Here is a 97529-nt window from a genome sequence, read left to right on the forward strand (position 1 = left end):
GCCTCAATGGAGCCCGGCCATGAAGGCCGGGAAGACGAACCCAAGACCGAAACCCCAGAGATCAGCTGGATGGCCTCAATGGAGCCCGGCCATGAAGGCCGGGAAGACAATGGCGGCTTCTGATGATCGTCAGGCGGTTTTGCGGCCTCAATGGAGCCCGGCCATGAAGGCCGGGAAGACTCGCGACAATCTCCCAGCGGCGGCCGGTCACGTCCGTGCCTCAATGGAGCCCGGCCATGAAGGCCGGGAAGACCAATCAAGGCAGCCGACGAATGGGTAGACAACGCATGCCTCAATGGAGCCCGGCCATGAAGGCCGGGAAGACGACGAGCCCCTATACACGCCCGCCCGCATCGATGAGCCTCAATGGAGCCCGGCCATGAAGGCCGGGAAGACCTGGCGCGCTGCTCATCCCACACCGCTGTGTAGGTGCCTCAATGGAGCCCGGCCATGAAGGCCGGGAAGACAGCTCGCGGATTTTGCCGCGGCTGGTCAAGGATTCACGCGGTCTCGCGAGCGCTGCCGCAGAAACGGGCAAGTGAATCGTGTCCGCTGGTCCGCCGACAACCAGAAAACCCTGTCATACCGCCCTTTCGAGCACTCCCCGGGGATCGGGGCAGCACCGGAGCGCTCGCTAAACAATCTGGGCCCCCTGAGTGGGCAGACCCGCGCGCCTACCGACGAACGTGAAGCGGTCCTCCCCCAGTTCGCCGAGGTCGACGATCACCACCGAGTCCTCGTCTAGGTTCATGATCTCCTCACTGTCAGCCCTTAAGTGGACCAGCTCGGTCCGGTTCAGGTCGCAGATGAACACAGAGTACTGGAGCCGTTCGCCGTTGGCCTCCATAAGCTTGCAGATCCGGCGCAGCCGCCCGGGCTTGCGGATGTCGTACGCGATGAGATATCGGCGTCGGTTCGTCCTCATCTAGTCACCATCGCCGTGTAGTCATCCAGCTCCCCCAACATGACCGCACCGAGCACCCGTGCCTGGATGTCCATGACGCGACGATAGCTGGCCTTGTAGCCGAACTGCGGGTGCGTAATCTCCTGCTCCAGCCTCCGCTCATAGGCCCTGAGCACGGCCTTGCGGCCACTCGCCTCCAGCATGCATCCACCGGCCCGACTCTGAAAGTCATGCGGACCGACTTCACCGTTGTTTAGCACCTGCAGCACCACGCTCTCTGCTACCAGGGACCGAAACTCCTCCGCCAGGTCCAACGCGAGCGCAGGACGCCCGAACCGGGGCTTATGGAACATCCCGTAGTAGGGGTCGAAGCCGATCCCCATGAGCGTGACAGTCAGGTCCTTAACCAACAGCGTGTAGCAGAAGGACAGCAGTGCGTTGAGCGGATCCTTCGGCGGCCGCCGCGTGCGCCCGTTCTCCTGGAAGTCCGAGACGTCCACACGTGAGTTCTTCCCGACCATGGTCGGGAAGCTCCCGAAGTACAGGCGTGCAGCCGTCCCCTCGATCCCGAGCAGTTGCTGCGAAGACTCGGCCTGCATCGCCTGGATGGCTAGCTGCTTGAGCTGCTCGCCAACTCGGGGCATCTCGCCACGCACGTTTCGGCGCAGCATCGTGCGGCTGTTGCGGATCTTTCCGGAGATCATCCGGCGCGCGATCTCAAGCTGTTGCTGCTCGGGCGCTCGGAACTGCGCGATCCGCAGGTCCACGTTCTTACCCGGCAGTCCTTCGGCAATGCCGGAGAACCAGCCCCCGTAGCTGAACCACAGCACCGGGATGTCTCGCGAAAGCAGGGTCCTGGCAGCCTGGGCGGACACCGTCACGTTCCCAAAGACGCACACCTGGCTTACGTCTATCAGGCGATAGCTGGACTTCAACTCGCCCGACAAGCGCACCTCCAGCCGGTCGCTTCGCACGCCGACCACCGCACCTTGCAGCGTCACGTAGACCGGGCGTCCCTCCAGAATCGGCGCCATCAACCGCTTCAGCGGTCTGCGCTGCTTCGGAGGCGTCTGCAGTGCGTCCAGCTCATCGGGCAGACAGATGCCCACCAGCGAGCAGCGGGCACACTTCGGGCTGTCACGCAACGGCGGGGGCGCCGACGGCTCGGACGCCACCCGCCACGCACGTGTCACGGTGTCGGTGATCTCCTGCAGCGCCGCATCGTCCACGGTGATGTGGACGCGCTGCCGGGTCTCGGCGTACCAGATCTCGGCCCGCTCGACGGCGCAACCCTCCTCGCGCAGCAGCAGCGCCTGCACCAGGGACTGCACGCGATCACTGGGCCAAGCACCACCATCCTTGTTGGGGTGTCCCTTCTTGTAGTCGACCGGGACGACGGTCCCGTCCCCGCCGTCCTCCACGAGATCCAGCCTGGTAGCCAGCCCGAGCCTCGGTGAGGACAGCGACACGGATCTGGCGACCCGCCCGTTCCACGCCTCGGACTTGTCCGGCAGGTCCCCCGCCTCCCGGTCAACAACCCGGTGCAGGTACAGACCCTCCTCGACGTCGTCGCTGGTGGCGAATTGCTGCTGCACCCACTCCAGGTGGAACAGCCGTGGGCAGTACACGAACTCATTCAGCATGCGTGCGGGCACCGTCTCCGGCAGTCCCGGGAGATCCGGCCTAATGATGTCGACGCTCATGACACAGGCACCAATACGCCCGCTGATTTGCCGCCGTCTGCCTGGCGGCGGTGCGCGCAACAGACATGGAAGATCCCGAGCAGGCGGAGAGCAGCGGCCTCCGGTGTCTTCGTCTCCCCTTTGCCTTCGAGAACCGGATGCTCAACAAGCGCCTTTATAGCCGCCGGACCAAGCGGTTCCTGCCAGAGCGGAAGCCTCAGCTCCGCCACAGAGCCGCGCCTTGCCTTCTCCTGATGCCAACCGCTGGTGCGGACCTGCTTTCCGGCCGCCGTGGTGGTCCACAGCGGGTAGGACATGAGCGCAAGCCACGTCGCACCTGGAACACCGCGCATTTTCCCGTTCTGACCTCGAGGATCATCCGTTGCACTCCAGATCGCACGATGATCCAGGTACTCGCCGGTCACACCCTCGCCCCTGCGCCAGCCAGCAAGGGCTTGATACAGATACTCCGGGTGGGAACACACACTTTCATGCGACTTTTCAAGCATCGTTGCTATGGTTTGCTGTCCAGCGCCCGCAATGAACTGGCTTACCATGCCGACCGGCTGCTCACCTTTCTTTGCTGGCTTCCTAAACACGAGATCAGTTACGAGACTCCCCATCCAAATCGCAACCGTGTCAACCTCTGATTCGCATAATCCTGCGGTTAGAGTCGCAAATAAATCCGCCATACCTCCGGGCAACGGCCGCATTGGATCTGACCCTTTTGTGCCTATCCTTTCCAGCGGAAACCCCGCTGGCCCTCCGGGCACAACCACATCCTCGGGCATCTCGGTGACGATCTCCGCCAGTTCCTCGGCGACGGCGTCGACCGATGACAGCTTCGAATGCAGTACCGGTTCCCGATCCGCAGGATCCCAGGAAAGCCGAGCGCCTTCATCGACGAAGTCATGGATCAACCGGAGCGTACCGATGGCGGCAAGAATGGCCAGCGGTGATTCGCCTACCAGTGCAGGAAACTTGACTTGGCTCATGATCCCTCCGATGAAATGGTCATGTCGGCGCTGCGCACCACTGTCTCAAGCAGCGCCAGGCCCCACCGGCCGTAACGGTGATTGAGCCTGGCGAATCGATCCGCGTCTGCCAGATGCAACTCGACCGGCAGCGGAACCTCGACGGCGACCTCACCAATCGCCGCCCGAAGCGCACCGTCTCCCCGGTCGTCAACGGGTGGCAGGAAGGGACGGGCATGGCCGTGGTGGCTGGCCACTAGGTGCCGGAGCAGCTCGACGTCACCCGGGTAGGGCTCGACGAGCCCCTCCAGGTGGGCGGTGACGATCGCCTCCGACCACGCCTCATGCCTGGCGCCGCTGGGCAGGCCGCTGAGCCGTTGTGCACGCCGACGTCGGGCGCGTTCCCCGGGCGGCATGCCTGACTTCGCCAGCGGCTCCCTGGCGAGTTCGGCGGCGATCCGGCTGCCGTCGAACAGCATGGCTTGGAAACGCATGTCCACTTTGCCCAGGTCGTGCCAGCGGGCAGCGTCGACGACGACGCGCCGCAGCTCCTCCGGCAGCCCCAGGTTAGTTGCGATCTGCTGGGCGCGCTCGCCCACCGCCGCCAGGTGCTCCGCCAGGGTCACGCGCCTGTTGAGGGTGGAAGTGCCCGCCTGGTCCTCCTCGCTGACGGCGCGCCACGGCACTGATGACGCGGCATTGCCGCCCGCGTGCTCTCCGCTCGTACCGACGGTCCGCCAGTCGTCTGCGGGAGCAGCGCCCCGCAGTACCGGAATCAGTTCCCTCGAACCAGCGGCGGAAAGCCCACGTCTCCTGTTCCGACGGCGCCGCTCCACACCGGTTGAGATGAGGGCACCGCTGTGCTCAAATGCGTTCCGCAAGCACTCGATATCCTCCGGCGTCCAGGGATACTCGGGGGCGCCGGACGAGCCCAGCCACTGGCGTGCCGCCTCCACGAGGGCGCCCTGACATGCGTCACGGTCCTCCGGCTCCTCCGCATTCCGCCAGTCGGCCACCAGCTCCCGCAGCCCCTCAAGAGGCGGCAGGCCCAGTCGGTTCCCCGGGTCGGAGTCCAGGCGCAGAATGGGCTGCCCGCGTCGCAGAGAGGCCAGCTCGGAGATGTCCTTAACGGGCTCTTTGCTGGAGGGGTTCCAACCGAAGCGGTCCAGGCCGCCGTACTCGCACGGAACGACGATCGTGTCTCCCGGCCGCAATTCACGAGCGGTGATCCACCGCCACTGATCGTCAGAGCCGCGGCGCAACGCCTGCAGATTGGCATTACCGTCATCGGCCTTGAAGGGGATGTCATCGAAGGCGTCGTAGTCGTCGACGTCGGCCATGGTCTCCGACTGGCCCTGTTGCAGCCAGGCACGTGCCGCCATGAGCGAGACCTCTATACATTCCTCGCTGCGCACCGGCACCGACTCCACCACGGCTCCCGCATGATCTGGGGGCAGCAACTCAGGGTCGCCCTCGGCATTCTCACCGCCACTCCTGATCTCCAGGCCGTCGCGCCAGGCGATGGTGATCCGGGCGGCGGCCTTGTTGATGCCGTGCAGGTACGGGTCCAACGGCGGATCGTTCACCGGAGCGGGATTTGTCCTCGCCCAGGCGTCCAGATGAGCGGGCAGTAACAACGGCAGCAGGGGCCGCGGCGAGATCAGGTCTCTCGACACGTCCTCCTGCAGATGGCGCAGCGCCAGCGGAGAAACGTCAAGCCCGTTCTGCGCGATCTTTCGCAGAAACTCGGCCGTAGCCACCTTCGCCGGCCCATATACGGGGGGCTTCTTGGCGCGGTCCTCCACCACTGTGATGGAGGCCGAGTCGTGGTCTCCTCGCCGGTTGACCCGGCCGAAGCGCTGCACCAGGGCGTCCCAGGACGCGGTCTCGGTGACCATATCCGTGGCGTCGAGGTCGATGCCGACCTCAATGGTCTGGGTGGCCACTAGCACCGCCTTGTGGTCGCCTGGTTCCCGGCCGGCGCCGAACAGCTCAGTGACCCGCTCGGCGATCCCCTCACGGTCCAGTGGGCGCGAGCGCCCCATGAGCAGCAGCACCTCGACTTCGCCGAGCTTGGTCCTCCCGGTGGTGAGCGCCTCATACACTTCCCGGGCGCGGGCGACCGTATTGCACACCGCCAACACCCGGGAACCGGGCTCGCCGACCAGCTCACCGACACGGGCAGCCATGTCCTTGACGATCTTCTTCTCGGCGGACTTGATGAACGTCAGGCGCTTATGCGCGGTCAGCCTCTGCGCGGCAGTCCTATTCCGTAGATGCGCGTCCTCATCGAATGACGCCTCCCAGGCACCAGGGTCCTTCCCGGGCCTCTCCGCACTCGTAGCACTCAGGTGAATTACCGAGCCCTCCGGCAGCCCCAGCTGGCAGGTCCGATCGGCCTGACGGGCGGACGCCAGCGAGGTGGTGAAGGCCTGTGCCAGGTGGGCCTCGTCGATCATGACGACCGAGTCGGTGCCCACGAGCGCGGCGTCGATGGGCCGTCGTCCTTTGCTGACCCCGTATCCGCGGAAGAACAGGCGGCTGCCCACCTGGTCCACGGTGCCGGTGATTATGGCGGGCAGGTCGGGACGCGGCAGCCAGGCGGCATCCCAGGTCGCTCCGCCGCGCATCTTCACCACCCGCAGTGCGTGGTCCTCGTCTCCCGCCAAGCCACGTAGTCTCTGAGCCACCTCGAAGCGGACCTCGCCCTCAACGGCCTCCTCCAGAGCGTCAGCGATGTGTCGCCCGTGCGCCTCGGCCTGGTCAACCACGATCCGGCGGTCCACCACCAGGAAGATGCGACGCCGCCCCAGGCCTGCGGGCGCCTCGCCTCCGGCGCTTAGTGCCAGGAGGAATACGGCCACGTCCAGCATGGAGGTCTTGCCCATGCCGGTCGGCACGTCGACAAGCGCCGGCCAAGTGCCCCGTTCCACCGTCTGCTCGACCACCGCCGACTGCCAGGGGAAGGGGTCATGTCCATGCACCTCCCGCATGAACTTCTCGAAATCGGTGACATTCATTGCTGCTCCTCCTCATATTCGGGAGCGAACAGCCCGACACCGAAGTAGCGTCCCGCACCGGCCAGAATCGGCCCCCTGACGGGGCGATCGAAGGTGACACGCGCATGCGTGTACAGGCGTCCCTGACACCGCTTGGGCAACTCCTGCGGTCTCAGCCGCACCGCCCCGTACACCATGGGCTCCTTGCTCACTTCGACCTCACGCGGCTCCGGCAGGCCGGCGTTGACGAAGGACTCGGCCACCGCCGCGGCGAGGTCGCGGTCCTTCGGGTAGCGGTCCAGCACCAGGGGCGTGGCCGTGGCCCACGTCCGCGCGGGGAGCGTCCAGCGCTCGACGGTGGAAGTGAAGGGCCGTGTCTCGTCAGGCGCATACCGGAGCCGAAAACTCTGTCTGAATCCGTTGACACGCAGCACGACATCCCGTTCCGGATCCTCCCCGAGGATGCCGCGCAGAATGCGCAGGCGTTCGTCATGCTCCAACCCCGGAATGCTGACGGCCAGAGCCATCAGCTGTCCGTCTGCGTGCTCGTTGCCCACGAAGGGCAGCCCCAGGTAGGCCACATGCGGCAGTCCGGGGGTACCGTGGCCGTGCAGTGCGGGAGGCAGCGGGTTCTCCGTCTGCCCCATGACCTTGCGGCGCAGGGCCTCGGTGAAAATGGAAACCAGATGGCCGGAGGGACGCAGCTCCTCGAATCTGAGAATGACCAGGTCCGGGTACGGGGAATCGAAGTCGTCCACCGCAGAGATCTCCTCGCTGCTCTCGTCACTGGTCTCCGCCGCCCCGACTTCACGGTAGAAACGGCGCGCACGCGGGCCGGCGGCCTGCCATGCGGGCTGGTCATCCCGGTAAAGCGCATTGAGTTCGTCGAGGTAGCCGGGGTAGGGCACGCGGATACTCAGGGAACTGCGCCCCACCGTCGGTTCGTAGGTGGTCAGGCCTGGAAGCGGCGTCGGCTCCCCCACCCGGCTGAAGGCGAGCGTTGCCGACGACGTCGAGCGGCCGAGGTACGGCACGCGCCGGGCGAGGCGGTCGAGGTCGGCCACCGTGCCATCGGAAAGTGCGTCCCCATCCGGCCAGTCGAATTGGACGCGGGCGTCCTCAGGCAGGGTGCTGATGCGCTGCCGGAAGCCGCTGGTGCGTGCGGGGTGGGTCTGATGTCCGCCCTTGCTGGCGCGTACGTTTGTTACGACGTACCCCCGAGAATGCCGCGCACCCACCGCGGCGGTGGGGGACGCATGTATCAGCGGCGGCGCCAGGCGCTCCAACTTGTCCAGCGGTCCTAGTTCATCCTCACCGGCGACGGCGCGCAGGGCGGCGAAGACCCGGGCCGGGTGGGGAGGCCACTCCACGGCAAGCGGGTCCTCCCCTCCCCCGGCGTCGTAGCGCTCGCTCAGGAGCGTGATGTCCAAGCGGAGGGTCATGTCACTCCCCCGTGGACTCGGCCTTGGTCAGGCTGAAGTCGATTGCCTTGCGCAGGGCTTCGTTGGGTTCCAGATCCACAGTCTCCAGGTGCAGCGGCACCCCGGCGTCCAGGGCCGCCTGCAGGGCGTCCTCGTACAACTGGGCTGCCGCGCTCGGGGACAGCGTGAAGGACTCCGCCACGCCGCCACGACCGATCCACTCCAGCTGCTCGGTCTGCATGACCAGGTCGCAGCCGCTGCGCAGCCACAGGCCGGCGTCGCCAAAGGCGAGCCGGTCACCTAGGAGGCCAAATGCGACGAGCAGGGCTCGGGCGGCCTCGACGGCCGCGGGATCCATGGAGCCGAAGCCCAGTCGCCGGGTGGCGGTGAGGCTGAGGACGGCGGTGCGAGTCGCCTCACTAATGGTGACGCCGCCGTGGGCGTCACCCGGGGCGATATTGCCGTGCCCGATCTCGCTGAGCTTCGTCCCCTTCTTCCCTTCCGAGGACGAGTACGTCCACCCATCGCCTTCGCCCTTGCGCGATCCGGTCAGGTTCGCCGGGTCCATGCGCCCGGCCTTGCGCTCACCCTCAACCGGGTCCCAACCGATCATCTCGCTGGCGTACAGGCGCGGGAACTTCGCCTGCCGCCCCTTGCGGTGGGAGTTCCAGCCTCCGTAGACGAGGGTGGCGGGGTCGTAGGTCAGCAGCGCCGTCGCATCCTCCAAAGACGCTGCCAGAATCGCCTTGCCGATCTCGGTCCGGTCGAACTTGACGCCGCCAAGCTCGCAGTCACGCCAGTAGGCATCGAAGGCGCGGTGCGGCGCCTCGAGGCCAATGAGTTCGAAGCTCGCCGCGTTTTCATGCGTCATCCGCAACATGGGCATGCGCACCATGCCCTGACGCCAGGCCCTCGCCTCAGCTTCCTCGCAGCGGTTGTTCTGGGCCGGCACCTGGTCGAGCACCGTTGCCTTACGAACCTCACCATCGCAGCGCCGATCCTCCAGCAGATAGGGAGACTTCTCCCCATTGGTGGGGAAGGTCGGCGGATACACACGCGCGCCCGGACCGCCGCTGGGCTGGTAGGTGGCCTCTACACGGACCGCCGCCCACTCCGGGTCCGCGAGCTTGTCCCGCAGGGCGTCCAATGTGAGTTCAGTCATGATTTTTGCTCCTTCGATGGATGAGTGGTGCGCATGAGCGAGATATCCGCCACAACCCGTGCGCTCAACCATATGCGATCCATAAGACTCGAACGATCGCCAGGTCGAGCCGCGAGTGAGCGCACCCCTGACACCGATGCCGACACCGACGCCGTTCCGAAGGAATCGGGACTGGCAGCGGCCGATCGGCCGAGAGTCTGCTCAGGCTTCTTCTTGCTCACGTCACCCATGCTGTCAGGCACCACCGACACGAATTCGACCCCGTTAGCAGGGCGCGGGCCGGACTGGCCGCTTTAATACTCCCTGGGGTATTGTCCGGCGTGCGCCCCGATGGCGCCGGGAGAATGACGGCGCCGCAGAGGCACCACCACGCGAAAGGTATGACGATGAGCCCACGGGATTCCGTCTCTGCGCCTGAGGACGGCGGCACCCCCTGCCCCACCCCCGCCGGCTCCGAGCGTCCCCTGCGGCTGGTCGTCGTCGGCGGCGTCGCCGGCGGGATGAGCTGCGCCGCCCGCGCGCGCCGCCTGAGCGATGACGCCGAGATCATCGTCCTGGACCGCGGGCAGCACGTGTCCTTCGCCAACTGCGGCCTGCCCTACTACGTGGGCGGGGAGATCGAGGACCAGGATGACCTGCTGGTGCAGACCCCCGAACGCCTGCGCGCCTGGCTCAACCTGGATGTGCGCACAGGCCACGACGTTACCGGCGTCGACCCCGCCGCCCGGGAGGTGATCGTGAGCACCGCCGACGGCGTCCAGCGCCTCGGCTACGACGCCCTGGTGCTGGCCCCCGGCGCTAAGGCCGCGCGCCCGCCCATCGACGGCCTGGACTCTCCGCGCGTTTCCACCCTGCGCACCGTCGAGGACGCCGTCCGCCTGCGCGAGTGGGCGGACGCGGAAGCCGGCTCCGCCGTCGTTCTGGGAGCGGGATTCATCGGCATTGAGGCCGCCGAGGTCCTGGCCAAGCGTGGCATCGCCACCACCGTCGTCGAGTTCGCCGAGCATGTGCTGCCGCCGCTGGAACGGGAGCACACCTACCCGATCACCCAGGAGCTGCGCCGGCTGGGCATTGACGTTCGCACTGGAACGGCCGCGCAGTCCATCATCCACGGCGCCGACGCCGACGAGGTCCTTCTCACTGACGGCACGCGAGTGCAGGCCGACCTGGTCGTCCTGGCCACGGGGGTGCGCCCGGACACCGCCGCCTTCGCCGCCTCCGGCCTGGAGCTGGAGCGCGGGGCGATCGTCGTCGACGAGCACGGCCGCACGAATCTGCCGCACGTGTACGCCGTCGGCGACGCCACCGTGTCCACCGATCCGGTGACCGGCGCCCGCCGCCCCGTCCCCCTGGCGGGCCCGGCGAACCGCGCGGGGCGGCTGGTGGCCGACTTCATCATGGATCCTGCGCACGCCCGGCCGATTCCCGCGCCGCTGGGCACCGCCATTGTGCGCGTCGGGAAGATGACGGCGGCGATGACCGGCGCCAACCGCGCCGCGCTGGATGCGGCGGGCATCGAGTACACGACCATTCACCTGCACCCCAACCAGCACGCCGGCTATTTCCCGGGGGCCACCCAGCTGCACCTTTCGGTCAACTTCACCCCAGACGGGCGCATCCTGGGCGCCCAGTGCGTGGGGCGCGACGGCGTCGACAAGCGCATCGACGTGCTGGCCACGGCCATCCGCGCCGGCCTGGGCGTCGCCGACCTGATCGACCTGGATCTGGCCTACGCCCCGCCCTTCGGTCAGGCGAAGGACCCGGTGAACCTGGCGGGAATGCTGGGCTCGAACGTGCTGGATGGAAGCGTGGAGGTATGGGACGTGCGCGACCTGGAGCAGGTCCGGCGCACCCACCTGCTGCTGGACGTGCGCACGGGGGCCGAGGTCGCCCGGGGCATGGTGCCGGGGGCGCTCAATATCCCGCACACCGAGCTGCGCGGCCGCATCGACGAGGTGCGGCAGGCGGCGGCCGACCGTCCCATCGGCGTGATCTGCCAGGTGGGGGTGCGGGCGAACATCGCCCACCGGATCCTGGTGGGCAATGGGCTGAAGTCCTCGGTTCTCACCGGCGGCATGATCACCCTGCGCGCCTGGCTGGGTGACGACGCCGACTCCTTCCTGGTGGGAGCGTGATCGCCGTGGCCAAGACTCAAGATGCTGCAACTCGAGGTGCCGCCGCGACGACGGCGCCGGCCGCCCCGGGCCTCGAGTGCGATCCGGAGACGAAGCGGCGGATCGTCAACCGGCTCAAGCGGGCGCGCGGCCAGCTGGACGCCGTCATCGACGCCGCCGAGCGCGGGGCCTCCTGCAAGGAGACGATCACGCAGCTGTCAGCGGTCACGCATGCGCTGAACCGGGCCGGGTTCGTCATTGTCGCCAGCGCGATGCGCAACTGCGTCGACGCCGAGCAGGCGGCATCCGCCGGCGACGACGGCGGGGCCGGAGCCGCGGCGGACGAGGTGGTCGCGCCGGAGACGCTGACCGTGGACGAGCTGGAGAAGATCTTCCTGTCCCTGGTCTAGGCGCCCAGGGCACGCCGGGCACCGCCACTTTTCTTTCAACCCGATCAACCGAAACCAAAACAAGGAGAGCATCATGTGTCGCAAGGTGACGTGCAAGAAGTGCGGCAAGCCCACCTGGGCGGGCTGCGGGCAGCACATCGAACAGGCGCTGGCGGGCGTGCCCAAGTCGCAGCGCTGCCAGGGCCACGACGACGAGCCCGCCTCGTCCGCCGCGCCATCGGGCTTCCTGCGGGGGCTATTCGGGCGGAAGTAGCGCGCCAAACTGTCCGAGTTCGGCATAAACGCGTTCACCGCGTCGAACCGCGACTTCGCGATCGTTGGAATGACGCGGCTCTCCGAGAGCCCCTCCGGCCGACCGGGGACGTTTATGCCGATCTCAGACATTCTTCCCCGCCCCCGCCCGCAGTTCGGCGGCAACACCGGGCCCCGGAAGATCTCAGGACTCAAAGGCGATCACCTGACTTGGGCACACCGCCGGAGGGCAGTGACACGGTAGCCTGGTGCCATGGCCGCCCAGGAGTCGCTCGGAAGAATCGTCATCCAGGGGTACCGCTCGATTTGTGACCTCGACCTGGAGTTGACGAGTGATGTCACCGTCCTTATCGGCGCCAACGGGTCTGGTAAGTCCAACCTGGTCAGCGCCCTTGAGCTTGTCTCGCGCGTCTGGGACGACACATTCCAGAACTACCTCACGGATCGGGGCGGGATCGCGCCGTCCCTTCGAGATGAGGACGGTACCGCACGCATCTCGATCTTCGGCGCAGCCGCCCCGGGGCGTCCCGTCAACGGCTACCGCGTAGCCCTCGCGCTTGACGACGACGACGCTCCCCGCGTCACAGAGGATCTCCTGTTCCAACAGCCATGGCACGAGCGTCCCTTCGAGGAGAGGATATCCCGAAGCGACCTGCACGGAAAGGGCAAGACCGTTCCTCACGAGGGGCAGGGCAAACGTACTATTGCCTATTACGTCGCGCCGATCGTCTCCGGATGTCGCGTATTCCATTTCGACGACGTCTCCCCCAACGCCCCTGTGCGGCAGTACAGCAACACCGCAGATGATCTTGCGCTTCACTCCGATGCCTCAAACATAGGCCCGTTCCTGCTCAAGACCCGACAAGAGCACCCTCGCCGCTATGAGCAGATCGTGTCCACCGTACGCTCCGCGGCGCCATTCTTCGAGGATTTCGTGCTGGAGCCGAACCAGAACGAGCGACTCCGACTACGCTGGCGACAGCGCGGACTCGACCGCGTCTTCTCCTCCCGCGAGATGAGCGACGGCACCCTGCGTTTCGTGTGCCTGGCAACTCTGCTTCTGGGTCCGGACCTTCCCTCGACTGTAGTTCTGGACGAGCCCGAGCTCGGCCTGCACCCAGCGGCGATTACGCTGCTCGCGGAGATGATCCACGCAGCAGGCAGGACCGGGCATCGCGTCCTGGTCGCCACCCAGTCCGTGCCCTTGCTGTCGCACTTCGAGATCGGCGAAGTTCTGGTACTGAACCGAGTCGACGGCGCCACGGTCGCCACACGCCCCAACCCCGAGATCCTAGCGGGTTTCCTCGAGGAGTACTCGGTAGGAGCCCTGTGGGAGATGAACCTGCTCACGGGCCATCCGTCCTTCCACGAGCAGACGATCGAGGTTGTCCAATGACAGCTCTCAGACATGTCATGGTGCTCGTTGAAGGACAAACCGAGCAAGGCGTCTTGGAGAGCGTCTTCGCACCCGTGGCACTGACTCACTCGATCTATATACAACCTATTACGGTAATCACCTCCGACACGTCACATGGTGCAAATCGAGGCGGCGGCAACTGGCGAAAATATGATGACCACCTGCGCAGGTTACTTAAGAACACTCATCTGAGCAGAGTCGGCCTGCTGATAGACTTCTACGGCTACCCACGCAACGCGCCCGGCTATATTGCCAACGGCAAAGGGGAGTCGTACCGGCAGTCCTTGGAGCAGGCCCTCCGAGACCATTTCGAGGACCCCAGGTTCCGCCCACTCGTCGTTAAGCATGAGATCGAGGCTCTGGCGCTCGCCTCCATCTCCGCAGGTCATTCAACAGGGGCCTTCTCAACAAAGGCACTGAAACAGCTCGTCAAAGCCGTCGAGGCGAGTGGCGGCCCGGAGGAGGTCAACAACGGGCCGGATACGAGTCCGTCCAAGCGCATCCACCGAGTCTGTCGCAAATACCGCAAAGTGCAAGATGGCCGGGAGCTCGCCGAGCGGGCGGGCGCGGAAGAGCTTCTGCGGCGGTGCCCCACGTTCGCGGCTTGGTGGAAGAGCCTTCTCGAAGACGCGCCTTCCTGAGCCGCCGCCGGCGGTGCGCACCGCGCACTCGCGAACCACATCCATACGCCCGCTGCACGCCGCCCGTTAAGCACCTCGAATTCGTCTCGGAGGTCTGTGAGAGGCTGCGGGCACGTTAATACCAAGCTCGGACATTCTTCCTTACCCCCACCCGCAGCTCTCCGACAACGCCGGGTTCACAGAAGAAGGCCGGAGCGAGTCGTGCGTAGGCATCCTTTGTGGGGAGCCGTAAAAGCTCCTCGTGCATCGCAAGCAGGTCGATCCTTCCGAATAGGAAGACTTCTCCACCATCAAACCGCACTGTTCGAGTCAGGCTGCAGTCCGCGTACGCCGGGCACTCCAGCAGATGCGGCACCCCGCCCACGCGTGACTCTTCCAGCGTCAGGCCCGCCACGGCCAGCCTGCTTTCCCTGGGTGCATCCGCGACCTCTGGGGCCCGCTCGGCCTGCCGGGCGGTAGGGAAGTTCAGAGTGAAGCGTTCGGTAGCGGTCGCATTGGCGCAGGTCTGATGCTGCTCGGAACATCCGAACCCGATGATCGGCCCGCGGAAGGCGGCCATTGACACCCAGCTCTTCGGCGCCAGGTTCACCTCGCCGTCGGCATCGCGAGTCGTCACATACACGATCTGTCCGGGCACCGGGGACGGACGCCACTGCCACTTGTCCGCGGGCAGTGGATGAAAAGGCGAAGCCGCGATCTGATCCATGCCTTGCCCCACAGCCGCCAGTATAAGGTCGAGGCATGAACCGAAGTGTTACGGTCACTGCGACCCGCTGGTCGGGTGGCTGGGAGCTTGAGCTCGACGACGACCACCACACCCAGGTAGCCCACCTCGACCGGGCACGCCAGCAGGTCGTCGATTACCTCGATACCGTTGACGCGGCCACCGACCACTCCAGCTGGGAGATCGACATCGTCCCCCAAGTCGACTCCCTAGTCCAGGTTCGTGCCGTCGATTGACCGCTACGCATCCAGCACGCTGGCCGCTGGGCAGCATCCCCCTGGACGCCACCCGCTAAGACCCTGGAATTCGTGTCGGAGGCTTGTGAGAGGCTGCGGGCATGCGGATCCTCCATACTTCCGACTGGCACCTCGGGCGCACCTTCCACGGCCGGGTGCTCGATGACGCCCAGGCTGTCTTCGCCGAGCACCTGATCGAGGTGGTCAAGGCCGAGGGTGTCGACGCCGTCGTCATCTCCGGGGACGTCTACGACCGCGCCATCCCGCCCACCGCCGCCGTACGCCTGCTCGACGACACCCTGTGCCGCCTGGCCGAATGCACCCGCGTCGTGCTCACCCCCGGCAACCACGACTCCGCCCAGCGGCTCGGCTTCGCCGCAACCCTGCTGCGCGAGGGTCTGGACCTGCGCGTGCGCGTGGCCGACGTCGACAGCCCCGTCATCATCCCCGACGCCGCCGGCCATCCCGGCCTGTACATCTACGCCCTGCCCTACCTGGATCCCGACGCCGCCCGCGAGTCCCTGCCACCCCTGCTGGCCGCACGCCTCGGGGAGGGGATCGTCGAACCGGAGGCGCAGGCCGACGCCGCCTCCCCCGCCGACCCGGCGGCCTTCCCCGGTCCCCCCGATGCAGCCGCGCCCGTACCCGCCGGCGGTCCCGCCCTGCTGCCGCGCAGCCACGAGGCGGTTGTCTCCGCAGCACTGCGGCTGGTTTCCCGGGACCTCGCCTCCCGACGCGCCGCAGACACCGTCAGGGTGCCCGCGCTGGCCATGGCGCACGCCTTCGTCGTCGGCGGGCAGGCGAGCCCCGACTCCGAGCGGGACATCCGCGTCGGCGGGGTGGACTCCGTGCCGGCGGGCGTGTTCACCACACTCGGCGGCTCGCCCCTGGCCGACGCCTCCGGCGGGCTCGACTACGTGGCCCTCGGACACCTGCACCGCCCCCAAGAGCTGCACTCCCCCGCCGCCGGGGGCGACACCGCCACGGCCAGCGCACCTGCCGCCGATGCGCACCCATTCGCCGCTCACGCCCCCGCACGCCCGCGCCTGGTCTACTCCGGCAGCCCACTGCCCTTCTCCTTCCCCGAGGCCGACGTCACCAAGTCCTCCGTGCTGCTGGAACTGGGCCCCACCGGCGTGACCCGCATGGAACGGATCCCCACCCCCACCCCCTACCGGGCCACCACGCTGCGCGGCACACTCGATCAGCTCCTCGCCCCCGCGAACGCGATCTACACCCGCGACTGGGTGCGCGTGGAACTCACCGGCCCCATGCCCCCGGGCACCATGGCCCAGCTCAAGGAACGGTTCCCCAACCTGCTGGCCTTCTCCCAAACCCGCCCCGAGCAGCCCGACCGCGAAACCATCACCGTCACCCGCGCCTCGGACCCGGTGGACGTGGCCGACCGCTTCCTGACCGAGATGCTCGGTCACCGCCCCACACCGGCCCAGCACGCCATCATGGCCGCGGCCTACGACGCCGCCCGCGCCGAAACCCAGCTCAAGGAGGACCGCTGATGCGCCTACACCGCCTGACCATCACGGGGGTGGGCCCCTTCTCCGGCACCGAGACCATCGACTTCGACCGCTTCGCCGACTCCGGCCGCTTCCTGCTGACCGGCCCCACCGGATCGGGCAAGACCACCATCATCGACGCCATCGTCTTCGCCCTCTACGGGGAGGTCGCAGACTCAGACGGGTCCTCCAAGCAGCGCATCCGCTCCACCCTGGTGGCCCCCACCGCCCCCAGCGAGGTCGAGCTCGTCTTCTCCACCTCCGCCGGCGTCTACCGGGTTGTGCGCACACCCGAGTACATGCGCCCCAAACGGCGAGGCAGCGGCACCACCAAGCAGAACGCCTCCGTGAAGCTGTGGCGGCTGTCCGCCCCGGACGGGAAAGCCCTAAGCGAGCCGATCACGCGCATCGATGAGGCAGGCCAGGAGATCCTCCGGATCGTGGGCCTGGACCGTGGCCAGTTCACCCAGACCGTCATCCTGCCGCAGGGGAAGTTCGCCCAGTTCCTGCGCGCCGAATCCAAGCAGCGCCGCCAGCTGCTGCGCGACGTATTCGGCACGGGCGTCTTCGATCACATGCAGGAGGCGCTGCGTATCCGCGGCCGTGCCCTGGAGCAGCAGGCGGAGTCTGCCCGCCAGGTACTGCGCGCCCGCGCCGAGATCCTGGCACCCCTGCTTTCCGAATCCGACCCCCCGGCGACTACCGACGCAGGCGACGCCGCCACCGACTCCCCCGCCGGCGGCCCCTTAGGCACCGCCGCCGACATGCAGTCCCCTGCAGCAAGCGCCGACTCCCCCGGGGAAGACGGCGGCGAACCAGTCTCCCCGCCGCCCTCTCCCGCCGCACAGCTGGAGGCCCTCGTGTCCGCCCGCGTGCCAGATGCCGGGGCCATCACATCCATAGCTCACGCCGCCGTCCAAGCCGCGCAGGCACCGACCGAACCGGCGCAGCATGCCCTGGATGCGGCCGGCGCCGCGCGCCAGGAAGCGGTCGACGCCGTCAACGCCGCCATCGCACTGCAGGACCGCCTGGACCGGCGCGCACGCCTGGTGGCCGAGCAGCAGCAGCTCGACGCCAGCGCCGCCCAGGACGCCGCCGACGCCGCCCGTGCGAAAGCGGCCCGGCAGGCCGCCTCCGTCATCCCCGTGCTGGCCCGCGCCCAGGACTCCGCCGACGCCGCCCGCACCGCACACACGCAAGCCATCACGGCCTTGGAGGAGAACCGCCCGTCCACCACCGGCTCCGACCCCGGGAACAACACCACAACCCCACTCACCATCGCCGAATACGAACCCGCCCGCGCATCGCTGGAGGCGCTCACCGCCCTGATCCCAGCCACCGACACACCCGCACCGGCCGACGCGGATTACGCGGAGGCGCTCCCCGCCCTGGACGCCCTCACACAGGCCGCCCGCACCATCACCACCCGCAGCCACGCCCTGCGCACCCGAGCGGGAACACTCAGCGCCGTCGTCGAGCTGGAAGACGGACTGGCCGCCCGCGCCCAGGAGGCGGAGACCGCCCAGCAGCGCCTCACCGCCAACCAGGCAGACACCGAAGACGCCGCCGCCCAACTGGCACAGCGGCCCGAGTTGCAGACCGAGTTGGAAGAGGCGCTGGCCGCAGCGCGCGCCGCCCAGGCAAGAGTGCCCGAGCTGCGCCTGCAGCGGGCCGCCTGCGCCGAGCGCCTCGAGGCATCCCAACGCGCCGACGCACTGGACGGCCAGATCGCCGCCACGCATGACGCCGTCGAGGCCGCCACCGCCGCGGCGCGCGACGCCAACGCGCTCGTCTCCCAGCAGCGCGAGGCCTGGATCAGCGCCACCGCCGGCTCGATCGTCACCGAACTCGTTGACGGGCAGCCCTGCCCGGTGTGCGGCTCAACCGAGCACCCCGCCCCCGCCGTCCCCGACCAGGGGACCGTCTCCCGCGCGGACGTCGAGGCCGCCGAGGCGGCGCAACGCCAGGCCGACGCCAAGCTGGCGGCACAGGTCAAGACCCACGAGGCACTGGTCGCCGAGCAGGCCACGGCCCGCACCGCCGCCGGGCAGTCCCCCACGGCACAGCTCGCCCAGGCGCTGGAGGCCGCGCAGCGTGAACTCGACTCCGCACAGCAAGCCGCCGCACCAGCGCCAGAACTGGAGTCCCAGCTCGCCGACTTCACCAGCACAACCGAGCAGCTGCGCGAACAACTCGCGCAGCGCCGGGCCGAGCTAGCGCAGGAAGGCGCCCGGCTGGACTCCCAGTTTGAGGCTCTCGCCCGGGACCGGGAGCACTGCCGCACCGCGCAGGGCGCCTACAACTCCGTCGCCGACCACATGCGCGCCCTGAGCGATGCCGCCGAGGCCACCGGCCAGCTCGCAGCCCTACTCGCTCAGGCCGCCGAGGCCACCCGGACGGCCACGCAAGCCCGTACCGAACTGGCAGATGCCGTCACCCAGGCCGGCTTCGTCTCCGCCACGGACGCGAACGCCGCCTACCTGCCCGGCCAGAAGCTGACGGAACTGGAGCAGAAGGTCGCCGAGGCGGCCGCACGGCGCGAACGCGTCCGGCACGGCCTGACCCAGGATGAGGCGATCGCCTCCCTCACCGGAGAGGAGGAAGCCGACGTCGTCGGCGCGCGCCAACGGCTGGATGCCGCCGAATCCGCCTACCAGGCGGCGGTGGAGAAGCGGGAGCAGGCCCGCTCCCACCTGGCCCGCGTGCAGGAGGCCGCCGACGCCGTCAGCGACGCCGCCACCGCCCTAACCGCCGTGGTCAAGGACTCCGCCGCCCTGTGGGAGGTCGTCGCCGTGGCTTCCGGCTACAACGACTCCGCCACCCCCCTGGCCACCTGGGTGCTGCTAGAGCGGTTCAAGGAAGTTCTCGTCTTCGCCAACCAGCGCCTGTCCCAGATGTCTGCGGGGCGCTATGAACTCGTCCACGTAGACGACGAGGTCGGCTCCAGGAGCCGCACCGACCGCGGACTGGGGCTCGGCATCATCGACCGCTTCTCCGACTCCGGTGTGCGCGGCCCCAAGACGCTGTCCGGTGGGGAGACCTTCTACGTATCCCTGTCCCTCGCCCTCGCCCTGGCCGACGTAGTCACCGCCGAATCCGGCGGAGTGACCATGGAAACACTGTTCATCGACGAGGGCTTCGGCTCCCTGGACCCCGAAACCCTCCAAAACGTACTTGCCGAGCTGGGCCGCCTACAGGCCGGCGGACGCACCGTCGGCATCGTCTCCCACGTGGAGGAGCTGCGCCGGCAGGTAGCAGACCGCATCGAGGTCACCCGCTCGCCCGCGGGCTCCAGGCTGCGCGTCATCGCCTCCTGACTGAGCCGCCGCCGGCAGCTCACCCCTCCCTGTGTGATCAGTGTCGGTCTCGGCGTGTCACTTGTGCCGGTCTCGGCACGTCACTTGTGCCGGTCTCGGCACGTCACTTGTGCCGGTCTCGGCGTGTGATTAGTGCCGGTTTCGCGGGGTGGCGGCCAGCTCCTGCGCAAGCGCGGCACGCTCGGAGACGTCATACCACAGCAGGTCCGCATCTGCGGCACGCTCAAAGGCAGCCTCATCCCCGGTGCGCGCGGCGCGCACATCGGCCTCCGCCTCCGCCTCGTCCACCAGCAGCGCAGCCACCTGGTCCCACTCCACCGGCGCGGTCACCTCAACCGTGCCCGGAAGCACGTCGCCCACCACCGGCACCTCCCGCACCTGCGCATCCTCAACATCCGCGGCGATCACTACGCGTCGATCCGCCTCCGCCTCCGCGCCAGGCGCGGCCAGCAGCAGCACCGAGGAGTCCGCGGCGCACAGGCTCGCGGAGACCTCCAGCCCCTCCTGATCCTCCTCGGGAAACGCGTCGGCCAGCGCGGGCGTGACCGCATGGGCTATACGGGGGCTGATCCGGACGGCGGACAGGTCGGAGGCAGTGGCAGGAAGGTAAGCACGCATGGGCCAAGTGTGCCCGATTCCAGCCGGTGCGCGGCACGACCCGGACGGCAGGGCAACACTGAAATCCGGGGCGCCGCGCCCAGCAAGCGCAGCGGGCCCCCACCCCAACGCCTCCACCCGCTTGGCGTGGCACCACAGGTGTGGTGAGCTGCGGTCATGAACTGGGACAGCCTCCTGGCCGATCTGGAAAGCCGCTTTGACGCAGAGCGCCGCGCCGACCTCGCCGCCGAGGCCGCAGAGCTCGCCGAGGCGGAAGTAGCCAGCCTGCGCCTGGCCGACCGGCTACACGGCGCCGTCGGCCGCACCGTGCACCTGCGCACCCGCGGCGGAACGTCCGTGGACGGCGTCGTCAGCCGCGCCGAGGAAGCCTTCGTACTGCTCACCGAGAGCGAGGGTATGCAGTCACTTGTGCCGTTGCACGCAATCGCCCTGGCCACACCCCTGCCGGGCCCAGCACCCGCGCCGGCCGGACGCCGCCCCACCATCCAGGCGGTACTGCGGCGGCTCGCGCGCGCCGGCGCACGCGTGCGCGTGGTATTCGCTGCAGGCGAGTTCACCGGACGGCTCGCCCGCGTGGGGGCCGACTACATCGACGTCATCCACGACGGCGCCGCCCCGGGGCGCGCTCCCGGCGCGGTCACCATCGCCCTGCCGATGATCGAGGTGATACGCAGCCGCTGAACGCATCAGCGGCGCCGCGCACGCCCAGTCCGGGACCCGGGCTAGGCGTCCGCGCCCCTGGTCGCCCGCAGCGATCCGGCCGCCACCATCGCGCGAGTCGCCGCGAGCTGGCGCTCCACGTACTCATCAAAGGCGCTCTCCGGCACGCGCCACAAGTGGCGGGCCCCCACTTGAATCGCCGGGAGCTCACCCGACTGGATCAAGGCCCGCACCCCCTGGGCAGACAGCTGCAGGTGCTCGGCTACTTCAGCGATGGTCAGAAAACTCTCCGGCATGGCACTATGCTCTCACCATCTTGCCGTATACGCCATAGCTGAACATACTTGTGGATAATCAATTACACTCCCAAGGTGTTCAACGGCAGCACACATGATCAAGGAGGGCCCAGTGAGTTCCGCGCGACGAAGCGCACCCAGCCCGGCTGGGGCCGCACGCCCAACCCCACGCAGGCGCCCGCGCCGCCCCACCTGGCGTGATCCGCGCCTGGCCGGCGGACTGGTGCTGATCGGAACCGCGGTGGCCCTGGGCGCCTGGGCCGTCAACGCCGCGGCAGACACCGAGCAGATCTACATCCTCTCCCGCGACGTCGCCCCCGGCACCGACCTGACCGCGGACGGCGTGCTGACCCTGGTTGACTCCCACCCCGGCACCACCGTGTACGTGGCGGCGGGAGAGCTGCCCGAGGACGCCGTCGCAACCCGTTCCCTCCAGGCCGGCGAGCTGCTGCCATCCGGGGCGATCGGCCAGGCGGCGGATGTCGACCTGCGGTCAGTTGTGCTCAATCTCGCCTCGGGACTGCCCGCGGGTACGGCCGCGGGAGACATCGTGGACCTGTGGGCCCTGCCCGCCGCCCAGGTCACGGCGCAGGAGCCCGGCCAGGCCGAGGTTGTTGCACGCGGGCTGCTGATCGCCTCGATAGGCGAGGCGGGCCCCAGCCTCATCGGCGGCTCCAGCCTGCAGGTGGAGGTGCTCGTGCCTGAGCAGGCAGTCGCCGACGTGCTCAGCGCCGTCGGCGCGGCCGGCCCGCTCGTGCTGGTGCCCACCGGACAGGGACAGTGATGACCGAGCCGCAAGCAGCCCCATCCAGTCCGCACGGGGTCCTACTCGCGCTTTCCGGTGACGACTCCAACATCCTGCGCGCCCTCGACGCACCCGGTTCGGGGCTGAAAGTGGTGCGCCGGTGCGCCGACACGCCGGAACTACTCAGCGCCGCCATGGCCGGCCTGGCCACACTCGTCGTCACCGACACCGCCTTCGACGACCTCGACCGCACGGTGCTTGACCGCCTGCGCCGCGCCGGCGCGTTCGGACTCCTGCTCGCGCCCGATGCCGAGCGCGAGCGGTGGGCGGGAGCAGGCTGGCCCGTGGAATCTGCCGAAACGGCCGCGGCCGGCATCTGCGCCCGCTTGCAGAGCATCGCGCGCGGCCTCGAGGACCCGCCCCAGCCGCCATTTCCTCCGGCAGCACCGCGCGCATCCGCACCGAGCCCGCCGACGGCCGAGCGGGACCTGTGGGACGAGTTCGACGCCGCGACCCCCACGGCACCACTCGCCCCCACGCCAGATCTGGCTCCGAGGCCAGTGCGCGCGCACGCGAATGAGGCGGACAAACCTCGAGGACGGCTGGTAGCCGTGTGGGGCCCGCAGGGCGCCCCCGGACGCTCCACGATTGCCGCCGCACTGGCCGCCGGACTCAGCGCTGGCACGATTTTGGTGGATGCAGATACTCAGGCCCCCTGCCTCACGCAGTTACTGGGCCTACCCGAGGACTCCTCCGCCCTGGCTACCGCTGCACGGCTCGCCTCCCGCGGCCGCCTGGACCCCGAGGCGCTGGGCCGCATCCTCATACCGGTGAGCGAGGACCGGCGCCTACTGTCCGGTCTGGGCCGAGCGGGCCGATGGCGCGAGCTACCGGCGGCAGCCATGCCGGAGGTGTGGGAACAGTGCCGGCGCGCGGCCGCCTGGACCGTCGTGGACGTGTCCGGGGGCCAGGTCGACGACGCCGTCGACGACTTCACCCTGGAGCCCGGTCCCGGCGCCGTAACCGCTCACCTGCTGCGCAACGCCGATGTGGTGGTGATCGTCGGCGCCGGCGATCCGATCGGCATACGGCGGCTCTTGCAGCTCATCGACGATCTGGATGGGGGCACCCGGCCGACCGGGCGCATTGAGGTGGTTGTCAATCGGGTGCGGGCCTCCGCCGCCGGCCCTTCACCACAGCAGGCCGTCAGGGAGGCACTTGCACGCTTCGGCGGCATAGAAGAAGTCACGCTACTGCCCGACGACGCGGCTACCGCAGACCGCTGCCTGCTGGAGGGGCGCAGCGTGCTTGAGGCCGCGCCGGGATCTCCCCTGGGCCGGGCACTGGCGGAGCTGGTGGACCAGATCGACCCGCGCTCGGGGGCCAGGCGCAGCGCGGGACGAGCAGCCCGCGGGGCCCGGCTCCGCCGCCTGACAGCGCGAAGGGCGCCCCGACGCTCCAGGACAGCCGGCGCCAGCCCCAGCCGCACCTCGCCCAACCACAGTGCGCCCGGTGGCGGTCGGCCGGAAGATGCAGCTAGCGCCGTCGTCAACCGCGGCGCCCCTGTAGCCCAGACGCCCGGCCCGCTCGTCGGAGCCAGCACCCCTGCGCCCCCACCGCCACCGGCGGAGACCGGCCCGGACGTGCCGCAGGCGCCGCCTACCGCCGCTACCAGAGCAGACTCCACCGGCCTCCTCGCCCCGCCGCCCGGCCCGGCCGACTCCCGGGCACGCAACCAGGGCGGACGGCACCGCGCCTGAGCGCCGCACACTCACTGAAACCCTCACCGCCAACCCGCAGGCGCCGGTACGAAACCCGGCGACTGCGGGTTGAGTACATCCAACCGGCACTCAGGCACACCCAGCCTCATTCAACACACACTTGACACATCTCAATCGCTCTACAATGATCTAACATCATCAAACATCATCACCAGCGATGGAGCGAGTCATGTGTGCAGCTACGTCATCAACGCGGACTACTCAAACCCTGCGGCACGTACGCAGCCACGTTGCGCTTGGCACGATCGGCGTGCTGTCCGCAGCCCTGATCCCAGTGCTGGCGAGCACCGCCGCCAACAGCGCCCGCAGCCTCCTGGAGCTGCCGACCGCCTGGTGGGGCAGCGCCCATCTGACTGCCGCAATCACAGCCCTCGCCTGCACCGCCGGAGCCCTGGGTGCACTCTGGCACCTGCTATCCGTGCTCCTCGCGCTTGCGGCCGGGGCCGGCAACCGTCATGGCGCCTCCGCCCCCGGCAATCCGCCGAGCAGGAGCACCCGAGCAGCTGCGCGGGCACTACAACGGTGGGGCGCGCCCCTGGTACGGCGGATCACCGCCGGCGTGCTGGTCGCGGGAATCACCACCAGTCCGGCACTCGCCGCCCCGGAATCGGAGGTCGGCACCGATGACCTCGGCTGGCAGCCGACCGTGACGGTACCGACTGACCCCGACGCCGCGGCCCCGAGCTCGCCCCCGTCCGCCCCTGCACCAGACTCCGCACCAGACTCCGCGCAGGAACCCGGCTCATCGGAGTCCCATACCGTGGCCGTCGGCGAGTCACTGTGGTCGATCACCGCCGAGCTGCTGGGCCCGCAGGCCTCGCCGGCGCAAATCGCGGACGCCTGGCCGCGCCTGTACCAGGCCAACACCCAGGAGATCGGCACCGACCCGGGGCTCATCCACCCCGGGACCGACCTGGACGTCCCCACACTCACCGACCAGCCCAATTCCTGAACAAACACCCGCTGCGCGCACAGACGCGCGCCCGTCACCGCGCAGGAGAAGCGTCATGTCCATCCTCACCGTTCCCGATACCCGCCCCGACGCCGTACCCGCCGCAGCGCGTAGGCACCTACGCGCGCTCGAGGCAAAGGAGGACGCCGCGCACCCGGCCGGCCGGAACCGGCGCCGCACCGGCCCGACGCCACCGCTACGGCCCGTCCCGGGCCTGCGCACCTCGACGAGCAGCCCCGCCGGGGCGCTGGTTCCGCGTCCGGTCCTGGAGGGCACCGAGCGGGCCGAGGAGTGGGACCGGCTGCACTTTCGCCCCTCCCTGGGCACCGGCGGCACCGCCAGTCGGCAGGCACCGGGCACCGGGGATGACATGCCGGACCCGGCACGTTTCGCCGCCGTAGTCGTGACCGCCGCTGCAGAAGTACTACACGGCCAGCGCCGAGCCGACCACCTGGCGCGCTGGACCACGCCGGAGCTGTTCGAGGCGCTGTCCCGGCGGGCAGGACTGGCACGCAGGCTCCTGGGCCAGGCGCCGACGCGCGTACGCCCGCGCTCGGCCCACGCCCAAAAGTCCGATAACGGCACCTGCGAGGTGACGATCCTGCTCGACGACGGCGCCCGCGTACGCGCTGCGGCGGCCCGGCTTGAGGCCTTTCGGGGCCGCTGGCTGCTGGCTGCCCTGGAGATCGCCTGAGGCCCGAGCCAGGTGGCATCCGCCCACCGGGCGGCACCAGCACCCTGCTACTTGCGCCGCTTCCTGGCCGCTGCCCGCCGCTGCTTGCGGTTGCCTCCGCCTGCTGCAGAGGCGGCCGGCCGCGTTGCGCCGCCGGCAGATGCACCGGCGGCCGCGGGCCGGGCCGCGTCCCGGCCTCGAGCCGCGGGCTCGGTGGCCGCAGTAGCGGTGCCGTCCTCCGAAGGCGCCGTGTAGGTCAGGCGCTGCTTCAAGGGCTCCTGACCGGCAGCCCCCATAACCGAGGCCACGGCGGCACTGCGCCCGCGGGCGGGCCGCTCAGTGGCGGACGGCGCAGCGGTACCCGCCGCCGCGGTAGCAGACTCGCCCTCCGCATCCGCCTGCGCGGCTGCGGCGCGGGCGGCCGCGGCATCGAAGCGGGCGGCGTTGGCGAACACCTGCTCGACGGTCTCCTCCCGGATCCCCTCCATCATGGCCTTGAACATGTGGGCGCCCTCGTTGGCGTACTCCACCAGCGGGTCCCGCTGGGCCATGGCGCGCAGGCCGATTCCCTCCTTCAGGTAGTCCATCTCATACAGGTGCTCGCGCCAGCGCTTGTCCACAACGGCCAGCAGGACGCGCCGCTCCAGCGCACGCATGGGCTCCTCCCCCAGCTGCGCGCGGGCAATGGGGTTGTCATTGAGACGCTGCTCGGCCTCCTCATAGGCAACGGCGGCGTCATCGCTGAGCTCGGCGGACAGGCGCTCGGTGGAGAGCAGGTCGCGACCGCCGACCTCCTCGATCAGGTCCTCCTGAGTGACGCTGACCGGGTAGACGTGCGCCAGGTCATTCCACAGGGCGTCCAGGTCCCACTCGTCGGGGCGTCCCTCCTGCGTGCGGGCGGCCACGATCGTGCCCACCGCCTGGGCGCGGAAGCCGGCCAGCTGCGGCTCCAGGTCCTCCCCGTCCAGGACGCGGCGCCGCTCGGAGTACACCTTCTCGCGCTGCTCGGTCATGACGTCGTCGTACTTCAGGACGTTCTTGCGGATCTCGTAGTTACGCGACTCGACCTGCCGCTGGGCGGAGGCGATGGCGCGAGTGACCATCTTCGACTCGATCGGCACGTCGTCGGGGTAGGCGCCGGAGCTCATGATGCGCTGCGCAGCCCCGGAGGCGAACATGCGCATCAGGTCATCCTCCATGGACAGGTAGAAGCGCGACTCACCCGGATCCCCCTGGCGGCCGGAGCGCCCGCGCAGCTGGTTATCGATACGGCGGGACTCGTGCCGCTCGGTGCCCAGCACGTACAGCCCGCCCAGCTCGACGACCTCGTCGTGCTCCGCGGCGCAGGACTCCTGCGCCGCCGCGAGCGCCTCGGGCCAGGCCTTCTCGTACTCCTCGGCGTTCTCCTCCGGATCCAGCCCCGCCTCCTTCAGGGCCGTCACCGCAATGTGCTCGGCGTTGCCGCCCAGCATGATGTCGGTGCCGCGTCCGGCCATGTTGGTGGCCACGGTGACGGCGCCCTTGCGGCCCGCCAGGGCGACGACGGCGGCCTCACGTGCATGCTGCTTGGCGTTGAGGACCTCGTGCGGGATGCCGCGCTTGTCCAGCAGCCGCGAGAGCTGCTCGGACTTCTCCACGCTGGTGGTGCCCACCAGCACGGGCTGGCCGGCCGCGTGCCGCTCGGCGATGTCATCGACGACCGCGGCCAGCTTCGCGGCCACGTTGGTGTATACCAGGTCCGGCTGGTCCTGGCGGATCATCGGCTTGTTTGTGGGAATTGGGACCACGCCGATCCCGTAGGTGCCGGAGAACTCGGCGGCCTCGGTCTCGGCGGTACCGGTCATGCCGGAGCGGGATCCCTCCGGGTACAGGCGGAAGTAGTTCTGCAGGGTGATGGTGGCCAGGGTCTGGTTCTCAGCCTTGATGTCCACCCGCTCCTTGGCCTCAATGGCCTGGTGCATGCCCTCGTTGTAGCGGCGCCCGGGCAGGACGCGGCCGGTGTGCTCGTCGACGATGAGGACCTCACCGTCGCGCACGATGTAGTCCTTGTCCAGGTGGAACAGCTCCTTGGCCTTGATGGCGTTGTTCAGGAAGCCGATCAGGGGCGTGTTCTCCGCCTCGTAGAGGTTGTCGATGCCCAGGTAGTCCTCCACCCGCTCGATGCCGGGGGCGAGCACGCCCACGGTGCGCTTCTTCTCATCGACCTCGTAGTCGCGGCCGGCGCGCAGGCGCTGGGCAAGCTTGGCGAACTCCTTGTACCACTTGTTCACGTCACCGGTGGCGGGGCCGGAGATGATCAGCGGCGTGCGGGCCTCGTCAATGAGGATCGAGTCCACCTCGTCGACGATCACGAAGGCGTGCCCGCGCTGGACCAGGTCCTCCGGACGCTGGGCCATGTTGTCGCGCAGGTAGTCGAAGCCGAACTCGTTGTTGGTGCCGTAGGTGATGTCGCACTGGTACTGCTTGCGCCGCTGGGCGGGATTCTGCGTGGCCAGCACGCAGCCGGTGGACAGGCCCAGGAAGCGGTGCACGCGCCCCATGAGGTCGGACTGGTACTCGGCCAGGTAGTCGTTGACGGTGACCACGTGGACGCCCTTACCGGTCAGCGCGCGCAGGTAGGAGGGCATGGTGGCCACCAGGGTCTTGCCCTCACCGGTCTTCATCTCCGCGATGTTGCCCTGGTGCAGGGCGGCGCCGCCCATGATCTGCACGTGGTAGGGGCGTTGGCCGAGCACCCGGTCGGCCGCCTCTACGACGGTGGCGAAGGCCTCGGGAAGGAGCTCGTCCAGGGTCTCCCCATCGGCGTAGCGCTGCTTGAACTCCGCGGTCTGCTCGCGCAGCTCCGCATCGGTGAAGTCCTTGTAGTCCTCGGCGAGGGCCTCCACCTGGGTGGCGAGGGCATCGAGCTTCTTGAGGGTCCGTCCCTCACCGATGCGCAGGATCCGGTCGACAATCGACACGCTGGTATCTCCCCTGGTAGCTGGTGGGAGCCCGCCGCGGCGCGGCCCCTTAGGCGGGCGGGCCCCGTGCCCGGGCGGACCGGGCGCGAACTCCGCCATGGTATGCCATCCCGCCGACGCCGCCGCGGACGGATCAGTGCTATCGCTCACCGCAGAGCCGCGATTGCGCTTCGCCGGCCCGCCACCTGCTACCCGCTCCTTGCGGCCCTGTCCTTGCGGTCCTACACCCTGGCAGCCCCGCCCCAGCCGCCGCCTCCCGTCGCGTCCTGCGCCCCCGTCCACAGGCGGTCCCGGAGACAGCCCCCGGCAGTGCCCTGTGGAGGCCCCGGGGCAGTGGCGTGCGCGCGTGCAGCCGGCGCAGCACACTGGCCGCATGCCCCCGTCCCGCTCCGGCACGCTCACCGCCGCGCTGCGCCTCGTCCTACCCGTGACCTGTGCGGGCTGCGGCCGCTGGGACGTTGCCCTGTGCCAGGAGTGCGCCGCGCTGCTCGCCGCGCAGCCGCACCGGGTGGAGCACGTCGACGCGGCCGGCGACCTGCCGGTATGGGCGCTTGCCACCTACGCAGGCCCCATCCGCGCCCTGGTCCTGGGCTGGAAGAGCGGAGCGCGGGAGGACTTGGGGCGCCTAATGTCCCAGGTGGGGCAGGACGCGGGCGGATGGCTCGCAGCCCACCTGCCGGACCAGGTGGTGGCGGCCGCAGCCTCGAGCGGGCACCTGCTGGTGGTGCCGGCGCCGTCGGGACTGCGACGGCGCGCACGCGGGCTGCTGGTGGCGGCGGACCTGGCCGACGCCGTCGCGCGGGGCCTGGCAGCGGGCTGGCCTGCTGCCGGCACCCCGGGGCCGACGCGAGCCGTGACGGTGGCCAGCACGGACGTGCTGCGACGTCGCCTCGGTTCCGGGGGCGTGCACCAGGCGGGCCGCTCGGCGGCCCAGCGGCGGGCGAACCGCTCCGAGCCGCCGCGGGTACTGGCACCGGTGCAAGGCGCGGGAGTAGTGCTGGTGGACGACGTGGTGACCACCGGGGCGACCCTGGGCGCCTGTGCGCGAGCGCTGCGGCAGGCCGGGGCGGTAGTCGGGGCCGCCCTGGTGGTGGCGGCGGCTCCCCCGCCGGCCCGCGGGCGCCCGATCACGGTCCCCGGCGGGCCGGTACCCAGCGGGTCGGCACCCGCCCGTCCCAGTCGGCCACGCACCCAGGTCGACCCCAGTGGCGTACCGGCCCAGCCGGGCACCGCTGCGGACGCATAGCCCGCGCCCCGGTCTGCTGGGACGCCCTCACGCACGGGCCACCAGGGCATCGGCGTCCCGGCTCCACCGCGAACGGTGCGCTGTACGTGGCGGCCCCGGAAATGGTGTAGCTTATGTGTCGTAACACACACGGCAGCGCGGCGCCGAGAGCAGATTCCGCGCCCGGTTGTACACCGGCAGCACACAAGGAGGTGGCCGACCACTCCGAAGCTCGTCGCAAGGTGCGGCGGGTGTTTCCCCCAGCCCGATCCCCTCACAAGGATCACTTGGACTTAGAAAGAGGTTCCACCATGGACATCAACGTCGTCGGCCGCAACGCGGAGATCAGCTCGCGCCTGCGGGACTACGTCGAGGAGAAGGCAGCCAAGGTCGAGCAGTTCGACCCGCGCGTGCAGAGAGTCGAGGTCGAGATCACCCATGAGCGCAACCCGCGCCAGGCGGACACGGCCGAGCGCGCTGAGATCACGGTGATCTCCAAGGGCCCGGTAATCCGGGCCGAGGCCAGCTCCTCGGACCGCTTCGCGGCCTTCGACATCGCCATGGGGAAGCTGACCGAGCGCCTGCGCCGGGCACGGGACCGGAAGAAGAACCACCGGCGCTACATCGTCGACCTCCCGGAGTCGGTACCGCCCGCGCCCGCCGAGGAGCCGCAGCTGCCGGACACCGATGACCTCCCCATCGAGGACTCCCCCACGGCTCCCACCGAGCCGGGCGTGGCCGTGGAGTCGCAGTTGGGCGACTCTCCTGTGGTGGTGCGGCAGAAGCTCCACGAGGCGGTACCGATGACGGTCGACGAGGCGCTGTACCAGATGGAGCTGGTCGGTCACCCCTTCTACCTGTTCATTGAGAAGTCCACGATGCAGCCCTGCGCGGTCTACCACCGGCACGGTTGGACCTACGGCGTGATCCGCCTGAACGCCCAGGTCTCCCCCGCCGACTGACCCCCGCGCACCCGGCCGGATCGGTCATTCACCCGCCCCGCATGCGCTGTGCCGCATGCGGGGCGCGCTGTATGCCGGTGCCTGCACCGGCCGGCATGGCCCCACCGCCGTCCCGCCCCTGCCTGCGCCTCAGGGCAATGGGTAGGCGATGTCCGTCACGTCGGTGGCGCTTACGCGCCAGGCTGTGCCGGTCTGCTGCCAGATGCGCCCCGCCGCGTCGGTGAGCTGCACCGCCCCGGTGGCGCGGTCGGCGGTGATGGCAACCGCTGCCGGGGAGGTGATCGTGGTGGCAAGTGGCCCGCCGACTGGAACCCGCAGGACTCCGGTCGGCGTCTGCCCCTCAGGGGCCGTGGGCAGGACCGCGATGCTCAGCGCGTCGTACCACACGACTGCGCCGGTGCGCGCCCCGGTCGCCGCAGGCAGCTCGAGCGGCTCGCCCAGGCCTGCCGGAGCGCCCTCGTCACGGGTAATGGCCGCCACGCTAACGCGCTCGTCGGCCGCGCCCGTGCCCGCGCTGTGACGCACCACGATGCGGCTGGACTCGGCTGAGACGTCAAAGGAAATCACCTTCCGACCGTCCAGCCAGGCGGCGGCCGGCCTAACCTTCCTACCACGGTCGTCAACCGCCAGGAGCTCGCCCTCGGCACCGGTCCAGACCCAGTGGTGGCGGTCGGCGACAGGCGGCAGCAGCCCGACGCCGCCGGGCCCGGCCGCAGCGCCCGGGTCGGGGTCCTCCCGCGCGCCGTCCTGCGCATCCTGCTCTGCGCCGGTCCCCGAGTCCTCCCCGGAATCGGCATCGCCCACCGACATAATGACGTCCGCCGCGCTCTGCCCCGGCGGCACGCGCAGCAGGCTCGAACGGCTCAGGACGTAGACAGTTCCATCCGCGCCCAGCGTGGGGTGGGAGGCCGTTCCTGCACCCAGGGTCTGGGCCGTAACCAAAGTGGTTCGCGTCGAGGTTGTCCCCTGCACCACCGCCCCCAGGCACATTCCGACGACCGCTCCCGGCGCCGCATCAACCGCGGGCAGCGGCGCCGCGCCACCGAGCTCCTCCCCGTCCGCGCGCACGACGACACCCCGTACCTGGGTGATGTCCGCCGCCCCGACCAGGGTTGCGCGTATCTGCGCCACCACAAGTGCTGCCTGTGAGCCCTCCAGCGCGTGGGGACCGCCCAGTCCGGTCAGGTCCACGTTCGCGACGCCCGCCTCGACGACTACACCGTCATCGCCTACCGCGGCCGCCTCGGGCACCGCCGTGGTCGCACCTGCGGCAAGCCAGTGCGAGGGCCCGCCCAGAAGCGCCTCAATCAGGCGGCGGGGAAACTCGTGCCGGGGCAGCCACCGCAGCTCGGGTACCAGGCGGGAGTGGTCCGGGGTCAGGAAGAACAACGGGGCCGATGCGAAGCCCGCGCTCAGGTCGCCATCGGACAGCAGCATGCCGGCGGGCAGCTCGGCGATACGCCACTGGCCCGAGGTGTTGGCGCTGAGCACATAGTGGCAGGCATGGTCGGGCTCGGACGCCGCGGTGAACGCTCCGCCCGCGTCGATAGTGCCGATCAGGTCCACCGTAACCGTGACCTCGTGCTCGACTACCGTGACGACGGGCATGGTGGAGCCCTCGTAGATCCCTACGCTGGCGCTCGGCTGCCAGGAGGCGGAGGCGGCATCGGTGAGGAAGGCCCGGGCGGTGGCGAAGTCATCGAACAGGCCGGCTACGCAGGCACGCAGGAACCCGGTGACGATCTCATCCGGCGTCGCGCCGTCCACCGGGCCGGCCGCGGTCTGAATGAGCTGCTCCTCGGTGATGCCCGGGAGATCTGACTCGGTGATCTCTCCGGACGTGGGCAGCGCCGTGCACGCGGCGAGCGCTCCCCCACCTAGGAGCATGGCGGCGAGCATGCTGCGCCGGGGCATCTGCCGAGGAAGCCCGGGCGCAGCGGAGGAGCCACTGGACTCGGCCCCAGTCACCGGCGCACCTCCCCCTGCTTCCTGCGGGCGTCCACGTCCTCCGGGGTGCGGGCGCTGGGGCCCTCCCCGGAGCCGTGCGCGCCGGCAGGTACGGGCGGCTCCGGCTCACCGCCCGACAGGGCCGCTGGGGCCGGGGCCTCAGGCTCCTCCTGCTCCACGTCGCGCTCGACGTCCGAGCGCCGAGACGCCGGAGACGGCGTCAACGCCGGGACCGCCGGCGGGACCTGGCCAGGCTCCACGGTACGGGCACCGACGCGGGAGACCGGCGGGGCGTCGTCGGGGACCACGTCCAGCGGTCCCGGCTTGGTGAAAGCACCGGGGGTGGCGTCGGGCCCGAGGCGGCGCGGGAGGGTGAGCAGGAAGGAGGCGCCGTCGGCCGGCCACCCCCAGGCCACGAGCGTGCCCCCGTGCAGGACGGCGTCCTCCAGGGAGATGGACAGGCCCAGCCCGGTGCCGCCCAGGGTGCGCTTGCGGGAGGGGTCGGCGCGGTAGAAGCGGTCAAAGACCTTCTTGACCACGTCCGGGCTCATGCCCACCCCGTGGTCGCGCACACGTACGGCGACGGCGTCGTCACTGGCGGCAACCGTGATATCGATGGGTGAGCCCTCCGCGTGCTCGAGCGCATTGACTATCAGGTTGCGCACGATGCGCTCCACCCGGGCCACATCCACCTCGGCGACGGCGGGAGCATCGGGCAAGTGCAGGCGGATCGGGGAGCCGGAGGCCTCTACGTGCACGGCAACCAGGTCGAGCACGCCACGTACGACGGCGCTGATATCCGCCTCCGCGGATCGCAGCTGGACCCGTCCGGAGTCGATGCGGGAGATCTCGAGCAGGTCGGACAGCATCTGCTCGAAGCGATCAATCTCCCGCATGAGGATCTCCAGGCTGCGTGCGGCGAAAGGATCCTTGATCTCGTCACGCGCCTGCCAGATCTGCTCGGCCGCCAGCCGAATGGAGGCCAGTGGAGTACGCAGTTCGTGGGACACGTCGGATACGAATAGCTTCTCCACCTTCGACAGGCTCTCCCAGGCCTGAATCTGCGCCTCCAGGGAATCGGCCATGTTATTGAAGGAGCGGGAAAGGGTAGCGATCTCGTTCTCCCCCGCCACTGGCAGCCGCTCCTGGAGGTGCCCGCCGGCCAGCCGCTGGGCGGCCAGGGAGGCACGGCGCACGGGGATGAGTACACGGGAGGTCAGGGCCCACAGGCCCAGCAGCAGCAGCAGCAAGAAGCCTGCGCCGGCGATGATGATGGCGCGGGTAGCCAGGTCGATGACGTGCTGCTCTGGCGCCAGGGTGTAGACGAGGAACAAGTCGTACCCACCCGCCAGGGGCAGGTTGATCCGGGAGCCGACGACCAGCCCGGGGTCGGTGCCGCCGTGGCCGTCGGGGATGCCCACGGGCTGGGAGTACTGGGCGCCGGGTGCGCCTGCCTCCACCTGGGCCGCGAGCTCCTCGGTTATGAGCGCAGCCAGGTCGGCATCGGTGGCCAGGTCGTTGATTATGGTGTTGGAGGCCTCACCGGAGGCCCGGCGCAGTGCTACCCCCTTACCGCCCGCGCCCGCGAAGGAATCGTTGATGGCTGACAGCTGCGCCTGCGCGGTGGCGGTCAGGTCCTCAGCAGTTTCAACCGCGGCCGCGTCGAATACCGATTGGGTGGTCACTGCCCGCTGGCGGGCATCGGCCAGGATTGCGGCACGCCGCTCGGCGAAGACGTCGTTGCGGATGGTTATGGTGACGGCAACCAGCAGGACGGCGATGAGCACCACTCCGGTCACGGTCGCGAACAGCACCATGGAGGTGCCAAGGGACCGGCGTGCCGCCCGCAGTGGGGACGGCGCGCCTTGGCGCCCCGCGTTCCGGACCGGGCTCTGGGCGTCCACGATCAGTGAGCCGCGAGGCTAGGCCTGCGGTGCGGGCGGGGCCCAGAGGCCACCGCGCCCGCAGTCACTTGCCGTCGCCGGCGCGGTAGCCGACTCCGCGTACGGTGACCACGATGCTGGGGTGCTCCGGGTCCTTCTCGATCTTGGCGCGCAGGCGCTGCACGTGAACGTTGACCAGGCGGGTGTCTGCGGCGTGCTGGTATCCCCAGACCTGCTCCAGAAGCTCCTCGCGCGTGAACACCTTCCAGGGCGTGCGCGCAAGGGTCACCAGCAGGTCGAACTCAAGGGGAGTGAGGTTGATGACCGTCTCTCCGCGGTGCACCTGGTGGCCGGAGACATCGATGTCCAGGTCCCCAGCGCGTACGTGCTCGGCGCCATTGGCGTCGATATTGCGGCGCAGGCGGGTGCGCACGCGGGCGAGCAGCTCCTTGGACTTGAACGGCTTGGTGACGTAGTCATCCGCGCCGGCCTCCAACCCGGCGACCACATCCTGGGTGTCCGTACGCGCAGTGAGCATGATGATCGGCACATCGGACTCGGCGCGGATCAGCTTGCAGATTTCCACGCCGTCAATGCCGGGCAGCATCAGGTCCAGCAGGACCAAGTCCGGGTCTGTCTCCCGGAAGGCCTCCAGAGCCTTCGCGCCGTCGGCGCAGAAGGACGGAGTGTAGTCCTCCGCCTCGAGCATGATGCCGATCATCTCGGCCAGGGCAGTGTCATCGTCAACGACCAGAATGCGAGTGCGCATGGCGCCTATCTTGGCACGTAGTCCAGCCACAAACGCCACCGATATGGTGCACTATGACTTTCATCATATCCCGTTAAGTTGACACTAAGCAGCTGTCGGGCCGGGACTTCTGGCCCGGTACCCCTGTCTTATCGCCCCTGCGAGGCCCCCGGAGTCGGCGCCGGGCCCCGCGAGCGTCCACGAAAATCCGTCCCGCCGCGGGGCGTCGCCCGGGCGTGTCGGAGCGTGTACGCGCACCGTCGCGCCGGGCGGCCCGAGCCGCGAAGGCCGCGGCCCCGGCACCTGATCTCCTCCTCTGGGTGGAGAGCGCCGGTTTCCCCGCCGTGACACAGTATGCCCATGAGCACCGACAACACCGGGTGGCAGCCACCCACCGGAGGGACTCACGCGAGCCCATCCCCTGAACCCGGCCCGCAGCAGCAGCCGGAGTCGGCGTCCGCGCCCCGCTATGGCACCTACGCCCAGTCGGAGCAGCCCGCCTACGGCCAGCAGGCGCCCCAGGGTCAAGGCTCCTACGCGGGAGGTGCCCAGTATTCCCAATACGCCCAGCAGGCGGGCACCTACACGGCAGGTCCGGGCGGATTCTTCGTGGCGCCCAAGCCCGGCATCATCCCGTTGCGGCCGCTCACCATCACCGAGATCATCGCCGGCGCCTTCGAATCGCTGCGGGCCAACCCCCGAGCCATGTTCCTGCCGGCCATAGTGGTCATGGGTGCCGCCGGCCTGATATCCGCGCTGTTCACATTCCTGGCATTCAGCACCCTGTCCAACCAGATCAGTATCATTGACTCCTACAACGAGTACGATTACGCCTCCGTCGGCTCCGACCAGGAAGTCTTTAACGCGCTCAGTTCATATCTCGGCGGCTCCACCGGCCTGTCACTAGTGAGCACGGCGATCAACTTCTTCGCCATCACCGTCCTGACGGGGCTGCTGACCGTGACCGTATCGCGCTCGGTGCTGGGCCGCATCGCCACGCCGGCCGAGGTGTGGGAGCGCGTCCGGCCGCGGCTGTGGGCACTGATCGGCCAGGCACTGCTGGTGGAACTGGTCACCGGACTGGCCGCATTCGTCGCCGCCCTCGGCGCCGTTGGGCTGTTAATCGGCTCTGTCTTCGCCCTAGACGACTCCGGCAGCTCCGCCAACCTGGGACTGATCATGCTGGTGTGCTTCCTGCTCGGCGTCGGCGGCCTGATCGCTGCGGCCTTCCTGGGCGTGCGCCTGTCCGTGGCGGGCGCCGCGCTGATCCTGGAGAACGTCAGCATCTGGGAGGGCATCCGCCGCTCCTGGCAGCTGACCCGGGGGTACTTCTGGCGCGTGCTGGGCGTCCAGCTGCTGGTCGGCCTGCTGGTTGGCACCGTCTCCGCGGTTCTCGGGGGCGCCATCGGCGCCCTCAGCGGCGCCGGAACCCTGCTCGTCGGGATCGGGGCGTCCACTGTGCTGATCATGGTGTCGGCCTTCATCGGCAGCCTCCTCGACGCGCTGATCCGGCCCTTCTCCTCCGCCGCAACCGCGCTGGTCTACATCGACCTGCGCATGCGTCAGGAGGGCCTGGACGTCGAGCTGCGCCGCTCCGCCGGAGTCTGACCGCGATCGGCGCCCGAGGTTCCGCATGATCCCGATGCCACCGGTGCCCGCAGCCGTCCACGTCCCCTACTCGGGGCGGGAGCTGTGTGGCCTGCCACCCCTGGATGTTCCGGCCACGCCCGACGCCGACACCGCGCGTCGCGCCGCCGAGAAGGAGCTGGCCAAGCCCGCCTATCACCACGCCGCCACCCTGTGGGAGCGCGCCTGGCGCTGGCTCGCGGAGCACCTGGACCCGCGCGGGGCCGTGCCCGGGGTGCCATCGTGGCTGTCCGTGCTGATCGTGGTGGTGCTGGTGCTCGCCCTGGTTGTCGCCCTGGGGGTCATGTTCACCCGTATCACCTGGGCACGGCGCGCCAGGCGCGCGCACGGCGTGCTGTTCGAGGACGACCGCGACGCCTCGGCCCTCACCCGTGCCGCCAACGCCGCTGCCGCCCAGGGAGACTGGGCAACCGCCGTGATCGAGCGCTTCCGGGCAGTAGTGCGTACACTCGATGAGCGCGGCGCACTGGAGGACTATCCGGGCATGACCGCGCACGAGGCGGCGGGGCTGGCAGCCCGTCCGCTGGGCGAGCTGGCAGCCGAGATGGATGAGGCCGCCCGGCTGTTCGACTCCGTGCGTTACGGCAGCGTCGTTTCCACCCCCTCCCAGGACGCGTGGATGCGCGAGTTCGCCGAGCGGGTCACGCGAGCGCCTCTTGCCCTGCCGACGCCGGCCAGGCAGGTGACACCATGAGCACCACCACGGCCCCGGATCGGGGCGAGGGCACCGCGCCTGCGCACACCGGCGATCAGGTAGTGGGGGCGCGCCTGGGCGAGCGGCTGAGCCGCTGGCGCCCCTTCATAGCCGCCGGGGCGCTCCTCGTACTCGTGGCCCTGGCCACCCTGTGGACCACGCCGCAGTCATCCAAGGTCCCCTACGCGATCAACAACTCCCGTGCCAACGGTACCCAGGCTCTGGCCGAGCTGCTGCGCAGCGAGGGGATCGATGTCAGTAGCGTCAGCTCCGCCGACGCCGCCGTCAGTGCTGCCGCGGACGGCGCCACCGTGGTGGTGCTCCACGCCGGGGAGATGAGCTACCTCGACCGCTTCCGACTGGCCCGGACCGGGCAGGACGTAGTGGTCCTGGGAACCCTCTACGAGAATCTTCAGGACCTGACCGACATGACCCCGGTCGGCGTCTCCGCGAGCGCCGACACCTCACTGCGGCCGGAGTGCGCCGACCCCGACGCCGTGGCTGCGGCCTCGCTGGCCGGCTCGACCGGCTCGGTCCTCCTGGATGACGTCAGCGGCGCTGTGGGCTGCTTCCCGGTTAGGGAGGACGCCTATGCCTATGCCACCGCGCCGCTGGAGGGCGGAGGCACACTGCGGGTGATCGCCGACCCGCGCATTGTCACTAATGAGAACCTGACCACGGCCGGGAACGCGGCGCTGGCGATTCGCGCGCTTGGCCACAACGACCGGCTGGTCTGGTTCGATGCCTCCCGAGCGTCGTCCATTTCAACCCTGTGGGACAGGCCTTCGCTGCCACCGTGGCTGCCGGTGCTGCTGTTCCTGGGCTGCGGCGTCGTCATCGCGCTGGCCTTCACGCGGGGGCGCCGCTTCGGAAGACTTGTGCCTGAGGACCTGCCGGTGGTGGTGCGCGCCACCGAGACCGCCATTGGCCGCGGCCGCCTGTACCGCCGGGCCGGCGACCGTGAGCGCGCCGCTCAGGCGCTGCGGTCGGGAACCGCTCTCCGGCTCGGCCGCAGCCTCGGAATGCCGCCGTCCGCGTCCCGCGGCGAACTCGTCGAGGCGGCTGCGCGGGCCACCGGCTGGCCCCCAGAAGCAATCGACCATGCCCTGTACGGGCCCACCCCCGCGAATGACCACGTCCTGGCGGATCTGGCCGTTCGCTTGGAACTACTCGAGAGCGAGGTCCACCCGCGATGACCACTCCCCCTTCCCCACACAATGACCCGGCGCGCCAGTTCGACGAGAGCGACGTTCCCACCACGGCCCTGCCCACCACGGGCGTCCGCGGATACGGCACCGTGGCGGACCCCACCACTGCGCGACCCGGGACAGCACAGCCCGGCACAGGGCAGCCCGCGAGCGCGGGAGCGTCCGCCTCGCCAGGTGCCGCAGCCGGCCCCGTCCGCGCCTCGGCCAGTGCCGAGCCGCACGCAACTACGCCCCCGGGCAACGACCCCCGGGCCCGGCTGCGGGCGGTACGCGCCGAGGTCGCCAAGGCGGTTGTCGGCCAGGATCCGGCCGTCACCGGGCTGGTGATCGCCATGCTCGCCGGTGGCCACGTGCTCTTAGAGGGTGTGCCCGGGGTGGCCAAGACCCTGCTGGTGCGCTCCCTGGCCGCCTCCCTTGACATTGGTACCAAGCGCCTGCAGTTCACGCCCGATCTGATGCCCGGCGACGTGACCGGTTCGCTGATCTATGACGCCCGCACCGCCGAGTTCTCCTTCCGGGAGGGCCCGGTGTTCACCAACCTGCTGCTCGCCGACGAGATCAACCGCACCCCGCCCAAGACCCAGGCCGCCCTGCTGGAGGCGATGGAGGAGCACCAGGTGTCGGTCGACGGCTCCCCGCGCGCGCTGCCCGATCCATTCATGGTGGTGGCGACCCAGAACCCGGTGGAGTACGAGGGCACGTACCCGCTGCCGGAGGCGCAGCTGGACCGTTTCCTGCTCAAGCTCATCCTGCCCCTGCCGGAGCGCGGTGAGGAGCTTGAGGTGCTGTCCCGCCACTCCACCGGATTCAATCCCCGGGACCTGCCGGCGGCGGGCCTGCAGGCCGTGGCCTCTCCCGCGGACCTGGCAACCGCTAGGGAGCAGGTGCGCACCGTCAGCGCCTCACCGGAGGTGCTCGCCTATATCGTGGACCTGGTACGGGCCACCCGCACCTCGCCGTCGGTCGCCCTGGGCGTGTCTCCCCGCGGGGCGACGGCGCTCCTGGCCACCGCCAAGGCCTGGGCCTGGTTGTCGGGACGCGGCTTCGTCACCCCCGACGACGTCAAGGCGCTCGCTCTGCCGACGCTGCGCCACCGCATCCAGCTGCGGGCCGAGGCCGAGCTGGAGGGCGTGTCCACCGAGTCAGTGGTCAACGGTGCCCTGCGTGCGGTGCCGGTGCCGCGGTAGCCGATCGCGCTAAGGAGGCACCCGTGTACCTGACCATGCGCGCCGTCTGGCTGCTTGCCGTCGGCGCCGTCCTCGTGCCGCTCGTGCCCCGCCCGGGCACCGTCGTAGCGTGGACGGCCCTGGTGGCTGCGCTGGTGGCGGTGGATGTGGCGGCGGCGCCCTCGCCGCGGGGCCTGCGCGCCACCAGGTCGGTGCCCCGCTCCGTCCGCCTGGGTGAGACCGTGACCGAGACGCTGACCCTGTTCAACACCACTGGGCGCAGCATGTCCGCCCTGGTTCGGGACGCCTGGCAGCCTTCGGCAGGTGCCTCCCACGAGCGCCGCGCATTGACGGTCCCGGCTGGGCGCCAGCGCCGCCTACGCACCCAGCTGACCCCCACCCGGCGTGGCGACCGCATCGCCGACCTGGTAACCGTGCGCGTGCGCGGCCCCCTGGGGCTGGCCGGCCGGCAGGCCTCGCTGCATGTGCCGGCCAGGCTGCGGGTGCTGCCCCGCTTCGCCTCCCGCAGTCACCTGCCCTCCAAATTGTCCCGGCTGCGGGAGATGGACGGGCGTAGCGCCGTAATGGTGCACGGGGCCGGCACCGAGTTTGACTCCCTGCGCGAGTACGTCGTCGGCGACGACGTGCGTTCCATCGACTGGCGATCCACGGCCCGACGCGCGGAGGTGGTGGTGCGCACCTGGAGACCGGAGCGGGACCGCCGGGTACTGATAGTGGTGGACACCGGGAGGATGGCGGCGGCGCGCCTGGATGACGCTCCCCGGCTGGACGCGCAGATCGAGGCGATGCTGCTGCTGGCGGCGCTGGCAGCGCGCGCCGGGGACCGGGTGGACGCCGTGGCCACAGACGTACAGACCCGGGCGCAGGTGCGGGGCGTGTCCGGATCCGCCCTCCTGGGCGCGCTGGCGGACGCATTCGCCCCGCTGCAGCCGGCGCTGGTGGAGACCAACTGGACCCTGGTGGCGGCGACGGTGGAGGCGTCCTTGTCCCAGCACGCCCTGGTAGTGGTGCTGACCGGGCTGGACGGGGCGGGAGCCAACGCCGACATGCTGCGGGCCCTGGGCATTATGGCCCGCAAGCACACGGTAGTAGTGGCCTCCGCTACCGATCCGGGCCTGGAGCACCTGCGCTCCCGGCGTGATGACGCCGAAAGCGTTTACACGGCTGCCGCCGCCGAGCGCGAGCTGGTAGAGCTCAGCGCAGTGCGAGCGCGTCTGCGCCGCGCCGGCGTGGAGGTGGTGGAGGAGCAGCCGGGCGCCCTGGCTCCGGCACTTGCCGACGCCTACCTGGCGCTCAAGGCTGCGGGGAGGCTGTGATGGGTGAGCCGCGCGGCACAGCGGCTGTACGGGTGTCCGGCGGTGCCGCCGGACCAGTCGGCCGATCAGCCGGCCTCAGCCTGGATCGCGCCGGCCTCGTCGGTCTCCAGGTCTCCGGTGTGCCCGGCCATGACCGCCCGACGCCCCGGCAGCAGGGTGTACGCCCAGAACACCGCCAGGGCCAGCGCACCGATCGTGCCCTTGAGCAGCCAAGGCAGCGGTGCCGGGGTCACGAAGGCCTCGATGAATCCGGAGACCGCCAGCGCCACCGTCAGCCCCGCCGCAACTGTGATCAGGGCGCGGCCCTCCGCCGCGAGCGCCACGCCGCGCGACCGGTCCCCGGGCGCCAGCATGGTCCAGAACAGTTTCAGGCCCGCGGCGCCGGCCACGAATACGCAGGTCAGCTCCAGCAGCCCGTGCGGGGTGATCAGGGCGAAGAACTGCCCGAGCAGGCCGTGGTCAGCCATGATGGCGCCGGCCTGCCCGACGTTCACCGCGTTGGCGAACAGCACGTAGGCCGGCAGCACCCCGGTGATGCCGCTGGCCACGCACAGGGCGGCGACGCGGGCGTTGTTAGTCCACACCTGGCCGGCGAACTCCGAGGGGGCGTAATTGGAGTAGTAGGCCTCGAAGGACTCCTGCGCGTAGGTGTCCAGTTCACTTTGCGACCCGAGCGCGGCCATGGCCTCGGGACTGCGCAGCGTCCACACGCCCACGATCACGGCGATCGCGATCTCTACCGCCGTCACCGCCACGGTCCACCAGCGCAGCCGGTACAGGGCTGCGGGGACGCTGGCCACCCAGAAGCGCCTGAGATCGCTCATACGCGCCTCGCGCGTGCCGGTTATGCGTCCGCGCGCCGCCGCAATCCTGGTGGACAGCTCGGCCAGCAGCACCGGGTCGGGCGCGCCGGTGCGGATCCGGGACAGGTGCGCGGCAGTGGCCCGGTAAAGGGATACCAGCTCGTCCGCCTCGGCTCCGGTGAGCCGACGGCGGGACGTGAGCTGGTCCAGGCGGTCCCACTGGTCGCGGTGCGCTGCGGCAAAGGCGTCAATGTCCACGAGAGGAGTCTGTCATGGTGAATGAGGCTGCCGCCTCGTCCGAGCGGATGATGACGCCGGACCTGATGATCACCGGTGAGGCCGTAGCTCTGGAGGTGCTTCCCGCCTCCCCCGGATCTCGCATCCTGTCCGGGTTCATCGACTACGCCCTGTATGCCGCCGGCCTGCTGGTCTCCGTGGTCACGGGCCTCCTGATCGGTGACCGGGTCATTCCCCACCCGTCCGAGGCGCTGGTGATGGCGCTGGTGGCCCTGGTGGCCCTGGGCTGGATGGTGGTGGTGCCGCTGGGAGTGGAGGTACTCACGCGGGGGCGCTCCGCCGGGCGGATGGTCACCGGCTCCCGCATCGTCCGCGACGACGGCGGAGCGGTGCGGTTGCGCCACAGCCTGGTGCGAGTCCTGGTGGGCGTCGTCGAGATCTGGCTGCTCGCTGGGGTGCCGACGGTGTCAGCGTGCGTGGTCACCCGCCGCGGCAAGCGCCTGGGTGACCTGCTGGCGGGCACCTATGCGGTTCGTGAGCGCAGCGGCGGGGTTGATGCGCCGCCGATCCTCATTCCCCCGGAGCTGGCCGCCTGGGCCGCCGACGCCGATCTGCGCGCCCTTCCCGGGCACCTGGCGCTCGTCATCCGGACCTTCCTGCAGCGGGCGTCATCCATGCAGCCCCAGGCGCGGCTGCGGCTGGGGCTGCAGCTGGCCGCGCAGGCGGAGCCCTACGTGGCCCCGCCACCGCCCCCGCACACGCACCCGGAGCGCTTCCTGGCGGCCCTGCTCGCGGCACGGCGGGACCGAGAGTTCATGCTTGAGCTGCGGGACCGGCGCCTGGAGGACGATGCGCGCGCCGCCTTGCGCACGGCGCCGTTTGATGTGGCCGCACCCGCGCAGGGGAAGTGAGGCGGGAGCGGCGGGCCACCGTGGGGCGGTACCTTGGGATGGCACCGCGGGGCGGCTCAGTCCTCGGTCTTCTCGCCGCGCAGCACCCGCAGGTGGCCCCGCCGGGTGATCTCGCCGTCGCCCAGTCCGGTCAGGTGATCCGGCAGCGGGGCGGTCAGTGATGTGGGCAGCAGGCCGGTGGGGCGGCCGGCGTGCTCGGCCGGCTGCGGCTTGGGCCGCGGCGCGCGTGACGCCTCCCGGACGGCGTCGGCCAGGGCGGTCAGGTCGTCGTCCGACGGCGGTGCCGGCTGGAAGTCCGTGGCGAGCCGGATTACCTGCCAGCCGCGTGGCGCGGTGAAGGACTCCACGTGCTTCTGGCACAGGTCGTAGGCCTCCGGCTGGGCCTGCGTGGCCAGCGGGCCGAGCACGATCGTGGAGTCGGCGTACACGCTGGTCAAGGTGGCTACGGCCGGGTTCTCGCATCCGGGCCTGCGGCAGTGGCGGACTCTTCTCACGCCCGCAGGCTACCGCGCGCGGGGCGGCGGGTGCGGTAGCCGCGGGAGTGGCGGTGCAGCGTTGCGCCAGGCGCAGTGCTCACAGATCCGGGTCGATCTCCTCCGGACGGCGCCCGAGCACCAGCGCCACCTGCTCAACTACGACGCGCCGCACGAGCTCTGCCAGCTCGGCGTCGTCTGCGGCGCGGGAGACTATGGGACGCCGGTACAGGACGATCCGGGTGGGCAGTCCGGCGCGCGGCTCCGCAGCGAATCCCCGGCCGAGCACAACCCCCTGCTCCCACGGTGCGGGGTCTGAGGGCGGAACCTCCTCGACGGCGAACTGCATTCGGGCGATCTCCGGGTGCCGGCGGGACAGTGCGTCGGCGGCGGCGATCACCATGGCGTCGAAGCGCTCGGCCCGGGTACGCCAGGCGGGCAGGTGGGGCGGCAGCAGCGGGCCCCGCAGCCCGCGACCGTGGCGGTCGCGCCGACGCGGGGACGCCGGGATGGGTGCCGGGGGCAGTTGGGATGACCGAGCCACGCCCCCACCCTAAACGATCATTCCGGGCGGGCCGGCGCCGTCTGCGCCCAGCCGGGGTCAGTGCAGCAGGAGGCTGCGGGTCCCCTGGACATCGGCATCAAGCACGGCCGGGAGCACGGAGATGAGCTCTCCGGGCACATCTTCCCCGACCTGGGCGGTGACCACGGCGGCCGCCACCACCTGCTGGCCGGCGGGACCGGAAATCTCCAGTGCGGTTGCCTCTGCGGGGGTCGGGACGGTGAGCGTGGCGCCCGCGGGCACGCTGAGCTCCTGCTCCCAGTCCCCGCCCACGGATGCCAGGGCGACCGTGGCGGCATCCGGGCCGGTATTGGTCAGCACCACGGTTGGCTCCAGGCCACCCGCCCGCGGCAGTGCCAGGGCTGAGCCCCTGGTGGCATCGGTGGTTGCCTGCACCCAGGCGATGTCGTGTGCAAGCGCTCCGGAGCGGTCGGGGTACTCCCCCGCGCTGCGCACGAGCTTCACGGCGGCGCCGACGGGCGTATCAGACGTGACGCGCACCCCGTAGGCGCCGGGCCGCACACCCGCCAGGGAGAAGTCGAATACCGCGCCCGCATCCACGATCACCGCGGTGGCACCGGCCAACTGCTCCTCGCCCCCGGAGCCAAGCAGGGAGATGGATACGGTCGTCGGCACGTCTGCGGGGTTCACCACCCGCACCAGCGGCGCATCGGAGGAGACGGCACCGTCAACCTGGGCCTCCCCCTGATCGGCGGCGTCCACGAGCACGACTCCGGGTATGGCCAGCTCGGTGGCCGGGGCGGCACCGGGCGTCAGCGTGTCCACGCCGGCGGGGGTCTCCCCGTCGAGTGACTCGGTCACCAGGACCGGGATGAGCGTGCCGCCGTCGGCCTCCACGCTCAGCGCCAGCCGGTCGTCCGCCGCCCCCGCAACCTCGAGCAGCAGGGTCGCGGTCTGCCCCGCACTCACGGAAACCTGTCCGGAGGAGGGCAGCGTCAGCTCACCGGTAGAGCCGTACAGGTGAATAGTCGCGGTGACGGTAGTCAGGCCGGGATTTGTCAGCCGCAGCTCGGAGGAGGCGCCGATGTCTGCCGAGCCGCCCACGATCCAGGCCACGGAGGCGGGCGTGGTGCACGGGGCGGCGGCCAGTCCGCGCAAATCGCCGGAGGGGGTCAGCCAGGTGACGGTGCCGATGGCGCCGGCGGAGCCGCCGCCCGGCTCCCCCACGGTGAGGATGCCGCCGTCGGCCTGGGCGAGGGTGGTGGTTCCACCAATCTCCTCCGTGCCGTAGGTCAGCACTGAGTCCTCGTCGCGGGCGGTGATGGCGGTCGTGCTGGCCGCCTCCCCGACGTCGACGCCGCCGATGGTGTTGCGCGGCGCCGCCGGGCAGCCGTAGACGATGTCCGCACCAGGCGCAGGCATCGCAATGGCGGTCACATTCTGGCTGGTGGCACGGGGCGTGCGCGTGCCCCACCAGGTCAGGCCGACCACGGCCGCCAGGACCAGCAGTACGGCAGTCAGGCGCAGGGCCGCGAAGAACAGTTTGCGGCGTGATGAGCTCATGCGGCAGTCCTCCTGCGACGCAGGGGCAGGGCCACCAGCGCAGTGATCACCCACACGGCCTGGATTCCGCGGGCGGCGAGGCCGCCGATGCGGGTGCCGTGGGTGACGATGAGCTCGCCGCCGTCGGCGGGGACCTCGAAGCCGGTGCGCCAGCGGCCGTGTGCGTCGGTGATGGGGGCGGGCTGGAGCGGGCGCCCGTCCAGCGCTGCGCTCCAGGTGCCGTCGTTGCGCTCGGACAGGATGAGCAGCCGCTGGCCGGTTCCCGGCTCCAGGACGGTGCGGATGGCGGTCCTGCCGGTCGTGTCCGCGGGCACGGTGGTGGCGGTGCCGGCGCTGGTGACGAGCACGGCGCGGGCGGACTCGACGGCGTTGCTGGGGGACACGCGCCAAGACGTGCCCGAGTCGGTGCGCGCCAGTTGCTGTAGGCCCGGCGTGGCGTCCAGGCCCGCGCGGGTGGACGCCGTCAGCCCGTCTCCGGCCGCATCGGTGAGCAGCACCACCGCGATGCCGTGAGCCGCCAGGCCGTCGGCGACGTGCTCGTCCTGTCCGGCGGCGGCGCGCACCACCAGGTCTGCCAGTTCGGCGTCGGCCGGGTCGGTCAGCGTGATGCCGAGGGCATCATTCGGCTCAGGAGCGCTGGGAGGGGCAGGCGCTGCGGCTGCGGGTAGGCGCGCAGTGAGCTGCGCAGCCAGGACATCGGGGGTGACGTCGGCCAGTTGGCTGCCATCGCCGCGCCAGATCCGCACGCGCAGCTCATCTCCGGCCGCGGAGAGGACCAGAACCCGCCCGGCGGCGTCGGAGGCCTGGATCTCGGAGGCGATCACGGGTATCCGGCTCCCGGCCGGCCGCAGTGCCATGACTGCCGCGTCGGTGCCGGTCGCCGTCGAGTCGCGTGCGGCCAGGGCCCAGGCACCGCCCACCGCCAAGGGGGCGGCGAGGGCGGCGAGGCCGATGCCCACCACGCACACGCGGGCCCAGCGCCGCCAGCCGGCCGCGCCTGCATGCGGGGACGTCACCGAAGGGTACGCGGGGAAGCACGCGGCCCACACCGCGTCGGCCCCGGCCAGGGCCGCCGCCATGAATCCCGCCAGGGCGAAGGAGATGCCCGTCCCCGCCCAGCCGGTGACGGTTTGTGCGCCGGTGCCGTCAGCCTGCGTGCCTAGGGCTGTAATCATACGCGTTCCAGCAGCGGCCAGGGCCAGGCCGCCCAGCCCCATCAGGAAACCTGCCAGCGCCCGAGCGCCGCGGCGCCCGCCGACCACCAGGCCTGACACGGCCGCCGCGGGAACAATGGCCAGCAGGGCCTTCAGCGTCAGCGCCAGGGCGGGGTCGTCGACCAGGTACTCGACGTCGACGGGCATGCCCAGGACGGTCTCAATGGTGCTGGGTGGGGCTACGGCGATGGGCACGCCGGTGTCAGTGAGCAGGTAGCGCGCGGCGGCGACGGCGTCATAGGACTGCGCCAGGCGCAGTGCACGCCACCAGGCGGGCAGGGCGGTGACCGCAACCGGCACCAGCGTCAGCAGCAGCCGCAGGGCGCTGCGACGCACGCACACCGCCAGCAGCACCAGGCCCACCACTATCGGCGCGGCCGTTGCGGGTGCGGCGGCCACGATCAGGCTCAGCAGCAGCCCGGCGACCGCGGCGGCGGTGGGGGAGCCGGTCCCGTAGCGCTCCAGGAGCGCCGCCGGGACCGCGGCGGCCGCTTCCGCGGGCTGGTCCAACTCTTCCGCGGGCTCGGCGGGCTCCTGCGCGGGCCGGTCGAGCTCTTCCGCAGGCCGGTCCGGATCTTCCGCGGGCTCTTCCGCGCCCGTTTCCTCCTCGCTCCCCGGGGTGGTGCCGGCCCGCACGACGGGCACGACAGGCATGTCCGCATCCGTAGCCGCGCGAGTCCCATCGGCTAACTGGGGCGCCGATCCGGCGTCCGGCTGATCATCGCCCTCCGGCTGGCTATCGTCCTCCGGTCGGCCATCAGCCGACGAGTCGGGCGCGGCAGCGTCCGGCTCCGCGGTGGGTGAGGCATCGGCGGAGAGCTCAGCGAGGTCCTCGATCCGGGCGGAGGCGAACCGGTCCAGCTCATCGCGCTCCTCCTGGGTGGCGTGATGCGCACCGACCATCCCGGACAGGACCACGTCGCGCCGATCCGCACCCACGGCGCGAGCCAAGGCCGTCAGTGCCCACGGCAGCGTCAGGTGCACGATGACAGCGGTCAGCCGTCCCTGCCCGACGGCCAGTAGCAGGGTCGGCGCCAGTGACCACACGCACGCAGCCCAGGCTCGCAGCGGGACTCGGCGAGTAACGGTCCCGGCCGCGTACCAGGCGCCGAGCGCCGCCAGAGGAAGGGCCAGTAGCAGCAGGATGCGCACCAGGGCGTCGCCACCAAGTCCGAACCAGGAGCCCACCGCCACGGGTAGGGACAGCACCGCCAGCAGCGGGTTCACGGCGGCGGGATAGCCGTCCCCCGACAGTGCCCAGGTGGACCAGGCGGCATCCCACAGCTCGCGCCAGCCCGAGCCGAGGGAGGGTAGGGCCCCGCCAGTCACTGCCCGAGTGACCAGCAGCCGTGACATCCCGACGGCGGCAACAGCGGCAACGGCTACGAGGGTGACCGTCAGGCCGACTCGTCGCCGACGGGTGAGAACTGCCAGCTCGCGCAGCTCCAGCTCGCTGCGAGCGGCTTCCCGGGCCATGCGCTCGCGTTCCTGCCGCCGGCGGTCGCGGCGGGCGGCCCGGATATCGCCGGCGCTGGTGTACAACTGCGCCAGCACCGAGCGGCGCACGCCGTGGTGCGCGGCCAGGCGCCTGCGGCCGCGGCGTATCACACCGGCGTCACCGGCGACGCCGAAGGCGGCAGCCAGCTCGTCCCGAGCCAGCGCGGGGTCCTTGGTCAGCAGGCGCCAGCCGGCGCGCGCCAGGCCCAGCAGAACCATCCAGGCGAGCAGCAGCGGCACGGGGCGAGCCGAGAATGTCGCCCACGCCCTCAGCTGGGCCGTGCGCCGGGCGCGAAAAGAGCGATCGGGATCGGGCTCGGGAATGGCGGTCGCCGCGGTGGCGGCCGGCTCGTGAGAGCGCCCACGACCGAGTCCGCGCGCCGCCTGAGGCTGCTGGCCGGGCCGCAGGCCGAGGAAGCTGGCACGGCGGTGGCGGATAATGGCATCCGGGACCACTACCACGCGGTGCCCCGCCAGGCGCACCGCCCGGGACAGCTCCAGCCCGTCATCGAACACCGGGAAGGCGGGCGAGATGCCGTCCACCTCATCCCAAACGGACCGGTCGATCAATGCCCCGGCGGTACCGACCGCGAGCATGTCCGACCGGTCGTCGTACTGTCCCTGGTCGATCTCACCGGCTACTACGTCATTGGCTCGCCGGGCCGAGGCTGTGGTGCGCAGCCCGACCTCCAAGAGTTCGCGGGCATCGTCCCAGTCAACCTGCTTGGGACCTGCCAGGCCCACGGAGCGGGCCGACCGGACCGCGCGCTCCAGCGCCTCCAGGCAGTCGGGCTCCGGGGCCGAGTCGTCATGCAGCAGCCACAAGCGCCAGCCGTCGGCGGTGTCCTCAGCGGGGGGCGTTTTAGCCGCTACCCCAAGCGTCTCGGACTCCGATATCGGCGACATGGCACCGGTAGGGCCGGTAAGGGGGCCGGAGGCCGACCCCGCGCCGAGATACTCCCCCTGCCGCGCACCGGCACCGCCGGTGCTCAGCTTGCCACCGTGACGGCGTCTGCGGTTGCCGCGCGCAACGAGCTCCGCGTACTTCGCCAGGCCGCGCTTGACCGCGTCGCCGAACCCGGTGGCATCCGGTACACGCACCACGCGCACGGCGGTGGCAGAGTCGGCACCGGAGTCGACTACCGCCTCCTCGATCGGGGTGCCGTCACCCAGGCCATTGCTGCGAGAGGCGACGTCGACGATGAGCAGGACATCGGGGGCGGTTGCCTGGCGGGCCACCGCTCGTAGGGTCTCAGGCAGGTAGGGGGTTACCCCGGCTGATACGAGGACCGCGAGGGTCCCGGCGGGCGAGGCGTACGGTCCGGCGCTTCCCGGCAGGCTCATACCGCGCGCCGTTTGAGCTTGCGGCGCTCGCGCTCAGACAGTCCTCCCCAAATCCCGAAGCGCTCGTCATTGGCCAGGGCGTACTCCAGGCATTCCTCACGGACTTCGCAGGAGGCGCACACGCGCTTGGCTTCGCGCGTGGAGCCACCCTTCTCAGGGAAGAAGGCCTCGGGGTCGGTCTGAGCGCACAGCGCGCGCTCCTGCCAGGCCAGGGGGCCCTCATCGGGATCGTCGTCGCCGAGCAGAAGGAGGAGCGCCTCGTCGTCGGCGTCGTCGGACCGCTCAAGCGGACCGTCGCCGAGGATGTTCCACACGATGGCTTCCCTTCAGGATACGGACGATGTTTACGTAGAATTACACGGGTGTGAGCCGCCGTGAGTCAAGCCGGGTGCGGGAAATTCACTCAATTGCGACGGCTCGGAGGCCGCCGCGGCGAGCCCGGCCCCGCAGTCACTTTCGCCCGGTATTGCACCGCTGGCCGCTACCTCGGGCAAACTCGCGCCCGACCCGGCCAACCGTTTTTATGACAATCAACTGTGAGCTTGCTGTGCGCTCGCAGGCGGCGGTGTGTATCTGCTTGGATCAGACGGTGACCAGAACCGTGACCCCAGCAGCCGACCGCCTGGAGGACCTGCCCGACCCCCTGGCGCCCCTGCTTCCCTCCGCCGCGGACGCAGACCGCCCGTGGCTGGTCTGGTACGCACCCGGCGAGCGGGTGGAGCTGACCGGGCACGTGCTGAGCATGTGGCAGTGCAAGATCGCCAACCTGCTCACCACCGAGGCCCACACCGACGACCCCGCGGCAGGGCCGCTGGTGCGCCTGGACCTGGGGGTGCACTGGCGAGCACTGACCTGGTGCGGCGGCGCGTGGCTCGTCGGCGGCGCGGTGGCCTTCACCGAGCCGGCCGCGCACGCCGGCTCATCCCCCTCCCCGGGCGGAGTACTCCGCCCAGCGGACGTATCGGTCGCATTCGAGCCGGCAGGCCTGAGTGCCGACGCGCAGGTGCAGGTACTGGTGCCGCGCGAGCCGCTGGCCACGCGCTGGCCCGGGACCCTGCCGCCACTCGTACTGGATGGCGTCGCCGACGTCATGCCCCACGCCGACTCCTTCCCCGCGCGTGCGGTCGGCGGGGCCACCACCGCGATGGTGCACTACCCGGCGCAGGCGCCGGGCACTGCCGTCGAGGTGTCGCGCGACGCGCTTGTCGCAGACCTGACCCCGCCCCTGCTGGTTACGCCCGGCGGGACGGGTGCGGGCGGTGCCGGCCGCGCGGGCGGGGAGGACCGGACACACGCTGCGCTCCTCGGCGGGAACGGCCGAACGGGTGGGGGCGCCCGCGCGGGTACGCGCGCCGTCCTGGTGCGCGCCGGAGCCGCCCAGGAGGCGGTGCGCGGGGTGCTTGCGGCGTGGCAGGCCGGCCTGACCGCCGTGCTCATCTCCCCCGACGCCGATGAGGCGCTAGTCCGGGACGCCGCCCGGCAGGAGGGCGCCGAGGCGGGCAAGCCGCGACGGTAGCCCGAAGGCGGTAGGCCGGGCGTGCAGCTGCGGACACCAGGACGTCCTCGTCCCGGCGCACCCGGCCACCTGCCGGGGCCTACGGCACATCGGCCTGGACGACAGTCCCCTCTCCTTCAACCGCAAGGGTGCGCTCGTCGGCGCCGATGAACAGTGCCTGCCCGCGGGTCAGCCGAGCCTGCCCGGCGGGGGTCGTGATCGTAGTCTCGCCGTCGGTGGCCAGCACGATCCGGGGCCCGCGACCGGGCACCTGCACCCGCCCGTCCGGCGGCACCACCGTGGTCACCAGCAGCTCGAAGTCATCCACAGGCACGTAGTAGGCGCGTGTGGCGCGAGACAGGTACTCGGGGGCGGGCCGCACCGGGGGCGCCGCGACATAGTCCACGCAGGCCAGCATCTCCGGCACATCCACGTGCTTGGTGGTCAGCCCGGCGCGCAGCACGTTGTCCGAGGAGGCCATGACCTCGATACCCATGCCGGTCACGTAGGCGTGCACCGAGCCGGCGGGCACGAACAGGGCCTCGCCCGGCCGCAGCGTGACCGGGTTGAGCAGCAGGGCCGCAGCCACGCCCGGGTCGCCGGGGAAGGAGCGCCACATGCTGATGACGTTGGAGTCCACGCGCCTTGAGGGAGATGCGCCTGCGGTCAACCGGGTATCGATCTCCGCGACGAGCTCGGCGATGTCGGCCTCCCCCGGGCGCGTGCCGGCGGAAACCAGGTCCGTGAACACCTGGCGAATTCCGAAGCGGGTCGGATTCAGCCGCAGGGTGCGACGCATACGCCGTGCCAGGGGCGAGTGCAGGTCGGCGAGCACCTCCGCCGCCCGCCGCGGCGCCCGGAAGCCAGCGACCGCCTCGAAGTGCGTAAGCGCCAGCACCATCTCCGGCTTGTGGTTGGTGTCCTTGTAGTTGCGTACGGGACTGCCCAGGGGGACCCCGGCCTCGTTCTCCAGCTCATGGCCCTCCACCGCCTGCTCCAGCGAGGGATGCACCTGCAAGGAGAGCACCCGGGCGGGGGCGATCAGCTTGAGCAGGAAGGGCAGCTTGGGACCGAAGCGCCGCACCACGTCCTGGCCCAGCAGGCGCTCCGGATCGGAGTCGATCAGCGCCGCCAGGGTGCGCTCCCCTGCGCGCGTGGTTCCGGCCGGGTGCGCGCCGAACCACTGCTCGGCCCACGGCTTCCCGTCCGCCTCGACGCCGAGGAACTCGGGGATGGCCTCGGGCGAGCCCCAGTCGTAGCGCTGCCGCGCGCCGTCAAGACGTTCCATGGGCGCCAACGGTAGCCGACGAGTCGGCCCCGCAGCGGCGCGCCGGGCGGATTCGCGTAAACCCGTCCGGCTCATTTGCGGCGAAGAGGGCCGCGGATGAGCCAGACTGTGCCCATGCGAGGCATCATCCTGGCCGGCGGATCCGGCACGCGACTGAACCCGATCACCCTGGGCACCTCCAAGCAGCTGGTGCCGGTGTACGACAAGCCGATGATCTACTACCCGCTGAGCACGCTGATGCTCGCCGGCATCCAGGACGTGCTGGTCATCACCACCCCGCACGACGCCCCCAGCTTCCACCGGCTGCTGGGAGACGGCTCCCAGCTGGGTGTGAACCTGTCCTACACGGTGCAGGAGGTCCCCAACGGCCTGGCGCAGGCCTTCGTGCTGGGTGCGGACTTCATCGGCGACCAGCCGGCCGCCCTGGTGCTGGGCGACAACATCTTCTACGGCCCGGGCATGGGCACGCGCCTGCGCCGCCACACCACCCCGGACGGCGGCGTCGTGTACGCCTACCAGGTGGCCGACCCGAGCGCCTACGGCGTGGTGGAGTTCGACGCGGACTTCAAGGCCGTGTCCATCGAGGAGAAGCCCGCCCGCCCCAAGTCCGACTACGCCGTGCCCGGGCTGTACTTCTATGACAATGACGTGGTGGAGATCGCCAGGAACCTTCAGCCCTCCGCGCGCGGCGAGTACGAGATCACCGACATCAACCGCACCTACCTGGAGGCCGGGAGGCTCACCGTGGAGGTCCTCCCCCGCGGCACGGCCTGGCTGGACACCGGCACCTTCGACTCCCTGGCCGACGCCACCGGCTTTGTACGCACCGTCCAGCACCGGCAGGGCCTGAATATCGGCTGCCCGGAGGAGGTGGCCTGGCGCATGGGCTTCATTGACGACGACGGCCTGCGCGAGCGCGCCGAGCCGCTGGTCAAGTCCGGCTACGGCCAGTACCTGCTCGGCCTGCTCGAGCGCGGGCGCAGATGACACTGCCGACGCCGGCGGCGCGAGCCGCGAGCGCCGCGTCCCCGTCCGGCGCCCACCATGATCCGTATCCCGCGAACACTCATCCCCACGAGCATTGGAGACTCATGACTGACAGCACCGACACGCCCGCCGCCGGCACCAACGGCGTGGAGACGGCCAAGCCGCTCGGCGTCCAGACCACCCCGATCCCCGGCTTCCTGCGCATCGACCTGACCGTGCACGGGGACAACCGCGGCTGGTTCAAGGAGAACTGGCAGCGGGAGAAGATGACCGCCCTGGGCCTGCCGGACTTCGGGCCGGTGCAGAACAACATCTCCTTCAACGATGAGGTCGGGGTGACCCGCGGCATCCACGCCGAGCCGTGGGACAAGTTCGTTTCGGTGGCCACCGGGCGGGTATTCGGCGCCTGGGTGGACCTGCGCGAGGGGCCGTCCTTCGGCACCGTGTACACCACCGAGATCGACCCCTCGGTGGCGGTGTTCGTTCCAAAGGGCGTGGGCAACGCCTACCAGACGCTGGAGCCGAACACGGCCTACACCTACCTGGTGAACGACCACTGGTCTCCCGACGCCCAGTACACCTTCCTGAACCTGGCCGATGAGACCGTCGCCGTGCCCTGGCCGATCCCGCTGGAGCAGGCCATCCAGTCGGACAAGGACCGCGGCCACCCGCGCCTGGCCGACGTCGTCCCCTTCCCCGCGGACGACGCCGCCGACGCCGGCGGCACGGCAGCCTCCGCGCCGGGCCGACGCGTGCTGGTGACCGGGTGCAAGGGGCAGCTCGGGCGCGAGCTCATGAGGCAGCTGCCCGAGGCCGGGTACGCCCCGACCGGCGTGGACCTGCCGGAGGTGGACATCTCCGACGCCGACGCCATGGCCGCCTGGGACTGGTCTGCTTATGACGTCATCATCAATGCTGCCGCCTGGACGAACGTCGACGGCGCCGAGACCCCCGAGGGACGGCGCCTGTCCTGGCGGGCCAACGCCACCGGCCCGGCCAACCTGGCCCGCGAGGCGGCCCGCCACAGCCTGACCCTGGTGCACATCTCCAGCGAGTACACCTTCGACGGCGAGCTAGAGCCGCACACCGAGGCCGAGGCCCCCAGCCCGCTGGGCGTGTACGGCCAGTCGAAGGCGGGCGGCGATGCCGCCGTCGAGGCCACCCCCAGGCACTACCTGGTGCGCACCTCCTGGGTGGTTGGCGACGGCAAGAACTTCGCCAAGACCATGGCCTCCCTGGCCGCCCGCGGCATCGCCCCGAAGGTGGTGGACGACCAGACCGGCCGCCTCACCTTCACCACGGACCTCGCGGCCGGCATCATCCACCTGCTGCGCACCGGCGCCGAGTTCGGCACCTACAACCTGTCCGGCGAGGGTCCCGTGGTGTCCTGGTGCGACGTCGCCAAGCGCGTGTTCGAGCTGGTGGGTCACAGCGCCGAGGAGGTCACGCCGGTTTCCACCGCCGAGTACTACGCGGGGCAGGAGGGCATCGCCCCCCGGCCCCTGCGCAGCGCCCTGGACCTGAGCAAGATCGAGGCGGCCGGATTCACCCCCGCGAACTCCATGGAGCGCCTGGACGCCTACGTGCCCACCATCGAGCTGTGAGGCAGGTGTGCCGCGGGGCGCCCGCGCCGCTCGGCTGACGGGCCCCGCGGCTGCGCCGTCGGAACTACTCGGCGCCGCTCAGCGCCGCGGCTCCTCCCAGCCTGCCGATTCGGACCACCGCGATCGTCCACGCCACGAGCGCCGCGCCCAGCAGCACGATCGCGGGTCCGGGCCAGGCCGGGAATCCCCCTGCCGGGGCAGCGGCGCCCTGTTGCGCCTGCTGCCACCACCAAGGCACGAAGAACACGGCCCACAGGGCGAACCAGGCGCCGGTGGCGATTCCGGCCAGCCACCGTGAGCAGGTCAGGCCGCCCGCCATCAGCACCGCCAGCGTCAGCAACGCCGGCAGCAGGTAGCGCGGGTGAAGGCCACCGCCGCCAGCCGAGTACTTCAACTGCATCGCCACGATGAGCACGGCCTCAAGGCCGAGCACCCCGGCCACCGCCAGGTCCGCGCCGGTAGCGCGCCGACGCACCAGCGCGACCACGCCCGCGGCAAGCCCGCATGCGGCGGGCGCCGCGATCAGTACGAGACCCACCCCTCCCAGGGCGGGCACGGGCACGAACAGTGACAGCAGTCGCTGCCAGGTTTCCGGCCGCGCGGCGAGCTCGGAAACCGGGACCTGGTGGGTGTTGAAGTGCTCGGCCGCCCACTCGGGGTGCCCGCCGGTGATCGTCCCGGTCAGGCGCAGGTTGCGCAGGTAGAACCAGCCCGCGGACAGCGCCACCAGCACGCCCACACCGGCACCGTTGAGCAACGCGGTCCACCGGCCCCAGCGGTCGCGTCCCGCCCCGCGCACCATTCCCTCCAGGACGATCGCGAGCATGCACACGGCTACCACTACCATCAGCGACAGGCGGGTGAGCAGCGCGGCGCAGCCGAGCACGGCAAGCAGGAGCCAGCGGCGCCGCGTGGGGCCCTGGCGGATGAACTGGCAGGTCAGCGCGAGGCAGGCGGCCATCAGCAGGGTGGCCAGGGTGTCGTTGTACACGGCCCCCGATACCCCGAGCATCGAGCAGCACAGCGCGGCGATCAGCATCGTGGTGGGGGCAAGTAGCCGATTGCGCGGGAAGGCGACCTGCGCGGCATACCCGATCACGGCAACGGCGGCGGCCCCGAGCAGCACGTTGAGCGCCCTGGCGGCCAGGCCCGCGGCCAGCACGCCTGCCCAGTCCGTCAACCCGCCTGCGAGGGGGGCCATGATCAGGTAGAAGAGCGGCGGGTGCTGGGAGACGGACTGCACGGACAGGGGTGTCCTGGGGCCAGACCCCGGAATCACCGGCCCGGTGAAGAAGTCGGGCCATTGGCCGTGCCAGAGCTGAAAGGCGTAGTCGAGGTGGTTGACCTCGTCAGCGCTGCCGAACAGGGGGATCAGCAGCGCGCGGCCCGCCGCGCACAGTACGAAGCCAACGAGCACCGCGCGCCCCGCGCCGGAGATCGCCCGGCTGCGCGGCCGCCGCCGTGCCCCGTACCGGTGGTCGTTGGGATCGGCGGGAGTTCGGTCCTGGGATGGCGCGCTTCTCACCGGGTCACAATAGACCGGCTCCTGCGGTGCGGGCGCTTTGGTCGGCACGCTCGCCTGCGTGGCCGCACACCTTAGTTGCCCCGGTCACGCAGACGTGAGCCCGGCTCCGCCGCTGTGCGCAACGAGTCTGAACCCAAGTCCGCCTTTGGGGCGCGACACGCGGCGGCTGCGGGGCCGCGTCCGCTAGCCTGCCTGCATGCGTATTTCCGTAATTGGTTGTGGGTACCTGGGCGCTGTGCACGCGGCTTCGATGGCCGAGCTGGGGCACACCGTGGTAGGTGTTGACGTCGATGCCCGCAAGGTGGAGCTGCTGTCCCAGGGCAAGGCTCCCTTCTTCGAGCCCGGATTCGAGGAGATCCTGAGCCGCAACGTGCAGTCCGGCCGCCTGACCTTCACCACCGACTACGCGGCGATCGCCGGCGCACAGGTGCACTTCATTGGCGTGGGCACGCCCCAGTCGGACAGCGGCGCTGCCGACCTGACCTACGTAGACGCCGCGGTTGAGGGCATGCTTCCCCACCTGGGCCGGTGCACCGACGGCGTCGAGGTGGTAGCCGGCAAGTCGACTGTCCCGGTCGGCACCGCCGCCCGCCTGGCCGAGCAGGTCGCTCCCGCCGGGGTGAGCCTGGTTTGGAACCCGGAGTTCCTGCGGGAGGGTTTCGCGGTCAAGGACACGCTGGACCCCGACCGCATGGTCTACGGCCTGCCCGCGGACGAGCAGTCCGCCGCGGCCGCGCAGGCTGTCCTAGATGAGCTGTACCGCCCCATCATCGACGCCGGCACGCCCCGGCTGGTGATGGACTACCAGACGGCGGAGCTGGTGAAGATCTCCGCCAACGCCTTCCTCGCCACCAAGATCTCCTTCATCAACGCCATGGCACAGATCTGCGACGCCGCCGGCGCCGACGTGACCGCGCTGGCCGGCGCCATCGGCCTGGACGACCGCATCGGCAAGCGCTTCCTGCGCGCCGGCATCGGCTTCGGCGGGGGCTGCCTGCCCAAGGACATCCGCGCCTTCCAGGCGCGCGCCGCGGAGCTGGGGGTGGGCGACTCGCTCGGCTTCCTCGCCGAGGTGGACAAGCTCAACGACGCTGTACGTCACTCCGTGGTGGATACCGCCCGCCGCCTACTCGGCGAGGACCTGGCCGGGAAGCGGGTGGCGGTGCTCGGGGCCGCCTTCAAGCCCGACAGCGACGATATGCGCAACTCCCCCGCGCTCGACCTGGCGCAGGAGTTCACCGAGCTGTCCGCCTCCGTGGTGGTCACGGACCCCGCGGCCGGCCCCATCCTGGCCGCCCGGGAGGGCCTGCCCTACCAGATCGCCGGCAGTATCGAGGAGGCGCTGACTGGCGCTGACCTGGTGGTGCTGGGAACCGAGTGGAAGCAGTTCACCACCCTTGATCCTGCGAAGGCCGCCGAGCTGGTGGCCCGCCGCATCGTTATCGACGGCCGTAACGCACTGCCGCGCGAGGACTGGAAGGCTGCGGGATTCACCTACGCGGGTATCGGACGGCGCTGAGCCGCCCGCTTCACAACGACGCCACCGTCCAGCTGACCGGGTTGATTCCATCGCTGGACGGCAGTAGGACGGTGGCGCCGTCGGGCGACAGCGCCGGGCGCGAGTAGCCCGCCGCCTCGCCCAGCCGGATCAGCCCGGTACCGTCCCATGCGACTGCATACATGCCGGTCTCCTCTCCGTTGGAGCCGGAGCCCCAGGCGAAGCGGGCGGTGCCCGCCGAGCCGATGATGATCGCGGACGGCGTGTGCAGCCAGGTCTGCGGCGCCTGCTGGTCAGAGTTCCACAGGCCGATGTAGGTTCCCGCCTCCGCGGTTGCTGAGGACACGGCAACGGCTCGGTGGTTCCCGGCGGCCCAAACGCCCGTGACTTGCCACGATGAGTCCGCAGAGCTGATCGACATTACCTCCTGGGCGGTGCCGGTCGCCTGCTCCCACTGGGTGAGTGTGGTGAGCGCGCCCTGCGCGTCGGGCTGCGCGAACAGGACGCCGCCGTCAACGGCTGCCGGCAGGTCGCCGGTGGCGACGACGGTGTGGTCCTCTGCGCCGTCCAGTGCGAAGCGAAGTACCTGCCGCTCCCAGGCCTCGCCGACCGCGACGGCGGAGGCCCAGTACACGCTCGTGCCGTCAGTGGTGGGGACGACTTCAAACGGACCAGTGGGCGTCTGGGTGGTTCCGTTCAGCTCCTGCGCGGAGCCGATGAGCTCCGCCTCCTGGCCTCCCGTGCGCCGGTAGGCCCACAGCTGCCAGTTGTCGATCACCGATGAGGCCTCAGACTCGACGTCTACCGTGGCGGCCCGCCACACGATCCAGTCGTCGGTGGCGGAGCCGTCCTGCGGCTCGAAGTACTCCTCCGGATCCACGATGGCGGGAGGCGCGGGCGTGAGGCGCTCGGGACCCGCGGGGGTCAGGACGGCGGCGGCGTAGGACATGAGTGCATTCGGGTTGGCGCTGACCGACCCGAAGACCTCCGCCCCGGACAGCGGTAGGACGCCGATCTCGGAGTAGTCGCCGCCGAAGCCCCACTCGGTGGACAGCACCGCAGCCTGTGCCGTCTGCGCTACCTCTATCGGGGTGGTGGTGACCGGTTGGCCGACCAGGGAGAACGGCAGGGTGGAGCCCTGGTCCGTGGTGGCGGTGGCCGCAGCCGTGGTTGGCGCCGTCGGCGCCGTGGGGGCAGCCGCCCCGGTTGTGGCCGTTGTGGCCGGAGTCCGACTGCACCCGGCGAGGAGCAGCCCGCAGGACATGCCTGCGGCGGTAAGCAGCCTGCGCCTACTGAATACCCGCGTCATTTATGCTGACCTGCCTTAAGTCTCAGGGAGTGAAGATTCCGATGTGCTGGCGGCCGTCGTTGACGTACTCGTACTGGAGGAAGTTACGGGTGAACGTTGACAGCGACGGATACCAGAACTTCTGCGAGGCGCCGCCCCAGAGCGTGGCGCCGGGGTCCGCGAACTGCACCGCATCGGTCTTGGTGTTGTAGCCGGTTACCACCATGATGTGGGAGAACGTGGAGTTGCTGTGGCCGTTGAAGTGCGGCCCGCCACGGCGCTCCTGCTCGTCAACAGCCACCGGGTACCCCTTGGAGAACGACTGCTTGACCTTGGTCTGCACGACCGCCGGAGTCGGCGTGTGAATAGTGGAGTAGACCGCCTTGCCCAGCCACGCATTCATGCCCTGCTGGAACTTGCGGTCATGGAATGAGGTGTACCCGTAGCGCCGCGTCGCCATCGCGGTGGCAACATTCTCGATGCTCAGTGACGCGCCCGTGGCCTTAGACCTTCCTGCATTCTTGTACCGCAGGATCATGTAGCCGGAGGTCGGCCCGCAGAAGAAGTTGTTCGGCTGCCCCGCCCAGGCAACATCGAAGGTAAATACCGTCTGCGCCGGCTTGACCTCCGGTGGACGGCGCAGGCCGAAGGTGTCCCGGCCATCACCGTTCCAGTCGCCCACCAGCACCAGGTCAGTCGCCCGCCCGTAGGAGACCATCTGATCCGCGTTGCCGCCCGTGAGCGAGTTCTTCACATGGAACACATTGCCGCGCCGCACGGCGAAGGTGTCCTTCTTGTTGCGGTTCCAGTCGCCGGCGTACACCTCGTCACCTGCGCGCCCGTAGGAGAAGACGACGTCCGCGGCACCGCTCTTGATCGTGTTGGACACGTAGTAGTCCTTACCGCGGCGCACGGCCAGGGTGTCCTTGCCGTCCCCGTTCCAGTCACCGACGATCACCTGGTCCGTGGCGCGCCCGTAGGTGATCTGCGTATCGGCGACGCCACCGCGAAGGCAGTTGAGGATGAAGTACTGGTTTCCGCGGCGCACGGCCAGGGTGTCCCTGCCGTCCCCGTTCCAGTCACCGACGATCACCTGGTCCGTGGCGCGCCCGAATATGATGACGACGTCGGCGGCGCCACCGGCGAGCCGGTTGGAGAAGAAATAGTAATTACCGCGCCGTACGGCCAGGGTGTCCTTGCCGTCGCCATTCCAGTCGCCGGTTAGCGCCATGTCATTATTGCGCCCGTATGTGAAGACCGTGGTCGCCTTCGACGTGAACGTGTTGGCAAAGTAATAGGTGCTGCCAAGGTTCTTCTCGGTGCCGCGAGCGTTTGCGGCACCGGCGGCCACACCGCTGGGCAGGGGGCAGGCGGCCCCCGAGGTACCCGCCTGCTTCAGCGCTCCTGCATCCGCATCGTCCTTGGCCGCGGCGGCCGGGTCAAGCGGCACAAGACCGTCGGTGCTTGAGGCGGTGGGTGCGGCGGAGGGCTGTGCTGGTGACTCATCCCCGCCGCCAGGGTCCGTGGCGGCTTGGGACGGCGTCGGGGCACTGCCCGCCTCGGTTGGCGGTGCCGTTGCGGTTGCGGTCGCGGAGGGCGTCGGTGTCGCCTCCGCAGTGGGGTCGGCGACCGCCATTGGTGATACCAGAGCGAGTGAGGCGAGAAGGGACAGCGCGACGGTGCGCGGAGTCCATGGTGCATGACGCCGCATGGGTGAGGAATCCTGTCTGGGAGGAACGGGGAATATCTCCGCCAGGCTACCGCACAGCTTTCACACAGCGTGCTTCATTGTCGCATCAACGATAACAACACGGATGCACGCACGCCCCGCACCAGGTATCGCCGCTAGGCGCACGCGTGGAAGCACGCGGCCTGCACCGCGGGCCACGTAACCGGAGGGGCCTCAGCCCATGCCGGCGCTCAGCACCAGACCGCGTCCCTTAGGGCCAGCAGGAAGGTTCTTCCGAAACGGGTGGTCGGTTCCAGCACGGCGCTCTCCGCCCACTCGTTCCATGCGTTGATGAACACCACGCGGTGCTCCGGCTCCCGGGACATCACCGAGTCGATCAGGCCTGCCACCCAACGGCGGAAGGTGTAGGGGTTCGAGCCGTACCAGGTGTCCGCCGTCCACTGGCGGCGCGCGGTGTTGTCGAATGCGACCATGGCCCCCGGGTACTCGCTGTCATCCAGCGTGCCGGACATCGCCAGGGAGGCCTTGACGGTCTCCTGGTAGCTCATGAAGTTCCCGCGCCAGCGCGAGTCGAGGCCGACCTCTGTGGCCGGGCCCGCCACCCAGGGCAGGTTGTGCGGGGGGAACTGGAGCGTGCCGTCGATGCCCGTGTCGGCACCCAGCGCCTGGATGCCGTCGAACTCCTCGGCTACCGCGACGGCGAGCACGTACAGCTCGCCGACGCCCGCCTCGCGTGCCTTCTCGCGCCAGGTCGCGACCACCTCCGGGAAGTTCTTCATCTGTGCCGGGCGGTAGACCGCCAGGACGGCCTTGCCGTCTATGCGCATGTAGCGCGGGTCGAGGAGGAACTCCATGACGTCGTCGATGAAGGCCTCGGCCGGGACCTTCGTGTAGTCCTGGCCGACCAGGATGTCCGCGGCCCTGCCGTCCCAGCGACGGGTCCAGTTCTCGTTGGCCCACATGATGCAGTAGGGCTGATCGAGATCGGAGGCGTGCAGCCGCTCGATCGGGACGTTCAGCAGTCTCTCGCCGGAGAACCAGTAGTAGTAGTACATGAAGCCGGCGATGCCGTGCTCGCGCGCCAGCACGGCCTGCTTGCGCCGGACCTCGTCATTGGCGAGGTCGTAGAAACCGAGCTCGGTTGGCAGCTTCGGCTGGTAGTGCCCCCGGTATCCCGGGATCGCGGCAGTCACATTCGACCACTCGGTGAATCCCTGCCCCCACCAGCGGTTGTTCTGCGGCGAGTCATGGAACTGCGGCAGGTAGAAGGGGATCACCTGGGCCCGGGCGTAGCGGTCCGCTCCCCGTTCGAAGCGCGTATAGGCATCAGCGGCGCCCGCCTCCTGCCTGCCGAGTTCGGCCACCTCGGCCATTCGCAGGCCCGCCTCCTCGGTCAGGATGCCCAGGAGACGCTCGACGGCGTGCGCCGTGGTGGCGTCGACCTGCCCGTTCTCCTCGTCGAAGTCTGCGTGCTGCAGGTTCAGGGCGCGCAGCCCCTGCAGTGCGAAGCCGCGGATCCAGTACATGGAACCGGATGCGAAGCGCAGCGTGTCCGGATCATCAAGCGACATCTCCAGTCGGCGCAGCAGCTGCTCGACGATGTGCTGGTCCCCGCCCCAGAACTCGGGGCCGACCACGCAGTCGTCGGCGGTGACCAGACCTAGGGAGGAGTCCGAGGCGAACGCGTTGAGAATCTCCTTCACCCGCTGGTCGGAGCCAAGCAGGTCGCCCAGCAGCTGGTCCTTCCACCCGGCGCCGTCGCCGGCGAGCTCCGCGTGCTGCTCGCGCCAGGGGCTTCGCTTCGTGTGCACCTTCAGCACAATGTCGTAGGGGTCGAGCAGGCCGGCGTTGACCAGCTGCACGGTTGGGAAGATGTCCCGCCCGTGGTTGGCGACCTCTACGACGCTGGTGTGACCTAGGCGCGGCAGCTGCTCCCGAGGAACGGTCAGCTCCTGGCCGGAGGCATTGGTTACGAACAGGTCGAAGTCGACCGGTATCGCCCGTAGGCGGTCGAACAGCTCGTCCATGAGCTCGGGGTAGAAGCAGTGGATCACCACGGCGATCCGGGCCGGATCGTCGTTGCGCAAGGAGTCGTCCACGCGCCAGTGGTCCGGGAAGCCTGAGTTCTGGCGCCCGCCCAGGCGGGAGACGTACTCGTTGAAGTCGGCGCAGTGCTTGCTCTGATAGCCGTGGATGCTGCCGCTGACGACCAGGTTCGCGACCGCGTTGCGCCCCCTGGCGGCGAAGTAGCTGGCTCGGCGCACGAGCCCGGTCTTGGTGACTTTAGTCATCACAGGTCCTTACCAGTCGTTGACGTCGGTGCCGAACCGGCGTCGGATGTACTGAGCCGCCTCGGCCGCCTCGGCCTGGGTGGACGGGTGGGTCATGATGGTGCGCTTGAGGAACGGCACGCCGGACTCGATCAGGTTCTTCCAGCCGTCGACGGTGGGGTTTCCATAGGGCACCCCGAGTTCCGGACCGGTCACCCACACCTCGCTGGAGTAGCACTCTGAGAAGGCCGTGCGCGAGACGCCGATCTCGTATGACAAGACCACCTCGTCCTTGCCCGGCTCCACTCTCACCGAGTTGAAGAAGTCGCGCCAGGGCCGGTCTGCCAGGATCCCGCCGCGGTAGGCGAGGAAGTAGCTCTGAACGTGGTAGGCGAACTGGTATGAGGCGGTCAGGCCGCGAATGTCGGGGCCGGGTGCCGCAGCCCATTCGAGCAGGTGCTCAATCGGTCCGAAGGGGCCCAGCAGTGAGTCATTGGTCAGCAGGACGGTGCCCGCCTCGCGCAGCTCGGGGAAGCATCCCAGCGCGGTCGCCCAGGAGCCGAAGTCGTAGCCGAGGTTGGGGCGCCGTATGACCATCGTGTCGGTGGGGACGCCCGCGGGGAACTCCAGCGGCGCGGTGGTCTCGCAGGTGGAGATGACCACGGTTGCGTATCCGGCGGCGTCGAGCCGCTGCAGGTACTCAGACAGTGACCTGGGCTGGACTGGCCCCGCGGAGAACTGGGCCACCAGCGCCACCCGGTCGGAGCCGACGACGGCGTGGGGGTCGCCCCGCTCGATGTGGACGCGTCCTTGCGACACCTCCGAGACCAGCGGTCCCCGCCGCCCTGGCACCCTCATCTGAGGACCCCCCGCAGCACCGTCTTGAGGGCGCGCACGGGAGCCGTCATCTGCCAGGAGGAGGAGTGCCGCATCACGTTGATCTGTTCCCATGCGCCCGCGACCGTGCGGTTGGCTCGGCGCAGCTCCTTCTCCAGCTCCTCATTGCGCAAGGACAGCTCGGAGATTTCGTGGCGCATCTTGCGCAGGGTCGCCCGTAGCTGACGAATCTCCTCGTCACGCGCGGACGCATCACCCATCGACTGGTCGTCCTTCTCAGATGCCATTTTCATGATCCTTCTCCGGCTCCGGGTGCCCGGGCCGCCTGCTCCACCGGCCCGGCGCAAGCGTAACGAGTCCGGGCTCATCCATCATTCGGTCCGCGCGGATAATCATCTCCGTACGTCGATCAGACAGGTCGTAGATCTGCCCGTCCCTGACAAAGCAGGTTGTCAGCCACAGGCGTCCCGGCTGGAACACCACCTGATCGATGCTGTAATCGATATATGAATCGCCTCGGCGCAGCGTGTAGAGCGTGCCGGCGGCGCGCGAGTTCGGGCCCGCTACGGTTACCCCGCCATCCGTGGCGAAGCCCAGCCCCAGCTCCACGTCATGCAAGTCCTTCTTGGCGCGCACGTGCACGCGCAGCGTCAGCGGCTTCCCGTAGGTGATGAAGGGAACCTCCGCCCCGTTCTCATCAAGGAAGTCCACGCCGGTCATGCGGCAGTCCCCGTTTCCCTGGTTCTGCTTGTACGGCTCGTCCTCGGGGAACTCTTCCTCACCCTGCTCTGCGGAGCGCTTGCGCGCCTCTCGCTCGTTGACTGCCGTCAGGTACGAGGAGACCACCTCATCGGCGTTGCCTATCATCTGCACTTTGCCGTGGTCCAGCCAGGCAACCTCGTCACACATCTCGGTTGCGAGCGAGAGCGAGTGCGTCACGAGCACGATGGTGGTGCCGCGGTCGCGCAGTTGCCGCATCAGGTCGAAGCACTTCCGCTGGAACTCCTCGTCACCAACCGCGATGATCTCATCCACGATCAGGATCTCCGGCTTGATCGCTACCGCCGTCGCGAATCCCAGCCGCACCGTCATGCCGGAGGAGTAGACCTTCACGGGCTCGTCGATGAAGTCGCCGATGTCCGCGAAGTCGATGATCCAGTCCAGGGACTCGTCTATCTGCTTCCGGCTGCGCCCCAGGATCGCGCCGTTGAGGTATATGTTCTCGCGGCCGGTCAGCTCCCCGTGGAAGCCCGCCCCAACCTCCAGCAGCGCATCAACCTTGCTGGCCACCATGATCTCGCCGCGGGTGGGCCGGTAGACGCCCGCGAGGATCTTGAGCATGGTGGACTTCCCCGAGCCGTTGTGGCCAACCAGCCCGAAGGTGGTGCCGCGCCGCACCTTGAAGCTGACGTCATTGAGCGCGCGAAACACGTGCGTGTCCTTGGAGCGCCCCCGGACAAAGCGTTCCTTCAGGGAGTCGCGCCGGTCTGCGTGGAGCGTGAAGTGCTTGGAGACATTGCGCACCTCGATGGCGTAGTCATCGTCCGCGCTGGAGACTGGAGTGGTCATCGGCACTCAGATCCTTTCTCCCAGATCGGCTCCCCACCTGCGTGATACCCACACCGCCGCGACCAGGGCCAGCGCTGCCCAGGCGGCGCACGCCAGCCAGCTGGCCGCCGCTCCGGGCTGCAAGGAGTAGACCAGTGAGCGGAACAGGCTGATGAACTGCGCCATGGGCATGCCCTGGATTAGGTCATGGGCTGGAAGCCCCCATACCGTCTGCGGGACAATATCGGGATTGTAGATGATCGGGGTGGCATAGAACATCAGCTGCAGGAAGACCCCCACCAGGTGGGCGAGATCGCGAACATAGATGTTCCATACGGACAGGATCACGCTGACGGCACCGGTGAACACAGTGAGTAGCAGCAGGAAGGGCACCAGCAGCAGCCAGGTCCATGACACATTCGTCAGACACGCCAGGACCACGAGCAGCAGACCAACCTCAATCCCCGACTGCACCCCTACGGCCAGGCAAGAGCCGAGGACAGCGGAGTAGGCCGGGAAATAAACCTTCTGCAGCAGTCCCCCCGACCCCAGAAGGCCGTTTATGCCCGCGTTGATGGAGTTCTGGAAGAATCCCCAAATGGTCAGGCCGGCGAACAGCCAAACCGCAAAGATCCCGATGCCCTCGTGCCGAGAGGCAATAGTTGCGGGGACCATCTTGAACAGCCCACCGAAGATGAGCGTATAGATCCCCAGCGAGGCCAGGGGGACAACCAGGGACCACAGCCAGCCCAGTGCGGTCCCCTTGAACTTCGACTTGAGGTCACGCTGCCCGAATGCCTGGATGAGGTCCCACTCCTGCCAGAAGGACCTCCTGGACCTCACGTTCGTCTTGCTCATGCAGTCCTCACTTGCCTCGGGGTGCACGCCGGAGCGCGGAGTAGTCCGCAACGGGGACTCGCCTACTCGTGTCCGCGCCGGACGGACCAGGCCACCATACCCGCTCAGTCCCAGGCACATACGGGACCGGTGGGTGATGTCTCCCGCACGTTCCGGTTCGCGCTGACGCCCCGCCGGGTAACCTGTGCGCAGCCGTCTGCGGGCGGGCTGCAAGGGAGGTCGTCAATGCCGGTGGTAGTAGCAGTAGTCGTGACCTTCAATCCGGATCACGACATCGCCGGGCTCCTCGGGGCATTGGCCGCGCAGTGCGACCAGGTACTGATCGTTGACAATGGCAGTTCCGCCGAGCGGCTTTCCCGCATACAGGGCGCGGCGGCCGCCGTGGGCGCGGAACTGCTGCCGCTGGGTCACAACCGGGGGATCGCGGCGGCCCAGAACGCGGGTATCGCACGTGCACGCGAGCTGGGTGCCTCCCACGTGCTGCTGTCCGACCACGACTCCCTGCCGGCGCCGGGGATGGTGCGGCGGCTGCTGTCCGCATTCGACGCCGCCGAGCGTGTCGCTGCGGTCGGTCCCCTGCCGGAGGAGGACCGTGAGGGCGGCGATCAGCTCGTCTACGTGTGCCGTCGCTGGAAGCCGGGACGCGCCACCCCGGCGGAGCTGCGCGCCGACCGCCTCGAAGTCGCCTTCCTCATCGCCTCCGGATGCCTGGTGAGCATGGAGGCGCTCAGCGAGGTCGGAGCCATGGACGAGTCATTGTTCATTGACCACGTTGACCTGGAGTGGGGCCTGCGCGCCCGCCGGGCGGGGTACCGGCTGCTGGTTGTTCCCGCGGCCCGGTTGCACCATTCGCTTGGCGACGACGTCGTTATGCTGCCGGGCCGGTCGCAGCCGGTACACGTCCACGGGCCGGTTCGCAACTACTACCTGGCCCGCAACACCATTTTGCTGGTCCGCAGGCACGCGCTCATGCCCTGGCGGTGGCGCGTGCGCTACGTCTACTGGCTGGCCAAGTACGCGGCTTTCAACGCCCTGCTGCCCGATCGGGGCAAGGAGCGCAGACGCATGCTGCGCCGTGGCATACGCGACGGCCTGCGGCGCCGTTCCGGGGCACTTGCAGCCCAGGACTGAGCCGGCTAGGCAACCCTGCCGATTCCCATGACATCTGCCACCACCAGCACCACTACGACGGCGCACACGCCCCAGACGACGGCCTGTCCGCGTCGCCCCAGGGGCTTTAGCAGCAGCCCGAGCACCAGAGCCGTGAGCGGGATCATCGTGACTCCGTAACGCGCCGAGACGGTGGGGAAGTAGACCTCCTCACGCACCCACGCCTGAATCTGGACTATTAGCACCACCAGCACCGGACCCACCGCCGCGATGCCGGCGAGCAGCCGCTCCCTCCCGCGCAACGCGATGAGTCCGCAGAACGGCACCACGGTCAGTGCCAGGCCGGCCAGGCTGGTCAGCAACTGGCCGTGGTACGTCATTACCGGGGACCCCTCCCAGGATCCCGCCGTATACCCGAATACGTCGGTGAGCGTCGGCAGCCACTCGTCCAACGGGCTTCCCACGTATTCGGTGTTGTTCTGCCCGAGGACCAGGTTCCTCCAACCGCTCGGCGTGTGGGCGGTGACGTATCGTCCCCACACCAGCGTCACCAACCCCGCCCCGGAGGCGCCTGCGGCCACTGTGAGCAGCGGCTGCCACCAACGGCCGCTTCCGCGCACCAGCCGCACCACAGCGATGACGCCGAGTACTCCGAGCACGATCACCAGGCTGGCCAGGGCAATCGTCTTGACCAGGCCCGCGCAGGCGCCGGTGACCAGGGCGAGTAGCGCCGCCGACCTGCCCGACAGCTCGCGCGTGAGCACTATCGCGGACAGCACCCCGAACACCAGGAAGGGCGCGTCGGTGGACACGGTCGTGGCCATCATGAGGGTGAAGGGATTAGCGAGCAGTAGCAGGGCCACCGCAGCGGCAAGCCCGCGCGGAAGGGACCACATGCGCATCAGGGCGTATACCATCCCCAGGCCCACCGCGATGAAGACCGCGCAGGACAGGCGCATGAGCGTCACCGGGTCCAGGGAGCTCACCGCCATGCCCATGCGGGTCATCACGGCCACCACGGCGAACAGGCCCGGAGGCTGCCAGGCGTTGTAGTTCTCCAGTATCACCTTGAACTGCGAGCGGTCGGTCACGCCGCACTCGGGCAGTTTGTTATAGACACTGGCCTGCTTCCGGCAGGACCACTCCTCAAGCGTGAAGGAGGTGTAGGTGTCACCACGGTGCGGGAGCTCGCCGTGCATGATGCGCCACACGTAATCGATGTGCGTGGCCTCGTCGATGGGGCTGATCTCATCAACACGCCAGATCTGCAGCGCGGCGATGGCGAATGCGAATGCGGCAATCGCCGCGGCAACACCCACATCGGGCCACCGCCTACGCCAAACCGCCCCTGCGCGGGAGCCTCCGCCACCGCCCGCAGCCCGCCTGCCGCGCCGCGAGGCCGCGCTCAGCCCGGCAACATCAGTGGCGGCGTCAGTCGCGGCGTTGGCAGCGCTGCCAGCGGCAGTTCGGGTCATGCCCACCTGACCGAATGTGCTGGCGATGCTGGACGCGGTCACCATGCTGCTCCTCCTCATCTATCGGCAATCCGCCCGGTCGGCCCCAGCGGCTCACTCGGGCTGTGCCTGCTCCCGCCGACGGCCCTGCCGGGCGGCCACGATTCCCGCCCCGCCCATGGCCAAGTCCGCGATCGTAAGCACCACGCGGGACAGCAAGACCACGGCCACCACGCCGCCGGTACTCAGCGACCCCGCCAGGACGAGTCCGAGCACACCCTCGCGCACGCCCGCGCCCGCAGGAACGAAGACGATCAGGAAGCCTACCGTCCAGGCCATGGCGTACCCGCCGACGCACAGCGCCAGCGTGGCCGCCGAAGCCTCCATCCCGATGCCGACGGCCAGCAGCCACACCTGCACGCCCGCTACCGCCCAGGCCAGTAGCGTCCACGCCGTGCAGGCGCCGATCCCGGACCAGCTCACCGGGTGCTCCAGCGGCGGCCGCCCGGTGAGTCGGAACACGAGCCGCAGCAGCCGGTTGAGCACCGGCGGCGCCAGCATGGTGACGAATACCGGCAGTGTCCAAGTCACCCAGCCGTAGCTGTCGCGCAGCCGCTCCGAGGCGAATGGCATCGTCGCCACCGCCAGCGCGGCGCCGGTGACAATCGAGACGATTACCGTTACCGCCATGACTGATACCGAGCGGCGGCGGGGGATGTCATGGTCCGCGCCGAGCTCTGCCGCGGCAAGGATGTTCCACACCCCGCCGGGCATGTACTTGCCCAGCTGGGAGACGAAGAAGACGCGGAAGGCCGCGCTGGGCGGCAGGGTTGTGCCCATGTCTGCCAGCAGCACCCGCCAGGCCAGCATGGTCAGCAGCACGTAGACCACACCGGCCAGCAGTGAGCCCAGCAGGGCCAGCGGACTCATTCCGGCCATGGCGGCCACGATGTCATCCCACTGGGAGACGACCGCGTACACAGCCAGCGCCACCACCAGTATGAGGAAGCCGATACGCACCGGGGTGGAGCGCAGCGCCCCCGTGATCCCGCCCAGGAGCGTGCTCACCGGCGCGCCTCTTCCCGGCGCCTGCGCTCCAGGGCGTCCACCAGCGGGGCCACGGCCTGTTCGGGGACGAATGCCGCCGCGGCCGCTGCGGCCCGCGCACGTGCGTCGCGCAGGGCCGCCGGGTCGGTTGCCAGATGCTGCAGGGCGTCCGCCAGCGCACGGGAATCACCCGGCGGCACGAAGACGGCGCCGTCACCGAGCACTCGCCGCTGCGGGGCGGTGTCGGAGGTGACGACGGCGCAGCCGGCCGCAAGCCCCTGGTAGACCTTGTTCGGTACGACGTCGAGCGCCTTGTCGGTGGTGCCGACGATGCCGAGGCACACGTCGTGCTCGGCCACTACGCGGGGCAGCTCGGCGGAGTCCACCCAGTCGCGCCACTGAACCGCCTGCGCGGCCGGGGAGCCGGCCAGAATCTGCTCGCATTCGGCGCGTTCCTGCCCCGCTCCGATCAGCAGGGCGCGTACCGGGGCGCCGCGCTCGGCGAGCAGGCGCAGAGCCTGGGCAATAACGGGGGCTCCCTGAAGCGGGGTGAACAGCCCGAAGAAGACCACGGTGAGCGGACGTTCCGCGTCTCGTGCACCGTCGTCGTCGGCGCGCGCGGCAGCCGCGGCCTCCCCGGCCCCGTACCAGGACCTGGGGGCCCCGACCGGCACAATCACTCCGCGGTCGGCGATGGAGCCATCAAGCTTGGCGGCGTGCTCGCCGGTGTCCAGGACCACCACGTCGGCGCAGTGCGTAGCCATCCGGTCCAGGACGGACAGAAGCCTCGCCTTGGCACCGTCCTCGCCACGGTCGCGGGCGGTGCCGGAGGCGAAGATCAGGTGGTCCAGGATGATCGTTGTGCGCGGGTAGAGCAGGCGGGCCAGCAGCACGTCGAAATGGCCCATGTAGCCCACGAGCAGGGCGTCCGGCTTGCGGGAGCCGCGGAAGCGACGGCTGCCGGCCGCCAGGCGGGACCAGCGCGAGGCCAGCCGCCCGCCGAGGACGGGCAGGCGCCACGGCTGCTTGAGCATCGCGACCCGATCTGCGGTGCTCAGACCCAACGGCTCATCCAGCTCCCGGACCACATTGCCGGGGGTGCGCCGCAGTCCCTCCAGCAGCACCTCCACACGCGGGTGCGCCGCGGTGTCGTAGGTGCCGAAGCCAAGAATCCTGCGCATGCCTCAGTCTTCCCGGCTGTAGGCGGGATCGGCCCCGGAGGGGCGGCCGGAGACCAGGGCGGCACGGATACCGGGGATCTGCGTGTGGTCCACCCGCCCGTACTCGATGTTCTTCACCCGCTCCAGGGTCTCCTCGATCAGCACCCGGTTGGTGCGCTGCAAATCGGCGATCACCAGCAGAGCCACGCTCAGCAGGGCCGCTACCAGCATGGTGGTGCCGAAGACCAGGGACTGGATATGGCCGCCGGCGGTGCCCATGCACCACAGGATGAAGAAGCGGATGAACGGAATCGCCCCGATAACCGCGAACAGTGCGGCCAGCCAGCCCAGCACCACGTGCGGCTTGAACATCAGGTAGGAGCGGGTGATGGCCCCACCGGACTTGGCCATGTGCTGGAAGATGTTGTTGAACAGGCGCGACTCACGCGTCTTGGGGTTGGTGGTGATGGGCACCGAGGCGATGCGCAGCCGCTTGTTGCCTGCCTGGATGATCGTCTCCATGCAGTAGGAGAACTGGGTGATGACGTTGAGCTTGAGCAGGGCGTTCTTGGAGTAGGCGCGGAAGCCGGAGGCGGCGTCAGGCAGGCGGGTGCCGGCCGCGTAGTTGACCACCTGGGAGCCGAAGTGCTGCATGCGCTTCTTGAACCAGGAGAAGTGCGCGATCCTAGCGGTCTGCCGATCGGCAATAGCGATGTCCGCCTCGCCGCGCACCACCGGGGCCACCAGCTCTCCGATGTACTCCTGCTTGTACTGGTTGTCGCCGTCGGTGTTGACCACGATGTCGGCGCCGTGCGCCAGGGCGTAGTCAACGCCGTCGCGGAAGGAGCGGGCCAGGCCCATGTTGCGGGCGTGGCGCACGAAGTGCTTGACCCCGTGCTCCCGAGCAACTTCCACGGTGCGGTCGGTGGAGCCGTCGTCGATCACGAGGATCTCGACCTGATCGACTCCCTCGATCTGGCGGGGGATCGTGTCCAGGACCATGCCCAGCGTCCCCTCCTCGTTGAGGCAGGGGACCTGCACGAACAGTTTCATCAGCTTCCTTCTCGGATGGGCGCACCACCCCCGGGGCGCGAGGCGGCAATGGCTGGAGCTAGCCTACAAGCCGTTGCGGACGCCCCGCCCGCCGGGAGTGGTCCTCCCCGCTGTTCAGCGCACCACTCCCAAGGTGTCCCTGCCGTCGCCGTTCCAGTCGCCGACGATGGCCTGGTCCCCGCTGCGGCCGTAGGTCTGCACGGTATCCGCGACGCCGCTGGACAGGGAGTTACGTACGTAGTAGCTGGCGCCGCGGCGCACGGCGAGGGTGTCCCTGCCGTCCCCGTTCCAGTCGCCCGCATACACCGCATCGGTGGCCCTGCCGTAGATGACGACGCGATCCGCCTTACCGCCGGCCAGGGAGTTCTTGATGTGGAACTCGGCGCCGCGGCGCACGGCGAGGGTGTCCCTGCCGTCCCCGTTCCAGTCGCCGACGACGACCTCGTCCGCGGCGGTGCCGTAGGTCACCACCTTGTCCGCTCCCCCGCCGTACATGGAGTTCTTGAAGTAGTAGGTATTGCCGCGGCGTACCGCCAGCGTGTCGGTGCCGTTGCCGTCCCAGTCCCCGACGAGTACCTGGTCGGTGCCCCTGCCGTAGGTGAAGGTGCGCAGGCTGGCGCCCGAGGTATTGGTGTTGCGGAAGCCGTAGGCGGCGCCGTTGCGCACGCCCGTGGTGTCCACGCCGTCGCCGTTCCAGTCGCCCGCCATAACACTTGTGGCCGGCGTGGTGTAAGTGAACACGATGTTGGCACCGGCCGACCAGGAGTCATTGAGGTAGACCTGGTGGGTGCGGGCGCTGTTGCCCGCCGTTGCCGATCCTGTGGGCGATCCCGTGGGCGAGGTCTGGGCGCTCGTGCCCTTGACCTGGTTCTGTGCGGTCGAGCGGATCTGCCCGAGCTTGGAGTAGCCGACGTCACCGGGGCAGGTGGTGTAGCCGACGTCGCGGTGCCCGGAGATAACCGGCAGGGAGATGGTCTGCCCGGCGGAGTACTTCTCCGTGGACTTGAAGGTGAAGGATGCGGAGCCGGCGGCATTCGTGACCCCGGCCCGCTTCAGGAACCAGCCGGCCATCTTGCCGACGTTGGTGAGCTGGGTGGCTCCAGGGGAGACGCTGGTGTACGTGCCCATCATGGAGATGCCCATGGTGCCGGTGTTGGCGCCGTAGGCGTGGGCACCCACCACCATCTTACCGGCGGCGGCCCCCGTGGAGCCGTAGCGGCCCTCGAAGACCTGCCCGTACTTGTCCACCAGGAAGTTGTAGCCGATGTCGCCCCAGCCCAGGGTGACGGCGTGGTAGTAGTAGATGCCGTTCACAATCGAGGCGGACTGGCTCGCGGTGTAGTTGTTCGTCCCCGCGGTGTGGTGGACGATCACGTGCTTGGCGGCGGCGTATGTGGGAGACCAGCTCATATAGGCGGAGTTGGCGCCCCACTCCGAGCGAGTTGTCACCGCGACGGGCAGGCCGCCCGCAGTGGTGGCGGTCTCCAGGGCCGCCTGCAGGTCCGGGCCGAGCGAGGTTCCGCCGGCCGCGCCGGAGCCACCCGTCGCGGAGTCCGAGCTCTCCGGGTCGGACTCCTCCGCATCGGTGGCGGGAGCGCCCGTGGGCTGCGCCGTGGCGTCGGCGGTGGGCGCGCCGAGTCCGCCCGCCGGCTCCTCCTCGGGATCCTCAGGGGTGGCCACTGCGGTGGGCTCAGCGTCGGCCGCGCTCAGTTCCGCCGGGTCAAGCACCTCCTCGCCTGCGGGCCGCCCGGGGATGAGCGCGAGCTGGAGTCCGGCGGGAAGGGCCTGCGCGTCACCGACCACGCTGGCCTGGACGGCGTCGGCGCCGCCGGTGATGAACTCCTCGGTTCCGGCCACGCCCGCGGCGTCGTCGCGGCCGGCGCCGGAGGCCTCGTTCAGGTACCAGTCGGACCAGACCCCGCCCTCGCGTACGCGCAGGTAGACGCTCAGTCCCGCGGGCAGCTCGTCGGCGCCGGTCCAGGTAAAGCCGGCTACCAGGAAGTCATCCACCTCCAGGGGCTCGGTAAGTAGTAGGGCGTCCGCCTCCGGATCCACGCCACCCGCTGTCCCCACTGTGGCCGCCCTGGCTACGGCGGCCAGCCGCGGCGCGATTCCCGGGTTGACGCCGGTGCCGCCGCTGGTGCCGGCCGATGCCGTGTCCAGCAGGCCGGCCTCGGCCACCTCGGTCGCCTCGCCTGCGGAGGTGGTCAGCTCGAGCAGCTGCACGGGGGCGGCCTGCGTAGCGGTTTCGGCGACCGCAGGGGTCGCGGGTATGAGCCCGGCCGCCAGCAGAGGTAACACCGCTGTCAGTCCGAGGAGTCGTGGGGCTCTCATGGGGATCCTTTCAGCGCCGCATGCGATACCTGTGAATCACATGTGCACCTTGAGGCGCATGTGATTCATGTGAACCATGGGGCACGATACCGATTGCGCGCCCCAAGTCGACCCCTTTGTGCCGCACGACATAATGACAAGCCGGGAATTACTGCTGTGTATTTCCGGGACTTCCCGTGCATTCATGCCGCTCCGCTGTTTAATCCACTGGGATTGCAGAACCGTCTCGGCAAGGCGGCCGGCCCGCGCCCATCGTCGGCGGCTCCCCCGCCCGCCGGGGCGTAGCGGCGCCCGTCGCCGCGACTATGGCATGATTGCGAGCGTTCTAACGCCTTCTAGCAGCGCACTGGGAGCACTCCATGCACGTCCTCATCACCGGCGGCGCCGGCTTCATCGGCGCCAACTTCGTTCACCAGACCCTCGTGCGTCGCCCTGACGCCAAGGTGACAGTGCTGGACAAGCTCACCTACGCGGGCAACCGGGGGTCCCTGGCGGACCTGGGCGACCGGATCGAGCTGGTGGTTGGTGACATCGCCGACGCAGACACGGTGGACCCGCTGGTGGCCGACGCCGACGTGGTGGTCCACTTCGCCGCCGAGTCCCACAACGACAACTCGCTGCGCGACCCCTCCCCCTTCATCCGCACCAACCTGGTGGGCACCTTCACGCTGCTGGAGGCGGTGCGCCGTCACGGGGTGCGCTTCCACCACGTGTCCACCGACGAGGTCTACGGCGACCTCGAGTTGGACGACCCGGCAAAGTTCACTCCCGACACCCCCTACAACCCCTCCTCCCCCTACTCCTCCTCCAAGGCCGGGTCCGACCTGCTAGTGCGCGCCTGGGTGCGTTCCTTCGGGGTGGAGGCCACTATCTCCAACTGCTCGAACAACTACGGCCCCTACCAGCACATCGAGAAGTTCATCCCCCGGCAGATCACCAACCTGATCGACGGCGTGCGTCCGAAGCTCTACGGCGCGGGTGAGAACGTGCGCGACTGGATCCACGTGCTGGATCACAACGACGCCGTTTGGGACATCATTGACAAGGGCCGCATCGGGGAGACCTACCTGATCGGCGCGAACGGGGAGAAGAACAACAAGGAGGTCGTCGAGCTCATCCTGGAGCTGATGGGCCACGACCCCAGCGACTACGAGCACGTGGCGGACCGCCCCGGCCACGACATGCGCTACGCGATCGACAACTCCAAGCTCGTGCAGGAGCTCGGCTGGTCACCGCGGTACACGGACTTCCGCTCCGGCCTGCAGGCCACCATCGACTGGTACCGGGACAATGAGGCCTGGTGGCGCCCGCTGAAGGCGGAGGTTGAGGCCAAGTACGCCGCTCAGGGGCAGTGACCGCGCCTGCGAGCGTCCCGCGGGCGGGTTGGCCGGTCTTGGGGGCTCACTCTCACTCGGCGTCGCAGGCGGTAATGCGCCACAGCGTCGCGCTGCCTTGTGAGTCCACTTCCTCCAGCGCGCTGCGCGGCACCCGAGCCAGCGCCTCTCCCCACAGGGGCTTACGCACACCCCCGGTAAGTCCATCAGGCTCGGCGTCGTCGCTGTAGTAGTACTCGACGCCGTACCGGTTCAGGATCTCGCATACGCGCGGGTCGGTCTCAATCTGGTCGGCGTTCTCCCCGAGCCACCGCAGTTCCGCGGTCGAGGGCCGCGGGCGGGAGGGGTAGAGCACCTTCGTCCCGGTGACGCTCCACAGGTATGCGCTGCCGTTGGAGGGATCCCCCAGGACGACGGCGTCGTCGGGGAGGGCGCCGCCGATGCGACGAATGAAGTCGAGCTCACCGGCGGAGAGCATGGCGCCGTAGGAGATGCGCTCCGGGTCGTGAATCGCCTCAAGCAGTTCTGCGCGCAGACCCCAGCGCCAGCCCGGGGCAGCAAGTAGGGAGATGACCAGCAGCGTCGCCGGGACGTGCTGCCGCATCAGCGTAAGCCCGCGCCCAACCGCGCTGGCAGGTGCGCCTTTCGCCGCGCCCCAGCGCCGCTGCGCCTGCTGAATGCCGAAGGCCGCGAGCACCAGTACTCCCAGCGTCAGCAGGGGCATGATCCGGGCCCGCTGGGTATACCAGGGGCCGGCGAGGGCGCGCAGCGGCCATGCGGGGCCGGAGGCGAGCAGCAGTAACAGCAGAGAGATTCCCGTTCCCACTGCCCAGGCGCGCACGCTCGTGTCCCGGCGCCACGCCGCGGCTCCCCATACCGCTAGGGCGAAGACGAGGGCGTTGCCCGGTATCCAGGGCGTGAAGGTGGCCAGGAGGGGGTGGTCGGTGACTACGGCGAACAGGGTCTCCCAGATGTTCCCGGCTGCACGGGGGTAGTTGAACACTGCGGCAAGAGGTCGGCGCATGGTCCACGCCCCACCGGCCAGGAGGAGCAGTAGCAGCGCCCCCGAGGCGGCGATGGCCACCCGCGCGCCCACTCCCCTGCGCCATACGCTCCGCCATGCCGGGACTCCGGCCGCCACAACCACGGGCAGGCCGAGCACCGCCAGGTTGAACACGGCCGCACCGTGGGCGATCAGTACACCGAGGCAGGCCCCCAGGGCCAGTATCCAGGCGGCGGTACGCTCCCTCGCACCCACCTTGCCCGACCGCACTGCGCGTACAAGCAGCGCCAGCGCGCCGGGGAGCATCACCACTGACATGCCGTAGGGCCACACGCTGGTGAGCAGCAGAAGCGGCGACACCACGGAGCCTGACAGGGCGGTGCCGACCGCGAGGACCGAGCCGGCTCCGGGAAGGACTTCGCGCAGTAGCGCCGCCACGCCCAGCGGCCACACCAGCGCGGCGAGGACCACCACTAGCAGGTTCGCCCCGGTGATGACGTTGCCAGGCAGCAGTGCGGCAACCGCGTGCCATCCGGTCGGGTAGTACACCGCAGTGCCGCCATACATCGGTGCCAGTCCGCCTAGAAATGACGCCGTCCCGGTCTCCCGCACGTAGGCGGTCGCGGAAAGGTGGAATACGGCGTCCGAGGCCTGGGCGGGGTTGTCCCAGGATCCCGTGCCCAGGGCCGTCGGGATGGCGGTGAGGCCTCCCGCCAGGGTGATGGCGGCTAGCAGCAGCAGCCGCTCGCGCCGCGGCAGGCGGTCCCGGTCCAGGGTGTCCGTCCCCCTGGTATCCCGGCTCGTGATAGTGACGGGCAGCGGCAGGCGTCTGAGCGCCAGGCCGACGGCACAGGCGGACGCGAGCAGCAGCATCGGCCAGCCGGTCAGCAAGGCAGCGGGCTCCCAGCGCTGCCCCGTGCGCTGGGCGAGCAGCGTCGCCGTCCCCAGTACGCCGAGAGTCAGCGACGGTGCGCTTCCGACTGCGGTTACGCCTCTCGCGCCCCAGCTGCGCGCCAATAGCCAGCCCGGTACCAGTAGCAATGCCGCCGCGGCTGCCGCAGTCACGGGTGCCGACGCGCTCGAGACTGCGACCGCGGCGGGCACGGGCACGACCGCTGTAGGCGCGGATGGCAGTAGGTTCATACTCATCCCGGTTGCTGCTGGCAGCCTCAGTCGCAGGCGGTTAGCCGATACAGGTGCGCCGTGTCCAGTACCGCCACGAGCTCGAACCCGGAGGTCAGGTCTACCTCATCGTATCCGGGGAAGCGCATCCACCGCTCCAGATCGGAGATGTCCGAGTCCTCGTAGTAGTACGGCGTACCGCCGATCCGGCGGACGATTTCACACACCCGCGGATTGGTGTCGATCTCATCAAAGTGCTTGGCGATGAACTTCTCATCGGGGGTGCCGGCCGGACTCCACGAGCGGTGCACGCTGGTCGCCGGGGTCAGGACGGGGATTAGGCCCGCGCCGGACTGCGGAAAGCCGTAGACGACGGCGTCGTCAGGCAGCTGCGCACCAACGGCTTCCATGCGTAGCGCCTCGGCATCGGTCACCCACGGCGGGTGAATCAGGTAGATGTAGCCCCGGGTCGTCAGCTGGCGGAAGACACCGGTGTTGGGCGCGCACACTCCCAGGAGCAGGGCCAGGGCCACGGCCCCCGCAACCGGTCCGGCGATCCGGCGTGCCAGTGCTGACCGCTGCGGCCGACGCAGCAGTCCGTGCAGCCACAGCACGACTGCCTCTAGGCCGAGCGCGCCGAAGAACGCCAAGGGGATCACCTCCAGCGCGAGGAATCGGGGGTAGTCCCGCCACCATCCTCCGACCAGGGCCCACCATGGTCCTTCCGGAAGCCCGGTGATCCACACGCACAGCACCGCAGCCGCCAGAGCCGCCGTCGGCACCTGCCCCACCCTACGGCGGAACAGTATTAGGCCGATAAACCCCATGACGGCCAAGGGCAGGTACGCCGCCGGGGCGAGTGGCACTGGGGAGACTTTCGCCACCACGTCGTTGAGCAGCACGGGCGCGAGGAATCGCGACCATAAGGGGATCTGTCCGCGGTCGAAGGAGCCCATGGCCTGCAGCGTGGGGATTCGCGTCATCAGTATCAGAGGCAGGCAGGCGACCAGGGCCAGAACGAAGACCGCGGCCAGGCGCAGGGGCCCGCGCGAGATGCTGCGCGCGCGTGGGGCGAGCCGCATGAAGCCCAGTAGGCAGCCGACCTCCACCGCCCATTGGCCGGCCCCGGGGCTGGCAAGACCGATCCCGAGCACCATTACCGCCACGAGCAGTAGCGCACGCCAGTCCAGGCGCCTGCGCCAGAGCAGCACAACCGCGGCCAGGGCCGAGGGAACCAGCGCAATCGCGAATGCCCCGGAGGCCTGCGCGCTGAAGGTCAGCATGAGGCCGGGGAACCAGGGGGCGGCCAACGCGAGCCACGGCGCCGCAATCCGCGCGATGGTACCTCTGCTGGCGGTCGCCGTGAGCATGCCCATGCCCGTGGGGAAGAGAACGGCGAACAGTGCCACGGCCATGGCATTGAACACGAAGGGCGTGCTGGCAAAGGGTGCCAGGAATACTGAGAACGCGTGCCAGGCGGTGGGGTAGTTCCCACCCGTCACGGGTATGGCGGCGGTGAGCATGGAGGCGTCACCGCTGCGTTCGATCTCCGCGATGAGGTTCAGCTGCACCATTGCGTCGGTGTTCTGCAGCAGGGCGTCCGGCCTTCCAACCGCCCTGGCGAAGAGCGCCACCTGCGCTCCCCCCGCGGTGACCGCGCCGACAACCGACGCGGCCAGCGCGCGTGACCGACCTGCTTGGCCGGTAAAGGCCTCAGCCTCCAGCTGACCCGCTTCTGTGGTTCCCCGCCGTCGGCGCAGGGCCGCCGCCAGGGCGCCGGCACCACAGATCGCGGCGAGCAGTGCTACAGCGGTCCGCGCGTCCCACGTGATTCCGAGCCGGGACATGACCACTGTGGCCACGCCCACGATTGCGACCGTTACGGCGGGGCCGGCGGCGATTGCCAGCGGCCGCTGAGTTCCCGCTCCCGCCAGCAGGGTCGCGCCGGGAACTGCCACCAGCAGGCTTACAACTGCCGCTGCGAGCACCAAGGCTACCCAGCCCACCATGGGTACTCCTCCTCGTGTGGGAGAGCTCGTGCCGATGGGCCCGGGTGCGGGCCCGCCGGACCGGAATTCTGAAAGACCGCCGTAGGGCTCAATGAACCACGCCGTCCGCGCCTATGCCGGGCGGCGCATGATGCGGGTTACTTGCCCCCGCCGATGGTCAGGCGGGGGGTGCCCGCCCACAGGGCTGGATCGGTGGCGCGGCGCCCATCCAGCAGCAGCCGCACGCCGGGCAGGTCCGCGGGGGCGAGGGTGGCGTACTCGGGGTGGTCGGCCTGCACGATGGCGACGTCGACGGCGTCGCCGAGGTGGTAGGCGTCCCAGCCGAATCCGGCCAGCTCGGCGTCGGTGTACATGGGGTCGTGCACCAGCACTTGCGCGCCCTTGGCGCGCAGCGCCTCGACCGTGGGGAACACGCCGGAGAAGGCGGTCTCCTTGACTTTGCCGCGGTAGGAGGCGCCCAGCACCACCACGCGCAGGCCCTTCAGGTCACCCAGCAATTCCTCGGCGCGGTCAACCACGTACTGCGGCATGGTCGCGTTGAAGGACCGGGCGGTGCGCACGATCGAGGCATCCGGGTCGGTGGACAGGTACAGGCGCGGGTAGACGGGGATGCAGTGGCCGCCCACGGCGATGCCGGGACGGTGGATGTGGGAGTAGGGCTGGGAGTTGCAGGCGTCGATGACGCGCTGGATGTCGAAGCCGGCCTTGTCCGCGTAGACGGCGAACTGGTTGGCCAGGCCGATGTTGACGTCCCGGTAGGTGGTCTCGGCCAGCTTGGCCATCTCGGCGGCCTCGGCGGTGCCCATATCCCACACGCCGTTGGGGTGGGGCAGGTCGTCACGCTCGTCAAAGTCGAGTACCTGCTCGTAGAAGCGAATACCGGCCTCGGTGCCGGCCTCGTTCAGGCCGCCGACCAGCTTGGGGTAGCGGCGCAGATCGGCGAAGACCCGCCCGGTCAGCACACGCTCGGGGCTGAACACCAGGTGGAAGTCCTCGCCCTCCTTCAGCCCACTGATCTCCTCGATCAGCGGCTTCCAGCGCCCGCGGGTGGTGCCCACCGGCAGGGTGGTCTCGTAGGAGACCAGGGTGCCGGGCGTCAGGTGCTCGGCCAGGGAGCGGGTTGCCGCATCCATCCACTCGAAGTCGGGCTCCCAGGTCTCGTCGTTGACGAACAGGGGCACCACCAGGACAACGGCGTCGGCGCCGGGAATGGCCTCGGCGTAGTCGGTGGTGGCACGCAGGGCGCCGGCGGGCACCAGCTGGGCCAACCGGTCGGCGAGCTCGGCCTCACCGGGGAAGGGCTCCCGGGCGGCGTTAACGGCCTCGACAGTGACGGGATTCACGTCCACGCCGATGACCTCGTGCCCCTTTCCGGCGTACTGGACCGCCAGGGGCAGACCGATCTTTCCCAGGGCGACGACGGCGATGCGCATGCGGGTTCCTTCCTCAATCGACCTTTCGGTCCGACCATCGTAAGTCATCCCAGTCACGCGTATCGACCGGCAAGCGTGAGACGCCTGCCCTAAGATGCCTTTGTGAGCCAACGCCCCGCTATCCTCGTGATCTCCTTCTCTCCAATCGCCCGTGACGCCCGCGTCCTGCGCGAGATCAGCGCGCTTGCCGAGGTCGGCGAGGTCACTAGTGTGGGGTACGGCCCCACGCCACCCCACGTGGTCAATCACTTGCAGATACCGGACTCCGCACCGTCCCTGCCGCAGACTCCCGCCGGAGTGCTGAAGCTGGCCACTCGCCGCCTGCGCTCCGCCGAGACTGCCGCACCCGCGGCACGGGCTGCTATACGCCTGGTGGGCAATAGCCGCTTCGACATGGTCGTCGCCAATGACGCGCGCGCGATCCCCACGGCCTTCGCTGTAGCCCATGGCGCTCCAGTGTGGGCGGACATGCACGAGTGGGCACCCGAGGAGCGCACCCACGTGACCAGCTGGCGCCTGCTTGTGGCTCCCCTGATGGACCACATCTGCCGGACGTATCTCCCGCGCTGTGCGGCCGTGACGACCGTCGGCGGAGAGATCGCGGACCTGTACAACCAGCGCTACGGCGTCGCCCCCAGGCTGGTGCGCAATGCTGCTCGCTACGCAGACCTGTCCCCCTCCCCCGTTCTGACCGAAGGTCCAATTCGCCTCGTGCACTCCGGCGGAGCAATTTACGGCCGCAACATCGAAGCGACTATCGACGCAGTCAAACAACTTGACGAACACTTCACCCTGGATCTATATCTCGTTGCCGGCGGAGACAATGGCGCCTACCTATCCGCGCTCAAAAAACGTGCCGCAGACTGTGAACGCATCGTCTTCCGCAACCCGGTGCCGCCCGAGGAATTGCCCGCCGTTCTGAACGAATATGATGTGGGAGTATTTTGGATCCCACCGTTCAACACGAACGCACGTCTCACTCTCCCCAATAAGATTTTCGACTTCATCCAGGCACGCCTGGCCGTGGCCGTGGGGCCAACGGTTGAGATGGTGCGAGTAGTTAAAACCTACGGCGTCGGGGTCAGTTCCACAACTAACGATGTCTCTGACATCGTCGCCACCCTGCGTGCGCTGACGCCGGAGAAGGTAGCCAGCTACAAGCACGCCTCTGACCGCGCTGCCCATGAGCTGAGCTTCGAGCACGAGAAGCAGACTATCCACGCCATTGTCAGTGAGCTGACAGAGTCCACCGTTAACTAGCCGCAGGAGCCCCCATGCGAGTCATGTCCGTCGTCGGCGCACGCCCACAGTTCGTCAAACTGGCTCCGATCGACCGCACCTTTAAGGAAGCCGGAATCGAGCACGTGATCGTGCATACCGGCCAGCACTACGACCCCATGCTCTCCGACGTGTTCTTCTCGGACCTGGGCATCTCCGCACCGAACCACCATCTGGGGGTCGGTTCGGGTACGCATGGGCGCCAGACCGGCGCAATGCTGGCCGCCCTGGATGGAGTACTGGAGGGAGATCGCCCAGACTGGATGCTTGTCTACGGCGACACCAACTCGACCCTGGCCGCGGCGCTTGCCGCAGTCAAGATGCACATTCCGGTCGCGCACCTGGAGGCGGGCCTGCGCTCCTTCAACCGACGCATGCCGGAGGAGATCAACCGCGTGCTCACCGATCACGCCGCCGATCTCCTACTCGCACCAACCCAGGTGGGTATGGATCACCTTGCCGAGGAGGGGCTAGCGTCCCGCTCCGTGTTGGTTGGCGACGTCATGACCGACGTTCTCTACAGGGTGCGTGACGAGGTCGCCGCGCAGCCCGGGTGCGCCATCATGGACGAGCTGGGACTGGCTGCGGGAACATACTCCGTGGCAACCATCCACCGTCCGGACAACACTGATGATCCGGCGATTCTCAACACGGTACTCGATTCGCTGGGAGCGGTTGACCACCCTGTAGTGCTGCTCGCCCACCCCAGGCTGGTCGCGAAGTGCCAGGCGGCCGGGATCTCGATCGACCGGGGGTCACTGCGTTCACACCGGCCGCTCGCCTATCCCGACCTCATTGCCTCGGTGATGCACGCGCGTGGCGTCATCACAGACTCCGGCGGCTTGCAGAAGGAGGCGTTCCTACTGCGTGTCCCGACCACCACAGTGCGCCCGCAGACCGAGTGGGTGGAGACGGTGGAATTGGGGTGGAACGTGTTGGTGGAGCCCGGTCCCGACCTGGTAGCCGCAGCGCAGCGCCCGCGGCCCGCGGAAACAAGTGCTGTGCCATACGGCAATGGCCAGGCCGCGAGACAAGTTGCCTTGGCTCTCACCGATGCTTAAAGTACAGCACGATGACCCGCGGCCCCCGCACGCTATTTATGAATAGCGCACGGATAACTCACGTCACATGCATTCTCAACCAAGACTGATTAGTTTTTCCCTTCAGAGGAGCGCGTTAGGTTGAAGACGATCAAGACGGTTACTGTAACTTCGGTGCTGATTGATGGGTTGAGTGTCGCCGTTTGATGGCTTTAAAGCCCATGAGCAGGGCGTTGGCTCTTCCTACGGGGCCCGCAGGCTGACCTAGAACTAGTTGTGGGTCTTCGGGTCGGGGTCGAGCTTGGAGCCCCTAGTGGGCGTATTTAGGCCGATTTCTGCGCCCGCGTACCCCTCGTCGCCCCATGTGGGCATCCCGTATGCGACGCAAGGGCACAGCGCTGGCAGCGCATTGGTCATGGCGAGAGTGATAGGGGCGGTGGAGCCCAGACCGACAGGAAAACCGCAAATGCCCCGCACCAGGAACCCAATGGACCTATCAGCGCTTGCACGTTCCCGCCACAGGCCCTGTACTTGGCGGCGCACCACAGGCGGTAGCCGGTATCCGAGTCAAAGTCGGCAACCCAGTAGGTTCACACCAGGGTCCCGTCCTTTGGCACACGAACGGCACGCCCTTGCCCTTCAGGGTGCGTAGCACGTCCGGCGGCTCAGGAACTACGTCAAGGGATCGCGGCTGGTATCGGTACGCGATAGCGGGCGAGACTCTTACATATCGGTTCACGGCCGCCACGCTTGGAGCCTGGATAAGCATCGCGGCAATGATCTTGATCGTCTGAGTCCGGCGAGTGGCGGCCCTCTGCCAGGACTTGGCGTCGTGACGGCATCCGTGTGCACTGGAAAAGCATGAGACGATGCGAGCGATGGAAGCGTGGACGCCCGTAGGTGCCACCATGGGACAGCCACACGAAGCCCCTTTGCGGAATTGCTTATCACGATTGAGCCACATGCCGCACGTAGGTCCCGCGTGCACCCACACCAACGACACACCCACCTTCCTGCACAACCCCCAGCCCCCGCATCCTTACCCCTGACGAGAAACACTCTATATTCATGAGGCTGCAGGTATCGTGGCAGGAGAGCATAGGGGATGCCCCCTTACCGCGGGTACTTATTGGCCAACAAGCCCGTGAGAACAGTCCATCAGCCGTGGCTGCCGGCACGAAACTCGGCCTCAGACTCCCTTGCGGGGAGTCCCGAGCGGTCGGCCGCCGCGCCCCTCCGCCCCAAGGACCGCAAGCGACCAGACCGAAATAGCTCGGCGTCAATTCAGAAGAGCTCCTAATCGGCCCGAATACACCCCGTACACGGCCAAGACACCCTCCTCGTCCCCAAGCTCACCAGCGCTGAAGGGCACTCAGAACAAAAGGGCCTCATCAGCAGGACTGCACCTAACGATTACGACCGTCCAGCCCGAACATTGCCACATGCACGGTAGCCCATCCCGAGGCGCTCATCGCCAAGTCCGAAGAGCCCATACTTATATCCGCTGCACCATCGGTGCAATTAGTCCTCGGTCGACGCCTGGCACGTCTCGGAAGTAGCTAAAAAAAGACCGATTACAACCTTCCCAATAGCGACCACAACCACACTCGCACCCACACTCATTCGCGCGCCCGTAAACACACCTCAAATGCCGACACGCAAAGTCAGACGAATGAGAGTTGCCCCAGCCAATCGTCCACCTTTCGCGCTAGCCGACCTTGGCCTTTCCGTTCCATGCTCGCACACCGGACAGCTGAGTGAAACTGTAACTGCAACTTCCGGTCGTAAGACCCGTGACAATTCCATACGCAGTAGCTCCGCCTCTACCATCGCCGTAGTAACTAATGCCACCGGAGTCACCGGCTCGGAAACCGTTGCAGTCTGCAACGCCGTCGCGATTGACGTCATGTATGGCGTTCGTCAGGTGCCCAACTGTGGTACTTCCCACCTTTCGCGTACTATTCGTGCTTCGGACAACATACCTGCAAGTCGCTCCTGTGGTTGACCCAGACGCACAGAGTTCGCGGCCAAGCGCCCTCCGGCCGAAGTCTCCACCGCTGATAGGTAGTGACGACGACGAATTGAGCTGTGCGTTAAACACCCGTAGAGCGTAGTGTGATCCCCGCAACAATTGCCAGTCGCCGTATTTGTGCGCGGTTCCAGTCCACGTGGTCGTGTACAGGCTGCCGACGAAGTTCCCGTTACCTCCATTCCGCCAAGTCCCTTTTCCGCAATGCCCGGCCGTCAGCACGTAGTATTTTCCTCCGATTTCGATGGGCGCCCCCAAGCTGCATCGGGTGCCGTTGCTCAGCACGATCGCACCGCCCGCGTAGAAATACGAGCTGTCGTTGAAACGTGTCTTGGCCTCAACTTCCGGTTCACCGGGAGTCACGCGCACTCCCACTCCAATGTCCCCCAAGGAGTCAAGTACGCTGTCTTCGAGGTCATCGAAGTCGGACTGATTACCGTCTTGACGTGAGTCTGCCGGGTGGTCACCCTCTGAGATGGTTACCTCAATGCCGTCTCCGATGGGGTCAGGAGCGACTGACTCGATGTGCAACGCACCCCAATCGCGGTTTAAAACCTGTTCTTCTGCAGCCCTGATCTGTTCTGGCGAATTCTCATTCACGACCGCCCGTATATGGGTCGAATCGGCGGAAAGCAACTCATCCAGGCCCGCAATGTCGAGCGAAGTGACGAACACTTCGACTACCTGCCGGTCTGATGTCAGTGCGACTCCGAGAACGGTATCGGGGTGGGATTCCGCAAATTCTTCCGCTCGGTTGGCAAGCGCTGCAACCGTCGAGGACTCCGAGCCATACCACAGGCGTTGGCCAAACTCATCGACGACGTTTACGCCGACATCATCGGGACCACTGACGTCATCGGCCGCTACGGCGGAAGTAGTAACTGCTTGGAAGCATAGTGCGACAGCAAATGCCGCTGCCAGGGACGTAAACGTACGCATGATCGGGTCTCCACGTTGATTCCGGCATGTCAGGGATTGTGAAGCAGCGTACATCGGCTATGAGGCCGCAGTCAAGCCCTCGGCGCGACTCATCTCAGCTGCTCGTGAGAACCGCAGATGGTGGCGACAAACGGCGGCGGGTCGGCTGGTGCGGGCCAGGGTGGAGATCGCAGGAAGTGCGCGGAGCGTGCGCCAAGGCGCCCAGAGAAGAACGACAGGGGGAGGATACCGAGGCGAGTCGTGCGTGGTCACCGGTCGGCTGCCGAGTGGGCGCAGGCGAGCACGCGGTGCGACACATACCGCTACAACCACGAGGACGGCGTGATACGGGCGTACGCATGAGGCGCGACAGGACAACCTGCCCGGAGTCACTCCCGCACAACACGGGTAGGCCCATACCACCGAACACCCAAACCGTAGGAGCCGCTCTAGGGTTCAAGAATCAGCCTGCCTTCCTCATCGAAGACATTCACCTCTCCATCCGGTCCGTACACCGGCTCGTAGGGCGTATTCAGGCCCCAGGGATCACGCACGAGAGACTCCGGTGAGTCGAGCTCGCCGCACGCAGTTATGCGCCATACAGATGCAGTGTCCCCGCTTGCCACAAGCTCGAAGCCGGTGGAGGTGTCTACCCCGTAGAGTCCGGGGGCGCGCTCGGCGACGTCCACCCCTGGGACCGTTCCCGAGTCGTCGGCGTAGTAGTAGCCCACGCGATAGTGTCGTATGAGCTCGCAGACTACGGGATCCTCGCGGAGCTCTGCGAAGTGCAGTGCCAGGTAATGAGCATCCCAATCCAGGGAGCGGAACGTTATGTGGGGGAACACCGAGCGCAGACCGCCTAGAACCTCAACGTAGGCCGCACCAGCAGCTGGGTCGCCGAGCACCATCAGAGACGGGTCCGTCCTGCCACGCAACGACTGGATCATCCGTACCTCGTCGACGCTCAAAGTGCGCACCAGCGCATTACTGCCTACCTCGTAGGAGCTCTCACTCACGCTCCGACGCGCAGCATCCGCACCGACACCTCCCACCAGAAGGATCGCTGCACAGGCCGCAGCGGTGACCTCCGCAGTAGCCTTACGGCGGGGAGCGGAAGCATGCTCGGCAACAGCCCCGGCACAAGTCTCCACCGCTACGACCGCCAGCAGGGAGATTGACGGTATAACCAGGGGTATGATGCGGTACGGATCGTTATACCAGAGCCCCGTGAGCGCAGTAAGAGGACCTAGCGGCAGGTAAGCCGCAACCAGTAGAACCATTGGCAGCAGCCAAGCGCAGGCAATCCATCGCCACTCTTTACGGCGCGCTGCGATTACCAGCCCCGCGGCGGTCAGCAGCAGCTGTAGTGCAAGCGCTAGCCGGTACCCCAAGTAGCCGCTGCCCAACGGCCAAAGCGTGATCAGCGCCTGTATACGCCGGGGTAGGTTCGAGACTCCGGCGTATCCCTCACGAGCAAGACGCGCCATCACGCCCGGCTCAAGTATCAGCAACCCACCCACAAGCACAACTGCGAACACGCCAAAGGCAACCAGGAGCAACGTCCCGCGTCGTCTTCCAAGACGGCGCGATATGAAACCCGCTGCGACCTTCGCTATGCCGTACAGGAGCGGAATACCGGTGAGAAGGACCGAGAATACGGCGGATGGATACGTGGCGATCGCCCCTCCCAGAGCGATCATAAAGGCAACGAGCGCGATGACGGCGCGACGCCTTCCCGCCGTGCCGGTGAGGCGGAGCATATGCATCGCCCGGCACAGCAACGCGAGCATAGCGGGGAGGACCGCGTACCCGAGAGCATTGGGCCACAACTGCCGATAACCGAGCATGTACACTGGAAACGCCGGAAGCAGAGCCGCCGTCAGAGGCGCGATTACCGGAGCCCACCTAGAGGTGGGGAAGGCCTCCATTGCAAGAGCAGCTATGCCGAGCGTCCATATGACGGGGGTGAGCGCGACCAGCGTATTGGTCACTGTTACCACGTGCGCGGGACCGGCGACGGCGGCAACGATGGCGTGCCATACCAAGGGATAGTATGCGGGGATTGCACGCAAGGAGAACGACCAGGAAGCACCGGTGAGCAGGGAGGCATCACCGGTCTGTGTAATGACCCAAGCAAGATTGTAATGGAACACCGAGTCTATCTGCTGGGCTGGCAGCTCCGGATTCCACTGGCTAACTATTGGTGCTGCAATAAGAATACCTGTCATGGTCGCCGCTAGCAGCGCCATGCCCGCCGTACCGCGCCTCCGCTGCGATAGTTCCTCCGGTAAGACCGCGGGCAGACCGCCTAGAACGAGTCGCGCAGTCAACGAGATGACAAGCACGTACAGCACCAGACCGATTACCAGCGAGGTGATCGTGTAGCGCACGCCCGTCCAGGAGTAGACCTGACCGAGCAAGGCAATCCCGGCAAAGGTCACTGGCGGCGCTGCCGCCACCGGCAGCACGCCCCGATATCCTAGAGCGCGCAAGGCCGCCCAGCCCGGCGCGAACACCAACCCGATGAGGCCGATGAGGTGGCCGGCATTGTGCAGCCACGGCAGGAGAACTGACATGAGGAACTTTCTCTTGAAATGAGGTGGCCGCTAGAACACGTACCAGCGGTTCAGAGCAGTGCCTCCAGGCTCTGCGGGGACAACGTTCTGGCGGCGTCCCGCGCACGGTCCGCCCAGGTATTGACTCGTGCAGCTGCTCGGGCGGCCGCAGCTCGCTCCGCAATCTCCTCCGGAGCTTCCTGCAGGTGGGCAAGCAGGGAAGCAATCGCATCCCGGTCATAGTCGACCACCCACCCGGCACCATTGGCCTCGACGATCCTGCCGGTCTCGGTGCCCCGTGTGGCGATCACCGGCCTACCGTACGACAGATACTCGAAGAGTTTCACCGGCACCGCGAAACTCCAGTATTCGCTAGGGCGAGCGGTAAGTACGCCCACACTCGCGCGTCTATACACCGGCGCCAACTCATTCGCCGCAAGATGACTCACCCTGATTTGCTCCGCAGAGAGTTCAGGGTTCGCAGCCACCGCCGTCTCCCACAACGGTTTTCGAGTGACTAATTCCAACTGCGCACACGGGATCGCAACAAGAGCGGAGAAGAACACGTCAAGGTCGTAATGGCCGCCTAGACCTCCAACATACACCAGGTGCAGCGTTCCATCTACAGGCGGCAATGGTTCCGAACAGTCGGCCTGTCCAGCCGGAGGCAACGGCGAGCATACATCATCATCCAAACCAAGAACATCAGCCATCGGCCTCGACGGAACAAAAAAGTTGACTCCGTTACGACGATATCCTACCAAGTCCGCCTTCTGTAGCGCAGGGACAATCGACCCACGCAAGCCCGACGCCCTCCCGAACGCGAAACGCCAATAGGCATCTCGATAAAACACGCCCACCGGCACCCCAGCATGCCTCATCGCCCGCATAATGCGATAGTCGAGCAACGGAGCAACACCGGTGCGCACGCTCGTAGCCAGTACGTTGGGCTGAGTCGAATTCTCGCTGTACAGGAATGCGGGCCGGTCACCGGCGGCGACTCGCGCGCGCAGGGCAGCGAACGCCCTCCTCCGGCGGCTAACCGAGCCAGAGAGGTCAAAGACCCTGTAGCCGATCTGCGCAAACGCCTCCCGCATGCGCAGCGGACGCAGCCGGGACGCCGAAGTCGGATCCGGGTCCAGCGGGTACGGGGCGTGGAAGACCATCCACGGCCTATCGCCTTGCGCGCTCATGCCGCCTCCCCCCGCCCGAGCCGGCTGGCGAGCTGCACCAACCGCTCGGCCATGTCGCTGTACTGCCGATCGGCATTGAATTCCTCGTCCCAGGTGCGCACCGCCTGCTCGCGCATCCGGGCGAAGTCGCTGGCAGATGCTCCGGCAACCCCCGCAATCGCATCCGCGAGGTCGTCTCCAGTGGCGTCAGCAGGCACTAGCCTCCCATTCACTCCATCATGGACTATCTCCTTGGTGCCACCCACGTCCGTGGCGACAACCGGCAGCCCAGCCGCCATTGCCTCCATAATCGACACCGGGACGCCTTCTCCCGAAGAGGAATTGACAAGCACCGTAAATCCGCCTGCCTCTAGCAGGGAGCGTATACGCGAATTCGGTTGGTACCCCATGAATTCAACCTGCGCGCCAGGCGCGACTGTTGCGGTGTACTGCCTTATCGAACTCAGCCTCGCCTCATCCCGTTCGCCGATATGCGTCCACCGAACCTGCAGGCCCCGACCACTGAGCGCCCCTACTGCGTCAGCGATTCGGTCCACGCGCTTGTACGGGGCTAGATGCGAGCAGCTGACTATATGAATCGGCTCCCGGCTACAGTCTCCCCTGCCACCGGCAGGCACCCCCAGGTGGCGTATTTGCAGGTTAGCGGTGCCTGCGCCGAGGTATGGTGTCAGGAACGACGCCGCATAGTGGGAGATCGGATAGACCTCATCCAGCCCTCCGACTAGCCGGCGGCGAGCCGGCAGGTGGCCCTGGGGCTTGTAGGACTCGTTGACATCATAGGCGTGGGCGCGGGACACAGCGGCTACCGGGGCGTCATGGGTGGCCCGCAGCATCTGCGCCATTCCAGCACCGTAGTAGAGCCAGTAGCCGTAGGCGACCAGCGGTCTCCCGGCCAGACGTTCGCGGTATAGGCGCGTACGGGTAAAGAGCTCGAAGCGGTGCAGCACATCAACAGCGAAATGCAGTTCACGGACCGCACAAGCCGCCGAGCGGCGTGTGTTCCCAAGCTCGACCCGCCCAGGTCCTGCGATGAGCCGGGGCATGTGCCTGGGCAGGCGCTGCTTCCAGCTCCGGCCGTCCACTAAAGGAAGCAGGACAGCGGAGACGTTCTCCGGTAACTTCCGCGTCTTGGATGCGCCTACACCGGCCCGCATCGGAACCACCCAGACCTCGGCGAAGCGCTCGGCTAGGTAGCTGATCTCCTGCTCGAAGAACTCCTCCCCAACATCGAAGGGGTAGTTGTCGGTGAACACTACCAGCGGAACAGGCGACTTTTTCACGTGGGTCCTCCCCGTGCGGCGGCATTATGTGAGCACAGACTGCGGTCGCATTCTCGCATACGCAGCGCAAGCGAGCTGGTAGTTCCGTCATCGTACGTCGTCGCGTCCGCCCGTGCGGTCATAGCGCCGGGCGGTCAGCAGCGCCATGCACAGCATGACGACCAGCATCACTGCCATCAGCATCCCCAGTACGAACACGGTCTGCATGATGGGCAGCGGGCTGAGCCAGAGCCATGTCAGCGGGACGGCGCAGTAGACCACAGCAAACGCCAGCAGTCGGCTCTGCTGCTCGGTCACCACGAATATATTAGAGATCGGCGAGGTGAGCACGTTCATGAACAGCCACGGCGTGAGCGCGCGTGCGTAGTATCCGGCATCGTCCCACGTGGGCCCGAACACCAGCGGGAACAGCCAGGGCGCCAGCAGGTACAGGAGCGCGAAGGGCACAATCGCGGCCAGGAAGGCGCGCCACAGCACGGCCCTCACCAGAGGTGCCATGGTCCCCGGCTCTGCGTCCGACAACTTCTTCAGGAACACCTGGGACACCGACCCGGAGATAAGGGAGACAGGCACCTGCATGGTGCTCCAAGCGAGCTGAAACTGCCCCAGTGCCGCCACAGATGCCGCACCAATGAACAGGTTGATGCCGTTGTTGCGGATCGAGTCCACGAAGACGTTGGGGCCGTTAAGTAACGGCATCTTCCAGTACCGCCGCATCATCTCGCGCATCGTCGGCGCCTCGGGGTCCCTCGGCTCATGCAGTTCGGGAACGCGGCGCTCCAGGAAGACCAGGGTGAGCAGCTGCCCGGTGATTGTGCCGATTATGATCGCGGAGAGCCCACCGTGCATGATCAGCCCCGCCACAAGTTGACAACTAGCAACCGCCGTATACTGGAACACGCGGTTGCGAGCGATGTCTCCGAACCGACCCTTGCGGGTGAGCCAGTACTGCACGTTGGTGATTTGCGCTACCAGGAAGACGGTAACGCCAGAGATCATAAGCCACCACATCAACTGCTCGGAGTGGTGGTAGTGGTCACGCAGTACGGTTGCGCCGACCATACAGACAAGTGAGGTCAGCAGGGAGCTGACTACGATGCATCGTCGGGACAGGCGCTCAAGGACCTTAGCCGAGCGATCATCCTTGGGGAGCACCACAGTCAAGTCGAAGCGCAGCGCGGCGAAGGTGATGACAAAGCCAGTGATGGATCCATAGATCCCGAACAGGCCCTTGTCCGTGTCCGAGTAGACCCGGGCTATGAAGATCTGCAGGACAAAGGTGATCGCCTGCGCGGTAGCCGTCCCTGACACCAGGGTGAGGATGGCACCCAGGACGGGGCTCCCAGTCCGCAGCCTTTCCCACCTGTCACGCAACCGCTGTACCATGCGGGTATTGAATCACGTCGTGCCTCTCCCACCGAGCATGCCGCGAGCCTCACGTATCACACGGCCTCGCTTCACACCCCGACGGCTTGAGGAGCCCCATGGAGAACTTCCGGATGATGCTCACCTCTCCGCTGTGGACCAGCACGCCTACAGCATCGGAGTGGCTATGGCGTCCGGTGCGCGACTGGGACAACGAGGACACTGTGAACAGTGTTTCCGCCGCCGCGCCATCCGATCGGCGCGGTCAGTGGACCGTCGTCACCCGCCAGGGCCGGGACCTCCGCATCGACACCGACCGCCTGCGCTCCCACCACCTGCTGTTCACCTATGTAAACGGCCAATGGATGGTCAGCGATGACCCGGAGTCACTTCGCAAGCACTCGGGTTCCTGGAGCCGCGATGCGGAGGCCGCAGACGTGTTCCTCCACACCGGTTTCGTGGTCGGCTCCCGGACCCTGGTAAGCGGCGTGCACGCGACACCAGCGGCCTCAACCGTGGTTCTGCACCCTGACGGTACCTGGACGTGCAGCCTGTGGGACTCTTTCGGGTACAGCACCAACCCGATCACCTCCGCCGCAGAGTTTGACGAGGCCTTCGATCATGCCCTGGACTTGGCGGTGACCCGTTTGCTTGCGCACGCCGAAGGCCGGCAACTGGTACTCCCGCTATCGGGCGGGCTCGACTCGCGGCTGCTGGCGGTCTGGCTCAAGCGTCTGGGCGCCCCCCGAGTAATCGCCTATACCTACGGCAAGCCCGGCTCCCGGGAGATCTCAATTTCTCGGGCCGTGGCACAGGCGCTGGGGATCGACTGGTTCTCAGTGGACCTAGACCCCTCGCGAATCGCGCAGCGCTGGCACACCGCCGCCGGCGCTCACTTTCAGGGCGCCACCTGGGGGCTCACCTCACTCCCCCACGTGCAGGACTGGTACGCCCTGACCGTAATCAGGGAAGACCACCTGGTCGACGACGACGCGATTATCCTCCCCGGGCACGCAGCGGTCCGGACACTGCACGACACCGGCTTGCTGCACTCATCCCCCTCGAACGCTCAAGTGTTCACCGCCATCGCCCGCCGATACGCGGTGCTCCAGGGTTCTCCCGAGGCATACCGCGCGCTACCGCTCCTGCGCGAGGAGATCCGGCGCGCGGAGACAGAGGCGCCGCTGGACCGCGAACGCGGCGTGCAAGGGTTGCTGGCATGGTTCAATCTCAGGGAGCGGCAGGCAAAATACATCAACAACTCCATGAAGGCCTATGAGTTCTTCGGCTACGACTGGGCGCTTCCCTTGCTGGACTCCGAGGTGTGGGACTGCTGGATGAACGGATCGGAGGAACTGACCGCGAACCGCGACTGGTACGCCCGCTACACCGGCGCCCACTATGCTCGCGTGACGGGACAGGAGCAGGAGCTGTATCGGGCGCCCAGTGTGTCTATGCCCGCCGTCCCCAAGCGCGCGTTGCTTGCCGCTATGCGCGCCACTGGAGGCGACCGGCTGCTATCACGAGTCCGCTCGGTACGCACCATGCTGGATCACCCCATGGCCTTCGAAGCCTTCACCGAGGGGATTCCGCGTTCAGAACAGGCCTGGCGCTTCGCCCGGGGAACCACGTCACTGGGCCTGTGGACACAGCTGTTCCTGGACAACCAGTGGGGCACCGATCTAGTACCGTCGTCCTGACTAATCACCCCAGGCGCTCGCGCGCCTAGGCCTTGGCATCGGCATCAGCAGCCTCGGCGTTCAGGAGCCACTCACCAGCGCGAAGCGTTCCTGAAGCCGTTCAACAGCTCGCGCAGGCGAGTGGTTGGCCTCAACCCACTCTCGTCCGCCCTGCACGCGCGCGCCCGCAAGCGCTTCACGAACTCCCTCCAACGTGGTTTCCAGCAGGCGCTCGGGAGCCGTCACCCCACCGAGCACGGGCACATCACGCGTCGTTGAATGCGATCCGTCGTACCAGCGCGAGTTCAGCGCCATGACCGTGGTGGTGCCCGTGGCAATCGCCTCAAGCTCGGAAATACTCATGTACCCGGACATTTGTCCCACGGCCAAGCTGCCGCTTCCCAGCCACCGCGCATAGTCATCGTGAGTCATCCGCTGCCGTAGCACCACACCGAAGTCCCGCGCCGCGGTAGCGGCGTTCTCACCCCAGTCCAGGCCTTCAAGCACTATCTGATCGCCGTGTTCATCACGCAACGCGGCCAGGAGCTCAAGCTGCATGTCCCCTCCTTTAGCCGCATCCCACCGGGAGGGGAAGAGTATGCGTGGAGGCGCCGCGGCGGTATCCACAGCTCTCGGCAGCTCGCCCACGTCTACGATCACGGGTTGGAGCGTGGCTGCGGGTGCCAGGTCCAGTACATGCTCGGCCAGGTCAGGGGTTGTGTAATAGACATCCAAGGCCTCACGTACAGCGCGCTCTACCACGTTTGTGTATGCGGGCTCGTAGCGTCGTACACGGATGTCCGTTCCGTGCAGGTGCAGCACATAGGGACGGCGCAGCCACCGTGTATGCGCAGTCACCGTCGCTCCGTGAATGTCAAGAAGATCCGACGCCAGTGCTCTGCGTGCAAGCCCCGCCTCCCAGGCCGCCCCGCGCAACGCGCGGCGCAGCGCGCGAGTACGCGGCGACCAGCGGGGATCAACCCGGGCAGTGTCGTACAGAGTCCAGTCAAGACCGATGCTGCGAGCCTGGCGCACCAGTGCGCTACCTATCCGAGCGACGTCGTTGACATGCAGAACCTTCACTAAGCCATTCTCACATGCCACGACGGGCCTGCGGAGAACACCTCCACAGCCAGCTCCGAGTCTTTGCACCCTGGTGTGCGGCAAATAGGCGTACACCAGGGTGCAAAAGCTCGCATCAGAGCAGAAAGTCGCGTGTCATTCCGCCAGCAGCACCTCCGCTGCCGCCACCTCGGCCAGCAGCACCTCGGCCGCGTCGCGCAGGGCTGCCCGCATGGAGCGGTTGTGCATGACCCATTCCCGACGGCGATCCGCAGCCTCGGCCCGCTGCGCCTCACCCGCCCGGGAGGCCCCCAGGGCGGCCAGCATGGCGGCGGCCACCTGCTCGGCGTCGTAGTCACTCGCCCAGCCCAGGGCGTTGGCGGGCAGGTCGGTGCGCGCCGGCCCGGGTCCGGCGTAGACCACCGGCGTGCCGCAGGCCAGGGCGGCGAAGATCTTGGTCGGGTAGGCGAAGTCGTAGCCGAGGCCGGGACGGATAGATACCACCGAGGCCACCGCCCCGCGCTGCCAGGTGGCCGCCTCCACCGCAGGAACCAGGTCGTGAAACTCCACGCGCGCATCGCCGCCCGCCAGATCCTTCAGCGCCTGCCAGTCGCTGCCCTGCCCCAGGAACACCAGCCGCGCCTCGGGCTCCTGCCTGTGCACCAGGCGCAGCGCCTCGATGAATACACCCGCGCCCTGCCACTCCGAGGCGGTGCCGGCGTACAGGAAGTAGGGGGCCTGCGGCGCGTCGGCGGCGCGCGGGCCGGCGGGGGTGAACACGTCGGTGTCGATGCCGTTGGGAACCACCGTCACCGCCCGGGCACCCAGCTCACCCACCCGCTCGGCGACGCCGTCGTTGACGGCCAACACGGTGCGGGCACCCCGCAGCACCAGGCGCTCCACTCCCCGCAGGGCACCAACCACCCAGCCGGGGGCGCCGGTGGAGGCCGCGGCGTCGGACCACACGTCGGCGGCGTAGTAGGCATAAGGAGCGCCACGCAGGGCGGCGGCCACGCGCACCACCGCCCCGGTGGTGGGAGGCGGCTCGGCGACGATCAGGTCCGGCGCGGGCCCGGCCAGCAGCCGCGCCGCGAGCGGGATGTCGAAGCTCAGGTACTGGGCGTAGCCGCGGATGTAGCCGCTCTCGTCGCGCAGGGCCGGGGCGGAGCGCACCGCCACGCCTGGGTCGGCGGGGGCGCTCATACCCGGCGGCGTGGAGGTCAGCACCGTCACTCGTGCGCCGGCGTCGGCCAGGGCGCGGGCCAGTCCGCGCAGCCGTAGCGCGGCGGCGGCCGGCTCGGGGGCGTACAGGCGGGTGGCCAGCACCACCCGGGGGCCGGCGCCGCCCG

General features: G+C 68.7%; 73 protein-coding genes and 1 CRISPR repeat array. Of the genes, 30 read left to right on the forward strand and 43 right to left on the reverse strand.

The features are described 5' to 3' along the window. Positions 1-467: direct repeats of the CRISPR family, unit length 36 nt; unit sequence GCCTCAATGGAGCCCGGCCATGAAGGCCGGGAAGAC. A gap of 167 nt (positions 468-634) precedes the next feature. The 6 genes from cas2 to cas7u are packed head-to-tail and all read right to left on the reverse strand — an operon-like array spanning position 635 to position 9142. Next, positions 635-925: a CRISPR-associated endonuclease Cas2 gene (gene cas2, locus GZ997_RS00500; RefSeq protein WP_092532301.1), complete on the reverse strand. Its 291-nt coding sequence runs from the start codon at positions 923-925 to the stop codon at positions 635-637. Further along, the gene (gene cas1, locus GZ997_RS00505) at positions 922-2607 is read right to left on the reverse strand and encodes a CRISPR-associated endonuclease Cas1 (protein ID WP_203233842.1); all 1686 of its coding nucleotides are present in this window, start codon (positions 2605-2607) and stop codon (positions 922-924) included. Before cas1 ends, cas2 begins: the two co-directional genes overlap by 4 nt. Further along, entirely contained in the window at positions 2604-3581 is a 978-nt protein-coding gene (locus GZ997_RS00510) for a hypothetical protein (protein WP_162678436.1), read from the reverse strand. Before GZ997_RS00510 ends, cas1 begins: the two co-directional genes overlap by 4 nt. Next, a complete protein-coding gene (gene cas3u / locus GZ997_RS00515; RefSeq protein WP_162678437.1) occupies positions 3578-6580 on the reverse strand; it encodes a type I-U CRISPR-associated helicase/endonuclease Cas3 in 3003 nt (1000 codons plus the stop codon). The genes GZ997_RS00510 and cas3u overlap by 4 nt, the downstream gene beginning before the upstream one ends. Then, the gene (gene csb2 / locus GZ997_RS00520) at positions 6577-8001 is read right to left on the reverse strand and encodes a type I-U CRISPR-associated protein Csb2 (RefSeq protein WP_162678438.1); all 1425 of its coding nucleotides are present in this window, start codon (positions 7999-8001) and stop codon (positions 6577-6579) included. Before csb2 ends, cas3u begins: the two co-directional genes overlap by 4 nt. 1 nt (position 8002) lies before the next feature. Next, positions 8003-9142 (reverse strand): type I-U CRISPR-associated RAMP protein Csb1/Cas7u, encoded by a 1140-nt coding sequence (gene cas7u, locus GZ997_RS00525; protein ID WP_162678439.1) that lies wholly within the window; start codon positions 9140-9142, stop codon positions 8003-8005. Between the two features lie 464 nt (positions 9143-9606). Here cas7u and GZ997_RS00530 point away from each other — a divergent pair, with 464 nt between their 5' ends. The 5 genes from GZ997_RS00530 (at position 9607) to GZ997_RS00550 (ending at position 13976) form a co-directional block, all read left to right on the forward strand. Further along, the gene (locus GZ997_RS00530) at positions 9607-11277 is read left to right on the forward strand and encodes an FAD-dependent oxidoreductase (RefSeq protein WP_162678483.1); all 1671 of its coding nucleotides are present in this window, start codon (positions 9607-9609) and stop codon (positions 11275-11277) included. Positions 11278-11282: 5 nt separating this feature from the next. After that, on the forward strand, positions 11283-11666 hold the full coding sequence (locus GZ997_RS00535) for a metal-sensitive transcriptional regulator (RefSeq protein ID WP_162678440.1): 384 nt from the start codon (positions 11283-11285) through the stop codon (positions 11664-11666). A 73-nt stretch (positions 11667-11739) separates the two neighbouring features. Then, entirely contained in the window at positions 11740-11919 is a 180-nt protein-coding gene (locus tag GZ997_RS00540; RefSeq protein WP_161924547.1) for a hypothetical protein, read from the forward strand. Between the two features lie 252 nt (positions 11920-12171). Beyond that, complete coding sequence (locus GZ997_RS00545) at positions 12172-13314, forward strand: AAA family ATPase (protein ID WP_162678441.1); 1143 nt, start codon at positions 12172-12174, stop codon at positions 13312-13314. Beyond that, positions 13311-13976 (forward strand): DUF4276 family protein, encoded by a 666-nt coding sequence (locus tag GZ997_RS00550; RefSeq protein ID WP_162678442.1) that lies wholly within the window; start codon positions 13311-13313, stop codon positions 13974-13976. The genes GZ997_RS00545 and GZ997_RS00550 overlap by 4 nt, the downstream gene beginning before the upstream one ends. Positions 13977-14091: 115 nt before the next feature. Here the strand turns inward: GZ997_RS00550 and GZ997_RS00555 are convergent, their stop codons facing one another. Continuing rightward, entirely contained in the window at positions 14092-14682 is a 591-nt protein-coding gene (locus GZ997_RS00555; protein WP_162678443.1) for a flavin reductase family protein, read from the reverse strand. A gap of 35 nt (positions 14683-14717) precedes the next feature. Here GZ997_RS00555 and GZ997_RS00560 point away from each other — a divergent pair, with 35 nt between their 5' ends. From GZ997_RS00560 to GZ997_RS00570, 3 genes are all read left to right on the forward strand, one after another. Then, positions 14718-14936, forward strand: a complete 219-nt coding sequence (locus GZ997_RS00560) for a hypothetical protein (protein WP_162678444.1) — start codon at positions 14718-14720, stop codon at positions 14934-14936. 101 nt (positions 14937-15037) lie between these two features. After that, positions 15038-16453: an exonuclease SbcCD subunit D gene (locus GZ997_RS00565; protein ID WP_162678445.1), complete on the forward strand. Its 1416-nt coding sequence runs from the start codon at positions 15038-15040 to the stop codon at positions 16451-16453. Next, positions 16453-19767 carry an SMC family ATPase gene (locus GZ997_RS00570; protein WP_162678446.1) on the forward strand — a complete coding sequence of 1105 codons (3315 nt, stop codon included), beginning with the start codon at positions 16453-16455 and terminating at the stop codon, positions 19765-19767. The genes GZ997_RS00565 and GZ997_RS00570 overlap by 1 nt, the downstream gene beginning before the upstream one ends. A 129-nt stretch (positions 19768-19896) precedes the next feature. On the opposite strand, the gene GZ997_RS00575 is transcribed toward GZ997_RS00570, so the two are convergent. After that, positions 19897-20385 (reverse strand): hypothetical protein, encoded by a 489-nt coding sequence (locus GZ997_RS00575; protein WP_162678447.1) that lies wholly within the window; start codon positions 20383-20385, stop codon positions 19897-19899. A gap of 156 nt (positions 20386-20541) precedes the next feature. Here GZ997_RS00575 and GZ997_RS00580 point away from each other — a divergent pair, with 156 nt between their 5' ends. Then, the gene (locus GZ997_RS00580; protein WP_162678448.1) at positions 20542-21066 is read left to right on the forward strand and encodes a Fis family transcriptional regulator; all 525 of its coding nucleotides are present in this window, start codon (positions 20542-20544) and stop codon (positions 21064-21066) included. Between the two features lie 41 nt (positions 21067-21107). Here the strand turns inward: GZ997_RS00580 and GZ997_RS00585 are convergent, their stop codons facing one another. Further along, positions 21108-21341, reverse strand: coding sequence for a helix-turn-helix domain-containing protein (locus GZ997_RS00585; RefSeq protein ID WP_161924556.1), 234 nt, complete (start codon positions 21339-21341; stop codon positions 21108-21110). Between the two features lie 112 nt (positions 21342-21453). Here GZ997_RS00585 and GZ997_RS00590 point away from each other — a divergent pair, with 112 nt between their 5' ends. The 4 genes from GZ997_RS00590 (at position 21454) to GZ997_RS12535 (ending at position 25513) form a co-directional block, all read left to right on the forward strand. Continuing rightward, positions 21454-22125: a hypothetical protein gene (locus GZ997_RS00590; RefSeq protein WP_308807166.1), complete on the forward strand. Its 672-nt coding sequence runs from the start codon at positions 21454-21456 to the stop codon at positions 22123-22125. Further along, complete coding sequence (locus GZ997_RS00595; protein ID WP_162678449.1) at positions 22125-23846, forward strand: hypothetical protein; 1722 nt, start codon at positions 22125-22127, stop codon at positions 23844-23846. Before GZ997_RS00590 ends, GZ997_RS00595 begins: the two co-directional genes overlap by 1 nt. A gap of 190 nt (positions 23847-24036) precedes the next feature. Continuing rightward, positions 24037-24819, forward strand: a complete 783-nt coding sequence (locus GZ997_RS00600) for a LysM domain-containing protein (RefSeq protein WP_238994140.1) — start codon at positions 24037-24039, stop codon at positions 24817-24819. A gap of 55 nt (positions 24820-24874) precedes the next feature. Continuing rightward, positions 24875-25513, forward strand: coding sequence for an Rv3235 family protein (locus tag GZ997_RS12535; protein ID WP_219109217.1), 639 nt, complete (start codon positions 24875-24877; stop codon positions 25511-25513). Positions 25514-25560: 47 nt separating this feature from the next. Here the strand turns inward: GZ997_RS12535 and secA are convergent, their stop codons facing one another. Then, on the reverse strand, positions 25561-28452 hold the full coding sequence (gene secA, locus GZ997_RS00610) for a preprotein translocase subunit SecA (protein ID WP_162678450.1): 2892 nt from the start codon (positions 28450-28452) through the stop codon (positions 25561-25563). A 373-nt stretch (positions 28453-28825) separates the two neighbouring features. On the opposite strand from secA, the gene GZ997_RS12910 reads away from it, so the two are divergent. Both GZ997_RS12910 and raiA read left to right on the forward strand, forming a co-directional pair. Then, a complete protein-coding gene (locus GZ997_RS12910; RefSeq protein WP_162678451.1) occupies positions 28826-29698 on the forward strand; it encodes a phosphoribosyltransferase family protein in 873 nt (290 codons plus the stop codon). A 290-nt stretch (positions 29699-29988) separates the two neighbouring features. Beyond that, a complete protein-coding gene (raiA, locus tag GZ997_RS00620; protein WP_161924560.1) occupies positions 29989-30639 on the forward strand; it encodes a ribosome-associated translation inhibitor RaiA in 651 nt (216 codons plus the stop codon). Positions 30640-30768: 129 nt separating this feature from the next. Here the strand turns inward: raiA and GZ997_RS00625 are convergent, their stop codons facing one another. From GZ997_RS00625 to mtrA, 3 genes are all read right to left on the reverse strand, one after another. Then, positions 30769-32607, reverse strand: a complete 1839-nt coding sequence (locus GZ997_RS00625; protein WP_343212231.1) for an LpqB family beta-propeller domain-containing protein — start codon at positions 32605-32607, stop codon at positions 30769-30771. After that, complete coding sequence (gene mtrB / locus GZ997_RS00630) at positions 32604-34490, reverse strand: MtrAB system histidine kinase MtrB (protein ID WP_272927750.1); 1887 nt, start codon at positions 34488-34490, stop codon at positions 32604-32606. The genes GZ997_RS00625 and mtrB overlap by 4 nt, the downstream gene beginning before the upstream one ends. A 64-nt stretch (positions 34491-34554) precedes the next feature. After that, positions 34555-35238 carry an MtrAB system response regulator MtrA gene (mtrA, locus tag GZ997_RS00635; protein WP_161924562.1) on the reverse strand — a complete coding sequence of 228 codons (684 nt, stop codon included), beginning with the start codon at positions 35236-35238 and terminating at the stop codon, positions 34555-34557. A gap of 339 nt (positions 35239-35577) precedes the next feature. Here mtrA and GZ997_RS00640 point away from each other — a divergent pair, with 339 nt between their 5' ends. The 5 genes from GZ997_RS00640 (at position 35578) to GZ997_RS00660 (ending at position 41269) form a co-directional block, all read left to right on the forward strand. Continuing rightward, positions 35578-36825: a glycerophosphodiester phosphodiesterase gene (locus tag GZ997_RS00640; RefSeq protein WP_162678452.1), complete on the forward strand. Its 1248-nt coding sequence runs from the start codon at positions 35578-35580 to the stop codon at positions 36823-36825. Between the two features lie 25 nt (positions 36826-36850). Beyond that, complete coding sequence (locus GZ997_RS00645; protein WP_237564116.1) at positions 36851-37558, forward strand: DUF4129 domain-containing protein; 708 nt, start codon at positions 36851-36853, stop codon at positions 37556-37558. Continuing rightward, positions 37555-38754, forward strand: a complete 1200-nt coding sequence (locus GZ997_RS00650; RefSeq protein WP_162678453.1) for a DUF4350 domain-containing protein — start codon at positions 37555-37557, stop codon at positions 38752-38754. The genes GZ997_RS00645 and GZ997_RS00650 overlap by 4 nt, the downstream gene beginning before the upstream one ends. 269 nt (positions 38755-39023) lie before the next feature. After that, positions 39024-39953: a MoxR family ATPase gene (locus tag GZ997_RS00655; RefSeq protein WP_203233850.1), complete on the forward strand. Its 930-nt coding sequence runs from the start codon at positions 39024-39026 to the stop codon at positions 39951-39953. Positions 39954-39976: 23 nt separating this feature from the next. Then, positions 39977-41269: a DUF58 domain-containing protein gene (locus GZ997_RS00660; protein WP_162678454.1), complete on the forward strand. Its 1293-nt coding sequence runs from the start codon at positions 39977-39979 to the stop codon at positions 41267-41269. 65 nt (positions 41270-41334) lie between these two features. Here GZ997_RS00660 and GZ997_RS00665 read toward each other — a convergent pair whose 3' ends face one another. Then, the gene (locus GZ997_RS00665; protein WP_161924565.1) at positions 41335-42330 is read right to left on the reverse strand and encodes a stage II sporulation protein M; all 996 of its coding nucleotides are present in this window, start codon (positions 42328-42330) and stop codon (positions 41335-41337) included. A 14-nt stretch (positions 42331-42344) separates the two neighbouring features. Between GZ997_RS00665 and GZ997_RS00670 the strand changes: the two genes are divergently transcribed. Next, on the forward strand, positions 42345-43220 hold the full coding sequence (locus tag GZ997_RS00670) for an RDD family protein (RefSeq protein ID WP_162678455.1): 876 nt from the start codon (positions 42345-42347) through the stop codon (positions 43218-43220). Between the two features lie 56 nt (positions 43221-43276). Here the strand turns inward: GZ997_RS00670 and GZ997_RS00675 are convergent, their stop codons facing one another. From GZ997_RS00675 to GZ997_RS00695, 5 genes are all read right to left on the reverse strand, one after another. Then, positions 43277-43714: a DUF3499 domain-containing protein gene (locus GZ997_RS00675; protein WP_161924567.1), complete on the reverse strand. Its 438-nt coding sequence runs from the start codon at positions 43712-43714 to the stop codon at positions 43277-43279. Positions 43715-43793: 79 nt separating this feature from the next. Continuing rightward, a complete protein-coding gene (locus tag GZ997_RS00680; protein ID WP_343212232.1) occupies positions 43794-44237 on the reverse strand; it encodes a metallopeptidase family protein in 444 nt (147 codons plus the stop codon). A gap of 57 nt (positions 44238-44294) precedes the next feature. After that, positions 44295-45779: a DUF5719 family protein gene (locus GZ997_RS00685; protein WP_162678456.1), complete on the reverse strand. Its 1485-nt coding sequence runs from the start codon at positions 45777-45779 to the stop codon at positions 44295-44297. Further along, positions 45776-49834, reverse strand: a complete 4059-nt coding sequence (locus GZ997_RS00690; protein ID WP_162678457.1) for a glycosyltransferase — start codon at positions 49832-49834, stop codon at positions 45776-45778. The genes GZ997_RS00685 and GZ997_RS00690 overlap by 4 nt, the downstream gene beginning before the upstream one ends. After that, the gene (locus tag GZ997_RS00695) at positions 49831-50148 is read right to left on the reverse strand and encodes a WhiB family transcriptional regulator (protein ID WP_073327151.1); all 318 of its coding nucleotides are present in this window, start codon (positions 50146-50148) and stop codon (positions 49831-49833) included. Before GZ997_RS00695 ends, GZ997_RS00690 begins: the two co-directional genes overlap by 4 nt. Before the next feature lie 275 nt (positions 50149-50423). Between GZ997_RS00695 and GZ997_RS00700 the strand changes: the two genes are divergently transcribed. Further along, the gene (locus GZ997_RS00700) at positions 50424-51350 is read left to right on the forward strand and encodes a TIGR03089 family protein (protein WP_343212233.1); all 927 of its coding nucleotides are present in this window, start codon (positions 50424-50426) and stop codon (positions 51348-51350) included. A 79-nt stretch (positions 51351-51429) separates the two neighbouring features. On the opposite strand, the gene manA is transcribed toward GZ997_RS00700, so the two are convergent. Beyond that, a complete protein-coding gene (gene manA, locus GZ997_RS00705; RefSeq protein WP_162678458.1) occupies positions 51430-52617 on the reverse strand; it encodes a mannose-6-phosphate isomerase, class I in 1188 nt (395 codons plus the stop codon). A 114-nt stretch (positions 52618-52731) separates the two neighbouring features. On the opposite strand from manA, the gene rfbA reads away from it, so the two are divergent. Both rfbA and GZ997_RS00715 read left to right on the forward strand, forming a co-directional pair. Further along, the gene (gene rfbA, locus GZ997_RS00710) at positions 52732-53604 is read left to right on the forward strand and encodes a glucose-1-phosphate thymidylyltransferase RfbA (RefSeq protein ID WP_162678459.1); all 873 of its coding nucleotides are present in this window, start codon (positions 52732-52734) and stop codon (positions 53602-53604) included. A gap of 104 nt (positions 53605-53708) precedes the next feature. Continuing rightward, the gene (locus GZ997_RS00715) at positions 53709-55208 is read left to right on the forward strand and encodes a bifunctional dTDP-4-dehydrorhamnose 3,5-epimerase family protein/NAD(P)-dependent oxidoreductase (RefSeq protein ID WP_162678460.1); all 1500 of its coding nucleotides are present in this window, start codon (positions 53709-53711) and stop codon (positions 55206-55208) included. A 64-nt stretch (positions 55209-55272) separates the two neighbouring features. Here the strand turns inward: GZ997_RS00715 and GZ997_RS00720 are convergent, their stop codons facing one another. Continuing rightward, positions 55273-56733: a hypothetical protein gene (locus GZ997_RS00720; RefSeq protein WP_162678461.1), complete on the reverse strand. Its 1461-nt coding sequence runs from the start codon at positions 56731-56733 to the stop codon at positions 55273-55275. A gap of 196 nt (positions 56734-56929) precedes the next feature. Here GZ997_RS00720 and GZ997_RS00725 point away from each other — a divergent pair, with 196 nt between their 5' ends. After that, a complete protein-coding gene (locus GZ997_RS00725) occupies positions 56930-58252 on the forward strand; it encodes a UDP-glucose/GDP-mannose dehydrogenase family protein (RefSeq protein ID WP_162678462.1) in 1323 nt (440 codons plus the stop codon). A 10-nt stretch (positions 58253-58262) separates the two neighbouring features. On the opposite strand, the gene GZ997_RS00730 is transcribed toward GZ997_RS00725, so the two are convergent. The 7 genes from GZ997_RS00730 to GZ997_RS00760 form a co-directional block, all read right to left on the reverse strand. Beyond that, positions 58263-59540 carry a hypothetical protein gene (locus GZ997_RS00730; RefSeq protein WP_162678463.1) on the reverse strand — a complete coding sequence of 426 codons (1278 nt, stop codon included), beginning with the start codon at positions 59538-59540 and terminating at the stop codon, positions 58263-58265. A 22-nt stretch (positions 59541-59562) separates the two neighbouring features. Then, the gene (locus GZ997_RS00735) at positions 59563-61230 is read right to left on the reverse strand and encodes a C39 family peptidase (protein WP_162678464.1); all 1668 of its coding nucleotides are present in this window, start codon (positions 61228-61230) and stop codon (positions 59563-59565) included. Positions 61231-61439: 209 nt separating this feature from the next. Continuing rightward, on the reverse strand, positions 61440-63500 hold the full coding sequence (locus tag GZ997_RS00740) for a glycoside hydrolase family 99-like domain-containing protein (RefSeq protein WP_162678465.1): 2061 nt from the start codon (positions 63498-63500) through the stop codon (positions 61440-61442). A 9-nt stretch (positions 63501-63509) separates the two neighbouring features. Then, complete coding sequence (locus GZ997_RS00745) at positions 63510-64298, reverse strand: rhamnan synthesis F family protein (RefSeq protein ID WP_308807164.1); 789 nt, start codon at positions 64296-64298, stop codon at positions 63510-63512. 35 nt (positions 64299-64333) lie between these two features. Beyond that, a complete protein-coding gene (locus GZ997_RS00750; RefSeq protein WP_237564120.1) occupies positions 64334-64603 on the reverse strand; it encodes a coiled-coil domain-containing protein 22 in 270 nt (89 codons plus the stop codon). After that, positions 64593-65885, reverse strand: coding sequence for an ABC transporter ATP-binding protein (locus GZ997_RS00755; RefSeq protein ID WP_162678467.1), 1293 nt, complete (start codon positions 65883-65885; stop codon positions 64593-64595). The genes GZ997_RS00750 and GZ997_RS00755 overlap by 11 nt, the downstream gene beginning before the upstream one ends. Positions 65886-65891: 6 nt before the next feature. After that, on the reverse strand, positions 65892-66722 hold the full coding sequence (locus tag GZ997_RS00760; RefSeq protein ID WP_162678468.1) for an ABC transporter permease: 831 nt from the start codon (positions 66720-66722) through the stop codon (positions 65892-65894). 225 nt (positions 66723-66947) lie between these two features. On the opposite strand from GZ997_RS00760, the gene GZ997_RS00765 reads away from it, so the two are divergent. Continuing rightward, complete coding sequence (locus GZ997_RS00765) at positions 66948-67853, forward strand: glycosyltransferase family 2 protein (protein WP_162678469.1); 906 nt, start codon at positions 66948-66950, stop codon at positions 67851-67853. Between the two features lie 5 nt (positions 67854-67858). Here GZ997_RS00765 and GZ997_RS00770 read toward each other — a convergent pair whose 3' ends face one another. The 5 genes from GZ997_RS00770 to GZ997_RS00790 all read right to left on the reverse strand — a co-directional run bounded on the left by GZ997_RS00770 (position 67859) and on the right by GZ997_RS00790 (position 74880). Then, complete coding sequence (locus tag GZ997_RS00770) at positions 67859-69352, reverse strand: phospholipid carrier-dependent glycosyltransferase (RefSeq protein ID WP_162678470.1); 1494 nt, start codon at positions 69350-69352, stop codon at positions 67859-67861. 48 nt (positions 69353-69400) lie between these two features. Beyond that, positions 69401-70354, reverse strand: coding sequence for a lysylphosphatidylglycerol synthase domain-containing protein (locus GZ997_RS00775; protein ID WP_203233844.1), 954 nt, complete (start codon positions 70352-70354; stop codon positions 69401-69403). Then, on the reverse strand, positions 70351-71514 hold the full coding sequence (locus GZ997_RS00780) for a glycosyltransferase family 4 protein (protein WP_161924582.1): 1164 nt from the start codon (positions 71512-71514) through the stop codon (positions 70351-70353). The genes GZ997_RS00775 and GZ997_RS00780 overlap by 4 nt, the downstream gene beginning before the upstream one ends. A 3-nt stretch (positions 71515-71517) precedes the next feature. Next, complete coding sequence (locus GZ997_RS00785; RefSeq protein WP_161924583.1) at positions 71518-72546, reverse strand: glycosyltransferase family 2 protein; 1029 nt, start codon at positions 72544-72546, stop codon at positions 71518-71520. Between the two features lie 114 nt (positions 72547-72660). Continuing rightward, positions 72661-74880 (reverse strand): N-acetylmuramoyl-L-alanine amidase, encoded by a 2220-nt coding sequence (locus GZ997_RS00790; RefSeq protein ID WP_162678471.1) that lies wholly within the window; start codon positions 74878-74880, stop codon positions 72661-72663. Between the two features lie 359 nt (positions 74881-75239). Between GZ997_RS00790 and rfbB the strand changes: the two genes are divergently transcribed. Next, complete coding sequence (gene rfbB / locus GZ997_RS00795; protein ID WP_161924586.1) at positions 75240-76235, forward strand: dTDP-glucose 4,6-dehydratase; 996 nt, start codon at positions 75240-75242, stop codon at positions 76233-76235. Between the two features lie 52 nt (positions 76236-76287). On the opposite strand, the gene GZ997_RS00800 is transcribed toward rfbB, so the two are convergent. From GZ997_RS00800 to GZ997_RS00810, 3 genes are all read right to left on the reverse strand, one after another. Next, positions 76288-78360 (reverse strand): DUF6541 family protein, encoded by a 2073-nt coding sequence (locus GZ997_RS00800; RefSeq protein ID WP_203233845.1) that lies wholly within the window; start codon positions 78358-78360, stop codon positions 76288-76290. A 26-nt stretch (positions 78361-78386) separates the two neighbouring features. Continuing rightward, positions 78387-80348, reverse strand: a complete 1962-nt coding sequence (locus GZ997_RS00805) for a DUF6541 family protein (protein ID WP_162678472.1) — start codon at positions 80346-80348, stop codon at positions 78387-78389. 137 nt (positions 80349-80485) lie between these two features. Then, positions 80486-81781 (reverse strand): nucleotide sugar dehydrogenase, encoded by a 1296-nt coding sequence (locus GZ997_RS00810; protein ID WP_162678473.1) that lies wholly within the window; start codon positions 81779-81781, stop codon positions 80486-80488. A 102-nt stretch (positions 81782-81883) separates the two neighbouring features. Between GZ997_RS00810 and GZ997_RS00815 the strand changes: the two genes are divergently transcribed. Then, the gene (locus tag GZ997_RS00815) at positions 81884-83041 is read left to right on the forward strand and encodes a glycosyltransferase (protein WP_162678474.1); all 1158 of its coding nucleotides are present in this window, start codon (positions 81884-81886) and stop codon (positions 83039-83041) included. Positions 83042-83055: 14 nt separating this feature from the next. Further along, on the forward strand, positions 83056-84120 hold the full coding sequence (gene wecB / locus GZ997_RS00820) for a UDP-N-acetylglucosamine 2-epimerase (non-hydrolyzing) (RefSeq protein ID WP_162678475.1): 1065 nt from the start codon (positions 83056-83058) through the stop codon (positions 84118-84120). Between the two features lie 1687 nt (positions 84121-85807). Here wecB and GZ997_RS00825 read toward each other — a convergent pair. The 5 genes from GZ997_RS00825 to GZ997_RS00845 form a co-directional block, all read right to left on the reverse strand. Beyond that, complete coding sequence (locus GZ997_RS00825; RefSeq protein ID WP_162678476.1) at positions 85808-87067, reverse strand: hypothetical protein; 1260 nt, start codon at positions 87065-87067, stop codon at positions 85808-85810. Positions 87068-87495: 428 nt separating this feature from the next. Further along, entirely contained in the window at positions 87496-89622 is a 2127-nt protein-coding gene (locus GZ997_RS00830; protein ID WP_162678477.1) for a DUF6541 family protein, read from the reverse strand. A gap of 50 nt (positions 89623-89672) precedes the next feature. Further along, a complete protein-coding gene (locus GZ997_RS00835; RefSeq protein ID WP_238994142.1) occupies positions 89673-90794 on the reverse strand; it encodes a glycosyltransferase in 1122 nt (373 codons plus the stop codon). Continuing rightward, the gene (locus GZ997_RS00840; RefSeq protein WP_203233846.1) at positions 90791-92047 is read right to left on the reverse strand and encodes a glycosyltransferase; all 1257 of its coding nucleotides are present in this window, start codon (positions 92045-92047) and stop codon (positions 90791-90793) included. Before GZ997_RS00840 ends, GZ997_RS00835 begins: the two co-directional genes overlap by 4 nt. 114 nt (positions 92048-92161) lie before the next feature. Continuing rightward, positions 92162-93460, reverse strand: coding sequence for an oligosaccharide flippase family protein (locus GZ997_RS00845; RefSeq protein ID WP_162678479.1), 1299 nt, complete (start codon positions 93458-93460; stop codon positions 92162-92164). 98 nt (positions 93461-93558) lie between these two features. Between GZ997_RS00845 and GZ997_RS00850 the strand changes: the two genes are divergently transcribed. After that, positions 93559-95139: an asparagine synthetase B family protein gene (locus GZ997_RS00850; RefSeq protein ID WP_162678480.1), complete on the forward strand. Its 1581-nt coding sequence runs from the start codon at positions 93559-93561 to the stop codon at positions 95137-95139. Between the two features lie 60 nt (positions 95140-95199). Here GZ997_RS00850 and GZ997_RS00855 read toward each other — a convergent pair whose 3' ends face one another. Both GZ997_RS00855 and GZ997_RS00860 read right to left on the reverse strand, forming a co-directional pair. Continuing rightward, on the reverse strand, positions 95200-96201 hold the full coding sequence (locus GZ997_RS00855) for a glycosyltransferase family 4 protein (protein WP_162678481.1): 1002 nt from the start codon (positions 96199-96201) through the stop codon (positions 95200-95202). Between the two features lie 135 nt (positions 96202-96336). Then, positions 96337-97509: a glycosyltransferase family 4 protein gene (locus tag GZ997_RS00860; RefSeq protein ID WP_162678491.1), complete on the reverse strand. Its 1173-nt coding sequence runs from the start codon at positions 97507-97509 to the stop codon at positions 96337-96339. Between the last annotated feature and the right edge of the window lie 20 nt (positions 97510-97529).

Origin of the sequence: Actinomyces sp. 565, from assembly GCF_010365615.1 — a bacterium.
Taxonomy (GTDB): Bacteria; Actinomycetota; Actinomycetes; order Actinomycetales; family Actinomycetaceae; genus Actinomyces.

Coding starts and splice junctions, on each gene's coding strand:
- GZ997_RS00725 (WP_162678462.1), top strand. CDS start 56,930: ATGCGTATTTCCGTAATTGGTTGTGGGTACCTGGGCGCTGTGCACGCG.
- GZ997_RS00740 (WP_162678465.1), bottom strand. CDS start 63,500: ATGACTAAAGTCACCAAGACCGGGCTCGTGCGCCGAGCCAGCTACTTC.
- GZ997_RS00735 (WP_162678464.1), bottom strand. CDS start 61,230: ATGCGGCGTCATGCACCATGGACTCCGCGCACCGTCGCGCTGTCCCTT.
- GZ997_RS00770 (WP_162678470.1), bottom strand. CDS start 69,352: ATGGTGACCGCGTCCAGCATCGCCAGCACATTCGGTCAGGTGGGCATG.
- GZ997_RS00750 (WP_237564120.1), bottom strand. CDS start 64,603: ATGGCATCTGAGAAGGACGACCAGTCGATGGGTGATGCGTCCGCGCGT.
- GZ997_RS00510 (WP_162678436.1), bottom strand. CDS start 3,581: ATGAGCCAAGTCAAGTTTCCTGCACTGGTAGGCGAATCACCGCTGGCC.
- GZ997_RS00760 (WP_162678468.1), bottom strand. CDS start 66,722: ATGAGCAAGACGAACGTGAGGTCCAGGAGGTCCTTCTGGCAGGAGTGG.
- rfbB (WP_161924586.1), top strand. CDS start 75,240: ATGCACGTCCTCATCACCGGCGGCGCCGGCTTCATCGGCGCCAACTTC.
- cas2 (WP_092532301.1), bottom strand. CDS start 925: ATGAGGACGAACCGACGCCGATATCTCATCGCGTACGACATCCGCAAG.
- GZ997_RS00555 (WP_162678443.1), bottom strand. CDS start 14,682: ATGGATCAGATCGCGGCTTCGCCTTTTCATCCACTGCCCGCGGACAAG.
- GZ997_RS00755 (WP_162678467.1), bottom strand. CDS start 65,885: ATGACCACTCCAGTCTCCAGCGCGGACGATGACTACGCCATCGAGGTG.
- wecB (WP_162678475.1), top strand. CDS start 83,056: ATGCGAGTCATGTCCGTCGTCGGCGCACGCCCACAGTTCGTCAAACTG.
- rfbA (WP_162678459.1), top strand. CDS start 52,732: ATGCGAGGCATCATCCTGGCCGGCGGATCCGGCACGCGACTGAACCCG.
- GZ997_RS00765 (WP_162678469.1), top strand. CDS start 66,948: ATGCCGGTGGTAGTAGCAGTAGTCGTGACCTTCAATCCGGATCACGAC.
- GZ997_RS00595 (WP_162678449.1), top strand. CDS start 22,125: ATGACCGAGCCGCAAGCAGCCCCATCCAGTCCGCACGGGGTCCTACTC.
- cas1 (WP_203233842.1), bottom strand. CDS start 2,607: ATGAGCGTCGACATCATTAGGCCGGATCTCCCGGGACTGCCGGAGACG.
- GZ997_RS00785 (WP_161924583.1), bottom strand. CDS start 72,546: ATGAAACTGTTCGTGCAGGTCCCCTGCCTCAACGAGGAGGGGACGCTG.
- GZ997_RS00690 (WP_162678457.1), bottom strand. CDS start 49,834: ATGAGCCTGCCGGGAAGCGCCGGACCGTACGCCTCGCCCGCCGGGACC.
- GZ997_RS00790 (WP_162678471.1), bottom strand. CDS start 74,880: ATGAGAGCCCCACGACTCCTCGGACTGACAGCGGTGTTACCTCTGCTG.
- GZ997_RS00850 (WP_162678480.1), top strand. CDS start 93,559: ATGGAGAACTTCCGGATGATGCTCACCTCTCCGCTGTGGACCAGCACG.
- GZ997_RS00550 (WP_162678442.1), top strand. CDS start 13,311: ATGACAGCTCTCAGACATGTCATGGTGCTCGTTGAAGGACAAACCGAG.
- GZ997_RS00640 (WP_162678452.1), top strand. CDS start 35,578: ATGAGCACCGACAACACCGGGTGGCAGCCACCCACCGGAGGGACTCAC.
- manA (WP_162678458.1), bottom strand. CDS start 52,617: ATGGAACGTCTTGACGGCGCGCGGCAGCGCTACGACTGGGGCTCGCCC.
- GZ997_RS00585 (WP_161924556.1), bottom strand. CDS start 21,341: ATGCCGGAGAGTTTTCTGACCATCGCTGAAGTAGCCGAGCACCTGCAG.
- GZ997_RS00650 (WP_162678453.1), top strand. CDS start 37,555: ATGAGCACCACCACGGCCCCGGATCGGGGCGAGGGCACCGCGCCTGCG.
- GZ997_RS00645 (WP_237564116.1), top strand. CDS start 36,851: ATGATCCCGATGCCACCGGTGCCCGCAGCCGTCCACGTCCCCTACTCG.
- GZ997_RS00810 (WP_162678473.1), bottom strand. CDS start 81,781: ATGCGCATCGCCGTCGTCGCCCTGGGAAAGATCGGTCTGCCCCTGGCG.
- GZ997_RS00730 (WP_162678463.1), bottom strand. CDS start 59,540: ATGACGCGGGTATTCAGTAGGCGCAGGCTGCTTACCGCCGCAGGCATG.
- cas7u (WP_162678439.1), bottom strand. CDS start 9,142: ATGACTGAACTCACATTGGACGCCCTGCGGGACAAGCTCGCGGACCCG.
- GZ997_RS00575 (WP_162678447.1), bottom strand. CDS start 20,385: ATGCGTGCTTACCTTCCTGCCACTGCCTCCGACCTGTCCGCCGTCCGG.
- cas3u (WP_162678437.1), bottom strand. CDS start 6,580: ATGAATGTCACCGATTTCGAGAAGTTCATGCGGGAGGTGCATGGACAT.
- GZ997_RS00715 (WP_162678460.1), top strand. CDS start 53,709: ATGACTGACAGCACCGACACGCCCGCCGCCGGCACCAACGGCGTGGAG.
- GZ997_RS00845 (WP_162678479.1), bottom strand. CDS start 93,460: ATGGTACAGCGGTTGCGTGACAGGTGGGAAAGGCTGCGGACTGGGAGC.
- raiA (WP_161924560.1), top strand. CDS start 29,989: ATGGACATCAACGTCGTCGGCCGCAACGCGGAGATCAGCTCGCGCCTG.
- GZ997_RS00545 (WP_162678441.1), top strand. CDS start 12,172: ATGGCCGCCCAGGAGTCGCTCGGAAGAATCGTCATCCAGGGGTACCGC.
- GZ997_RS00835 (WP_238994142.1), bottom strand. CDS start 90,794: ATGAGCGCGCAAGGCGATAGGCCGTGGATGGTCTTCCACGCCCCGTAC.
- GZ997_RS12535 (WP_219109217.1), top strand. CDS start 24,875: ATGTCCATCCTCACCGTTCCCGATACCCGCCCCGACGCCGTACCCGCC.
- GZ997_RS00830 (WP_162678477.1), bottom strand. CDS start 89,622: ATGTCAGTTCTCCTGCCGTGGCTGCACAATGCCGGCCACCTCATCGGC.
- csb2 (WP_162678438.1), bottom strand. CDS start 8,001: ATGACCCTCCGCTTGGACATCACGCTCCTGAGCGAGCGCTACGACGCC.
- GZ997_RS00600 (WP_238994140.1), top strand. CDS start 24,037: ATGTGTGCAGCTACGTCATCAACGCGGACTACTCAAACCCTGCGGCAC.
- GZ997_RS00670 (WP_162678455.1), top strand. CDS start 42,345: ATGGTGAATGAGGCTGCCGCCTCGTCCGAGCGGATGATGACGCCGGAC.
- GZ997_RS00825 (WP_162678476.1), bottom strand. CDS start 87,067: ATGCGTACGTTTACGTCCCTGGCAGCGGCATTTGCTGTCGCACTATGC.
- GZ997_RS00560 (WP_162678444.1), top strand. CDS start 14,718: ATGAACCGAAGTGTTACGGTCACTGCGACCCGCTGGTCGGGTGGCTGG.
- GZ997_RS00800 (WP_203233845.1), bottom strand. CDS start 78,360: ATGAACCTACTGCCATCCGCGCCTACAGCGGTCGTGCCCGTGCCCGCC.
- GZ997_RS00570 (WP_162678446.1), top strand. CDS start 16,453: ATGCGCCTACACCGCCTGACCATCACGGGGGTGGGCCCCTTCTCCGGC.
- GZ997_RS00780 (WP_161924582.1), bottom strand. CDS start 71,514: ATGCGCAGGATTCTTGGCTTCGGCACCTACGACACCGCGGCGCACCCG.
- GZ997_RS00540 (WP_161924547.1), top strand. CDS start 11,740: ATGTGTCGCAAGGTGACGTGCAAGAAGTGCGGCAAGCCCACCTGGGCG.
- mtrA (WP_161924562.1), bottom strand. CDS start 35,238: ATGCGCACTCGCATTCTGGTCGTTGACGATGACACTGCCCTGGCCGAG.
- GZ997_RS00685 (WP_162678456.1), bottom strand. CDS start 45,779: ATGAGCTCATCACGCCGCAAACTGTTCTTCGCGGCCCTGCGCCTGACT.
- GZ997_RS00580 (WP_162678448.1), top strand. CDS start 20,542: ATGAACTGGGACAGCCTCCTGGCCGATCTGGAAAGCCGCTTTGACGCA.
- GZ997_RS00565 (WP_162678445.1), top strand. CDS start 15,038: ATGCGGATCCTCCATACTTCCGACTGGCACCTCGGGCGCACCTTCCAC.
- GZ997_RS00805 (WP_162678472.1), bottom strand. CDS start 80,348: ATGGTGGGCTGGGTAGCCTTGGTGCTCGCAGCGGCAGTTGTAAGCCTG.
- GZ997_RS12910 (WP_162678451.1), top strand. CDS start 28,826: ATGCCCCCGTCCCGCTCCGGCACGCTCACCGCCGCGCTGCGCCTCGTC.